This is a genomic window from Rhizobium anhuiense (genome assembly GCF_003985145.1).
Taxonomy (GTDB): Bacteria; Pseudomonadota; Alphaproteobacteria; order Rhizobiales; family Rhizobiaceae; genus Rhizobium; species Rhizobium anhuiense.
In genome coordinates this window covers 343,125-458,467 of record NZ_ML133522.1, presented here as the reverse complement: position 1 = coordinate 458,467, position 115,343 = coordinate 343,125, and the positions used below count along the sequence as shown (strand labels likewise).

The following is a 115,343-nucleotide window of genomic DNA, read 5'->3' as shown; positions in this document are numbered from 1 at the left end:
CCGCTTCCGAGACGCTGCGCAACTGCTCCTGCAACTGCTTGAGCTCTTCGTTGATCTTGTTCTTGTCGACACCATCTTCCGTTGCGGCGACCAGCTTCGCCTTGATCTCGGAGACGACGTCGATGACGTCCTGAACGCCGGTATAGGCCGTTCCCATCGTCGCCGCCGCCATGCCGAGCGCATCCTGGATCGCTGAAATCGCCTTGTTATCGGTTCGCGCGGTTGTGGCGACCGACCAGTAGACGGCATTGTCGCTGGCTTTTGCAACACGCATGCCCGTCGTGATGTGATTTTGAGTGACGGCCATGTTCCGATTGATATCGCGCAGCACATGAAGCGCCGCGTCCACGGAAACGCGCTGATAAATACTCACGGGAACTAGACTCCAAAAACTCAACAGACGCAAACTGTACAAAAATGAACCGTGCCGCGCGGACGCTCATGTCCGGGGTCGCTGACGCTTCAGCGCTGCGGCCTTCAAGAAACGAAGAAGACCAGTCGGTGTCTGGAGCAATCATTGCCGTTTATGCTTAACAAACGGCTAAACTTCAGAAGTAATTCATCTTATTTTTCAAGGTTTCGTACACCATAAGAAACGCCGCCGGACGAGGTACGGCGGCGTTGCAAAATCGGATGGAAGCCTTATTCGGCAGCCTGTAGCTGCTCATCGTCGGGGGCAGTGCGCGACCGTGTGGCGACCGCCATCTCTTCGTGCAGGCGCGCTTCCTCATGGGCGTGCGGCTTGGCGAAGCGGGCAAGCAGCAGATAGGCGACCGGCGTGATGAACAGCGTCACCAGCGTCGCGAAACCGAGACCGCCGACGATCACCCAGCCAAGCGCGACGCGTGCTTCGGCGCCCGCGCCATGGGCAAAGACCAGCGGCACGCCGCCGAGGATGGTGGCAATCATCGTCATCATCACCGGGCGAAGGCGTAGCGCGCAAGCTTTCTCGATCGAGGACCGCACGTCCTCGCCGCGGTCGCGCAGCTGATTGGCGAATTCGACGATCAGGATGCCGTTCTTGGCCATGACGCCGACGAGCAGCACGAGACCGATCTGGCTGTAGATGTTGAGGCTGGAGCCGGTGATCACCAGCGCGAAAACGGCGCAGGCAAGGCCGAGCGGCACCGTCGACATGATGATCAGCGAGGACAGCACGCTTTCGAACTGCGCGGCCAATACCAGGAAGATGATGACGATGGCGAAGCCGAAGGTCAGCGCCATGCCGCTCGAATTCTCCTCGAGCGTCGCCGCTTCAGCAAGCGGCAACAGGCGGGAGCCTGCCGGCAACAGCGGCTCGGCGAGCGCTGTGACCTGCTTGACCGCATCGCCGAGCGACATGCCGTTCCTGAGGCCGGCCGTGATCGCGACCGAAGCGAGCTGCTGCTCGCGGTTGAGCTGCGGCGCAACCGAACCTTCCTTCATCGTGGCGATGACCGACATCGGCACGATCTTGCCGTCGCCGGTCTTCAGGAACACGTTCTCGAGGTCGGTCGGATCGTCGATCGGCCGCGTCGTCGAGGTCAGAAGCACGGGATAGGATTCGCCGTCGACGAAGACGTCGACCACCGAGCGCCCTTCGAGCAGCGACTGGATCGCCGTCGAAAGCCCGGTGATGTCGATGCCGAGGTCGGAGGCACGCTCGCGGTCGATCGCCACCGATACCTGCGCCTGGCTCGGCTCGTTGGTCAGGCGCGGCGTATCGTATTGGCCGGTGGCCTCGAGCGCCTGAACCAGCTTGGCGGCTGCCGCCGTCAGCGCCTCGTGATCATTGCCGATCAGCGCCATCTGCACGCCGCTGCCGGCGCCGCGGATGCGCAGGCTGTTGGAGGAGATGGCATTGCCGCGCAGCGCCGGCACCCTTGATGCCGCCTGGTTGATGTCGCCGACGATCTCCGCCTGCGTCCTCTGACGCTCTCCCCAGGGAGCAAGTGTCAGCACCATGAAGCCGCTATTCAAAGAACCGCCCTGGCCTGAGATCGAGAAGACGTTGCGGATGTCGCCGCTGTCGACCAGCGGCTGCAGATATTCCTCGACGAGCTGCATCTTGTCGCGAGTATATTCGAGGCTCGATCCCTGCGGCGTCGTCAGCCGCATCATCACCATCGAGCGGTCCTCTTCGGGCGTCAGCTCGCTCTTGACTGTGGAAAAGGCGATGACCGCCGCGCCGGCAAAGATTACCGAAAACAGGATGACGACGAAGGGCGCGTTGAGGCAGCCGTGCAGCGCCCATTTATAGAGACCGGCAAGCGCCCCGCCGAAACGGCCGAGCGCGCCGTGATCCTCGAGAACCGGCTTGGTCAGCATGCGCGAGGCAAGCATCGGACACAGCGTCAGCGCCACAATCGACGACAGCCCGACCGAGAAGGCGAGCACGAAGCCGAATTCGCGAAAAAGGCCGCCGACCTGTCCCGGCAGGAAGGAGAGCGGAATGAACACCGCCGCCAGCGTCGCCGTCGTGGCGATGACGGCGAAGAACACCTCGCGCGTGCCGAGCACGGCGGCCGCGCGCGGCCCCATGCCTTCGGCGCGCCGGCGCACGATATTTTCGAGCACGACGATCGCATCGTCGACGACGAGGCCGGTCGCCAGCACGATGGCAAGCAGCGTCAGGATGTTGATCGAGAAGCCGACCATATAAATTGCCGCCAGCGTGCCGATCAGCGCCACCGGCATGCTGACCGCCGGGATCAGCGTCGCGCGCCAGTCGCGCAGGAAGAGATAGATGACGGCGGTGACGATGACGGCGGCGAGCACCAGCGCCAGCACCACCTCGTGGATCGCGCCCTGGATGAAGACGGCGTCGTCGCTGGTTATGGCGATCCTCGTGCCCTCGGGCAACGTCTTCGATAGCTGGTCGACAGCGGCCTTGATGCCGGTCGAGATGTTCAGCGTATTCGACTGCGCCTGGCGAATGATGCCGAGGCCGATGCCCGGCTTGCCGTTGGAGCGCAGCGCCGTTTCACCGTCGCGCGGCCCAAGCGTCACCGTCGCCACATCACCGAGCCGAATACGATCCTGCAGCATGACGTTGGAAAAATCCGCCGGCGTCTGCAGATTGGCGGTGGCGCGCACCACGATATCCTGCGTCTTGCTTTTCAGCGAGCCGGCCGGCACGTCGAGGGCCGCATTGTCGAGCGCCTTCGTCAGGTCGCCGATGGTCAGCCCGCGGCTGGCCAGCGCGCCCTGGTCGACATCGACGCGGAAAACCTTCTCCTGGTCGCCATATTCCTCGACATCGGCAACGCCATCGACGGAGGCGAGGCGATCGATCACCTCGTTTTCGACGAGCTGTGTCAGGTCGTCCATGTTGAGTTTGGTGGAGGTGACGGCAAGGCGCATGATCGCCGAGGAATCCGAATCCGCCTTGACGATCTGCGGCGCATCCGCCTCATCCGGCAGGTTCTGGGTGACGCGGCCGATCGCGTCGCGCACGTCGTTGGCGGCGACCGCCAGATCGATCGCATCGGAGAATTCCAGCGTCACCCGACTCTGGCCGAAGGAAGAGGTCGACGAGATCGACTTCAGGCCGCTGACGCGCGCAACCGCCCCCTCGATCACCTTGGTCAGTTCCTGGTCGATCGTCTGCGGCGATGCGCCGTCGAAGGTGGTGCGCACGGTGACGACGGGACGGTCGACATCCGGCAGTTCGCGCACCTCGACGCCGACATAAGCCGCAAGGCCGGCGACGACCATCAGCGTGTTGAACACCAGCGCCAGGATCGGCCGGCGAACGAAAAGTGCGGTGAAGCTCTGCTTGCCCGAGGCCCTGTCCTGATGAATCTCGGTCACGCTCATTGGGTCGCGACCTCCGCAGTGGATGCGACATCGGCGCTGATACGCACCGCCCCGCCCTCCCGCACACGCTGCAGGCCCTGCGTTACGATCTTGTCGCCGTCCTTAAGGTCGGCTTTGACGAGCACGAAATCGGGATTCCGCTGCACGACGCTGACGCGCACCTTATGCGACTTGTCGTCGGTCACCTGCCAGACGAAGGAACCCTGCGAATCCCACTGCACGGCGACCGGGTCGACGGCCGGATATTTGTCGCCGGGAAATTTCATGCTGACGCTGAAGGACATGCCGGCACGCAGCTCATCGGAGCTGTTGTCGATCCGGGCGCGCAGGCGAAGCGTGCGGCTTGCCGCGTCGATGCGGTTGTCGACGGCTTCGACGACACCGGAAAACACCTGTCCCGGCCTTGCGACCGACATCGCCTCGACCGGCTGGCCGACCGACACTGTATTGGCGAAGCGCTCCGGCACCCAATAGTCGACGAGGATTTCCGAACGGTCGTCGAGGGTGACGATCGGGATGCTCGTCGTGACGTTGTCACCAATATTGACCGGCACGATGCCGACGATGCCGTCGATCGGGGCTGTGATGTTGCGCCGTGCGAGATTGAGCTCGGCAGCCTGCAGCTGCAGCCGCGCGCCCTGCTCGGCGATCTCGGAATCGAAGACATCCATGCGCGACACGCTGGACTTGATGTTGTGATAGAGATTGGATTTCTCGACGGCGGCCTTGACCGCCACATCCGCCTGGCCGCGGGCGATCACCTGCTCTTCGCTGTCGAGCTTGGCCAGCACCTGCCCGGCCTTCACCCTGTCGCCCGACTTGATGAGGATTTCGCGGATTGTGCCCGATGCCTGCGGCGTGACCGCAACCGAACGGATCGCGTCACCCGTGCCGATGGCATTCAGCCGATCGTTGACGACGCCCTGGACGACGGCTTGCGTCGCGACGAGGATGGCGCTGTTGCGCCCGCCGCCATTGCGGCGGTTCTGGCTCTGGCCTTGTCCCTCACCGCGCTGCTGACTTTGCGCCCGGCCGGGAGCATCGGCATCCGCCGTCTCCTCGGCCTTCGGCGCGATCTTGGAAACGATGCTCTCTGGAATACCTGCATCGCGCATCGTATCGCCGGCGCCAGGCACAAGGAAAACCCACGCGGCAAAGCCGGCAATGATGACGACGAGCGACAGTATAAACTGCTTCCAAAAGGCCATTCACGTCTCCAGAGGGACTCGAGGTTGGACCAGGGTCGGTCGAAAGAGGCGCCGCGGGATCGAGAGTCCCGTCTGATGCGACAATATCGCGCGTTTACAGTTTACCGGCAAGCATAAGCAGCCGGCATTACCGATTTGTAATATCAGCAAAGAATGGAAATAACCCGGCCGCTCACTTTTGCTTGAACGGACACTCACGCATGTCTTTGACGCCGTCGATTTCGGGAGAGATGCCGTATCCAATCTCTGGCGATGCGGGTTGGTGCCTATCGGCGCATCGACCATCGCAGGCCCATTGCGGCGGCAATCCCGAGGATCGGCCACACCGCCCAGAACTGCCCCGTCCAGGTGAAGAGGTTGATGCTGACAAAGCCGAGCGCCAGGATCGCCAGCAAGGTGATCTTCCGGTGGAACCGGGTCTGGTCGCGATTCCAGGCGAGTGCCGCGACAACGGCGAGCGCAAGCACCGGAAAGCGCGCCCAGAAAACGCCCTGCCACGATAGAAGGTTGATGCCGATCAGGACCACGGCGATGACGCCAAGCACCCCGTACAGCCTGCGTCCGCCCGGTGCCGGCCTTACCTCGGCCATATCAGCCGGCATAACCGCCGCCGGCTGCGGTCGCGCCGGACCGGATCTTCCAGCAGGCGGCGTCTCATCCCTGGCGTCGCCGATCTTCACCGCATAGCTCGGCACGCCTTCATCGACGTTCTTCACCATCAGCGGCCCGAGAAACTCGAAACCCACAGCCACCTTGTTGCGGACCTGGTCGTAAACGGTGCTCGATATGACGATGCCGCCGGCCGCCGCCGAAGCCTGCAACCGCGCCGCGATATTCACGCCGTCGCCATAAATATCGTCGCCTTCGACGATGACGTCGCCGAGATTGATGCCGATGCGGAAGAGCATGCGCCCGTCGGCCGGGCGGCGGGCGTTGAAGCCCGCGAGTTCGTTCTGGGTGTCGACGGCCGCGCGCACCGCTTCGACCACGCTCGGGAAATCGGCGATCAGCCCATCGCCCCAGGTATTGATGACGCGGCCGCCATGGCTTTCGATCAGGCGCCCCATCGCCTCGCGGCAGCGCTTCAGGCTGGCAAGCGTGCCCTCCTCGTCAGCCCCCATCAGCCGCGTATAGTCCTGCACGTCAGCACAGAAGATCGTCGTCAGCTTGCGCCGCGTTTCACTCATGGTCTCTCGTCTCCGCGCTATCCGCCCGCCGGGAAAGATCGCTGCAAAGGGTGAAACTGGCCGAGATCAGGTGGGCGATTGCAACGGCGATAAACTACTAAGGCTTTGTGTTTGTTGCCACCGATAATTGTTGATTATCGCCCGTCAGCATAACGGCTGATTATTGAACGATTTTGCGCGGGCTCGCCGTGTGTTCTCTCGCCACCGTGCTGGAGCTGTCGATTTCCTGAAGCAAGACGTCGTAGCCCCAGAGATCGGCGAGATGCTGCAGGACGAGTTTCGTGTCATTTTCCTGAAGGTAGCAGCCATTCACGACGATGTGCTGCAGCAACAGGCGGCGGTCGCCGGCGAGGTCGACATCGACGATATCGATTGCCGGGTCGGTCCAGCCGATATCGTATTCGCGGGAGAGCTGGCGGCGGATGCGCAAATATCCGCGCTCATTGTGGATCGCCGAAACCAGTATCCCCTCGGTCTGTTCCGGATCGTCGTAGAGATGGAACAACCGCAACTGCCGGATCAGGTTCGGGCTCAGGAACTGGCTGATGAAGCTCTCGTCCCGGTAGTTGGCCCAGATGTCGCGCAGCACCGCCATCGCATCGCCTCGTCCGGCGATATCGGGAAACCATGCGCGGTCCTCTTCCGTCGGCGCCGTGACGATCCTCTCGATATCCTGCATCATCGCAAAACCAAGCGCATAGGGGTTGAATCCCGAGAACCGCCGGTCGTCATAACTCGGCTGGAACACCACATTGGCGTGCGACTTCAGGAATTCCAGGAAGTTTCCGTCGCTGATCTGCCCTCGCTCGTGAAGCCGGTTCATGATCTGGTAGTGGACGAAGGTGGCGGTTCCCTCGTTCATCACCTTGGTCTGGCGCTGCGGATGAAAATATTGCGCGACGTGGCGGACGATGCGAAGGATCTCGCGCTGCCACGGCTGCAGCCGCGGCGCCGTTTTCTCGAGAAAGTAAAGGATGTTGTCCTGCGGAAGACCGAGGGCGGCGCGGCGCTTATCCAGGCCGCTGTCGCTCGCCTTTTTGGCCTTGCCGACGGGAACCGTGCGCCACAGGTCGTTGAACATCTGTTCCTCGTGGGCGCGGCGCTCCTGCTGCCGCTTCTCCTCCTGGCGAAGATCGATGGTGGTCTTGCCCGCGTATCGATGCACCCCGTGCGACATCAGCGCATGGGCTGCATCGAGCGTGCGCTCGACGGCCGTCTCGCCGTAACGCTCCTCGCAGCGCGTGATATAACCCTTGGCGAAATCAAGGTAATCGAGGATGCCCTCCGCATCGGTCCAGAGCTTGAAGAGATAATTGTTCTTGAAGAAATGGTTGTGGCCGAAGGCCGCATGCGCGGTGACGAGCGTCTGCATCGTCGCCGTGTTCTCTTCCATCAGGTAGGAAATGCAGGGAGAGCTGTTGATGACGATCTCATAAGCAAGATCGCGCATCCCCCGGCGATAGAAAGTTTCGTGATGCGCGAAGTGTTTGCCGAAGGACCAATGGCGGTAAAAGAGCGGCATGCCGGTTGAGGAATAGGCATCCAGCATCTGCTCGGAGGTGATGACTTCGATTTGGTTCGGATAGACGTCGAGGCCGAGTTCGTTAAGCGCGATGTCCTCGCAGGCGTCGTGGATGCGCTGGAGTGTTGAAAAGTCCCAGTCGGCCCCCTCGAACAATAGCCGCTCTCGTGGCCTCATCGTCATGGTCATGGCGTTACCTTCGACTGTGCGTCACGTTTCTGGAAGAGATCGTGGAAAACCGGGAATATTTCGTTTCGCCGGCAGACCTTGCGCATCGAAAGCGGCTGCAGCTCGGAACGGATCCCGTCATAGAGCATCCAAAGCGGTGAGCGGGATACGGAGGAGTCGCCGCCCTCTTCGCCAACCTCGATATAGGCGAAATACTGGCACAGCGGCAAAATCTCGCGCAGCAGCTGCCCGCTCAGGTTCCCGTCCGAATGGGCATTGTCGCCATCCGAGGCCTGGGCGCCATAGATATTCCATTCTGCCGGATCGAAACGCGCCGCGATGATCGCCCGCATTGCCGCCAGCGCGCTGGAGACCAGCGTGCCGCCCGTTGCCGGGCCATAAAAGAAGGTTTCCTCGTCGACTTCCTCGGCCTTGTCGGTATGGCGGATGAAGACGATCTCCACTTTCTTGTAACGCTTCGACAGGAAGAGGTAGAGCAGCAGATAGAAACGCTTCGCCAGGTCCTTCATGTGTTCCGACATCGAGCCGGAGACGTCCATCAGGCAGAACATCACGGCCTTCGCCACAGGCTTCGGCTCGTTTTCGAAGCGGCGATACCGCACGTCGAGCGGATCGATATAGGGAATGCGCCGGCTTTTTTCCGTCAGGGATTTGAGTTTTGCCTCAAGCGTCAGGCGGCTCTCGTCGTCCTCGCATTCCTCGATCTGCCGCTGCAGGGCTTCGATTTCTTCGCGGCGCGGACGGCCAAGCGCGACACGGCGCATCATCGCGAGCCTGGTCGTGCGGCCGACGGCGATGTTGGACGGCGATCCCGACACGGAATAGCCGGCACGGAAGGGCGTTTCCTCCTCGGTTTCGGCCAGGCGCCGCTTGGCAAGGTCGGGCAGTTCCAGATCGTCCAGGAACACATCGAGGAATTCCTCGCGCGTGAGCACGAAACGGAAGCCGTCCTCGCCGTCGCCCTCGCCCGCATCCTTGGGTTTTCCGCCCCTGCTCCCCGGCGGGCGCGGAAGAATGTCGCCTTCGACGAAGGCCCTGTTTCCAGGCAGGATATGATCGCGGATGCCGCCGTCGCCCCTTCGCAAGTTCGGTTCGGCCATCCCATCGATCGGCAGGCTGATTTCCCCGCCGTCGAGCACATCGCGAATGTTGCGGTTTTGCAGAGAACGTTTGACCGCCTGCTGCACGGCGCCCTTCATGCGTCGAAGGAACCGCTGCCGATTTTCCAGACTTTTACCGCGCGGATTCAGCCGCCGGTCGACAATGTGCATAATGGCTCCGCATTAACTTGCCTGTTTGACGCGCATGTACCATTCCACAAGGCGTCGAACCTGCCTCTCGGTGTAACCCCGCGCGGCCATGCGCGAGACGAATTCGCTGTGCTTCTTTTCCGTTTCGGAATCCTTCTTCGATCCGAAGGAAATGACCGGCAAAAGATCTTCGACCTGCGAGAACATTCGCTTTTCGATGACTTCCCGGATTTTCTCGTAGCTCGTCCATGACGGATTCTTTCCGCCGTTGGCTGCCCGCGATCTCAAGCAGAACTTGACGATTTCGTTGCGGAAATCCTTCGGATTGGCGATTCCCGCCGGCTTTTCGATCTTCGTCAGTTCCTGGTTGAGGAGCTCGCGGTCGAGAAGCTGGCCAGTATCGGGATCCTTGAAGTCCACATCTTCGATCCAGGCATCGGCATAGTCCACGTAGCGGTCGAACAGGTTCTGTCCGTAGTCCGCATAGGATTCAAGATAGGCCTTCTGGATTTCATTTCCAATGAACTCTGCGTAACGCGGCGCAAGATCGGCCTTGATGAACTCCAGATAGCGCTTCTCGACATCGTCGGAAAACTGCTCGCGGCGGATCGACTGCTCCAGCACATACATCAGATGAACCGGATCGGCGCCGATATCCGTGGTGTCGTGGTTGAAGGTGGAGGCGAGCACCTTGAAGGCGAAGCGGGTGGATATGCCGTCCATGCCCTCGTCGATGCCGGCGGCATCCCGATATTCCTGGACACTGCGGGCGCGCGGATCCGTCTCCTTCAGGCTTTCGCCGTCGTAGGTGCGCATCTTCGAGAAATACGTCGAATTCTCATGCTTGCGCAGGCGTGAAAGCACGGAGAAGCGGGCCAGCATTTCGAGCGTCGCCGGGGCGCATGGCGCATCGGCGAGTTCGGATCCCTCGATCAGCTTCTCGTAGATCTTCTGCTCTTCCGTCACGCGCAGGCAATAGGGCACCTTGATGACGCAAATACGGTCGATGAACGCTTCGTTGTTCTTGTTGGCCTTGAAGGTCTGCCATTCCGCCTCGTTCGAATGCGCAAGAACGATGCCGGAGAAGGGTATGGCGCCGATATTCTCGGAGCCGATATAGTTCCCCTCCTGCGTCGCCGTCAGCAGCGGATGCAACATCTTGATCGGCGCCTTGAACATCTCGACGAATTCGAGCACGCCCTGATTGGCGCGGTTGAGGCCGCCCGAATAGCTGTAGGCATCGGGATCGTTCTGGGAATAGGTCTCCAGCTTGCGGATATCGACCTTGCCGACCAGCGACGAGATATCCTGATTGTTCTCGTCTCCAGGCTCGGTCTTGGCGATGGCGATCTGGCGCAGCCGCGAAGGCTGTACTCTGACGACGCGGAAGCGGGAGATATCGCCGCCGAAATCGTCGAGTCGCTTCAGGCACCACGGGCTCATCAGTCCGTTCAGGCGACGCAGGGGAATACCGTATTGCTCCTGCAGGAGCGATCCCATCGTGTCCGGGTCGAAGAGGTTGAGCGGACTTTCGAAAACGGGGCTGATCTCGTCACCGGCCTTCAGCACGTAGATCGGATGAACCTCCATCAGCAGCTTTAGCCGCTCCGCCAGCGATGACTTGCCGCCGCCGACCGGGCCGAGCAGATAGAGGATCTGCTTGCGCTCTTCGAGCCCCTGGGCTGCATGCCGGAAGAAGGAAACGATGCGTTCGATTGTCTCTTCCATGCCGTGGAAGCCGGCAAAGGCGGGATAGATCCGGATGGTCCGGTTCATGAAAATCCGGCCGAGGCGCGCGTCCCTGGCGGTATCGACCATCTGCGGCTCGCCTATCGCGGCGAGCAGCCGCTCGGTCGCATTGGCATAGGCAAGCGGTTCTTTTTTACAAAGGTCGAGATACTCCGCGATCGACATATCGGTCTCGCGGCGCGCATCATAACTGCGGGTGAACGCATCAAATACGGATTCGCTCAGCATGGGCCCTCCATTCAAGGTTACTGCCACAGGCTCTAGGTCGTCATACCAAAGGAGATGGCCACGACATTCCTAAGAATCAATAGTTTCGCAGGTATATTCCACGCTCACCGGCTGTTTCTGGCAATGCACAAAAACGTGCATGCACCGGTTATTTTTTTACTCTACGAAACTGTTTCTTATTGTAGTTGAGAAAAGGGCTTTTGCGGTATCAGCACATTTCGCGACGTGACAGAAAGATGAAAAGGGTGTGCAATGTCGCCCGTGATTCGAGCCCTGGAAAAATCGACGCTTGGCAGCCAATCTGCGCAAAGTCGATGCTGGACAGCGCATACCCATCCGCGCCTGACATGATAAAGACGGGCGCATCACAGCCATGCGCCCGTTTTTCGTAACGATATGCCACCGGCGCGACTCAGCCGTTGAACGCCTTTTCCAGCGCGGCGATATCGATCTTGATCATGCCGAGCATCACCTCGGTCACGCGCCTCGCCCGCTCGCGGTCGCTATCGGCGACCATCTCGGAAAGCATGCGCGGCACGATCTGCCAGGAAAGGCCCCAGCGATCCTTCAGCCAGCCGCAGGCCTCCGGCGTGCCGCCATTGGCGAGGAATGCCTCCCATATCCGATCGATCTCGGCCTGGCTTTCCAGGAGAATCGCGATCGAGAAGGAATGGTTGAAGCTATCGAGCGGCCCGGCTTTCATCGCCAGGAAGGCCTGGTCGCCGAGCGTGAACTCGATCAGCTCGACGCTGCCGGGAGGCCCGCTCGGCGTTTCCGCCGGCAATATAGTGATGCGGCCGATCCGGGAGTCGGGGATAACGGATGTGTAGAATTCGACGGCTTCGCGCGCTTGCTCGGCGAACCAGAGATTTGAAACGACCTTCGGCATGAAACGGCCTCCTTGTTGACGAGTATTGATCCGGACCCCGTCCGATGATCGAAGCCCGATGCTTCAAGGACGTCGCGCCGGCATCGCTTCCGACAGGCTGCGATCTGAATTTTTTCGCCCGGTTCGCCGGCATGGCGATCGCAGCCGCGCTCGCGGCGCCCTTAGTGCCCAGAGCATCCCGCTTGGGATAGCGGCCACTTGGGAATGAAAGCAGAACATCTTTTCTGGTCTTTCCTTCCCGAATCACTACATTACGCGCCATGAGCAATAGTTTCGACGATATTCCCTTCTTTGATGAAGAGCCGGGCGAGATGGCGCGCAAGCCGCAGCCGCCTCAGGCTTCGTTGGGAAAGGCGCCTGCAACAGGGAGCATTGCAGCTGGAGGCCTCGCCGCGCGCGCCATGGCGGCCCGCGACGGCGGCAAGCGGCCGGATTATCTTGCCGGGCTGAATCCTGAGCAGACAGATGCCGTCGAAACGCTGGAGGGCCCGGTCCTCGTGCTCGCCGGCGCCGGCACCGGCAAGACACGGGTGCTCACCACCCGCATTGCCCATATTCTCAACACCGGCCGCGCCTTCCCCTCGCAGATCCTCGCCGTCACCTTCACCAACAAGGCCGCCCGCGAGATGAAGGAGCGCATTGCGCTGCTCGTCGGCGGCGCCGTCGAAGGCATGCCCTGGCTCGGCACCTTCCACTCGATCGGCGTCAAGCTGCTGCGCCGCCACGGCGAGCTCGTCGGCCTGCGCTCCGATTTCACCATTCTCGATACCGACGACGTCGTCCGCCTGATCAAGCAGCTGATCCAGGCCGAAGGCCTCGACGACAAGCGCTGGCCGGCCAAGCAGTTCGCCGGTATGATCGACACCTGGAAGAATAAAGGCCTCGGGCCTGCCGATATTCCCGAGGGCGACGCCCGCGCCTTTGCCAATGGCCGCGGCCGCGATCTCTATTTTGCCTATCAGAACCGCCTGACGACGCTGAACGCCTGCGACTTCGGCGACCTGCTGATGCATCCGATCGCGATCTTCCGCAAAAATCCGGATCTCCTGAAGGAATATCACGGCCGCTTCCGCTATATCCTGGTCGACGAGTACCAGGACACCAACACCGCCCAGTATATGTGGTTGAGGCTCCTCGCCCAACGCGCCAAGGGCGAGCCGCAGAATGTCTGCTGCGTCGGCGACGACGACCAGTCGATCTACGGCTGGCGCGGCGCGGAGGTCGACAATATCCTGCGCTTCGAGAAGGATTTCCCCGGCGCCAAGGTGATCAAGCTCGAGCGCAATTACCGTTCGACCGAACATATTCTCGGCGCCGCGGCGCATCTGATCGCCCATAATGAAGGCCGGCTCGGCAAGACGCTGTTCACCGATCGCTCCGATCCGGACGACATCAAGGTTCAGGTCCACGCCTCCTGGGATTCGGAAGAGGAAGCCCGCGCCATCGGCGAGGAGATCGAGCAGCTCCAGCGCAGCAAGCATCTCTTAAACGACATGGCGATCCTCGTGCGCGCCTCCTTCCAGATGCGCGAATTCGAAGACCGCTTCGTCACCCTCGGCCTCAATTACCGCGTCATCGGCGGCCCACGCTTCTACGAGCGCCTGGAAATCCGCGATGCCATGGCCTATTTCCGCCTGGTCGCTCAAGCCTCCGATGACCTCGCCTTCGAACGCATCATCAATACGCCAAAGCGTGGCCTCGGCGATACGACGGTGCGTGCGCTGCACGACTACGCGCGCGCTCGCGACATCCCGATGCTTGCGGCAGCGGCCGACATCATCGAGACCGACGAGCTGAAACCGAAGGCGCGAAAGGCTCTCTTCGACGTGATTCAATCTTTCCGCCGATGGCAGGAACTGCTTGAAAACACACCGCATACCGAACTTGCCGAGCAGATCCTCGAAGAGTCCGGCTATACCGACATGTGGAAGAACGACAAAAGCGCCGAAGCTCCCGGCCGCCTTGAGAACCTTAAGGAACTGATCCGCTCGATGGAGAGCTTCGAGTCGATGCGCGGCTTCCTTGAACATGTCTCCCTCGTCATGGATGCCGAGACCAACGAAAACCTCGACGCCGTCTCGATCATGACGCTGCACTCGGCCAAGGGCCTGGAATTCGACACCGTCTTCCTGCCCGGCTGGGAGGAAGGCCTCTTCCCGCACCAGCGCTCGCTGGATGAGAGCGGCCGCGCCGGCCTGGAGGAGGAACGCCGCCTTGCCTATGTCGGCATCACCCGCGCCAAGCACCGCTGCCATATCTGGTTCGTCTCCAACCGCCGCATCCACGGTCTCTGGCAGTCGACCCTGCCCTCGCGTTTCCTCGACGAACTGCCGGAAACCCATGTCGAGGTCGCCGAAATGGAGCAGAGCTATGGCGGTTACGGCCGCGGCGGCTACGGCCAGTCCCGCTTCGACAAGGCCGAGCCCTTCGCCAATTCCTATTCCACCCCAGGCTGGAAACGCGCCCAGGCCAACAAGACCGACGCCACCCGCGACAATTGGGGCACCCGCTCCGGCCACGCCGTCGAACGCATCGGCTATGGCGAAAGCGGTCCGAAAGGGCGCACGATCGACGGCGAGCTGGTGGCGAAATCGACCTCGTCGGAACCGTCGCGATTCACCCTCGGCGATCGCGTGTTCCATCTGAAATTCGGCAACGGCAACATCACCGGCATCGAAGGTAACAAGCTGACGATCGAGTTCGACCGGGCCGGACAGAAGCGGGTGCTGGACGGGTTCGTCGAACGCGTCTGACCTTGCGTCAGCACCTTCAGCCGAGCATCCGCATGCTTCCAAGCCCGAGAATATCGTTCATCAGGGCAATTCCCATCCCGGTGGCGACGATCGACAATCCGATCAGGAAAAGCCGGCGAGCCCGGTCATATTTGACAGCCACCAGTGAGTCCCGCGCCAGAAGATCGGCAAACACCTTCACCTGAATGGCGATGCCGACCGTCAGGAACGACATCGGCAGAAGATCGATGCGGCTCCAGTCATTCGGATTGGATACCCAGAGACTGATGAAATTGAGGGAGAAACCGAGGATGATCCCGGTCGCCGTCAGCGATCCGTTGCGGAAGGTCGCATCGATCTTTTCGTCGGGGTCCGCTTCGGACATGGCTTCGGTTCCGGCTTGCAGCTGACGGCAAGAAAGGCAGAAATCGCAGTCCTGAGCAAGATCGATCTGCCATCGCGCTCCGGGAAGCTGGACGAAATGCCGCAGTGGGCGGAGACCCGGCGCACCGCCCATTGCCCCTTCAACAAGCCGCGATGGCGGCATCGCGTGCGCTCGCAGAGATGGACTTTCGCTCGCCCGAACCCGTCGATCGCTAAAAACGCCAATCATTTCAATGAAACAGCTTTGGTAACCGAAAGGTTAACGTGCGTTGCCCCACGCCGTCAATCGCACCTTCTTCCCTGTCAAAACGTCGCTTTGACGCTTTGCGCAAATCAGCTTAGCCCGGAGACTGCCCGTCCATGAAAGGCGGGCTTCACGACGAACTTTTCGAAGGAGGTTCAAGTGACCAGTGTTTCATCTCTCGGCAGCACATTGACACAGTATCAGTCTCCGCTTTCAAGCCTGGACAAGAACGGTGACGGCGTCATTTCGGCGGACGAGCTCGCCGCCGCATCGCAGTCCTCGACATCAAGCACGGTCGCGACCGACGGCGATAGCGACGACAGCAGTACCGACATCGTCAAGAAGATCACCGCCGACATCCTGTCGCTGATGCTGTCCATGCAGAAAACCGACGACAGCGACGATCAGGGCGACGGTAGCGATCAAAGCGACGACACTTCCAAAGGTGTCTTCGCCGCGATGGATACGAATGGCGACGGCAAGTTGACCGAGTCGGAATTCCTCGCCGCCGATCCGAGCAAAATCAGTACATCCGGCGATAGCGATCCGCTGCTCACCAAGGTGCTGAGCGACATGCAGACGGCGCTTCAGGCCTACCGCAATACCTACGGCGCTTCCGCCGCGGCAGGTGATTCCGCAGCCGACACCGCGGTTGCGATCTAGCCGGCCGAGATCCGGGCTCTGCCGGGGGAGCCTCGATCCACCGATGCCGCGCAAAAGCGTCTTAGCGGTCAAAGCGATTTGCCGGCAATCGCCGCCGTCTTTGGCCGCGTCTGCGATCCGGAGATTATCCACGAACCTTCCCTCCATTCCATTTCAACACGAGAGCCGCCGCCAACTATCGCGATGATTGCATTAGAGCTCTCTACTTTGACGACTTACTACCGCTAGTACCAGAATTAACACTTGCGCCGCCGCGCCTGGAAATCCACTAGTTGATGCATTGAGTGTGCTTGGCGTCTTACGCTGCAATAAAGCGAAGGGATTGGGCTTGATGAAAGCGCTGCTGCTCGTCGACATTCAGAACGGCTTCTGCCCGGGCGGCAATCTGCCGGTACCTGATGGCGACAAGGTGATTCCCGTCGCAAACAGGCTGATCGATAGCGGCAAATACGATCTGATCGTCGCCTCGCAGGACTGGCATCCGCCGGGCCACGGCAGCTTCGCCTCCGCCCATCCGGGCGCGGCCCCCTTCGAGATGGGTGAACTCTCGGGCAAGCCGCAGATGATGTGGCCCGACCACTGCATTCAGGGTACGCTCGATGCGGAACTGCATCCTGCGCTCAGATCGGAAGAGATCGATCTGATCCAGCAGAAGGGCGAGCATCCCTATATCGACAGCTATTCGGCCTTCCGCGACAATGACCGCGATGCCTCGACCGGCCTTTCCGATTTCCTCGAGGACCAGGGCATCACCGACCTCGACGTCTGCGGGCTCGCGACCGACTATTGCGTCAAATTCTCCGCGCTCGACGCGCTGGAGATGATGCCGGGTGTCCGCGTGCGCTTCATCGAGGATGCAAGCCGCGGCATCACGCCCGAAGGTGTCGCCGCCGCCATCGAGGAGATGCGGGCGCATGGCATCGCGATCATCGACAGCGCCAAGGTCTTGTCAGATTAAGTCAGATCGCGCCTAAAAAACCACGCGTCGAATGTCGGATCGGTGCAAGCCGATCCGTCCTTGGCTCTGAACACACCAACAATGGGAGTTGAGAGATGAGAAAGCTTGTTGCTGCAGCCTTCGTCAGCCTGGATGGCGTCATGCAGGCGCCGGGCGCGCCACAGGAGGATCCGACCGGCGGCTTCACGCTTGGCGGTTGGACCGTCAATTATTGGGACGAGCCGATGAGCCAGTTCATGGGCGGGATCTTTACCGACCCCTTCGAACTGCTGCTCGGCCGCAGGACTTACGAGATTTTTGCCGCGCATTGGCCCTTCGTCGAGAAGGACGATCCGATCGGCCAGGTCTTCAACGCCGTGACCAAATATGTCGCGACCAGCTCCACGGAACCGCTCGACTGGGAGAATTCTATCGCCTTGCGTGGCGACGTCGCTGCCGAAATCGCCCGGCTGAAGCAGGAGGACGGTCCCGCCCTCCTGACGCAGGGCAGCAGCGGCCTGCTGCAGACCCTGTTGGCGCACGACCTGATCGACGAATTCCGGCTTCAGACCTTCCCGCTCGTGCTTGGCCCGGGCAAACGCCTCTTCGGTCAAGGCGCCAAGCCGGAGGCGCTGAAGCTGACCGCCAATAGCGTATCGACGACGGGCGTCATCATGAGCGTCTATGAGCGTGCGGGCGCAATCAAGACAGGCACGTTCGAGCTGGCGCAGCCCTCGGAGGCCGAAATCGCTCGCCGGGAGCGGATGAAGCGCGAGGGCTGATCCTCTGCGATCTTGCGGGCCGCGGCGCCGCCGCGTCCCGTTATGGCGACAGCGCCGTGCTCCTTCTCAGATGCGTAGGGAACGCTGTAGAACTATGCGGTAGTGCCCTTGTTCTTCTCCTCGCGCTCCAACAGATAGATGTCTTCCGCCAGGTCCTCCATCTTCCTCAGAAGGGCGGCATGCGCATCGCGAAGACCCTGATTGTAATAATGGGCGCCGATCTCGTCCGCGAAGAAATCGAGCAGGAACTCCGCCGGCAGCACGCCGATCGGCTGGTCGAGCTCCGCCTCGAAATAGCGGCGGATGCTTGAAACGATCGCCGCCTTCGCCTCCTTGGAAAATTCGATCTTCTTCATGGTTTCCTCTTGGCCGAATGCACTCGGAAGTTTGATGGTTCAGCGAAATCGATTGGTCAATCAAGGAAATTCAATTGCCGTTGCAAGCCATAGACCATAAGGGGAAACCTGAATTCCAACCGGACAAGATCACATGAATCGCGCCGACTTTGTTGAAGGTTTGCGGGGCGGCTTTGCCGTTGCGCTGGCATCGGCGCCCTTTGGCGCCCTGTTCGGAGCGCTGGCCGTCGAAAACGGCATGTCGCTTTCCGAAGCCGCCTTCATGAGCGCCACCGTCTATGCCGGCGCCAGCCAGATGGTCGGCATCGAACTCTTCGGCCACAATGTCCATGCCTGGCTGATCGTGCTGTCGATCCTCGCCGTCAATTTCCGCCACGTGCTCTATTCGGCGGCGATGGCGCGCTATATCGGCCAGTTCACGCCGGTCCAGAAATTTTTCACCTTCTTCCTGCTCGTCGATCCGCAATTTGCCGCAGCGGTGAAACGCGGCGAGTCGGGTCTGCCGGTCAGCTTCGCCTGGTATTTCGGTTTCGGCATCATCATCTACGTTCCCTGGGTGCTGATCAGCGTCCTGGGCGGCATGCTCGGCGGCTTCATCGGCGATCCCAAGGCGATCGGCCTCGATATCCTGCTGCCGGCCTATTTCCTCGGCATCGTCCTTGGTTTCCGCAAGCGCGACAATTTTCTGCCCGTGGCGCTCGTCAGCGCCGTCGCATCAGTCCTCGCCTATCGCTATGTCGGCTCGCCCTGGCATGTCAGCCTCGGCGCCGCCGTCGGCATCGTGCTTGCCGCCCTGCTGCCGCTGCCGCCGCAAGCGCCGGATCTCGAAGCCGACGCCCTGCAATCCGAAGTGCACGAGGTTTGAGCCATGGAATTCGATCTTCACATGGCGCTCGTCATCTTCGCCGCCGCGGTCGCCACTTTCGCCACCCGCATCGGCGGCTACATCCTCATCACCCGAATGAAGAGCATTCCGCCGCGCATGGAGGCGGCGCTGAATGCCGTGCCGGCCGCCGTGCTGACGACGCTGGTCGCCCCCGCCTTCTTCATCGGCGGCTGGGAGTCGAAACTGGCGCTGATCGTCGCCCTCTTCGTCGGCCTGCGCGTTTCGCATACATGGATGCTGGTCGCCGCCTGGATCGTCGTGATGACCTGGCGCCACACGATCGGCGCCTGAGGGCTGCAGCGCCGGCGCGTCGACGCCGTTCTCAATATTCCAGCGGCAGCGTCGCGTTTTCGAGCCATGCCCTGACATCGTGATCGTGGATCAGCGGCATCAGCGCCTCGCGTGTGCGGCGGTGGTAGTCGTTGAACCAATGCAGCTGGTCATGGGTCAGAAGCTCTGGAATGACGAGGCTGCGGTCGATCGGGCAGAAGGTCAGCGTCTCGAAACCGAGCATCGCCATATCGCCGCCCTCGATTTCCTCGGCGCCGCGCACATAGATCAGGTTCTCGATGCGAATGCCGAAGCTGCCGGGCCGGTAATAGCCCGGCTCGTTCGAAAGGATCATGCCGGGCAGCAGTTCCTGCGTCGAAAGCCTGGAGATGCGCTGCGGCCCCTCATGCACCGAGAGGTAGGAGCCGACGCCATGGCCCGTGCCGTGGGCGAAATCGGCGCCTGCTCGCCACAGCGCGATGCGCGCCAGCGGATCGAGGTCACAGCCGCGCGTGCCTTTCGGGAAACGCGCCGTGCTGATCTCGATCATGCCCTTCAACACCAGCGTGAAGAAGCGCCGATGCTCTTCGGTTACCCTGCCGATGCCGACCGTGCGGGTGATGTCGGTCGTGCCGTTGATATATTGCGCGCCGGAATCGATCAGGAAGAGTTCGCCGGCCTCGATCATCCGGTTGGTCTCGGTCGTCACGCGGTAATGCATGATCGCCGCATGTTCGCCCGCACCCGAAATCGTGTCGAAGGAAATGTCCTTCAGCGGGTTCTGCATGCTCTGGCCGACACGGGCGCGCGCCGCTTCGAGACGCTCGGCCGCGACAATCTCGCTCACCGTGCCGGGTTTTTCCTGCGACAGCCAGTAGAGGAATTCCACCATCGCTGCCCCGTCCTGCAGATGCGCGGCGGCCGAGCCGTTGATTTCGACGTCATTCTTCACCGCGCGCGGCAGCTTGGCGGGATCGGCGCCCTCCACCACTTCGCCGCCCGCCCGGCGGATGATTTCCGCCAGCGCATAGGAAGCGATATCGGGATCGATCAGCACGCGGCCGCCATTCCGGGAAACGGCAGCGAGTCTCTCCTCCAGCGCCGAGGGCGGCAGCTGCGTGCAGATCTGCCCGAGATAGGCCTCCGGCTCGATGCCCGTCTTGCGTTTGTCGAGGAAGAGCTCGGCTCGGCCGTCGGCATGAATGATGGCGCGCGCCAGCGGATGCGGCGTGTGCGGCACGTCGGCGCCGCGGATATTGAAGATCCAGGCGACCGAAGAGGGATCGGCGATCAGCACCGCAGCGAGGTTCTTCTTCGAAAGATCGGCCGCAACTGTCGCGATCTTCTCTCTGGCCAGCACGCCGGCCTGCGCGACGTTCTGGATGCTGACCGCGCCGAGCGGCTCGGCCGGCCGGTCGCTCCAAAGCCTGTCGAGCGGATTGTGCGGCAGGAAGACCAGCGTGCCGCCGATCTGCGAAAGCGCCTTTTCCAGACGACGCACCTCGGCACCCGCATGCAGCCAGGGATCGATGCCGAGCCGCAGGCCCTTGGCGCCGTTTGCGGCCAGCCAGACATGCGGCGGCTCATTGACAAGATCGCCGCCCGAAAAGACCGAACCGTCGACCTGTTCGGCAAGCTGCGTCACATAGCGCCCGTCAACGAAAACGATCGCCTGCGTGCGCAGGATCAGCGCAATACCCGCCGACCCGGTAAAGCCCGTCAGCCATGCGAGGCGCTCCGAACCTGCGGGAACGTATTCGCCGTTGAACTCGTCGGCGCGCGGTACGAGGAAGGCGTCGATGCCGAGCGAATCGAAACCGGCGCGCAACGCCGATACACGATCCCTGCCGAATTGCGGCGTGGAAGTGACCTCGAAAGACTGGAACATGCTGGAAACCCGAATGGTTGAGACGAATCCGGTTAATGGGATAGCTGCCATGTTAGCGAAATTTCAACCGATGGGGAGAAAAAGCGACGAAACGAGTCGAAACCCTTGGGGCGGCTCAACATTTTGACAGAACTGTGACACGAAATCGTAATTTGGCACGCTTTATGCATTGGCCGCATGGCTCCCATGAGCAAAACCCTCTGCCTCCGCATTTCAGAATAGCTATATAGACGCCATCGAACGGTTCGCGATGAACCCGAAACAAAGGAATTCTTGAAATGACCGCCTCTCTCTCGCGCTTCGCATATAGCAGCCCGGTGCAGGCTGGCGAACGCCAGACCGTGCGTCACGTGATCGGCGCCCGCCGCCCGCAGAACGAGGACAGCCTCAAGCTGCTCGGCGCCGGCCAGCGCGCTACGCGCCACAAGGGCGCCCTCAGCTACGCGTTCTAAGCCTGAAAGCCCGTCCGTCTCCTCCCTCCCGGACCGGCCTATTGGAATGCAGTAGAGCCCGCTTGAGCGCTCCTCCCCTTGAGCTCGCGGGCATTGGCCGGATAGACCGGCCCAAGGCGGTGCCATCGGCGCCGCCTTTTTTCTTGTCTTAGGAAGAGTGCAAGTCGTGGCGTCGCGGGGATGGAGCGCAAGCCCCTCCTCGCTCATTCCTGTGACAGGCACAGCATTGGGGCGGGGAAGGAACCTGGTGCCCCAAGCAAGCGTGACGTAGGCTAGGGCGCTCACCTACTCAGAAACAACCCAGCAAAATTACGGTCGATCGAAGTGGATCGTCACCCAGCCATTGCGCCATATGGTCCGCACATGGCGAAGCCGTGCGCCGCTATAGGCGGCAATCACCTTCCAGCGCTGCGCGGCTAGAATGCCCGAAAGAATCACCGATCCACCCGGCGCAAGATGCGTCGCGAGCTTCGGCGCCATGCGGATCAGCGGCCGGGCGAGAATGTTGGCGATGATCAGATCGAAGGGACCGTGTTCGGAAAAGGCCGTTGAATGAAAGCCCGGCGCGGTCCTGGTGACGATGCCCGACGCGATGCCGTTGCGGCGCACGTTCTCGGCCGCCACCCGTGTCGCGATCGGATCGATGTCGGTCGCCAGCACCGGTATGTTCTTGAGCTTGCGCACCGCAATCGCCAGCACGCCGCTGCCGGTCCCGAGATCGAGCGCATTGCGGACCGGGCGCGAGCGCACCACGGCATCGATCACTTCGAGGCAGCCGGCAGTCGTGCCGTGATGGCCGGTGCCGAAGGCCTGGCCGGCATCAATCTCGATGGCGATATCGCCGGGGCGGACCTTGTCGCGGTCATGCGAACCATGCACCAGGAAGCGCCCTGCCCTGACGGGCTTCAGCCCCTCCAGCGATTTCACCACCCAGTCGACCTCGGGGATGACCTCCCGCTCCAACCGGGCATCGGGGAAAGTGGTCTTCAATGCATCCTCGACGCGGGAACGCACTTCGGCCTCGTCCTCGGCCATCATGTAGATCGAGGCTTCCCAGATATCCTTCTTCTCATCGATCTCGGTGGTGCCGATGGCAAAGTCTTCTTCGCCGAAGACCGTGCTCAGAAGGTCGAGAATCTCTTCGGCCTTGCTTTCGGTCGTCGTCACGTAAAGGCGGATTTCACTCACGATAGGCGGTCTTTCCCGTTTCCGTTGCCCGCCGCCGGTCGGGCCAACGCCCCATCACGCTGAAACCATCACCCCTTGCTGACGAGATTCTCCAGCTTCTTTACCGCCGTGTCCGGGTTTTCGCCATAGGCGATCGTTCCTGAAAACCGCCCGGCCGAATCGAGCAGGAAGACCGAGGCGGTGTGATCCATCGTATAGTCGCCATTCGGATCCTTCTCGTCGACCGGCACCTTCTTGGCGTAGACGCGGAACCCCTTGATGACCTCGGCGACCTTGTCAGGCGCACCTGATATGCCGGTGATCCGCTTGGAAACATTGGAAACGTACTGGTTCATGATCTCGGGCGTGTCGCGCTCCGGATCGACGGTGACGAAATACGCCTGGAGCTTGTCGCCCTTCGGATCGACCTTCTCCATCCAGCCGTTCAGCTCGAAAAGCGTCGTCGGGCAGACTTCCGGGCAATGGGTGAAGCCGAAAAACAGCGCCGTCGGCTTGCCGCGCAGCGCCTGCTCGGTGATCGGCTGGCCCGTCTGGGAGACCAGGGTAAAGGGCACGCCGAAGGGAGCCTCCGCCACTACATTCCCCGATCTGCTGAGATAGTACGAGAACCCGCCGAGAAACCCGGCCAGTATCAGGACACCGACCCAGACGGCGATGCGGAAAGTCTTCATTGGATGATCCTCGATCCAGGCGGATATCTGCCGCCCACCCCTTGTGCCCCGCGTGATTATAGCCCCGACCGGACGCGCGCAATTCAACAATATGTTTTCTGACCCGTGATTGATTGTCTCACTGATAGAGGCCATCCACAGCGGAAAATCTGCCCGCCGAAATTGCCATGGATCGAAAAACATCGTGTTTTGAATAATTTGCTTTTGAAGCGAACAGACAATCTCAAGGCACATATCGTTAGGAAAGACTTAAGCCGTCATATCTATATTTAGCAATGCGTGCGGCTCCATCGAGCCGTTCTGACATGAAGTCTGCCGAGTGGCAAAAACCCCGGACGTCCGCATGAGGGTAGGAGAACATAAACCCGAGCGGTTTGTGGAGGGGTCTTTTCATGACGAATTCAGCAGTGCGCAAGAGCCTGTCAGTCAGCCAGCGGCTCTGGACGCTCGGTGGCGCGGCCTTCCTCGGTTTCGGAACGATGCTTGGCGTCGGCTGGTACGAGAACATGCGGGTCGATGCCAGCCTGCGTAGCGCCAGCGAGATCCAGACGAGCGTCAACCATATCGACGACATGCGCCTTGCGAACCTGACGATGGTGCTGGCCGCCATGGATATCATCGTCGACAAGGACGACAAGGCGGTGGAGCCGGAGCGCATCAAGCTGATCGGCGATTCGCTCACCGCCCTTTCCGGCGGCTCGAAGGAAATGCGCCGGCTTGCCGAAGAAATGCATGACGATGGTCTGTTGAAAAGCTATGACGCCGACGTCGCCGCAATGGGCAAGGCGATCCAGGTCGATCTCGTCGCTCTGGTTCAACAGGGTGCGCCCGATGCCGAGTTCGACAAGATCGACGACACGATCGACGGCGCCGGCGAGGAGCTGACCAAAACGCTCGACAAGCTCGCCGCTGACGGCACCGTCTTTGCCCAGCAGCATGTCGATCTTGCCAATGCCGTATCGCGGGAAGCCCTTATTCTCCAGATCGGCCTCGGTATCTTCGCCATCCTCAGCATGGGTATTCTGCAATATGTCCATGGCGGCTCGATCCGCCGCGGCATCGGCGCCGTGCGCGAAAGCATGCAGCGCATCATGAACGGCGATTTCGCCAGCGACGTTGCCGAAAGGAGCCGCGGCGACGAGATCGGCGAAATGGCCCGCGCCGCCGACAGTTTCCGTCTCGCCGCCATCGAGAAGCGTAACCTCGAGACGCAGAACCAGACCGACAGGCAGCGCAGCGATGCCGAGCACCGTGAGCGCGAAGCCGCAAAGCTCGCCGACGCCGAAGCTCTGAACGCCGCCGTCACCGCCCTCGGCCACGGCCTTACCCGCCTGTCGGAAGGCGACGTGACCGTTACGATCGACCAGCCTTTCCGCGAGGAACTGGAGCGCCTGCGCCGCGACTTCAACCAGACGACGGCAACGCTGCGCAAGGCGATGAGCGACATCGCCGTCAACAGCAGCTCGATCGAGGCGAACAGCCGCCAGATGCGCGCTGCCGCCGACGACCTCGCCAAGCGTACCGAGCAGCAGGCCGCGTCGCTCGAAGAGACGTCAGCCGCCCTCGACCAGATCACCGCCACCGTCCGCAACGCGACCAACCGCGCCGAGGAAGTCGGCCATATGGTCACCCATACCCGTGAGAACACGGCGAAGTCGGATATCGTCGTCGGCGACGCAATGGCGGCGATGCAGCGAATCGAAGGCGCGTCCCGCGAGATCGGCAAGATCATCAACGTCATCGACGAGATCGCCTTCCAGACGAACCTTCTGGCGCTCAACGCCGGCGTCGAGGCAGCACGCGCCGGCGAAGCCGGCAAGGGTTTCGCCGTCGTTGCCCAGGAAGTACGCGAACTCGCCGGCCGCGCCGCCGGCGCTGCCAAGGATATCAAGACCTTGATTGGAAAATCCGGCGACGAAGTGAAGATCGGCGGCGAACTGGTGACGGCCGCCGGCGAAGCGCTTCGCCAGATCGGCGAAGATGTTCTGCGCATCGACGAACATGTTAAATCAATCGTAACCTCTGCGCGCGAACAATCAGTGGGACTGAATGAAATCAATACGTCCATCAGCCAGATGGATCAGGTCACGCAGAAGAACGCGGCCATGGTGGAAGAGACGAACGCTGCAAGCCATACGCTCGCCATCGACGCGGAAAACCTGACGCAACTGGTCAAGCAGTTCAAGACCGGCGAGGGCATGAGCGCCCGGCAAACGCCGCGAGAGGCAAATGCCGCCTCGCATTCGAGACCATCTCCCGCGCGCAACCTGATCGGCAAAGTCGCGGGCGCATTCAACGGCGGTTCTGCCGCCAAAGTCATCGCCTCTCCCGCCGGGGACAACTGGGAAGAATTCTGACCATGAACAACAACGCCATCAAGCAATCGGGCGCCTATCTCGAAATCGTTTCGTTCCACCTGGGCGACCAGGAGTTCTGCATCGACATCATGGCCATCCGCGAAATCCGCGGTTGGGCGCCGGTGACGCCGATGCCGCACACCCCGCCCTACGTGCTGGGTCTCATCAACCTGCGCGGCGCCGTGATCCCCGTCATCGACATGGCCTGCCGCCTCGGCATGAAGATGACCGAGCCCTCCGAGCGCTCGGCAATCATCGTCACCGATATCGCCGGCAAGCTGGTCGGCCTGTTGGTCGAGCAGGTTTCCGACATGATGACCATCAAGAGCGAAGACCTGCAGCCGCCGCCGGAAATCATCCCGGAAGCCCAGCGCGCCTTCTGCCGCGGCATCGTCGCGCTCGAAAAGACCATGGTCTGCTTCCTGAACCTCGACACGGTCATTGCCGACGAGCTGACGCAGGCGGCTTGATTTCCGTTTGCGTATTGGAAGGCCCGGCTCGTCCGGGCCTTTTCCGTTTGGTGTGGAGCATAAGCCAGCATCGGATCAGCTTTAGGGAGGGACTAAGCTCAGGCCCCGCCTCGCTCCTCCCGAAACGTCAAAGATCTGGAAGCGGGTGCGACAAGTTAAGCCCCTCCCCCTTGTGGGGTGGGCTTTTCAATAACGAACGCGAAAAATCCAGGAACCTTCCCGCCCCTACGGCTTCCCGTTCTTCCACACAACATTCTGCCCATAGAGCGGAATGGTCGAGATCGACATCTTCGCCGAACCGTCCGTCAGTTCGCGCGAATGGGCGAGATAGACCAGCGTGTCGTTGGTCTTGTCGTAGATGCGGTTGACGACCAGCGTTTTCCAGATCAGCGACATGCCCTGGCGGAACACCTCGCTGCCGTCCTTGGACAGGTCGATATTGCCGATCTCGATCGGCCCCGTCTGCCGGCAGGCGATGGAATTGTTGGACGGGTCTTCGAACCAGTTGCCGTTCTTGAACCGGTCGATCAGGCTGCGGTCGAAATAGGTGACGTGGCAGGTAACGCCCTTGACCTCAGGGTCGGAGACCGCCTCGACAATGATGTCGTTGCCGATCCAGTCGACTCCGACCTTGCCGACCACCTCGGCCGAGACAGCACCGCCGGAAAGGACGGAGAAAGAGAAGGCGGCGAGGAGAAGATTGCGCAGCTTGGACATGGCGGCTCCCTGAATGATCCGGATTCTAGATAAGCATGCACCCATGCTTTGCAAGAAATCGCCGTTGCGAGAACGCTCAGCCTTTCCGGCAGGTGCAGGGCTCGTAAGCCCGCGCCGTCAGCCGGCCGGGCCTCATGCCGATCAGCGCCGGTATGGCGTGAACGGCGTTCGCCTTGACCGCCTTCGCCATTTCGATCGCCGCCGCCGCGCAGACCGCGGCATCCTCGGCGGCGTTGTGATGCACGAAACGCAGGCCGAGATGCTCGGCGATCAGGTTCAGCCGGTGCGAGAGGAAGTGCGGCCAGATCCGCTGCGCCATCTTCAGGCTGCAGAGATAGGTAAGCTCCGGATAGGATTGCCGGTAGAGATCGAGGCACGCTCGCCAGACACTGAAATCGAAGGCGGCATTGTGCGCGATCATCGTGGCGCCGCGAAAATCCTCGTGGAACTCGTCCATCACCTCGGGAAATTCGGGCGCATCCTCGACATGCTCCGGCCGGATGCCGTGAATTGCGATGTTCATTCCGGAAAAACGCATGTCTCGCGGCCGGATCAGTCGCTCTTCGACGCGCGTCACCCTGCCATCCTCGATCCAGGCAAGGCCGACCGAACAGGCGCTGCCGCGCTGTTCGTTCGCCGTCTCGAAGTCAATCGCGATGGTTTTCAATGCAGCAACCCGAATCGTTTCTCCAGGCACAGGAATACCGCCCCGCTTCCCACCGCGCAAATTCGGCACGACGCATGGTTGACTTTTTAACCCGCATATCGAAACCTACCTGCCATGATCGGCTTCGTGACCATGGCAACGCTTATTCATCACACCACGACCCTGGAAGGGTACGCGGGAGCGATGGCGCGTTAGCAGCGATCCGATCATCCCGAAACCCTGCCGAGGCGAGCAGGGTTTTCGGAAACCGGCTCTCCTCGTAAAACCGATGGAGAGCATGAATGTCCGAAAACGAAGAGAATGAATCGCGCGGCCGAGCGCCCCTGCCGGACGGCGTCCTGGTGCGTGCCGTCCGCCTTTCCGATGCCGAGGAGATCACCGATCTCATAAATCTGCCGGGCTACCGGGCAGGTACCTTGCGGCCGCCATACCAGGCAGTCGAGGAGGTTCGTAAGCACATGGAAAATCCGTCACCGGGCGCGCTCAACCTCGTCGTCACCCAAAATGGCAAGATCGTCGGCAGTGGCGGCCTCAACCGTCTTTCCGGCCGCAGGCAGCACGTCGCCAGCATCGGCATGGGCGTGCATGACGACTTCACCGGCCGCGGCTTCGGACGGATCCTGCTCGGCGCATTTGTCGACGCTGCCGATGACTGGCTCGATATCAGACGGCTGGAACTGACCGTCTATACCGACAACGATGTCGCCATCGGTCTCTACCGCAAATTCGGCTTCAAACAGGAAGGCCTGCTAAGGGCTTTCGGATATCGCGCCGGTCAATATGTCGACGCCTATACGATGGCACGGCTCAGGCTATGAGCGAGCGGGAGGCTGGCGGCCTGCCCTCAGCCCTTCACCCGCTGATCAACGCCAGCCATTCATCCTCGTCCATCGTCTGCACGCCGAGCTCGCGCGCCTTGTCGAGCTTGGAGCCGGCGCCGGGGCCGGCAACGACGATGTCGGTCTTCTTGGAGACCGATCCCGCCACCTTGGCGCCGAGGCTTTCCGCCCTCGCCTTCGCCTCGTCGCGGGTGAATTTTTCCAGCGACCCGGTGAAGACGACGGTCTTGCCGGCGACCGGGCTGCCCGCCGTCACCGGCTGTTCGGCCTCCTCGGGCGTCACCTCCTCGATAAGCCGGGTGATCACCTCGACATTGCGCGGCTCCTTGTAGAATTCGACGATAGCCCGCGCCACGACCTCGCCGATGCCCTCGATGGCATTGAGATCGTTCCAGGCGTCGCCGGCAAGCGTCTCGGCCTCCCGCATCCCCGTCTCAAAGGCCGCATAGGTGCCATAGGAGCGCGCCAGCAGCTTCGCCGTGGTCTCGCCGACATGACGGATGCCGAGCGCGTAGATGAAGCGGTGGAGCGCAATACTGCGCCGCTCGTTGATCGCCGCATAGAGCTTGCCGACGCTGACCTTGCCGAAGCCGTCGATATTTTCGAGCTTGGTCAGCGATTGCTGCTGGCGCTCCTCCAGCGTGAAGATATCGGGCGCAGTGCGGATCTGCAGCGACGGATCTTTATTTTCGAAAAAGAAGTCGATCTGCTTCGAACCGAGCCCTTCAATATCGAAAGCGTTGCGCGAAACGAAGTGCTTCAGATGCTCCGTCGCCTGCGCTCGGCAGATGAAGCCGCCGGTGCAGCGGCGCACCGAATCCATCTTGCCGGTCTTCTCGTTGACCTCGCGCACCGCATGCGAACCGCAGACCGGGCATGTCTTCGGGAATTCGTAGGGCCGGGCGTCGGCCGCGCGTTTTTCCATCACCACATCGAGGATCTGCGGAATGACGTCGCCGGCGCGCTGGACGATGACGGTATCGCCTTCGCGGATATCGTGTTCCTCCGGCCGGATGCGCTCGCCGCTATTGCCGATGCCCTTGATGTAATCCTCGTTGTGCAGCGTCGCATTGGTGACGACGACGCCGCCGACCGTGATCGGCTTCAGCCGCGCCACCGGCGTCAGCGCCCCGGTGCGGCCGACCTGGATCTCGATCTTCTCGACCTCGGTGAAGGCCTGTTCGGCCGGAAACTTATGCGCCGTCGCCCAGCGCGGCGAACGCGAGCGGAAGCCGAGGCGCTGCTGCAGTTCGAGACTGTCAACCTTATAAACAACGCCGTCGATGTCGTAGTCGAGATCCGGGCGCTCGAGGCCGATCTCGTCATAATGCGCCAGGATGTCGGCGACCGAATTCAACCGCTTCATCAGCGGGTTGACCGGAAAACCCCAGTCTCTGAAGGTCTGCACCATGGCGAACTGTGTATCGGCGGGCATCTCCGACATCTCGCCCCAGGCATAGGCGAAGAATTTCAGCTTGCGGCTCGCCGTCACTTTGGCGTCGAGCTGGCGCAGCGACCCGGCCGCGGTGTTGCGCGGATTGACGTAGGTCTGTTTGCCCTCCGCCTCCATCTGCCGGTTCAGCGCCAGGAAATCGCTTTTGGCCATATAGACTTCACCGCGGATCTCGACGACGGCGGGCACGCCCTTCGGCAGCTCGTTGGGGATCTCGGAGATGGTCCGGATGTTGGCGGTGACGTTCTCCCCCGTCGTCCCGTCTCCGCGCGTCGCAGCCGTCACCAGCCTGCCGTTCTCGTAACGGATCGACATCGAGAGACCGTCGATCTTCGGCTCGGCGGTAAAGGCGATCGACTGGTCCGGCAGACGGCCGAGGAAGCGATAGACGCCGGCGACGAAATCCTGCACGTCCTCCTGCGAGAAGGTGTTGTCGAGCGACAGCATCGGCCGCGCATGGACGACAGGCGAGAACGTCACGGAGGGCGCTGCACCGACATGTCGCGATGGGCTGTCTTCGCGGATCAACTCGGGAAAGCGTGCTTCCAGCGCATCATTGCGGCGCTTCAGCGCGTCGTAATCGGCATCCGAAATCTCCGGCCGGTCCTTGCCGTGATAGAGCGCATCGTGATGCGCGATCTCCTTTGCCAGCCGTTCGAGCTCGGCGGCAGCCTCTTCGATCGTCAACGTGTCGACGGCGGAACCTTCGGTGGGCATGGAATAACACTCCAGGGAATCTGGCCAGAAATCTGGATTGTTTTTAGAGCAAAATCGCCGGATGAAAAGAGAGGCCGCGCATGCCGCATCAGGAAGATCAGTCTACCCATCCTGTTCCCAATCCCGCGCATTGCGCAGCCGGATGCCGCTGACATGCAAGCCCGTGTCCCAAAGGCTCTTCAACGGCGCAAGACTATCGACCACTCTGAGCTCCACGCCGCGCGGCGCAAACTCGCGGTCGAGCCGCGAGATGGCGGTGCGCTCGGTGGGAACAACGCGTCTGCGGGCCACCCACATGCCGGCATCATCCAGATCCTCGAAATCTCCAGCCGGCAGCTCGTAGCGATGGATCGTCTCCGCCGAGAGCCTTTCCAACCAGTGACGCTCGACATAGGCCGCGGCCCGGCAATCCCTGAGCCAGTGCCGCCGCTCGGCCTCCGGCGTCCTGGGTGTCGCCCAGATCAGGATCCGCGGGCAGTCGCGCGGAAAGAGATACATGAAGTCATGGTCGCCATCGATCGCCCAAACGAGTGGACCGTTCAGCCATTCCCGGCCCGCCGGGCGGATTGAGGGTACGCGAACCGGGCGCGGTTCGAACACCGCAATGTCGGGATCATCGCTGAAATGGAAAAGGCGCATGGCAACAGATCGGCGCGGATCGGAATGTGACGGATAGCGCAAAGCGAGATGTTCGTCACCGCCGTCGGCCTTACCGACAGCCGAGTTGCGATCAGCCGTTGCCGGCCAGCAGCCGCTTCGCCGCCGCCCTCGCCTCTTCGGTCACCGAAGCCCCGGCCAGCATGCGGGCGATCTCCTCGGTGCGGTCCTTCTGCGCCATCGTCGCGACGCGCGTAGCGATCTTTTCGGATCCCTCGGCAGCCGGTCCCTTGGAGATCAGAAGATGCGTCGCCGCCCTTGCTGCGACCTGCGGCGCATGCGTGACCGACAGCACCTGCACCCTCTCCGACAGCCGCTTCAGCCGCTGGCCGATCGCATCGGCCACCGCACCGCCGACGCCGGTGTCGATTTCGTCGAAGACCAGCGTCGGGGCAGATCCGCGATCGGCGAGCGCCACCTTCAGCGCCAGCAGGAAACGTGAGAGTTCGCCGCCGGAGGCAACCTTCATGATCGAGCCCGGCCGCGTGCCGGGATTGGTCTGGACATGGAACTCGACCACATCGATGCCTTCAGCCAGGGCCTCGTGCGCATCGGTGGTGATCTCGACCATGAAACGGGCGCGTTCGAGCTTCAGCGCCGGCAGCTCGGCCATGACAGCCGCAGCCAAGGCGATACCGCCATGATGGCGCTTGTCGGAGAGCGAGCGCGCCGCGGCATCGTAATTTTCCCGGGCCAGGCCGACCTCGGCTTCGAGCCGCGCCAGCCGCTCCTCACCCGCATCGAGATCGGCAAGGTCGGCGATCATGCGGACGGCAAGCGCAGGCAGCTCGGTGACGGGCACGGAATATTTGCGCGAGGCGGCCCGGAGCGCAAAAAGCCGCTCCTCTACCCGCTCCAGTTCCTTCGGATCATATTCGGTCTTGCGCAGCGCCGCCTCGACTTCCATCTGCGCGTTGGAAAGCTGATCGAGCGCGGCATCGAGCAGCGCCACCGTGTCTTCGAGCAATCCCGGCGCCTCATGGCTCTTGCGCTCCAGCCGGCGCACCAGCGAGGCAATATGGGGCACCGGCGAGGCATTGCCGTTCAGGAACTCGGAGGCCTCGGCGATATCGCCGGCGATTCGCTCGGCCTTCATCATTTTCTGCCGGCGGTCGGCGAGTTCTTCCTCCTCGCCATCCTGCGGCGAGAGCTTCTCGAGTTCCTCGACGGAAGAACGCAGATAGTCGGCTTCGCGCGCCGCACTTTCCACCTTCTCGCGGTGCTTCTTCAGCGTCCGCTCGCTATCGCGCCACAGCCGATAGAGCCGGGAGACCTCCGAAACCTCGTCGGTAAGGCCGGCGAAGGCATCGAGCAGAGTGCGGTGGGCATTGGTGTCGACCAAAGCGCGGTCGTCGTGCTGGCCATGGATTTCGACCAGCATTTGACCGGCCTGGCGCATCAGCTGCACGCTGACCGGTTGGTCGTTGACGTAGGCCTTGGTGCGCCCGTCCGCCGATTGCTGGCGGCGAAAGATCAGATCACCCTCGTCATCGATGCCGTTTTCACGCAAGAGCATGCGGGCGCCGTGATCCATGCCGACGTCGAACACAGCCGTCACCTGGCCCTTGTCCTCGCCATGGCGCACCAGGTCGCCGTCGCCGCGCCCGCCGAGCGCCAGCGACAGGCTGTCGAGCAAGATGGATTTGCCCGCCCCGGTCTCGCCCGTCAGCACGGAGAGGCCGGTCTCGAAGGCAAGATCCAGCCGCTCGATCAGGACGATATCGCGGATCGAAAGCTGGATCAGCATTGGCCTCAGGAACCGAGAAGAAGTTTCTTGCCTGCCGCAGCGATCCACGAGCCCTTGTTCTCACGCGGCTCGGCACCACCGGTCTGCAGCAGCTTGTAGGAATCGGCGTACCACTGGCTGTCGGGATAATTGTGACCCAGAACGGCAGCCGCCGTCTGCGCCTCGTCGACGATGCCCATGGCGTAATAAGCTTCGACGAGACGCGCTAGGGCCTCTTCGATCTGGTTGGTGTTCGGATATTTCTCGACGACGATGCGGAAGCGTGAGATCGCGGCGAGATATTCCTTCCGCTCCATGTAGTAGCGGCCGATCTGCATTTCCTTGCCGGCGAGCTGGTCGCGCGCGAAGCGGATCTTCGCCTGCGCGTCGTCGACATATTCGGAGTTCGGATAGTTGTCGATGACAGCCTGCATCGCCTCGATCGTCTTGGCCGAGGCGCGCTGATCCTGCGTCACGTCGACGATCTGTTTGGAATAGGTGAGACCGATGAGATACTGCACATAGGCGGCATCCTGGGACTTCGGATATTGCGACATGTAGCGGTTGCCCGAAGCAAGCGCATCGTCCAGACGCCCCTGGCGGTATTTGACGAAGGTGCTCATCACAAGCGCCTTGCGCGCCCATTCGGAGAACGGGTTCTCGCGGTCGATCGCGTCGAACTTGCGCGCCGCTTCGGCCATGTTGCCGGCCTTCATATTGGCAAGGCCCTGGGTGTAGAGCACATCCGGCGGATCGGTTTCGAGGCCGAGCTTGGTGATGTCGATATCAGGGTCCGACTGGCAACCGGAGATCGCGGCGCCTGCGCTGAGCACCAGAAGCGATGCGAACAAAGCACGCGCTGTCTTCATCATACCTTCAGATCCTGCATAACCCATTCGAAAGAACCCCACTGCCGCCGCTCGCTCCACGGCAGCCACGCCTCGCTGGCGTTTCTAGCCACAAATGTGCATCAAGAGCAACGCAATGATAAGGCATTAACGCATTTTTGTGGCAGCCGCCGCAGAATGACCGGGCTTTTCATCTTCTTCCCGACCTGTGGCAGTCATGCATCTGCCTATTGCCGACGACGCGGCGGATATAAAAAAACCGCCTCCGGGAAAGAGGCGGCCTGGTCTTGAGAATGTGCTGGAGGTCATGCCGACCAGGGAGCGAATTCCGAAGCGCTAACTGCGATCAATTCGCGGGCAGCGACGCGCTGGCGCGGCGTCGACGTCTCCACGACCTCGTAGGCGGAGGGGTCGGCGAGCAGCGCCTTCAGCGCATTGGCGTTCATCTTGTGACCGCCGCGATAGGAACGGTAGCAGCCGATGAACTGGGCGCCGGCAAGCGACAGATCGCCGACGGCATCGAGCGTCTTGTGGCGAACGAATTCGTCCTTGGCGTAACGCAGCCCTTCGACGTTGATGACGGTGTTGTCGTCCGAGATGACGACGGAATTTTCAAGCGAGGAGCCGAGTGCGTGGCCCGACGCCCAGAGACGCTCGACATCGCGCATGAAACCGAAGGTGCGGGCGCGGGAAAGCTCTGCCTTGAAGACGGCGGCGTTCATGTCGCCGGCCCACTTCTGCCGGCCGATCAGCGGGCACTCGAAATCGATTTCGACTTCGAAGCGCGTCCCGTCATAGGGACGGAATTCGCTCCAGGAGCCGCCATGCTCGATTCTGACCGGCTTGGTGATACGGATATAGCGGCGCTTGACGCCGAGCGAGACGAGACCGACCTGCTCGATTGCCTCGACGAAGGGCAGCGAGCTGCCATCCATGATCGGCATTTCGGAGCCCTGCACCTCGATCACCACATTGTCGAGGCCGAGCGCATAGATGGCGGCCATGACATGCTCGATCGTCGCCACCGAATGGGCGGGCGAGAAGCCGAGCACGGTGCAGAGGTCGGTATTGCCGACCTGCGAGGAGACGGCCTTGAGTTCGGTGATGTCGCCATTGTCATGCAGGCGCTGGAAAACGACGCCGGTGCCCGATTCGGCCGGGTTCAGGGTGATCGAGACATCAGCGCCCGAATGCACTCCGATGCCCGAAAGCGTTACGGGACGCGATACCGTCGTTTGAAAACCCAGCAAGCCAATTGCCATAAATTCTGCCTTTTATTCTTCCGTACCGGCGGCCTGTCCGATCGGCACGGTCATCGTTCATTCTGCAGCAGGAGCCTGTCGAAAGGTCTCCTAGGGCAGTTTCATTGCACCATACTTACGTGCGCCGGCGCTCCAATCCAAATCACTGTTTCTTTCGCTTTGTTACGAAGTCACGCAATTGAAATCACTTGCGAATCGCAGCCAGAAAAACGGCAATGCCCGGGACCTTGATCCCGGGCATGAACGGTGCCGAAGCACGGTATCAGTTCGACTGGCGACGCAGGAATGCCGGGATTTCCAGCTGGTCGTCTTCCTGCATCATCCGGGCCTGCGGAACCGCGCGGCCCTGGTCGTCGAGGTTGCCGCGACGCGGTGCGTAGAGGCTCGCCTCCGGCGACAGCGGACGGCGCTGCTGCGAAGCAGCCGGCGGTGCGGCGGTCATGTCGGCGGCAACGGCGTCGTCGTCACGGCGGCCAAGCGAATTGGTGATTCGCTTGAGCAGGCCCATCGGACCGCGCTCTTCCGCCGCATGCGCGGAGGCCGGCTGCGTGCGGTGGTCGAGTTCGGCCTGGACGACCGGCGGGAAATCCTCGACCTTCGGCATGCGCACCGGTTCGGGCGCCTGGCGGATGATCGGCTCCTGCCGGACCGGCTGCTGCTGAACCGGCTGGCTTATCACCGGCTGGCTCATGACGGGTGCCGGAGCCTGCTGCTGCACAGGGGCAGGACGCATTGCCGGAGCTTCCGGCGCAGGCGCGAAGATCTTGCTCTGCGGACGGAAGGTTTCCTGCTGTGGAGCCGGCTGCTGCAGCGGTGCGGCAGCACGCGGGGCCGGAATTTCGAGCTCGCGTTCCATCTCGGCTTCGCGGATGGTCTGCGCGATCGGATCCATGGCCTTCGGTGCCTGCATCACGGGGGCAGGCTGAACTGCGGCCGCTGCCGGAGCAACAGCCGCGGAGGGACGGATAGCGGGCCTTGCTGCCGGCTGGAGGTTCCGCTCGGCGGCTTCGTTCATCGCCCGGTCGATGCCGGTTGCGACGACCGAGACGCGGATGATGCCTTCGAGCGATTCGTCGAAGGTGGCGCCGAGGATGATGTTGGCGTCCGGATCGACTTCCTCGCGGATGCGGGTCGCGGCTTCGTCGACTTCGAAGAGGGTGAGGTCGCGACCGCCGGTGATGGAGATCAGCAGCCCTTGAGCGCCCTTCATCGAGGTTTCGTCGAGCAGCGGATTGGCGATTGCAGCCTCTGCGGCCTGGAGAGCGCGGCCGGAGCCGGAGGCTTCGCCGGTGCCCATCATCGCGCGGCCCATCTCGCGCATCACCGAGCGGACGTCGGCGAAGTCGAGGTTGATGAGGCCTTCCTTCACCATCAGGTCGGTGATGCAGGCAACGCCGGAATAGAGAACCTGGTCGGCCATGGCGAAGGCATCGGCAAAGGTCGTCTTGTCGTTGGCAATGCGGAAGAGGTTCTGGTTCGGAATGACGATCAGCGTATCGACAGACTTCTGCAGTTCCTGAATGCCCATCTCAGCCAGACGCATGCGGCGCCCGCCTTCGAAATGGAACGGCTTGGTGACGACGCCGACCGTCAGGATGCCCTTGTTGCGGGCTGCCTGCGCGACGACGGGAGCCGCACCCGTGCCGGTGCCGCCGCCCATGCCGGCGGTGACGAAGCACATATGCGTGCCGTTCAGGTGATCGACGATCTCATCGATGCACTCCTCGGCAGCCGCGCGGCCGACTTCCGGCTGCGAGCCGGCGCCGAGGCCTTCGGTGACGTTGACGCCGAGCTGGATGATGCGCTCGGCCTTCGTCATCGTCAGCGCCTGCGCATCCGTGTTGGCGACGACGAAGTCGACGCCCTGGAGGCCGGCGGTGATCATGTTGTTGACGGCATTGCCGCCACCGCCGCCAACGCCGAACACGGTGATGCGCGGCTTCAGCTCTGTGATGTCAGGCTTTTGCAGCTTGATGGTCATGGTACCTGTTCCTTCTCTCTCTGGCCGCATCGCCACGCCGGCCAATTACTCAATTTCAGAAGCTTTCCTTCAGCCACTGGCCCATACGGGCTATCCGGCTGTTATTTCCCCCAAGCGACATGAGCAGACCGCTCTGTGACGCATGTGTCTCCATGTCCGCGACCTGCGGATAGATCATCAGGCCGACGGCCGTCGAAAAGGCCGGGCCCTTGGCCGCCGTCGGCAGCCCCGAGACGCCCATCGGGCGGCCGATGCGGACGTTGCGGGCAAGGATGCGCCGCGCCACATCGGCAAGACCGGTCAGCTGGCTCGCCCCGCCCGTCAGCACGACGCGTTTGCCGACGATCGGGCTGAAGCCGGAGCGCTGGATACGGTCGCGAATCAGTTCCATCGTCTCCTCGATTCGGGCCGATACGATGCGCGAAACCAGCGCCCGCGGCACCTGCGACGGCTGGTCGCGATCGTCCTCGCCGATCGGCGGGATCGAGATCAGCTCTCGCTCGTCGGAAGAATTCGAGAGGGCCGTGGCATGCACGACCTTCAGCCGCTCGGCATCCTCGATGCGGGTCGAAAGGCCGCGCGCGAGATCCGTGGTCACGTGATGGCCGCCGAGGCCGACGGCATCCGTATGAACGAGCTTGCCTTCGGCAAAAACCGAGATCGTCGTCGTGCCGCCGCCCATGTCGATCGCCGCGCAGCCGAGCTCGACCTCGTCGTCGACGAGAGCCGCAAGGCCGGATGCATAGGGCGTCGCAACGATGCCCTCGACCGACAGATGCGCGCGGTTGACGCTGAGTTCGAGGTTCTTCAGCGCCGAGCGCTCCGCCGTGACGACATGCATGTCGACACCGAGCGCGTCGCCGTACATCGCCAGCGGATCGCGGATGCCGCGCTCGCCGTCGAGCGAGAAGCCGGTCGCCAGCGAATGCAGCACCGAACGGTCCTGACGCAGCGACTGCTGGCAGGCGGCCGACAGCACCTTCTTCAGATCGTTGAGTTCGACTTCCTGACCGCCGAGATCGATGGTCGCGGTGTAGATATCGCTGCCGAGGCGGCCGGCCGTCAGATTGACGATCAGGCTCTCGACGGTCAGCCCCGCCATGCGCTCGGCCGCGTCGACGGCAAGACGGATGACGCCTTCCAGCGCGTCGAGATCGGCGATGACGCCGGTCTTGATGCCGCGGGAACGCTGATGACCGATGCCGATGATCTCGATATTATGGGTGCGGCCCGGCAGGATCTGGCTTTCCTCGCGCGGCGTCAGCCGGCCGATCATGCAGACGACCTTGGTCGAGCCGATGTCGAGCACCGAAACGATATGCGACCGCTTCGACGAAAGCGGCTTCAGGCGCGGCAATCCGAAATGGGACGAACCGAACAAGCTCATATATTCTGCCCCGCCTTCTTCAATTCTTTCGTACGCTCCGTCACAACCGCCTGCCGGCGAACCGCCGCTTCCGGCGTCAGCTGGATCGCGGTTCTGTCAGGCAATCTCAGATCGACCGCAGCGATGTCCCGCTCGAGCAGCTGATGCTCCTTGTCGAACGTCGAAAGCGTCGCCAGTGCCTGGTCGATACCGTCTTCCGGCAGCTTGACGACGACGCCGTTGTCCATATGCAGGTCCCAGCGACGGCCGGATATCCAGACGTAGGCCTTCACGCGGGCCTTCACGTCGGGCCATTTCGAGAAGGCGTCGTCGAGTGATGCCGCCGCCGTTTCCGCATCGCGGCCGACGACCAGCGGTAGCGCCGAAAACTTGTTGTCGCGCAGCGGCGCAATGACGCTGCCGTTCTTCTCGATCAGGGAAAGCTCCTGCCCGTGCTGCCAGATCGCATAGGCCTGGCGCTCCTTGAGCTTCACTTCGATCGTCTTCGGATAGATCTTGCGAACCTCGACATTTTCGACCCAGGGAAGATGCGCGATTTTCCGGCGGGCGGCATCGACGTCGAGAGCGACCAGCGAGGTCGTGCCGTCGAGGCCGATCAGCTGCAGGATCTCGATTTCGGACGTCTCCGAATTGCCGGAGACCTTCACGTCCTCGATCGCAAAGCCTGCCGCCGTCGTTGTCGCCTGGGCGACGGCTTCGGTGTGGCCGCCGAGCGACATGCCGTAAAGCCCTGTCGCAGCCAGGAAAGCCAGCGCCGAGACCGTGCCGGTATGGGCTGGAATGTAGATGCGGCCGCTGCAGAGGCTGATCAGGAAGCGCGTGACCCGGCGCAGCGGGCGCGGCAGCACGAACCGCTCTTCGGCTTCCATCATCGGAAGCACGGCATGATGGCTGGGACGCCCTAACCTCTTGACCGTCAACGCAAACAAGACGCGTCCTCCACCATCCACCGGAGAAACTGACCAAAGGAATAGCCGGCATGACCGGCCATTTCGGGCACGAGCGAAGTTGGAGTCATGCCTGGCTGGGTATTGACCTCCAGCCAGATAATTTCGCCGTCTTCGGAGAAACGATCGTCGTAACGAAAGTCGGACCGACTGACGCCGCGACAACCGATTGCCTGATGCGCCCTTAGGGCCAATGTTTGTATTTTTTGGTAAATATTCGGTGAAATTTTCGCAGGGATGACGTGTTTTGAACCGCCCGCCGCGTACTTGGAGTCGTAATCATAAAAATTGTGTCCCTGCGGCACCACTTCCGTGACACCGAGCGGCGTTTCGCCCATGACACCACAGGTGAGCTCGCGGCCGTAGACATAGCGCTCGACGAGTACTTCCTCGCCGTAACGCCACTCGGGGGAGTTGACGACCTGCGGCGGATGCGCTTGGTCTTCGGTGACGATGACGACGCCGAAGCTCGAGCCCTCGCGGACCGGCTTCACCACATAGGGCGGCTTCATCGGGTGCGTCGCGGGGAAGGCGAAACGATTGACCACCTGCGATTCGGCGACCGGAATGCCGGCGGCGGCTGCAACAAGCTTCGCCTTGTCCTTGTCCATCGCCAGCGCCGAGGCAAGCACGCCGGAATGCGTATAGGGAATTTCCAGATATTCGAGGATGCCCTGGATGGTGCCGTCCTCGCCGAACGGGCCATGAAGCGCATTGAAGACGACATCGGGCTTCAGCGCGGCGAGTTTCTCGGAAACATCGCGCGCGACGTCGATCGTCGTCACGTCGAAGCCTTCAGCTTCGAGGGCTTCTGCGCAAGCCTTTCCCGAGGAAAGGCTGACCGGCCTTTCCGAGGAAAATCCGCCCATCAGGACAGCGACATGCTTGCGACTCATCAACACCCCCAAAAATAACTTCCATTCTCGAAAGCGACGCTTGCGCGAAGCTGTCTGCTCCGTTTCAGGCCTTTGTCCGACCTGCACGCATTAGAGCATCATTATGGTTAATGAAGTGTTTACTTTCGTTAACTCCGTCTTGCTGCGCCCTTCATTTTTTAACTTTCACCTCTTCGGAAATGTCGAGCGAGGATGCCCGCCGATCCGCGGAAAGAGAAAAGCCCGCGCAGAAAAACCACGCGGGCTCAATGGGATAGTTCGATATCTTGCAGTCAGTCGGCGTCGTCGAGGAATTTCCACACCAGTCCGCCGAGCGCACCACCCGCAAGCGGCGCAATCCAGAACAGCCAGAGCTGTTGCAGCGCCCAGCCGCCGACGAAAAGCGCCTGGCCGGTGGAACGTGCCGGATTGACCGAGGTGTTCGTCACCGGGATGGAAATGAGATGGATCAGCGTCAGCCCGAGGCCGATCGCAATTGGCGCGAAGCCGGCAGGCACCCGGCTGCTGGTCGATCCCAGGATGATGATCAGGAAGAACATGGTCAGCAGCACTTCGATCAGCAGCGCCGAAAGCATTGAATAGCCGCCCGGAGAATGATCGCCATAACCGTTGGCGGCAAAACCGCCGAGCTCGAAACCCGCCTTGCCGCTGGCGATAAGATAGAGCACTGCGGCCGCGGCGACGGCGCCGACAACCTGGACGACGATATAGGGAACCAGGCGCGCGGCGGGAAACCGGCCGGCGACCGTCAGACCGAGGGAAACGGCGGGATTGAAGTGACCGCCCGAAATGCCGCCCACGGCATAGGCCATGGTGAGCACGGTCAGGCCGAACGCAAAGGCCACGCCGACAAAACCGATCCCCAGTTCGGGAAAGGCCGCTGCCAGCACGGCGCTGCCGCATCCGCCGAAGACCAGCCAGAATGTGCCAAGAAACTCGGCAACAAGACTCTTTTGCATGCGCGCCTCCTCCATTTCAACCAAAGGGTTAATAATGCTTCAGCCACAATTTGATTCCGGTCAAGCGCGCCGGCATGCGCGCAGCAAGCTTCACGCAAGGAGCGAGAAACCGCAGGTTCGAGACGCGATGCTTGCGACGCGAGGAGACGTTTTCTTAGATCTGAAATTGCGTTAAGACCCGCCGGCCTCCCAAGGCGTTCCATAGACACACTGATTGGAATGAAAATGACAGACGCGATCTCCGCATCGCCGACACCTGCCTCGAACAGCGCGCAAGTCAATTCTCCGGCTCGCGTTCTCATCGCCAGCCTTGTCGGCACCACCATCGAATTCTTCGACTTCTACGTCTACGCGACGGCAGCCGTCCTCGTCTTCCCGCATCTCTTCTTCCCGGCAAGCGATTCGAACGCCGCAACGCTGCAGTCGCTGGTCACCTTCTCGATAGCCTTCTTCGCCCGCCCCATCGGTGCCGTGGTCTTCGGCCATTTCGGCGACCGCATCGGCCGCAAAGCAACGCTCGTCGCCGCGCTGATGACGATGGGGCTTTCGACCGTCCTGATCGGCATGCTGCCGGGCTATGATTCGATCGGCATCGCAGCACCCTTGCTGCTGGCGCTTTGCCGCTTCGGCCAGGGGCTTGGCCTCGGCGGCGAATGGGGCGGCGCCGTTCTGCTCGCCACCGAAAACGCTCCTCCCGGCAAGCGCAGCTGGTACGCCATGTTCCCGCAACTCGGCGCGCCGATCGGCTTTATTCTTTCCTCCGGATTTTTCCTCATCCTGGCGGAAACGATGAGCAACGAGGATTTCCTCGACTACGGATGGCGCATTCCCTTCATCGCCAGCCTCGCCCTTGTCGCTGTCGGCCTCTATGTCCGCCTGAAGATCGCCGAAACGCCGGAGTTCCGCAAAGCCGTCGAAAAGCACGAGCGCGTCGCCGTGCCGATCGAGGTGGTCTTCCGCGGCCATCTGCGCAGCCTGATCCTCGGTACCTTCATCGCCGTGGCGACCTTCGTGCTGTTCTACCTGATGACGGTCTTCACGCTCTCCTGGGGCACGACACCTTTGGAAAAGGGCGGGCTCGGTTATACCAGAGAGCAGTTCCTGGTCGTCCAGCTTGTCGGCGTCGTCTTCTTTGGCCTGACGATCCCGCTTTCCGGCTGGCTTTCAGACCTCTATTCGCGCCGCATCATTCTGTCGCTGACGACGATTGCCATCGCAATCTTCGGCTTCTTCTACGCGACGCTGCTGACCAGCGGTCTGACCGGCGCCTTCCTGTGCTCGATCATCGGCCTCGCTTTGATGGGCTTCACCTATGGTCCGATCGGCGCGGCTCTTGCAGCGCCCTTCCCGACCATGGTGCGCTACACCGGCGCCTCGATGACCTTCAACCTCGGTGGCATCTTCGGCGCCTCGCTCGCCCCCTATATCGCCACCTGGCTCGCCACCCACTACAGCCTGAACTATGTCGGTTACTACCTTGCCGCCTCGGCTGTGATCTCGCTGGTCTGCATCCTGCTGTCGGGCCGCGAAGAAGTCTGAGCCTCGGATAACCAATCAACGAAAAGCCGCGACGGCCACCGTCGCGGCTTTTTTATTGATACCGTGGGCACTTCAGGCTAACCGGAGCAGTCACGGCAAAACGGGGAACAGATGATGCGATGCCTCATTACCGGCGCGGCCGGCTTTGTCGGTGGCCCCCTCGTCGAAAGGCTGCATAAAGAGCGGATATGGGAGCTTGCGGTAACCACCCGCTCGGCCGCCGCCAGCTTCCCGGCGGATGTGCGGCATTTTCCCATCGAGATAACCAGCGAAACCGACTGGACGGCAGCTCTCGACGGTATCGATGTCATTGTCCATCTCGCTGCCCGCGTTCACATCATGGATGACCGCGCGGCCGATCCTCTGACGGAATTCCGCCAAATCAACACTGCCGCCACGCTGAATCTCGCCGAGCAAGCCGCCCGCGCGGGCGTAAAAAGGCTCGTCTTCATCAGCAGCATCAAGGTCAATGGTGAAGAGAACGACCGGCCTTTCCGGCACGACGACACGCCGATGCCGGTTGATCCCTATGGTATTTCGAAGCTGGAATGCGAAATCGGGCTGCATGAAATCTCCGCCCGAACAGGCATCGAAATCGTCGTCATTCGACCGCCGCTCGTCTATGGGCCCGGTGCCAGGGGCAACTTCGCCCTGCTCGTCGGACTTGTCCGGAAGAAGATACCGCTCCCCTTCGCCTCGCTGAAGAACCGCCGGACATTGGTCGCGCTTCCCAATCTCGTCGATCTGATCGTCACGGGCATGACGCATCCGGACGCTGCCGGCCAGACCTTTCTTGCAGGCGATGGGGAAGATCTGTCGACCCCGGGGCTTATCGAAGGAATTGCCGCAGGCTTGGGCGTCAAGCCGATGCTGCTTCCCTTCCCTCCCGCCTTGTTGCAGATGGGGGCGAGAGTGACGGGAAAGAGCGCCGTCTACCAGCGTCTTTGCGGCTCCCTGCAGGTCGACATATCCCATGCCCGCGACGTGCTCGGCTGGTCGCCCGTCGTCACGCCGCGCGAGGGCCTGAAGCTTGCGGTGAATTAACCGTTATTCGCTCGTGACACCCTGGAATGGGCGCACTTCCCGGCCGGGCATGAAGACGCCGAAGCGTTTGATTTCCCACTCGAGCTTGATGCCCTCTTTCTCGAAGACTTCGCGGCGCACCTGTTCGCCGAGATATTCGAGATCGTAGCCGGTCGCCTGCCCCATATTGATCATGAAGTTGCAGTGAAGCGACGACATCTGCGCTCCGCCGATGACGAGGCCGCGGCAGCCTGCCTCGTCGATCAGCTTCCAGGCCGAATGGCCAGGCGGGTTCTTGAAGGTCGAGCCGCCGGTCTTTTCGCGCACCGGCTGCACCGTCTCGCGGTGATTGCGCACAGCATCCATCTCGGCACGAATCTGCGCCCGCTCTTCCGGATAGCCCTCGAACAGCACGGAGGTGAAGATCAACTCGCTGGATGCGGTCGAATGGCGATAGGAATAACCCATCTCGGCATTGCTGAGCACATGCTTGTTGCCTTTGCGATCCAATGCATGGACCTCGATCAGCCGCTCGCGCGTTTCCACGCCGTTGGCGCCGGCATTCATCCGCGCCGCGCCGCCGATGCTGCCCGGAATGCCGTAGAAGAAATGGAAGCCGCCGATACCGTTATCCATTGCCATCGCCGCCACATGTTTATCAGGGCAGATGGCGCCGGCCAGGATGCGGTTTTCGCCGGCAAGCTCGACGAAGCCGAACCCCTTGGCGGACAGGCGCAGCACGACGCCGGGAATGCCGCCGTCGCGAACCAGGATGTTGGAGCCGACGCCGACCACAGTCAGCGGCACCTCTTCCGGCAATATTTTCAGGAAGGCGATGAGATCGTCGATGTCATGCGGCTGGAACATCAGTTCGGCCAGGCCGCCGGCCCTGAACCAGGTGACGCGGTCCATGGGGGCATCCGGCGTGATACGGCCGCGGATATCCTTTACACCGTCTCCGAGAGACGCGAGAAGCTTTTCCCCATTCACCTGTTTCATACGGACTTTCCCGAAAGGCCTTCCAGTTGTTTGGGCAGCGCCGCTGCCCAGGATGTGATGCTCCCAGCCCCCAACAGAACCACGAAATCGCCAGGCTTTGCAACCTCCGAGACCATCTGAGGCAGAAGTTCCGCCGAGGTGAGAAAGCGGGCGTCGCGATGGCCGCCAGATTTTATGCGCGAAACCAGCGACACGGAATCGATACCCTCGATCGGATCCTCACCCGCTGCGTAAACAGGCGCGAGGAAGATGCTGTCGGCATCGTTGAAGCAGGCGGCGAATTCCTCGAAGAGGCTGGCAAGACGGCTATAACGGTGCGGCTGGTGAACCGCGATGATGCGCCCCTTGCAGGCTTCGCGGGCAGCGCGCAGCACCGCCTTGATCTCGACGGGATGGTGGCCGTAATCGTCGAAGATCTGCACTCCGTTCCATTCGCCGGTCAGCGTGAAGCGCCGCTTGACGCCGCCGAAGGAAGCAAGCCCCTTGGCGATATCGGCGCTCGATATGCCGAGCCGGTTGGCAACGGCAATCGCCGCCGTGGCGTTGGAAATATTATGCCGGCCGGGCATCGGCATGACCAGCCCCTTGAGCTCGATCACCTGGCCGGTGCGGCGGCGGCGGATTTCGACGTCGAAGATCGAGCGCGTGCCGTCGATGCGCACATTCGTGAAGCGCACGTCGGCCTGCGGATTCTCGCCATAGGTGATGATCTTGCGGTCCTCGATGCGGCCGACCAGCGACTGCACCTCCGGATGGTCGAGGCACATGACGCCGAAACCGTAGAACGGCACATTCTCGACGAACTGCCGGAAGGCGGCGCGCACCGCATCGAAATTGCCGTAATGGTCGAGATGTTCCGGGTCGATATTGGTGATGACGGCGACATCGGCCGGAAGCTTCAGGAAGGTGCCGTCCGATTCATCGGCCTCGACCACCATCCACTCGCCCTCGCCCATGCGGGCATTGGTGCCGTAGGCGTTGATGATGCCGCCATTGATGACGGTCGGGTCGAGCCCGCCGGCTTCGAGCAGCGTCGCGACCAGCGAGGTGGTCGTCGTCTTGCCATGCGTGCCGCCGATGGCGATCGCATTGCGGAAGCGCATGAGCTCTGCCAGCATTTCGGCGCGGCGCACCACCGGCAGCAGCTTTTCGCGCGCGGCGATGAGCTCCGGATTGCTCTTCTTGATCGCCGTCGAGACGACGACGACTTCGGCGTCACCCAGGTTTTCCGCCCGATGGCCGACGGACACCTCGATGCCCTTCTCGCGCAGGCGCTGGACATTGGCGCTGTCGGCCTGGTCCGATCCCTGCACCTTGTGGCCGAGATTGTGCAGCACCTCGGCAATGCCGCTCATGCCGATGCCGCCAATGCCGATGAAATGGACGAGACCGATCGCCTTTGGCAGTTTCATGCGCGTGTCCTCTTGAATTCCGCAATTGTCCGTCCGGCGGCAATAGCCTCAACCATGTCGGCAAGCAAGTTCGCGGCATCGGGTTTGCCGGCGAGTTTCGCCGCCGCTGCCATGTGCGAAAGCTTTTCCGGATCGTTCATGACAGCCGTCAGGATCGCCGCGATTTTCTCCGGCGATAGTTCCGACTGGGCAATCACCTTCGCCCCGCCGGTCACAGCGAGTGCTGCGGCATTGGCCGCCTGATCGTGATCGAGAGCATGCGGGTAAGGCACGAGCACCGCCGGCCGGCCGATGACCGAGATTTCCGAAACCGTCGAGGCGCCCGAACGGCAGATGACGAGATGCGCTTTCGCCAGCCGTTCCGCCATGTCGGTGAAGAAGGGAGCGATATCGGCCCCCATCTCCAGCTTGGCGACGCAGCCGCTGACCATTTCCATATCTTCGGGACGCACCTGCTGGGTGATACGCAGCCGCACGCGAAGCGCATCGTCGAGCAGGCTGATCGCCGTCGGCAGCGCCTTGGAGAAATATTGCGCGCCCTGGCTGCCGCCGAAGACGACGAGGTTGAAGGCCTCACCGGGATGCGATGGCGTGTAAGGTACCTCGGCCGCGGCGATGATCGCCGGGCGGACCGGATTGCCCGTCGTCACCGTCTTGTCCGGGAAAGCGGCGCCGCCTTCGGGCAGAAAGCCGCCGGCGATGGCCTGCACGCGGGTTGCTAAGGCCTTGTTGGCGCGGCCCATCACGGCGTTCTGCTCGTGGATCATCGAGGGCACGCCGAGCCGGGTGGCGGCAAGCAGCGGCGGCACGGTGGGATAACCGCCGAAACCGACGACGATCACAGGCCGCAGCCGCTGGATCAGCTTCTTCGCCGCGCGCATGCCGCTCCACAGCGTCCACAGCGAACGGGCGACGGCAACCGGGTTCTTCGAGCCGATCGTCGCCGACGGCACGACATGGATTTCCTCGGCCGGGAACTTGCCGGCGTAACGCTCGGCCCGGCTATCCGTGACGAGATGCACCGAATAGCCGCGCTCCTTCAGCTTGAAGGCCAGCGCCTCAGCCGGGAATACATGGCCGCCGGTTCCCCCGGCGGCAAGCAGCACGATGCCTTTGCTCATAGTCCTCTACTCCGCCGGCATGCCGTGCGGGACGCGGAAGAGGCTCCGGTCCTGCGCACGCTTTTCCGGTCGATGGCGCGTCAGCGCCAGAATGAAGCCGGCAGTGACGCAGATCGCCACCATGGACGAGCCGCCGTAGGAAATCAGCGGCAGCGTCATGCCCTTGGCCGGCAGCAGTTCGAGATTGACGCCGATATTGATGATCGACTGGATGCCCATCTGCAGCACCAGGCCGGCGACGGCGAAACGGTTGAAATCGTTCCGCTCCCGATAGGCATGCGAGAGGCCGCGCAAGACCAGCACCGTAAACAGCGCAACGAGCGCCATGCAGAAGACGATGCCGAACTCCTCGGCCGCGACCGAGAAGATGAAGTCGGTATGGGCATCCGGGATGATGCGCTTGACGATACCTTCGCCCGGTCCCTGGCCGAACCAGCTGCCGCGGATGATCGCTTCGCGGGCGGTATCGATCTGGAACGTGTCCCCCTCGCCGGTCATGAACTTGTCTATTCGGCCGGCGACGTGCGGGAAGACGTAATAGGCGCTGAGCAGGCCGCCGGCGCCCCCGATGCCGAGCAGCATGATCCAGATCCACGGCATGCCGGCCATGAAGAACATCCCGCCCCAGACGGCCGTCGTCAGGATGGTCTGGCCGAGGTCGGGTTGCGCGATGAGAAGGGCGGCGACGATGCCGAACAGGATGATGGCGAAGAGATTGCCGGGGATTTCCGGTTGGCGCGCATGTTCGGCAAACAGCCAGGCGCAGACGACGACGAAGGCCGGCTTCATGAATTCCGACGGCTGGATGGAAAGGCCAGCGATCCAGATCCAGCGCCTGCCGCCCTTGACCTCCTGGCCGACGAACAGCACCAGCACCATCATGGCGATCGAGATGATCAGGATCAGGATCGCGGTTCGCCGCACCTGGCGTGGCGTCAGGAACGACAGCCCGAGCATGACGGCGATCGAGGGGATCATGAAGGCTGCGTGGCGCTTGACGAAATGGAAGGGTTCGAGCCCGATGCGCTCGGCAACCGCTGGAGAAGCCGCGAACGACAGCATGAAACCAATGCCCATCAGGAAGATGAACATCGCCAGGAAGAAGCGGTCGATGGTCCAGAACCAATCGGCCAGAGGCCCACGCTCCGCACGGCTTACCATGTCATTTCTCTCCTGTTGCCGGACCGATCAGCATCGCAATCCCGTCAAGCGCTGCCACGTGGCCGACGAAGGCATCGCCCCTGACTTCGAAATTCTTATACTGATCGAAGCTTGCGCAAGCCGGGGATAACATCACGGCCGAAGCACCGCTTTCGTCGCGCTCGGCATCGGCTGCAGCGTGCGCGACGGCGCGCTCCAGCGTACCCGAGATCTCGTAAGGCACGGCCTCGCCGAGCGTCGCAGCGAATTCCGCCGCCGCCTCACCAATCAGATAGGCCTTGGCGATGCGTGGAAAATAGGGAGCAAGCGTCGTAATGCCACCTGCCTTCGGCAGACCGCCGGCGATCCAGTAGATGCGATCGTAGCTCGAGAGCGCGGGTGCGGCGGCATCGGCATTGGTGGCTTTGGAATCGTTGACGAAAACGACGCGGCCACGCTGGCCGACCGGCTGCATGCGGTGTTTCAGTCCCGGAAACGAGGTGAGCCCGGCGCGGATGTCGGCGGCGGAAACTCCCACGGCAAGGCAGGCGGCGACGGCGGCGGCGGCATTCTGCGCATTATGGCTGCCGCGCAGCGTCTGGATGCCGTCGAGATCGGCGAAAGGCAGCATGGCGCCGCCGGCGGCCTGGATGAGCCTCGTGCCCTCGGCATAAATGCCGTCAGCCACCACGTTCCGGCGCGAAATGCGGACCACCTTGACACCCGCCCGCTCGACGCGGTCGGCGATCAAGACAGAATGGCTGTCGTCGGCACCGACGATCGCGACATCGCTGCCGGCGACCAGCCGTTCCTTGATATCGGCATAATGCTGCATCGTGCCGTGACGGTCGAGATGATCGGGCGTCAGGTTGAGCAGGATTCCGGCCGAAGGGTTCAGCGTCGGCGCCAGATCGATCTGGTAGGAGGAGCATTCGACGACGTAGTAGCGCCCGGTCTTCGGCGGATCGAGCGTCAGCACGGCCGTGCCGATATTACCGCCGAGCTGCGTGTCGTAGCCTGATGATTTCAGGATATGGGCGATCAGCGCCGTGGTGGTCGACTTGCCGTTGGTGCCTGTTATGGCGATGAAGGGGCAATCGGGCGCATGGGCGCGGCGCTCGCGCACGAAGAGCTCGACATCGCCGACGATATCGACGCCCGCCGCGCGCGCAAGATCGACGGTCCAATGCGGCTTCGGATGGGTGAGCGGCACGCCGGGCGACAGCACGAACAGCGCCTGCTGGCTCCAATCGATGGTGTGCAGGTCTTCCGTCCGGATGCCTTCGGCCGCGGCCTTGGCGACGCTGTCGGGATTGTCGTCCCAGGCGGTCACATCGGCGCCGCCTGATATCAGAGCCCGGGCGGTGGCAAAGCCGGAGCCGCCGAGCCCGAAGAGCGCGACCTTCCTGTCCTTGAACGTCGTGACCGGGATCATCGCCGCCTCACCGCAGCTTCAGCGTCGAGAGGCCGAGCATGGCAAGGCCGACGGCGACGATCCAGAAGCGGATCACCACCTGGCTTTCGGTCCAGCCTTTCTTCTCGAAGTGATGATGGATCGGCGCCATCAGGAAGACGCGCCGGCCGGTCATCTTGAAGAAGCCCACCTGGATGATGACCGAAAGCGTTTCGATGACGAAAAGGCCGCCGATGATCGCCATGACGATCTCGTGTTTGGTGGCGACGGCGACGGTGCCGATCGTGCCGCCGAGCGCCAGCGACCCGGTGTCACCCATGAAGATGGCGGCCGGCGGCGCATTGAACCAGAGAAAGCCGAGGCCGGCGCCGATGACGGCGCCAAGCACGACGGCAAGCTCGCCGGTGCCGGGCACGAAATTGATCTGCAGGTAGTTGGCAAACACCACGTTGCCGGCGAGATAGGCGATGACGCCGAAGGAGGCGGCGGCGATCATGACAGGCACGATGGCAAGCCCGTCGAGGCCGTCCGTCAGGTTGACGGCATTACCGGCGCCGACGATGACGAAACCGCCGAAGACGACGAACATGATGCCGATATTGATCATGAAGTCCTTGAAGAAGGGAAACGCGATCGAGGAGCCGAAGGTCGAACCGGCAATTCCCGAGGCAAGAGCGGTGCGCATCATGAAATAGACGGCGATGCCGGCAATGACGAATTCGATGCCGAGGCGCGCCTTGCCGGAAAAGCCCATATGGCTCTGCTTCGTGACCTTCAGATAATCGTCGTAGAAGCCGATCGCACCGAAGCCCAGCGTCACCAGCAAGGTGGCGACGACGTAGACGTTGGAAAGATCGGCCCAGAGCAGCGACGCGCCGACGATGCCGGCGAGGATCATCAGCCCGCCCATGGTCGGCGTGCCGGCCTTCTTGAAATGCGTCTGCGGCCCGTCGGCGCGGATCGGCTGGCCCTTGCCCTGCCGGATGCGCAGCGAGTTGATGATCGTCGGTCCGAACAGGAAGACGATCAGCGCTGAGGTGAAGAGAGCGGCCCCTGTGCGGAAGGTAATATATCTGAACAGGTTCAGAAACTTGAAATATTCCGACAGTTCGACAAGCCAGATCAGCATTCAGGGCCCCTTGTTTACCCGATCAAAGTTCGCGTTGCGTGTCGGCAAATGACGGGAACTTGTCAAGGAGCGCGGCGACGATCTTGCCGAAACCGATGCCCAGAGACGATTTCACCATCAACACGTCGCCTGGCGCGACCGAGTTCAATACATAATCCGTCAATTCGCTCGTGTTCTCGCGATATTCGACATGGACGCTCTCCGGCAGCGATTCCTTGAGCGCAGCCATCTCGGCTCCAGCGAGCCAGACATATTCGATGCCGGCAGCAAGCAGCGGCACGGCGAGGTCGGTATGGACCTTCTGCGCATAGTCGCCCATCTCCAGCATGTCGCCGAGCACGGCGATACGGCGTCCGCGGCCGGTCGGCTCGGAGGCAGCCAAGAGTGCGATCGCCGCACGCATCGAGGCCGGATTGGCATTGTAGCTCTCGTCGATCAGCGTGAAGCTGCCGCCGCCGATCGAAAGCCGGTGGCGCTTGCCCCTGCCCTTTTCCGGCTTCAGCGTCGCAAGCGCTTCGATCGCCTTCTCCATGTCGGCGCCGACGATCCTGACGACCCCGAGGGCTGCCAGCGCATTCTCGGCGATATGGCGGCCGGGCGCGCCGATCGCGACCTCCAGCGTCTCGCCGCCGATCGTCAGCCACAGCGTCGAATTCTCGTCGGAGCCATTGAACTCTGCGAGCCGGAATTCGGCCTTGGCATGCTGGCCAAAGGAATGGATATGCTCGATGCCGAGCGACTGCGCCGTGCGGTCGAGGAAATTGAACTGGTCGTTGTCGCGGTTGAGCACAACATGGCCGCCGGGTTCAAGTCCCTCAAAGATCTCGGCCTTGGCGGCGGCGATTTCCTTGATGTTCTTGAAATTGCCGAGATGCGCCGGCGCGATCGTCGTGATGATGGCGACATCGGGACGGATCATCGCCACCAGCGGCCGGATCTCGCCGGGATGGTTCATTCCGACTTCGAAGACGCCGTAATCCGTATCCGCAGGCATGCGCGCCAGCGTCAGCGGCACGCCCCAATGATTGTTGAAGGAGGCGACGGAAGCATGCACCTTGCCGGAAGGCGACAGCACATGCCGCAGCATTTCCTTGGTGGTCGTCTTGCCCACAGATCCCGTCACCGCGATGATCCGGGCCTTCGAGCGCTCGCGCGAGGCAAGGCCGAGACGGCCGAGTGCCGCAAGCACATCTTCCACGACGATCATCGGCACCGTCAGCCGACCCATGGCCGGAAGCCTCGCCTCGCTGACGACAAGAAGGGAGGCACCGTTCGCCATCGCCATCGACGCGTAATCGTGACCGTCGACACGATCACCCTTGATCGCGAAGAAAGCCTCTCCTGGAGTAATCGAGCGGCTGTCGATGGAAATGCCGGTGATGCCTTCGGGCAGAGTGCCGAAGGGGCGCCCCGCCATCGCTGCGATCATGTCTTCGGTCGTCCAGAGCCAGCTCAAGATTTCAGTTCCTCCAAGGCCTTGCGCACCTCCGCATGATCGGAAAACGGCAAGGTGACGCCGCCGATCGTCTGCCCTTCCTCATGCCCTTTGCCGGCGACGATCAGCGTATCGCCGGATCTCAGCATGCCCACAGCCTCGCGGATCGCCGTGGCGCGATCGGCGATTTCCGAGGCGCAGCCTGCTGCCGCCATGATCTCCGCCCGGATCGAAGCCGGTTCCTCCGAACGCGGATTATCGTCGGTGACGATGACGACGTCGGCAAGCCGGCAGGCGATTTCGCCCATGATCGGCCGCTTGCCGCGGTCACGGTCGCCGCCGCAGCCGAAGACGACGACGACGCGGCCGGTGGTGAAGGGTCGCACCGAGCCCAGCACGTTTTCCAGAGCATCCGGCTTGTGGGCATAGTCGACATAGGCGAGAGCGCCATCTTTCGTATGGCCGACGAGTTCGAGACGGCCGGAGGCGCCGACGAGCTTCTCCAGCGCCGCCATCGCAACCTTCGCGGCCACGCCAGTCGACATGGCAAGCCCTGCCGCAACAAGCGCGTTGGCGACCTGGAAATCGCCGGCCAGCGGAATGTCCACCTCGAAGATCTCGCTGCCGATATGGATCTCGGCCGTCTGCTTGTGGCGGAAGTGCTCGACGCGCTTCAAGGAAAGATAATTGCCCTTTCGCCCGACGGTACGAACGTCGTGACCGGCATCGGTCGCCGACTTGATCGCCTGCGCCGACCACGGATCGTCGGCGAAGATCACCGCCGGCGACCCCTTCGGCAGCAGCGTATCGAAAAGCCGCATCTTGGCGGCCATATAGGCTTCGACGGTCGGATGATAATCCATGTGGTCGCGGCCGAGATTGGTGAAGGCGGCGGCGGCAAGCTTGACGCCGTCGAGACGGCACTGGTCGAGGCCGTGGCTGGAAGCTTCCATCGCGGCATGCGTCACGCCTTCTTCGGCGAGTTCCGCCAGCAGCTCGTGCAACGACACCGGATCGGGCGTCGTCAGCGAGCCATATTCGTTGCGCGTCGGCGAGACGACCCCCGTCGTACCGATCATCGCGGCCGCATGGCCCGCATGCGCCCAGATCTGCCTGACGAAGGAGGCAACGGAAGTCTTGCCCGCCGTGCCGGTGACGGCGACCATGGTATCGGGCTGCCTGCCGTGGAAACGCGAGGCGGCGATGGAAAGGAAGCGGCGCGGTTCCTTGACCGCAAGCACCGGGATGGAAGCATCGATAGCTTGAGAGGCGATCGCGACAACAGCGCCGCGGCCGGCGGCATCCGCGATGAAACCCACGCCGTCCGCCTTGGTGCCGGCGACTGCGACGAAGGCATTGCCCGGCGTCACCTTGCGGCTATCCGAAGACAGGCCTGAGATATCAATCAAGCCTGCCGGGCCTTCGAGCTGTGCTTCAAGTTCCGGAAACTGATCTCCGGCCAGGTCTCGCAATTTCATCGAATGCACTTTTCTCTCTTGAAGCCGGTTCACCCCTCGCGAATCGGCGTCGATATTCATTCACACTCAATAAGACACCAGCAAGGCCGAACCGCCCTCCCCGAATTTCGGCTCGATGCCGAGAATGGGGGCTGCGCGGCTGATGATCTCACGAGCGATCGGGCCGGCCGTACCGGCAGAGATCGTTCCGCCATATTGCTTCTCACCGGTCTTCGGCTCGTCGCAGAAGGTGATCACGGCGTATCTGGGATCATTGATCGGGAATGCGGCAATGAAGGAATTGAAATTCAGCGTCGCCGAATAACGCCCATTCACCACCTTGTCGGCGGTACCGGTCTTGCTGCCGACGGCAAAGCCCGGCACGCGGGCGACACGTCCGGATCCCTTGTATCCGTTGAAGTCGAGGAGATAGCGGATGTTGTCGCTGGTCGACTTCTTGATCACCTGCGTGGCGATCTGATCGGCCTGTTCGCGCGTGCGCGGCAGGAATGTCGGCTCGATCAGCTTGCCGCCGTTGACGAGGGCGGCGGCGGCGACCCCTGTCTGCAGCGCTGTCGTCGAGACGCCGTGGCCAAAGGAAATCGTGATCGAATTGATCTTCTTCCAGACACGCGGCTGGCTCGGCATCTTCACTTCGGGCAGCTCGGTCTGCATCTTCGTCAACAGGCCGAACTTGGTCAGGTAGTCCTTCTGCGCGTCGATGCCGACGATGTCGATGACGCGCGCCGTACCGATATTCGAAGAATACTGGAAAATCTCGGGGACGGTCAGCCAGCGGCGCTGCCCGTGAAAATCGTGGATGGTGAAGCCGCCGATATAGATCGATTTGCTGGCGTCGAAACTGTCGGTCATTTTGACCTTGCCGGTGTCGAGCGCCATGGCCAGCGAAAAGGTCTTGAAGGTCGAGCCCATTTCGAAGGTGCCGTTGGTCATCCGGTTGAGCCAACCTTCCTTGGCGCCTTCCTGCGGATCGTTCGGATCGAAATCCGGCGCCGACGCCATCGCCAGCACTTCTCCCGTGTGCACGTCGATGACGGCGGCTCCCGCCCCCTTGGACTGGAAGTTGTTGACGGCGTTGACGACCGCGTCGCGGACGATGTTCTGCACGCGCAGGTCGATCGAAAGCCGCACCGGCTCGAGCGGCTGGTCACTGGTCATGCCGACCGAGGCGAGATCGGCAAGTCCCTGGTCGTCGATATATTTCTCCATGCCGGCGACGCCGCGGTTGTCGATGTTGACGTAGCCGAGGATATGCGCGGCGGTCGAGCCGCCCGGATAGAAACGGCGCTTCTCCGGACGGAAGCCGATGCCGGGAATGCCGAGCGCCAGGATCTGGCTCTGCTGCTTCGGCGTCAGCTGCCGGCGCAGCCAGGCAAAATGCGAGGTCTTGACCGAGAGCTTCTTATAGGTGTCCCTGACGTCGAGTTCGGGCAGCACCGTTGCAAGTTTCTCGACCGCCTCATCGGCATCGACGATCTTGTTGGGCTCGGCAAACAGCGAGACGGTACGGATGTCGGTCGCCAGCACCTCGCCGTTGCGGTCGAGAATGTCGGGGCGCGAGGCCATCAGCCGGTCGGGCGGCAGGATGCTGGAGACGACCTCCTGATCCTTCATCGCATATTCGACGAGACGTCCGCCGATAATGACGTAGACACCCATGAAGCCCAGGATCAGCAGGCCGACGCGGCTTTTCGCCTGTCCTGATTTTTTCTTGCGCGATCCCTCGATCGCCAGGCCGGCGGGCGAAGGACCGCCGAACCGGTTATAGACGCCGGCGGAGAAATGCGCCTGGCTCTTCAAAACCATGATGCGGGAAAGAAACGACATTATTCCACCGACCCCGTTTCGATCTCGTCTGCGCCTGCGTCGTCCTCCGCCCCGCCATCAGGCGCCACTGCGCCGTGCGGCTCCGCCGCGCCACGCGGCGCAGGCTGGGGAATGGGCTGTATCTTGGAGGTACCAGTCGCGCCTTTGGCGCTGGCCACGGTCGCGCCCTTGGCGCCCGCTCCGGCCGCGCCGTTGGCTTTGGCCTCCGTCACGTCGGGCACGGGAACCTCGGATTTCAGCATCGGCAATTCCTTGGCATGCACCAGCGCCGTCGACGCCGTCGGCTGCAGCTGCAATTCGTCATTATAGGCCTTGACCAGCCGCTCCAGCCGGTTCGGCTGCGATTGCAGCGCCCAGTCGGCCTTGAGGAGGTCGATCGTATCCTTCTCGAGCTTGATCTCGGCTTCGAGGCGATGAACCTCCTCGAGCTTCAATTCGGCGCGATGTTTGATCGTGTAGGTCACGGCGGCGGTGGCCGTCATGACGCCGATGAGCACGAGATCGAAGGTTTTCAGCATATCAACCACCAAGCTTTCCGAGGCTGGCAAGATTGGGAAACCCGAAGAGCGACATATCCGCGGCCTCGGCCGCAGCGTCCGTCCTCAGGCCGGCGCGCAGCTTGGCGGAGCGGGCGCGCGGATTGATCTCCGCCTCCGCCTCGCTTGCCGAAACCATCGGCTTGCCGATGGCCGCAAAGGTTGCCGCCCGTTCATGCGCGACCGGCAGATGCCGCGAACCCGACGCCTTGCCGGCGCGGTCGGAGAAGAATTTCTTGACGATGCGGTCTTCGAGCGAATGAAAGGTGACGACGACGAGCCGCCCGCCGGGTTTCAGCGCCGTCTCCGCCGCAAACAGCGCTTGCGCCAGCTCGCCAAGCTCGTCGTTGACGAAGATGCGCAGCGCCTGGAAGACGCGCGTTGCCGGATGGATCTTGTCCTTCATCTTGCGCGGCGTGACGAGCTCGATGAGACCGGCGAGATCGCGTGTCGTTTCGAACGGCTTTTCGGCGCGGCGCTTCTCGATCGCATGGGCGATGCGCGGCGCCTGGCTTTCCTCGCCGAGAAAATGGAAGATGCGGATGAGATCGGCGACCTTGGCGCGGTTGACGACATCGGCGGCCGAAACGCCTGTCGCCGACATGCGCATGTCGAGCGGTCCGTTTTTCTGGAAGGAGAAGCCGCGTTCCGCCTCGTCGATCTGCATGGAGGAGACGCCGATATCGAGCACGACGCCGTCGAGCCCGCCTCGCGGCGCATGATCGGCAAGATGCGAGAACTGCGAATGAATAAGCTTGAGACGGCCGCCATGGGCGGCGACCATTGCTTGGCCAGCCGCAATCGCCGTGGGGTCGCGGTCGAGCGCGATCACCTCGGCGCCGGCCGCCAGGATGGCCGAGCTGTAACCGCCCGCACCGAATGTACCGTCGAGGATGAGTTTGCCGGAAGCCGGCGCCAGCGCCGCAAGGACCTCTTCGAGAAGAACGGGAATGTGACGAACCGATCCGCCACCGGCATCAGTTGAACCTCCGCCAGGATTCGCCACCATTCCGTTTCCTCGTTCTTTCAGGAACGCTTGCCCGCCAGCTTGCGTTCCCCTCGTGCCTGCGCCTGCGCAGCCACAAAAGCCTGCGGCTGCCACAGCTGAAAATGATCCGCCCGACCGACGAAAGTCACTTCGTCCGAGATGCCGGTAAAGCCGCGAATGAAATCCGTGACCATCAGCCGCCCCTCGGCGTCGAGCTTCATGAAGACCCCGCCTCCATGAATGAGAAGCGACATCTCGTTCGCATCCGGCGAAAACGGATCCTCCGCAGCAATCTGCCGTTCGAATCTCTCGAGAAGATCCGGACCGCCGACGCTGATCGCCGGAAACACAAAATCCTGAAAGCAATAGAGCTCCTGGACATTGCGCTGCGCCAGCACGGAACGGAACGCCGACGGCACGGAAACCCGGCCCTTGGCATCGATCCTGTTGGTCGCGTTCGATAGGAAGCGGCTCATTACACGAAACATCCGTTCCCGCAGGGATCCGGACAAAAAGACGCCCGAAACTCCCAATATCAGACACAGCTTCGCAAGCCGGATGAGCAAAAACCCGTCCGACGCTTCCGGAGAGGAAGACGCCTTTGCTTTGCGATGAATGGGCAAATGATTGCCCTGGTGCAGTGCGCATTTGGGATAGCATGGGACCATATGGGCGTCAATGGGATGCGCCCGTTTTGCAATAGACGCATGATCAAAAATTTATAAGCCGTTAAGTTTAACAAAGGGTTAGGATCACCCTCCCGCAGGAGGCGCGCAACCACACTTTCGCAAAAAGAATTTCCACTCGCGGGGTTGCATGAGCATCCGCTTGAAATCATTCGATTTCAGAGGCTTATATGGAAGTGATGTCTGAAATCGTGGGTTTTCCGCGCCACAAAAGTTAATCGCCAGTTGGCCTGTAAGCCGGGTTCTGTATGGCTCCGGCGTGAACCGGAACGTGGCAGCCATTCCTCTGGGACAGCGCTCGCACGCTGCCTCGCGCAACCCACCCGGATGACTGGCCTGGAAACCGGCCGGAAGGCCTTTCGGCCCGCCGCGTCATCCCTATTCGGTCTTGCTCCCGGTGGGGTTTACCGTGCCATTTCCGTTGCCGGAGATGCGGTGGGCTCTTACCCCACCCTTTCACCCTTACCTGTCATGACAGGCGGTTTGCTTTCTGTGGCACTTTCCCTGAGGTCGCCCTCGCCGGACGTTATCCGGCACCTTGTTTCCGTGGAGCCCGGACTTTCCTCACCCTACCGCCTTTCGGCATTGGTAAAGCGCGGCTGCCCGGCCAACTGGCAGGGGTCCCATAAACGAGAGAGATGGCAATTGCTATCGAAATCAAAAATTATTTATCGAAATTGCGGTGTGAAATCCGTGGAGTAGCCTTGTTCGCTGATTCTGCCCGACAAAAGCAGCTCAGCCCCAAGCCGGCCGATTTCGTCGGAGCTCTTGGCCGACGTGCCGGCGCAGCCCGTCAACACCGCGATCTCAGGCGACGAGGTGTAGCCGATCATCGGATAGCCGCTTTCCGTCTGCGACACGACGCAGGCCGCCGTCGATATCGAAAGCGGCGCCAGATCAGGCACCAGACCGGCAACGATGCGTTGAAGATGCGCGCGCACGCTGTCGCGCCCTTCCGTCTTGAACCAGGCACGCATTTCCGTATCGTCGCTGAGTGTCACATCGTCAGGGTCGCCACCGATCTTCAGGTAGAATTTGCCGTCGGGATAAAGGATCGGCGGCAGCAGGTAGATATGGATGTCGGGCGTATCGACAATGAGCGACGGCATGGCGGCTAGGCGCGCCGCCTCCGTCTCGCTCACCTCGAACAGCGTCACGGTCCGGGCATAAACCGTCAGGGCAACCGGCCGCGACAACAGATTCTCGGCAATGGAAAATCCGCCCGCCGCCAGCAGCACCTTTTCAGCACGATAGGTCAGGCCGCCTGATGTCTTGACGACGGCAAAGCCGCCCTCGCTGCGGATCGAGACGACGTGGTCGCGAATGATGGTGGCGCCCGCCTTTTCCGCCAGCAGCGACTGCGCCTTCACCAGCTTGCGCGGGCTGATATGGCCGGCCCCTCTCACCTCGAAGACACCGGCGCCATCATCAGGAAAGGCGAAGAAGGGAAAGGCAGCCTTCAGGCCCGCTCCATCGAGAAGGCGGGTCTCGACGCCGAGCGAGACGGCCGCCTGCCGGGTTCTCTCGAGATAATCGCTTGCCCTCGGCGCGACGACAACACAGCCTGCCTCGCGATAAAAGTCGACGCCACTGTCGCGGGCGATCTCGCCATAACGGCCGATCGAGCGGTTGGCGAGCAGCGCCCAATTGCGGTCGGGATCGATGGTGCGGGTGATGCGCCCCTCGTCGTAGTGGCTGGCGAAGACGCCCTGATGCGCCTTGCGATCACCAGGCTCGTCCGGGCCGATCACCGCGACGCCGTCCGCCTGCCGCGCCAGATGCCGCGCCGCCGCCGCCCCCATCAGCCCGCGTCCGACGACGATATATTTGAAATCGACTGCCATCATGTCCTCCTAGGCGAAAACGGGCGTCAGTTCGCGGCCGAAATCCTCATCCCCGAGCTGCCCTTCCGCCAGCAGCACCGCTCCGAGGCGCCCGAGTTCGTCGGAGGATTTGGCTGCAACGAAATTGCCGCCGGTCAGCACCGCAATACGCGGCGACTGCGTATATCCTACATAGGGATAACCGGTCGGCGTGAAATTCGCCGCGCAGGGCGCCGAGGTCACGCGGCAGCCGGCAAGCTCCGGCATCAACTGCAAGGCGACACGCGAGAGATGATCGCGCTCAGCGGCGCTGCCGTCGGAACGGAACCACGCGCCGGCATCCTCCAACCGCTCGAAAGAAAGCGCCTCGGTGTCGCCGCCGAGTTTCAGATAGGTTTTGCCATCGGGATAACGCACCGGCGGCAGGATATAGATGTGATCCTCTTCCCGGTCACCGAGCACGATCGTCGACGGCATGTCCGCGAAAACAGCCATCTCGCGTTCACCGATCTCGTAGAAGGCCACCGTGCGCGCCATGACCCTGGTATCGACCGGACGCGGCAGCAGGGCATGGAAATTGCTGAAACCGCCGGCGGCCACCAGCACGCGCTCGGCGCTGTAGCATCTGCCGCCGGCTGTCACCTCGACATGGGAACCGGCATCACGCACGGATGTCGCGATTGCCTCGATCAGCGAGACGCCGCCCTGCTCGGCAAGCGTAACCTGCGCCCGCACCAGCGCCCGTGGGTTGATGTAGCCGGCGCGTCTGCGCTCGAAATATCCTGTGAAATCAGGATCGATGGCAAGATAGGGAAAACGTTGGCGAAGTTCCGACGGCGCGATGGTCTCGATATCGCTGCCGAGCGTCCGGCTGACGGACAGCGCCCGGTTGATATAGTCCTGCTCATCCGTCGGGGTCGGGCCGGCAAAAAGGCAGCCGACCTCAGAATAGAAGGAAATGCCGCTCTTTGCCTCGATCTCGCGGTAGCGGTCGAGCGCGCGGGCGGCGAAGCTTCCCCAGGCCAGATTGCCATCGAAGGTGCGGGTGATGCGGGCTTCGTCGTAATGGCTGGCGAAGACGCCATGATGGGCCTTGCGCTCTTCCGGCTCGCGCGGGCCGATCAGCGCGATGCCGTCGGCCATTGAGGAGAGATGCCGTGCGGCGGCGGCACCCATCATGCCGCGTCCGATGATGATGAAGCTGAAATCGACTGCCATGTCCCACCTTGTTTTCAAGGCGGAATATCACGGCAAGTGCGCTCCATCATACGGCAAAATTGCCGCAAGGCAATTTTGCCGGGACGCGCCGAGCTATGCTCAGTCGAGCATCGCCAGGACCTTGCCGCAATAGGTCTTCGACACCGGGTTCATGCGCGTGGCGGCATGGCCGGCATTGTATTTCAGGATCGTGTTGCAGGTCTGCCCGCCGCCGAGCTGATGGGCGGCCGCCAGATATTTCATGCCGTATTTGATGTTGGTCTCGGGATCGAACAGGCCCTTCCTCGTGCCGGAATATCCCATCATCCGCGCCGTCGCCGGCTTGATCTGCATCAGGCCGACTTCGCCGGCACTGCCGCGGGCATTCGGATTGAAATTGCTCTCGACGCGTACGACAGCCTGGGCGAGTGCGACGGGCACGTCGTATTCGGCGGCATATTTATTGATCAGCGCGGCATAGGGAATGCTGGCGGAAAAGTCGGGCATGGCATAGCCACTCTGGCGGTCGACGGTCTTCAGCGGGATGGTTTGCGCCCTGACGCCCCAATCATCATTCGCCGAGGCAAAGTTATACCCCGCCAGCAGCATGCCGAAGCACGCCGCAGCGCCAACAATCAACTTCTTCATATAGTCTCTTCACTCCGACCCAAAGAATTGCAGGACTGCGCGCCTCGCCGTCATTCGGTCACACGCGAGCAAGGACTGATCGCGTTCCGTAGCAATTCTTATCGTTTCATTTGGCGCTCATGGTTACACTTGAAAACAGCCGTGAGCGCTGTTCAGCGGGCGTCCTTAGACCATCGCAATGAGGAGATAATAGGGAAATGATGTGGCGAGGCGGTTTTCTCGCCGGCCGCGAGGAATCCGCTCCTGATATCAGGCTGTTCCGATCAGGAATAACGCGGCAGCGTCGATAGCAGCCGGTGCAGCGTGTCGATCGTCGAGAAATCGGCGATGCCATCCACCCTTTCGGGCCGGAAATGGCGCTGGAAAGCCTCCACGTCGCCCGCCATTTTTTCGGAAAATTCGCCTGTAATTTCAGTGCCGTAACCATAGAGCGACAGCATCGACTGCAGCGCTTCGACAGGCTGGCCGGCATCGCCGCATTGGAAGAACCGTCCACCGGTGATCTTTGCCGGCTCGACCCAGTGCCCGACACCCGCCCGGTGGAGCTCGGCCCAGGGGAATTTCTCGCCCGGATCGACCTTGCGGATCGGGGCGACATCGGAATGCCCAAGCACCCGTTCCGGCGCGATCGACCAACGTTTGACACAGTCGCGACACAATTCAATCACCGCGGCGATCTGCTCTTTTGGATAATCCGGGAGCCCGCCGGGATGGCCGGCATTGGCGATCTCGATGCCGATCGACAGCGAATTGATATCCGTCTCGCCGTGCCAGCTACTTTTTCCCGCGTGCCAGGCACGCCGTATTTCCGGCACGAGCTGCACCACCTCGCCGTTCTCATGCACGAAATAATGGCTGGAAACCTGGCTCTCGGCGCGACAGAGCCAGTCGAGCGCACCATCTGCCGTCGGCATGCCGGTATAATGCAGCAGGATCATATCCGGACGGCGCCCGTCTGCCCGCTCGCCGTGGTTCGGCGAAGGCTGCACGCGGGCGCTCCTGCAATCGGCCTCGAAAGAGGTCATGCGGCGCGGCGTTCCTTCTCGATCGCCGCATAGGCCGCATTCAGCGCCGCCATGCGTTCATTGGCGATGACATGGAATTCCTTCGGCACGCCGCGCGAGATCAGCCTGTCGGGATGATGTTCGCTGACGAGGCCACGGTAACGGCGGCGGATGGTCGGGAAATCATCCGAAGGCGAGACGCCGAGCACCTTATAGGGATCGCCGCCGGACGAGACGTGGCGGGCGGCGATCTGCTCGAAGCGGGTTTCGCTCATCTGGAAGATCTCGCCGATATGGTGCAGGAAATTCAGTTCCTTCTCGTGGATCAGCCCATCGGCTTTGGCGATGTGGAAGAGGCCGTCGAGCACGTCTTCCAGCACCGGGCAATTGGCCGCACAGGTAACGCAGAGCGTGGAGAGCCGTTCGGCATAGGCTTCGTAGCCGGCGACATCCTGGCGAGCGAGGTTGTAAAGCCTGGCGACGTTCTTGGCCTGATCCTCAGGGAATTCGAAGATTTCGCGGAAGGCTTCGACCTCCTTCTCGCTGACGATGCCGTCGGCCTTGGCCATCTTGGCCGACAGCGCGATGATCGCCACGGAGAAAGCCACCTTACGCCGGGTCTCGGGATCGCCTTCGAAAACCGTACGGATAGCCTCGACCACCGCAGACAACGCATTGCCCGCGGTATTGCCAATGGCATTCAACAGTTTTTCCCAGAAGGACATCGAAAATCTCACAGACTTGTCAACTTATAGCAAACAGCTTGACCAAAGAATCGCAGCCTTTGCAAGGCGACTATTGGTCGTAGGGCCGAACACAGTTTTCACGATTTGGTAATTGTCGCACCGCAGCAAACGATTCACGGCGCCCGCTTTCATCTCGTATGGCAACGGCTGACGATCGCCGGCGCATCGCCCGTGCAGGTGAATCCGGAGTGCGCGACGGAAATTTCCACAACAGTTCCCGACACGCAGATCGGGCTTGAAACGATTATATCATTACTTCCTGCCATCTTCGCGGCCCAACTCGGCATAAAGGCGCATTTTTCGTAAATTCTTTACTTTACAGGCCCCTTTCCCTGCCGCATCCATGCGTTAGCTAACGCCACCGCACCGAAACGCCATAGGAGGGATCATGGCCAAGCAGAAAGTCGCAATGCTGACCGCCGGAGGCCTGGCACCCTGTCTTTCTTCCGCCGTCGGCGGTCTCATCGAACGCTATAGCGACGTCGCGCCCGATCTCGATATCGTCGCCTACAAGTCCGGATACCAGGGCGTGCTCACCGGCGACAGCATCGCGATCACCCGCGAGATGCGCGAAAAGGCGCCGCTGCTGCACCGTTACGGCGGCTCGCCGATCGGCAACAGCCGCGTCAAGCTCACCAATGCCGCCGACTGCGTCAAGCGCGGCCTGGTCAAGGAAGGCGAGAACCCGCTGCGGGTCGCCGCCGAACGCCTTGCCAATGACGGCATCACCATTCTCCACACGATCGGCGGCGACGACACCAACACCACAGCCGCCGACCTTGCCGCCTACCTCGCCGCCAACGGCTACAATCTCACCGTCGTCGGCCTGCCGAAGACGGTCGACAACGACGTCGTCCCGATCCGCCAGTCGCTCGGCGCCTGGACGGCCGCCGAAGTCGGCGCGCATTTCTTCGACAATGTCAGCAACGAGCAGACGGCCGCACCCCGCACCCTCGTCATCCACGAAGTCATGGGCCGCCATTGCGGCTGGCTGACGGCCGCCACCGCCCGCGCCTATCTCCAGCGCACCAGCCGCAACCAGTATGTCGACGGCCTGATGATGGATGCGCATCTGAAGAGCATCGACGCCGTCTACCTGCCTGAGATGGCCTTCGACCTCGACGCCGAGGCCGCCCGCCTGAAGGAAAGCATGGACCGCAACGGCCACGCCACGGTCTTCGTCTCGGAAGGCGCCTGCCTCGACGCCATCGTCGCCGAGCGGGAAGCCGCCGGCGAAACCGTCAAGCGTGACGCCTTCGGCCATGTGAAGATCGACACGATCAATGTCGGCGCCTGGTTCCAGAAGCAGTTCGCCAACCTCCTGAATGCCGAACGTTCCCTTGTGCAGAAATCAGGCTATTTCGCCCGCTCGGCGCCGGCCAACGGCGACGACCTCAGGCTGATCCAGAGCATGGTCGATCTCGCCGTCGAAAGCGCGCTCAATAAAGTCTCCGGCGTCACCGGCCATGACGAAGCGCAGAACGGTAAGTTGCGCACTATAGAATTCCCGCGCATCAAGGGCGGCAAGGCTTTTGACCTGTCGACGGCATGGTTTGCCGAAGTCATGGACAATATAGGTCAGAAATACAAAGAAGCGTGATTGACGGATGGTTAATATGATGTCTTTGCTTGTTCCTGAGGAATAGGAGGAGACACCATGTCATTTGAAGCCTGGCTCGCTTTTGCGGCGGCATCGGCCATCATGCTGGCCATACCGGGGCCGACGATACTGCTCGTCGTTTCCTATGCGCTCGGTCATGGGCGCAGGACGGCGTTTGCGACGGTGAGCGGCGTGGCGCTTGGTGACTTCACCGCGATGACGGCTTCCCTCTTCGGTCTCGGTGCCGTTCTGGCCGCCTCCGCCACCCTCTTCACCGTGTTGAAGTGGATCGGCGGCGCCTACCTGATCTATCTGGGAGTCAAGCTCTGGCGGGCTCCCATCATCGGCGAACCGGTTGCCGACAACGACAATCTGCCGGAGGAAAAGTCGCTCAAGATCTTCCTCCACGCCTATGTCGTCACCGCCCTCAATCCGAAGAGCATCATCTTCTTCGTCGCCTTCGTGCCGCAGTTCCTCAATCCGGCCCTGCCCTTCGTCGGCCAGATGGCGATCATGGAAGCGACCTTCCTCGTGCTGGCGATCCTCAACGCCTCCACCTACGCGTTTCTCGCCCATACCGCGCGCGGACTGATTCGCAAGGCGAGCATCCAGCGCGCCGTAAACCGAACGGGAGGCACCCTGCTGATCGCTGCAGGCGCCGTAACCGCCGGGTATCGCCGTATTGCAGCATAGAAATATTGCGTGGTTGCCGGAATGCCACGAATAGGTTAATGGGGTCACCAGGGCTTAAGGTTTTTGGTAACTTTTATACGCAGCCGGGGCGGCGCGATTTCACGAAAGTGGCGGAATGGTAGCGATCGGATTATCCGGCCTGAAACGCAGTCTTGTCGTTTCCACGATACTCTGCGGTGTGATGACGGGATGCACGAGCGTCGAATACACATCGCAGGCCGAACTGACTGCCGCCCAGACCGTGGTGCCGATGCCGAAACCCGGCGAAGATGAAACACTCGCCGCGATCCCGACAGCCGAAGGTGCTGCCGGTCAGGCGGTTGCCGGCGCCACCATTCCCCAGCCATCCCCCTCCCTGACTGCGACGGCGATGCCAACCGTAACAGCCTCTCAGTCTACCGACCTCGCCATGCAGGCAGGCATACAGCCTGCAGCCTATGCGCAGATCCCGCTGACGCCCGAGATGACGGCAATCCAGTCCGTCGTGCCGACGCCGCGTCCGGGAACGCCGGCACAGCCGACGACGCAGCTTGCCTTTGCCGCGACACCGCAGAACAGCGCGCTTGCAGCACTTGCCGCCGTCGACACCACGCCGCGTGCCAGCATGGACTACGGTTTCGACGAATCCGGGCCGATCGATCCGCCGACGGCACCCCCGATGTTCAGCGACGACGACAAAGACGACGCGCCGACAGTGGAGAAGAGCTTCGTCACCAAGCTCATCCAGAAATACTCGAAGATCTACGAAATTCCCGAGACGCTGCTCCACCGCATCGTCCATCGCGAGAGCCGCTACAATCCGAAGGCCTACAACAAGCGCGGCTATTTCGGCCTGATGCAGATCAAATACAACACCGCCAAATCAATGGGTTATGACGGCGCCCCGGGCGGGCTCTTCGATGCCGAAACCAACATCAAATATGCCGCCAAATATCTGCGTGGCGCCTGGCTCGTCTCCGACAGCAAGGAAGACGATGCCGTCCGCCTCTATGCGCGCGGCTATTATTACGACGCCAAGCGCAAGGGCATGACCGACATCGCCCAGGGTAATTACTGACATCGAGCATTGCTGAGACGGCGATCGCAGCCTATGGCTGCGGCTGCGGCTGTTGCTGCGACCCAGCCTGCTGTTGTGGCTCCCCCGCTTGCGGCAAGGCCGCCAGGATCTTCTTGAGAAGCACCTGCGGCTGATAGCCGAGCCAGCTCGGCGTCAGGCCGAGCCGGACGACGACCAGATTGGCGGAGGGCACGATCGCCATGCTCTGCCCGTCATGCCCCGTCAACCAAAACGTATCCTCCGGCAGTCCGAACGCCGCGCTTGAGCCGCCAGGAGCGAGCCAGGCCTGGCCCTGCGTATAACGTCCGTTCGAAGCCACCGTCGGAGTGCGCATGGCGCCGACGAACCCTTCCGGCAACAGTCGCCGGTCATTCCACACGCCGTCTTGCAGCAGGAACTGCCCGAAGCGCGCCCAGTCATGCGCCGTCGCATAGAGATAGGAGCTGCCGGCAAACGTGCCGCGCGCATCGAGTTCGAATACCGCACTCGTCATGCCGAGCGGCGAAAACAGCGCGTCGTGCGGATAGGAAAAGCCCGCCTGTGGATTGCCGACCCTGTCCATCCAGATGCGCGACAACAGCACGGCCGTGCCGCTCGAATAGCGGAAGCGCTGGCCGGGCGGCGCCTCCATCGGTGCATTGGCCGGCAGCGACACCATGTCTGGATCGAGATAGAGCATGCGCGTCACATCGGCGACATCGCCATAATCCTCGTTGAAGGCAAGGCCGCTCTCCATGCCGAGCAGGTCGGACACCTTGATCTTGGCGCGCGCATCCTTCTGCCACTGCGCCAGCAGTTCGTCGTCGTCGAAGGAGATTTTGCCGTCGAGCATCAGCCGGCCGAGAATCGCAGCGTTCACCGTCTTCGTCATCGACCAGCCGATCAGCGGAGTCTTCGCCGAGAAACCGGGGCCATAGGCTTCAGCGACGACGCGGCCATTGTGCACCACCACGATCGCCCGCATTGCCGGGCCGGCAATTCCGGGATCGGCAAGCAGTGCGGCAATCTTCCCGTCCGCCGGATTGCCGGTGCCCTCGCCCTCCGGCCACAAGGCGTCGCTCGTCTCCATTTTAACAGGCGCATCGAAGGGCACGGCCTTCGCCGCCGCCTCGAAATCGCCGTCCGGCACGCTCGTACAGCCGAAGGCGCCGCGATAGAGCGCATAACTTGGCGCAAACAGCCCCATGAAGCGCGCCGTCACCCGTTCCTTGTCGTGGTCAACGCTGACGCGTATCAGCCGCAGCAGCGGATTTCCGGGCGCCTGAACGTCGTCATGGAGCACATCCTCGGCGCCGCGACCGGCGATGAAGACGTTGGAGCAGACGATCTTGGCGGCGTAACCGTCACCGACACGCAGCAGTTCCGGCGGCTGAATAAAAAGCCAGCCGGCGGCGACGAAGACGACGAGAACGACAAGGAGAGCAAGCGCCTTCAGGATACGCAGGACAAATCGCATGGCATTCCTCCATGCCGGGAGAGAAGCAGGAATCGCAGGCGCCGAAAAGGGGCCAAAGCCAAGAAGGCCTGTCGTCCCGATCACTTTCCCAGGAGAGCCATCCCGGTCGGTCTTCCGAGCCGGTCGAAGTCTCCGAAGAACGGCGCCCCACAGCCCACGTCATCAAACTGTAGCAGAGGCGCGCTACACGCCCTGAACGCTAAAAAGGTGACAGACTCATGTCAGAATTTGCACCGGATGCCGGCTTCCGCAAGAACCGGAAACTCAAGGACGCCCTTCTCCGCCACAAGGCTTTTTCGAAGGACGGCTTTTCCGAACGTCTCTTCGGTCTTCTCTTCTCCGGCCTCGTCTACCCGCAGATCTGGGAGGATCCGGATCTCGACATGCAGGCGATGGAGCTGAAGCCCAACCATCGCATCGTCACCATCGGCTCCGGCGGCTGCAACATGCTCGCCTATCTCTCCAAGGCGCCGGCCTCGATCGACGTCGTCGACCTCAACCCGCACCATATCGCTCTGAACCGCCTGAAGCTTGCGGCCTTCAAACATCTTCCCGGCCACGCCGATCTCGTCCGCTTCCTGGCCATGCCGAACGAGAAGTCGAACAGCCGCGCCTATGACCAGCATCTCGCTGCCCGCCTCGATGAGGCGACCCGCAGCTACTGGAACGGCCGCAAATTCGGCCGTCGCCGCGTCACCGTCTTCGACCGCAACATCTACGAAACCGGCCTGCTCGGCCGCTTCATCGGCGCGGCCCATCTTCTTGCCCGCCTGCACGGCGTCAAGCTGCGCGAGATGACCAAGACCCGCTCGATCCGCGAGCAGCGCCAGTTCTTCGACGAGCAGATCGCGCCGCTGTTCGAAAAGCCGGTCGTGCGCTGGATTACCGGCCGCAAGAGCTCGCTCTTCGGCCTCGGCATTCCGCCGCAGCAATATGACGAACTCGCAAGCCTTGCCGCCGATCATTCGATCGCGCCGGTGCTGAAGCACCGCCTGGAAAAGCTCGCCTGTCATTTCCCGATGAGCGACAACTATTTCGCCTGGCAGGCCTTCGGCCGCCGCTACGGCACCGAAGAGGAAGGCCCGCTGCCGACCTATCTGAAGTCGGAGCACTATCAGGTGATCCGCGCCAATGTCGACCGCGTCAACGTCCACCACGCAAGCTTCACCGAGTTGCTCGCCCGCGAACCGGCCGCCTCGCGCGACCGCTATATCCTGCTCGACGCGCAGGACTGGATGACGGACGAGCAGTTGAACGACGTCTGGCGGGAGATCACTCGCACGGCGCGCGAAGGCGCCCGCGTGATCTTCCGCACCGCCGCTGAAAAAAGCATCATCGAAGGCCGCCTGGCGCCGATGATCCGCGACCAGTGGGATTATTTCGAGGAGAAGTCGCGTGAGTTGACGGCGCTCGATCGCTCGGCAATCTATGGTGGCTTCCACATTTACGGGAAGAAGGCGTGAGCAAGGTCGGCACTGAGACGGCAGCAAAGAGCGACGAACATGCCGGCCTGATGGATGGCATGTACCGCTATCAGCGCCATATCTACGACCTCACCCGCAAATATTACCTTCTCGGCCGCGACAGCACGATCCGCAAGCTCGACGTGCCGGAGGGCGGCACGCTGCTCGAAGTCGGCTGCGGCACCGGACGCAACATGGCCTTCGCCCATCGGCATTTCCCGACCGCCAAGCTGTTCGGCCTCGACATTTCTCAGGAAATGCTGATTTCGGCGCGCAAGACCTTCGCCACCAAGGCGACGATCCCGGACTTCCGCGTCGCCGACGCCACGGCGTTCACGCCGCGCGAATTCGGTGTCAGCGGCTTCGACCGCATCCTGATTTCCTATGCCCTGTCGATGATCCCCGACTGGGAGCGCGCCGTCGATGCAGCAATCGCCGCACTCAATCCCGGCGGCCAGTTGCACATCGTCGATTTCGGCCAGCAGGAAGGCCTGCCGGGCTGGTTCCGGCGCATGCTGCAGGCCTGGCTTGCGAAATTCCACGTCACTCCGCGGCCCGATTTGCGCGAGGTCCTGGAAGCGCAAGCCCATGAAAACAACGCGACATTGCTGTTCGATACCGTTGGCGGCGGTTATGCCTGGCGGGCGGCCATTATCAGCAAGCGCTGATAATTCGCTTGAAACTAACCGATTTTTTACGTTGATATGGTGAAAAGAGGGTTATTCCTCTGCCGACTCGTCTTTTTCGAAGGTCAGGCTGTGGGGCAAAGAGATCATTCGAGTTACGACGGGACGCCCATGCGCCGGCTTTTGTTTTGCGTTTTGCCCCTGGCTATCATGCTGGCCGGCTGCACCTCTTCCGGTTACGACTATCTCGAAACGGCTTCGATCAAGCCGAAGATGCGTTTCAAGGACACCGATCCGCAGGATTTCGGCCCGAAGCATCCGCAGCAGAACCAGATCCACGGCATCGACATCTCCAAATGGCAGGGCGATATCGATTGGGGCACGGTCAAGAATTCCGGCGTCGCCTTCGCCTTCATCAAGGCGACCGAAGGCAAGGACAGGGTCGATCCGCGCTTCGACGAATATTGGCGTGAGGCCCGCGCCGCCGGCATCCCGCACGCTCCCTATCATTTCTATTATTTCTGCTCTTCGGCCGATCAGCAGGCAGACTGGTTCATCCGCAACGTGCCGAAGGAGGCCATGCGCCTGCCGCCGGTGCTCGACGTCGAATGGAACGCCGAATCGAAGACCTGCCGCTACCGTCCCGATCCGGAAACCGTACGCGCCGAAATGCAGCGTTTCATGGACCGGCTGGAGGCCTATTACGGCAAGCGCCCGATCATCTACACCTCGGTCGATTTCCACCGCGACAATCTCGCCGGCTACTTCCAGGATTATCATTTCTGGGTCCGTTCGGTGGCAAAACACCCTGAGGTGACCTATACAGACCGCCGCTGGGCCTTCTGGCAATATACCTCTACCGGCGTTATCCCCGGCATCAGCGGTCCCACAGATATCAATGTCTTTGCCGGCAGCGCAAAGAACTGGAACAACTGGGTCGCGGCCGTTTCCAAGGATAGAAATTCTTAGTAACGTCCTGCGATGTTTCTTGCTTCCGTCACATTCATCTGTGAAAGCGACGGCAATATTTTTGATATAAGGACCGTATCCATGCACCGCTCGCTCGCAAGCCGCTCTGCACTCGCCCTTCTGTTTGCCCTCGCCCTCGCAGGCGGCGCGGCGGCCCAGCAGGCCACGGACGCAGCCCCGGCAGCGCCCTGCGGCGGCGATCTCTCCGCCTTCCTCGAAGGTGTCAAGAAAGATGCGGTCGCAGCCGGCGCCAGCGCGGCGGCCGCCGACGAGGCTTTTGCCGGCGCCGAGATCGACCCCAAGGTGCTGAGCCGGGATCGCGCCCAGGGCGTCTTCAAGCAGACCTTCCTCGAATTCTCCCAGCGCACCGTCAGCCAGGGCCGCCTCGACATCGGCCGCCAGAAGATGAAGCAATATGCCGACGTCTTTGCCCGCGCCGAGCAGGAATTCGGCGTTCCCCCGGGCGTCATCACCGCTTTCTGGGCGATGGAGACCGATTTCGGCGCCGTCCAAGGCGATTTCAACACCCGCAACGCCCTGGTGACGCTGGCGCATGACTGCCGCCGCCCGGAACTCTTTCGCCCGCAGCTGATCGCCCTGGTCGAGATGGTTCAACACGGCGACCTCGACCCCGCCACCAATACCGGCGCTTGGGCCGGCGAGATCGGCCAGGTGCAGATGCTGCCGCGCGACATCATCGCTTATGGCATGGACGGCGATGGTGACGGCCATATCCGCCTGAAGCAGAGCAGTCCGGACGCCATTCTGACGGCGGCCAAATTCATCCAGCATCTCGGCTTCGAGCGCGGCCAGCCCTGGCTGCAGGAAGTGACCCTGCCCGATAACCTGCCCTGGGAGAAATCCGGCCTCGGCGGCACGATGAAAGCGGGAGAATGGTTTGCGTTGGGCGTCAAGCCGCGTGACGGCAATACCGCCTTCGGCAACCTCGAAGGCGACCTCGTCCTGCCGCAGGGCCGCATGGGGCCGGCCTTCATCGCCTATCCGAATTTCAAAATCTATCTCGAATGGAACAAGTCGTTTATCTACACGACGTCTGCCGCCTATTTCGGCACGCGTCTTTCCGGCGCCGAGCCCTATCTCAAGGGCGTGCCGGAACAGGGGCTCGCCAGCGACCAGATGAAGGCGCTGCAGACCAAGCTGCAGTCGCTCGGCCATGATGTCGGCGAGATCGACGGCATCCTCGGCTCCGGCACGCGTGTCGCGATCCAGAAGGAACAGCAGCGCCTCGGCATGCCGGCCGACGGCTGGGCGACGCCTGCCCTTCTCAACGCCCTCTGATCCCCGCTGACACCTTGCCGCCCGTTTCGCAAGAAACGGGTGGCGCGATCCGCCTGCTGCGCTAAAGCTTCACGCCGAAAACCGGTGCCGGTTTTCGGCGAAACGAACGGCTTGCGGTGGAGGAACCGGCGTGGACAGCAGAATGAATGCCTGGACCTGGGGCCTGCTGGTCCTGCTCGGCCTGATCTGGGGCGCCTCCTTTTTCTTCGCCCGCATCGCCGTCCAGCACGTGCCGCCGCTGACCCTCGTCTTCCTCAGGCTGCTGCTGGCAGCGCTGGCGCTGCATGTCTATGTCGCCGGCCGTTTCGACCTCTATGCGATCCTGAAGGCCCGATGGCGCGAGTTCCTGATCCTCGGGCTCATCAACAATGCTCTGCCGCACGCGCTGATCTTCTTCGGCCAGACCCGCATCGGCGCCGGCCTTGCGGCGATCCTGAATGCGACGACGCCGATCTGGACCGTGCTCATCGCCAACCACTTCACCTCGGACGAGAAACTGTCCCCGGCAAAGATCGTCGGCTGCCTCGTCGGCCTCCTCGGCACGATCGTGCTGATCGGCCCCGGCATCTCGGCTGGTGGCGAAGCGCCGCTCTGGGCGCTGATGCTTCCCGTGCTTGCCGCCATCTCCTATGGCTTCGCCGCCACCTATGGCAAACGCTTCAGGGATGTTCCAGCCCCTGTCACCGCAGCCGGCCAGTTGACCGCGTCCTCGCTGATTGCACTGCCGCTGTCGCTGCTCACCGATCGCCCCTGGGCGCTGGCCGCACCGCCGCTTGAAGCGCTGCTTGCCATCCTGGCGCTGGCGCTGTTGTCGACCGCCTTCGGCTATATCCTCTATTTCCGGATCATGGCGGCGGCCGGCGCCACCAACGCCTCGCTTGTCACCCTGCTGGTGCCGCCGAGCGCCATCTTGCTCGGCGTGCTTTTCCTTGGCGAAAGGCTTGAAGTTGGCGAATTTGCCGGTATGGCGCTGATCGGTTTCGGCCTCGTCATTCTCGACGGCCGCGCCTATCGCCGGCTGCTGAGAACCGCCTGAACCGGTTGCGAATTCCGCATGTTTTCAACCGGTTGCCGGTACGCCATGTTTTGGGCGCATAAGTAAATCCGAAATCGCCTGATTTAACGGCATGTTAAAATCTGTGAACAAAAATTCATCGAAAATTATCGATTTATTTCAGAGGCTTACCGAAACTGCATTCGACTTATCCACTGACCCCTTCTGCAGCGCAGCATAAAATCCGCTTTCCAACCGACATATTTCAGACATATTATTGGCCGGTTAACGCGAGGAGACAGACATGGGACTCACGCAATCCTTGAATGTTCTGTTGGTCAGTGCAGCGTTTGCTTTCGTTTTGTCCATGCTCTTCATCTGAGCCGGCCGACGAAAGCGTAACGACTGATAGTGCCTAAACTCCCCAGTAGCTGATCAATCCGCCAACGAAAAAGCGCATGTCCCGCCCGACATGCGCTTTTACTTTTGAACATCCCGAAAGGATCAGGCGGCTGCGCCCGCACTTTTTGTTTCCCGGCGCGACACGCCGAGATTGTCGAGCACGGCGGAAACCAGCGGCGCACGGTTCATCGTATAGAGATGGAAATCATGGATGCCACGCCGGACGAGATCCTCGATCTGCTCGGCAGCGACATCGGCTGCCACCTTCGCCCGCTCCTCGGGCTTGTCGTCAAAGCCGGCGAAGCGCTCGTCGAGAAAGGCGGGGATGATCGTGCCGCAGGCCCCGGCAAAACGCTTCAACTGCGTCAGGTTCTGGATCGGCATGATGCCGGGCACAACAGGGATCGAGATGCCGGCGCCGCGCACCCGCTCCAGGTAACGCTCGAAATTGTCGTTGTCGAAGAAGAACTGCGTCAGCGCCCGGTTGGCGCCATTGTCGGCCTTGCGCTTCAGCATGTCGATATCGGCGGCCGTATCGCGGCTTTCCGGGTGTTTTTCCGGATAGGCGGAGACCGAAATCTCGAAATCGCCGATTTCCCTCAGGCCGGCGACCAGCTCCGCCGCATTGGCGTAACCGCCGGGATGCGGCTGGTAGGGCGCGCCGGCGCCGCCGGGCGCATCGCCGCGCAGCGCCACAAAATGCGTCACGCCGACTTTGCGGAAGGTGTCGACCACCTGATGCGTCTCCTCCTTCGTCGCGCCGACGCAGGTGAGATGAGAGGCGGTGGCAAACGGCGTCTGCGACAGGAAACGCGTGACGGTCGACAGCGTCGGCGCCTTGGTGGTGCCGCCGGCGCCATAGGTCACCGACACGAAATCCGCGTCCCAATCCTGCAACTGGCTGACGGTATGCCAGAGCTGCCCTTCCATCTCTTCCGATTTCGGCGGGAAGAATTCGAACGAGATCCTGATGTTGCGGCCGCGTGCTTCGTTTTTCAAAGCCATGTCATACCCTCCCGGCAAATGTAGGTTCGGCGCCTTCGTTCGTCTGCGAAGCCATGAGACGCCTCGGATCGCGCGCGAGCCAGACGGTGACCGTCAAGCCCTGCCCGCTTTGCTGACCCGGATGAAGATCGACGGCCTGCTCGACGTCGAGCCCGGCCTTGCGCAGCCAGTCGGACATCGTCTGGTGCGAAAAGCCGAGACGGACATGCGCATGCTCGTCGCGGAGATATTCGAGCGTGTGCGGCGCCAGGTCGATGACCACCAGCCGGCCGCCCGGCCGAAGCATGCGCGCCGCTTCCGCGATGGCAATTTCCGGCTGATCGAAGAAATGCAGCACCTGGTGAATCGTCACCAGGTCGAAATCCTGCCCCTCGAACGGCAGGTTCAGGATATCGGCATGGCGCACGGTGGCCTTGGTGATGCGGGACTTGTCGAGATTGGCGCGCGCCACGCTCAGCATGTCGCGGCTGGCATCGACACCGATGGCGCGGCGGTAAAGCCCGGACAGCAGTTCGAGGATGCGGCCGGTGCCGGTGCCGAGATCGAGCAGCGAATCGATCGGCTGGTTGCCGAGCAGCCGGATGACGGCGGCGTCGACTTCCTCATCGGCGGCATGCAGGCGGCGAAGCTCGTCCCATTCGGCCGCGTTGCGACTGAAATAGGCCTGCGCCCGCTCGGCCCGCTGGCGCTTGACCTGCGACAGCCGCTCGCCGTCGCGAAGGATGGTCGGATCGTTCTCGGAGACATGCTTCAGCAGCGCCCGCACCAGCAAGGCCGCCTTGCCGTCCTGCTTGAGACGGAAATAGGCCCAGGCACCCTCCTGGTATCGTTCGATCAGTTCGGCCTCGCCGAGCAGCTTCAGGTGACGGGAGATGCGCGGTTGGGATTGGCCGAGAATTTCGGTAAGATCGGTCACCGTCAGATCGCCAGCGTCAAGAAGCGCCAGAAGACGCAGGCGCGTGGGTTCGCCGGCCGCCTTCAAGACGTCCACCAGCGCATCCAGTCCAAGCTTCAGGGGTTCGCTCATCTTCGATCCAATCAAGATATAAAGATATCTTTATGTGATTTGAAATGCCGTGGCAAGCGACAATTCGCACTCTCCGCGAAATTGCCTGCTCAAATTGCGACAGAGATCGACATGAAAAAGCCCCGGCCGAACCGGGGCTTTCGCAAGGAAAAAAGATGGATCAGCGCGTCAGGCGCTTATGGGCCTGGCTGCCCGGGTTGAGGGCATCGGGACCAAGGCGGCGCACCTTGTCCTGTTCATAATCTTCGAAGTTGCCTTCGAACCATTCGACATGGCCATCGCCTTCGAAAGCGAGAATATGCGTCGCCAGACGGTCGAGGAACATGCGATCGTGGCTGATGATGATGGCGCAGCCGGCGAAATTCTCCAGCGCGTTTTCCAACGCACCCAGCGTTTCGGTATCGAGGTCGTTGGTCGGTTCGTCGAGCAGCAGAACGTTGCCGCCGGCCTTCAGCATCTTGGCGAGGTGAACGCGGTTGCGCTGACCACCGGAGAGATTGCCGACCTTCTGCTGCTGATCGCCACCCTTGAAGTTGAACGCGCCGCAATAGGCGCGGGAGTTCATGTCGAACTTGCCGAGCTTGATGATTTCGGCGCCACCGGAGATTTCCTCCCAGACCGTCTTGTCGGCCGCGAGCGCGTCGCGGCTCTGGTCGACATAGCCGAGATGCACGGTCTCGCCGATGCGGATCGAGCCGCCATCCGGCTTTTCCTGGCCGGTGATCATCCTGAACAGCGTCGTCTTGCCGGCGCCGTTCGGGCCGATGATGCCGACGATGCCGCCCGGCGGCAGCTTGATCGACAGGTCATTGATCAGCGTCCGGCCCTCGAAGCCCTTGGTGATGCCTTCCATCTCGATGACCACCTGGCCGAGGCGCTCGCTGACCGGGATGATGATCTGTGCATCGCCGGGACGCTGTTTTTCGGCGGCATCCACCAGCTGCTCGTAGGACTTGATACGCGCCTTGGACTTGGCCTGGCGGGCCTTCGGGCTGGAAGCGATCCATTCCTGCTCGCGGCTGATCGCCTTCTGGCGCGATGCTTCTTCGCGATTTTCCTGCAGCATGCGCTTAGCTTTCGCCTGCAGATAGGCCGAGTAGTTGCCTTCGTAGGGAATGCCGCGGCCACGGTCGAGTTCGAGGATCCAGCCGGTGACGTTGTCCAGGAAGTAGCGATCGTGGGTAATCATCATCACGGCGCCCGGATAGTCGCGCAGATGCTTTTCGAGCCAGGCGATGGTTTCGGCGTCGAGATGGTTGGTCGGTTCGTCGAGCAGCAGCAGATCCGGCTGCGACAGCAGCAGGCGGCAGAGCGCGACGCGGCGGCGCTCACCACCGGAAAGGCTGGTGACATCGGAATCGCGCGGCGGGCAGCGCAGCGCTTCCATCGCCATTTCGACCTGGCTTTCCAGGTCCCAGAGGTTCTGGCTGTCGATGACGTCCTGAAGCTTGGCGCCCTCTTCCGCCGTCTCGTCGGAATAGTTCATCATCAATTCATTGTAGCGATCCACGATCGCCGTCTTCGAGGCAACGCCCTCCATGACGTTCTCGAACACCGTCTTGTTGGGATCGAGGTGCGGCTCCTGCTCGAGGTAGCCGACCGTCGCACCTTCGGCGAGCCAGGCTTCGCCGGTATACTCCTTGTCCTGGCCCGCGATGATGCGCAACACGGTGGATTTACCCGCGCCGTTCGGTCCGAGGATACCGATCTTGGCATCGGGGTAGAAAGAAAGATGGATGTTCTCCAGGATCTTCTTGTTGCCATAGGCCTTGTTGAGGCCGGACATATGATAGATGAACTGACGTGCCATACTGCGCTGCTCCGGGCGGGAAACTTCGATTGTGCCGCTATGTAGGCGAAACAGCGCCTGCGGGCAACGCCGAAACCCGGTTTACTTCGGATTTCCGGTCAAAAGCCCGCAGCGTCGACCACACCTTCGTCGCAGCCGAACGAGGTTTTTCCCGCGCCCTGGATCAGATCGGCAAGCCCGGCACTTTTCGCCGATGCCGCCCCGGCGGCTTCCGAAAGCCCGATCGTCAGCTCGCTGATCATCCTGATGTTGCCGGCCCGCCGGCAGCTCATCTTGACGCGGTCGCCGGCGCCAGGCCCGAAGCTCTTGTCGAAAGCCGCCTTGATCGCGTCGGCCTTGACAGGCTTGCCGATATTGGCGGCGAAGAGCTCGCGCACCGCCGAGGCATTGAGCGCGCCGACCAGATGCACGCCGACGCCGAAATAGTCGTCCGCGCTCATTTTCGTGCAGGTGCCGTGCTTCGTCCATTCATGCCGTTCCAGGCCGGATTGCGTGCCGGGCATCGCTTTTGCCAGCGCCGTCTTCGTCTCGGCCGAAAGCACGACCTCCGGCAATGTGTTCCAGTTGCCATCCTTATCGGCGGCCTTCTGGTCGGCGCTGACGCCGCAATAATCCTGGCGCATCGGCCAGAGCCCGTGCAACGAGAAGTTCGTCGCGTCATGGCGTTCCACGGCCTGGGTCGCGCATTCGGCCTTTTTCTGGTTCGTCTGGCAGAAGGCGGGCTGCCAGCTCGCCGCCAGAATGAAACGGGTGCGCCCACCGCCCTCCTGGGCCGTAGCGGCGCCGGAAACAACCATCGACAAGGCAAACGCCAGGGTACGCAATTGCATGCTGCTCATTTCAACCCCCAAAAGAACAATACGGGAACAAATAAGCACGAAGCTCAAACGGGCGCAACCCTGAATCGCAGCAACGTCGTATTTTGTTATCGGATAAACCAAACCCCCATGTTGCTTTTATCAGGCAATCTGGTCTGTTGCCGCAGGGAGGATCCATATGTTTGCTGAAACGCAGAAGCTCGCCGTAGTGGGGGCGTCGCTGGCTTATCACCATGCTGAAGCTACTGGTCCGGCCCGCGGCATCCTGTTGATATCGCATGGCCTCGCCGAACATTCGAAACGCTATCGCGCCTTTGCCGAGACGATGGCGGCGCGCCGCTATCATGTCTATGCCCATGATCACCGCGGCCACGGCGAAACGACGGCGCCCGATGCGCCGATCGGCCGCTTCGCCCGACGAGGTGGCGTCGAAAGGGTGATCGGCGACCTCATCGCCATGCGCGGCCATGCGGCATCCCGCCATCCCGGCCTGCCGATCATCCTCTTCGGCCATTCGATGGGCGGCCTCATCGCCCTCAATGCAGCCGTCACCGCTCCGGCCGACTTCGACGCCGTCGCCGTCTGGAATTCGAATTTCGCCGTCGGCCTCGCCGGCCGCGCCGCCCAGGCGATCCTGCTGGCCGAGCGCATGCTGAAGGGCTCCGACGTGCCGAGCGGCCTGCTGCCGAAGCTCACCTTCGGCGCCTGGGGCAAATCCATTCCCGGCCGCCGCACCGAGTTCGACTGGCTGTCGCACAGACCCGATGAAGTCGACAAATATGTCGCCGATCCGCTTTGCGGCTTCGACGCCTCGGTCTCTCTCTGGCTCGATCTCTTCGAGCTGACCTTCCGCGGACCGCAGAAAATCCATCTCGACCGGCTGCCGCGCGATATGCCGGTTCATCTGGTCGGCGGCGGAGAAGACCCGGCGACGGAGCGGGGAAAAGCCGTGCTCTGGCTGTCAAACCATTTGAAAGGCCTGGGCTTCTCCCGTATCAGCACTCAGATATATCAGGACTTGCGACACGAGACGCTGAATGAGATCGGCGCGGATGCGGCGATCGCAGCTTTCGCCGACTGGTGCGACGAGGTGGTCGCAAGATCCTGAGCGACCAATATGCTGAGTACGGGGATTTCATCATGAGCAGCACCTCCGCCCGCCCCGTTTCGTCCGCCTCCGACGTGACGACGGGGCTTGCGCTGATGGTTCTTTCGGTGATGGTCTCGCCGCTCATCGATATCTTCGCCAAGCTTGCCATCACCACCGTGCCATCCGGGGAGATCACCGCCGGCCGTTTCGTCGTCCAGGCGCTCTGCATGCTGCCGCTTGTGATATGGCGGCGCAGCTTCGCCGATTTCTCCTGGCGCCAGAGCCTCTTCCATGCCATCCGCGGCGCGATCATCACCATCTCGATGATCTCCTTCGTCACCACGCTGAAATATATGGCGGTCGCCGACGCGATCGCGATCTTCTTCGTCGAGCCGATCATGGTGACGATCCTCGGCGGCATCTTCCTGAAGGAGACGATTGGCTGGCGACGTTATACCGCCTGCGGCGTCGGCTTCTTCGGGGCGATGCTGATCATTCAGCCAAGTTTCGAAGAGGTCGGCTACATCGCGCTTCTGCCTGTCGTCAGCGCGCTCTGCATCGCCATCTTCGTACTGATGACCCGCGCCCTCTCGCGCAGGGAAGACCCCTGGTCGATGCAGTTCCAGATGAGCATCTGGGGCCTGCTCTTCTGTGTCCTCCTGCTTTTCCTCGGTCAGGGAACCGGTTCCGACCTCTTCGATCCCGTCATGCCGGAAGGCCGCGCCTGGTTCTATGTCGCCGGCGTCGGCGCCATGGCCGCAATCACCGGCATCGTCGGCGTCTACGCCTATCGCGCAGCACCGGCCTCGACGCTAGCGCCGCTGCAATATTTCGAGATCGTCTCGGCGACGATCTTCGCCTGGCTGGTCTTCGGCGACTTTCCGGATGCCGTCAAATGGCTCGGCATTGCCATCATCGTGGCATCGGGCATCTACATCCTCTGGCGCGAGCGCCGCTTTGCTTCAAAGCCTGTATCCGATACATCTGAGGTGACGATGGCGCCGTAGACAGTGCCGGGAGGAACATGACAGAGACCGTGACGAAGAAGCCGCCGCTTGCCGGAATCCGGGTGATCGAGCTTGCCCGCGTGCTCGCCGGCCCTTGGGCGGGACAGATGCTCGCCGATCTCGGCGCCGACGTTATCAAGGTCGAAAATCCCGAGGGCGGCGACGACACGCGCGAATGGGGGCCGCCCTTCGTCGAGGGCGCCGATGGCGAGAACCTCTCGGCCGCCTATTACCACGCCGCCAATCGTGGCAAGCGCTCCGTCACCGCCGACCTGAAAAGCCCCGAAGGCCAGGATCTCGTCCGCCGCCTCGTTTCCACCGCCGATGTGTTGATCGAGAATTTCAAGCTCGGCGGCCTCGTCAAATACGGGCTCGATTACGACAGCCTGCGCAAGATCAACCCGAAGCTCGTCTATTGTTCGATCACCGGCTTCGGCCAGACCGGCCCCTATGCCAGCCTCGCCGGCTATGACTACATCGTCCAGGGCATGTCGGGCTTCATGTCGATCACCGGCGAACCGGGCGGCCAGCCGATGAAGGCGGGTGTCGCCATCGCCGATATCTTCACCGGCATCTATGCCGTCTCGGCAATCGAAGCCGCCCTGATCCATGCCCTCAAATCGGGCGAAGGCCAATTGATCGACATGGCCCTGCTCGATGTGCAATCGGCCGTGCTCGCCAATCAGAACATGAATTACCTCGTCTCCGGCGCCGCACCGACCCGCCTTGGCAATGCCCATCCCAATATCTCGCCCTATGAGGTCGTGCCGACGGCGGACGGTTATCTCATCCTCGCGGTCGGCAATGACGGCCAGTTCCGTCGCCTCTGCACCCTCCTCGGCCTGGAGACCGTGGCCTGCGACGAGCGTTTCGCCACCAACAAGGCTCGGGTCGGCAATCGCGGCGAGGTGCGCCGCCTCATCTCCACCGAAACGCTGAAATGGCAGAAGGCGGATCTCTTGAAGGCCTGCGAGGAGAATGCCGTTCCATCAGGCGCAATCAACACGATCGAGGAAATGTTCGCCGATCCGCAGGTGCAGGCCCGCGGCCTGCGCATCGATCTTGCGGACGCCGCCGGCACCGTGATCCCCGGAGTGAGGACGCCTGTCGTGCTGTCGGAGACGCCGCTGCGTTATGACAGGCCGAGCCCGCGCCTCGGCGAACACCAGGCGGAAATTCTGGCGGAACTCGCTGAGCGTGATGGGGAGAGATCATCATGAAGAAGGCATTGTCATGAAGAAGACCGGCGGAGAACTGATCGTCGAGGCGCTGAAGGCGAATGGCGTCAAGCGGCTTTCCTGCGTTCCCGGCGAGAGCTTCCTCGCCGTTCTCGATGCGCTGCGTGACAGCGATATCGACGTTCTCGTCTGCCGCCAGGAGGGGGGCGCGGCGATGATGGCGGATTGTTGGGGCAGGCTGACCGGCGAACCCGGCATCTGCATGGTGACTCGCGGCCCCGGCGCCACCAACGCTTCCGCCGGCCTGCACATCGCCAAGCAGGACTCGATCCCGATGATCTTGTTCATCGGCCAGGTGCAGCGGGAAGCACGCGAGCGCGAGGCCTTCCAGGAGGTCGAGTTCCGCCGCGCCTTCACCGAATTCGCCAAGTGGGTGGGCGAGATCGACGATGCCGCCCGTATTCCCGAATTCGTCACCCGCGCCTTTGCGGTCGCCACCTCCGGCCGTCCCGGCCCGGTCGTGCTGACGCTGCCGGAAGACATGCTGCGCGACGAGGTCGAGGCACCCCGCGCCAGGCACTATGCCAATGTCGAGGCCCATCCCGGCCGCCGGCAGATCGACGATTTCTATATAAGGCTGCTGAAGGCCGAGCGGCCGATGGTGATCCTTGGCGGCACGCGCTGGGATGCCGATGCCGTCGCCGATTTTCAGAGCTTCGCCGAGCGTTTCCAGCTCCCCGTCGGCTGCTCCTTCCGCCGGCAGATGCTGTTCGATCACCTCCATCCCTCTTATGCCGGCGATGTCGGCATCGGCATCAATCCGGCATTGGCAAAGGAGATTAAGGAGAGCGACCTGCTGATCCTCCTCGGCGGCCGCATGTCGGAAATGCCGTCCTCGTCCTATACGCTGATCGATATCCCCTACCCCCAGCAATCGCTGGTGCACATCCATCCCGACGCTTCCGAGCTTGGCCGCATCTACCGCCCGGATCTTGCCATCTGCGCCGCGCCGGCCGATTTCGTCGCAGCACTCGCCGACCTGGAAGCGCCGGCCGAACCGCACTGGACCGAGCGCACCGCGCGCCTGCACCAGGCCTATCTCACCTGGTCGACCCCGCCGGCGACCGGGCCAGGTGCCGTCCACATGGGGCCGATCATGGAATGGCTGGAGGCCAATACGAAGCCGGAGACGATTTTCACCAATGGTGCGGGCAACTACGCCACCTGGGTGCATCGCTTCCATCGTTTCCGGCGCTTCAACACTCAAGCCGCCCCCACCTCCGGCTCGATGGGGTACGGCCTGCCGGCGGCCGTTGCCGCCAAGCGTCTCTTTCCCGAGCGCGAGGTCATCTGCTTTGCCGGCGACGGCTGCTTCCTGATGCACGGCCAGGAATTCGCCACCGCCATCCGCCACGATCTGCCGATCATCGCGGTGGTCGTCAACAACGGCATCTACGGCACCATCCGCATGCACCAGGAGCGTGAATATCCGGGTCGTGTCAGCAGCACCGATCTGACCAATCCCGACTTCGCAGCCCTTGCCCGCGCCTATGGCGGCCATGGCGAGACGGTGGAAAGGACGGACGAATTCGCCCCGGCCTTCGAGCGGGCGCGCGCCAGCGGCAAACCCTCGATCATCGAAGTCAAGCTCGATCCTGAGGCGATCACGCCGACGCGTACGCTCTCGGAAATCGCGCAAACAAAAAGCCGGTGAGAAAACTCACCGGCCTTGAAGGATAGGGACGCTGCGACTTCAGTCGATGGCCGCCGTGACGATGAACTCGACCTTGTATTTCGGCGCAGCGAGCTTGGCTTCGCTGGTGGCGCGGGCCGGCGGATTGGCAGGATCGATCCAGCCTTCCCAGACGGCGTTCATCTCGGCGAAATCGGCGATGTCGGCAAGGTAGATGATCGTCTGCAGGATTTTCGACTTGTTGCTGCCTGATGCAGCCAGCAGGCGGTCGACTTCGGCAAGCGAGGACTTGCACTGATCGGTGACGCTTTCGCCCTCGCCGACCTGGCCCGCGAGATAGACCGTGTTGCCGTGAATGACGGCGCCGCTCATGCGCGCGCCGACGTCGATACGCTTAATGCTCATCATAGTCTCCTGAGTGAATGGAAGGTGGCGGCGCTGAAGGTCAGCGCCGGAAAATCTGCGCCCGGGAATGGGGCTCAGTTACGGATATGGTGGGTCTTCTGGTAAATCGCCGTCGAGCGTGCGCCGGAACGGCAATAGCCCAACATCGGCCGCGGGAATTCGTCGAGCGCGTCGACCATGCCCTGCACGGCTTCTTCGGTCACGCCCATCGGCCCGACAGGCACATGGGCGATCTCGAGGCCGACCTCCTTGGCGCGCGCCTCGATGACGGAAAACGACGTCTGGTCGGGACTTTCGTGGTCGGGACGATGGCAGACGATCGATTTGAACCCCAGCGCCTTGATCTCGTCGAGTTCCTCGAGCGTGATCTGGCCCGAAACCGAATATTCATCGTCGATCTGGCGAATATCCATCGTCTTGTCTCCTCAAAAATCGTGGGGTGAAGGTCTACGACGGAGGTCTGCCAGCGTCAACAACACTTCGCTCACAGAAAGGTAAAGGTCAGCGCATAGCTGCGGCTCTCGCCTGGCGCCAGCATGTTGAACTCACCGGCTGCCTCGAGCTCGTCGCGCAGCACCCAGCGATGCGACACCGGCTCGATGCCGATGATATGGGCCGGCGGCTTCTGGTTCCGCCAGACCTGAAGATAGGGCAGCGTGTCGGCGCGGAAACGCACGCTGAGCGTCCTGCCGCCGATTGCGGCGATCGGCCCGAGGCGGACCTCCGCGAAACCTTCCTCCACCGCCGGCGCCGCGACGCAGAAGATGCCGCCCGGCTCCTCGCCGAATGCCCAGGGGAAACCACCATTCTCCAGCATCCGGCCTTCGAGCCGCGTGCCGTCGTCCAGCCATTTGCCGCCAACGTTCATGTGATACATCAGGAAGGTCGGCACCGTCCGATCGCTGGTATTGACGACCCGGTCTTCGAGCAGCACCTCGCCCGTCGCCCCGTCGATCCGCCACAGCCGTTCGATGCGCTGCGGCAGTCCTTCGACAGTGGTGATGTCGATATCGGCGCGACATTCGGCATTGCCGTTCTCGAATTTCGTCCACAGCACCTTTGCCGCATGGCCAGAGGCCGATCCGTGCAGCGGATAGACTTTGCCGTCGCCCCGGTCGGGAATCGGCTGACGGTGGCGGATGTGATCCGGCCCGCAGGTAAAGAGGAAGCCTTCGAGCGAGTGATCGATTCGCGGATCGCCGTCGTCGGGAATGGCGCGTTTCGGCGCGATATCGACGCCGTCGACGATGCATCCGCCGATATCGAGCACCGATGTTTCGTCCAGCATCAGGCGCGGCCCGCTTGCGGCGGCAAATTCGATCATCACGGTCTCCTTGAGGAATTATCGGCCCGTAGCGTTAGGTTTCACGCCTCCATTCGTCAATCGCCGCCGCTCTCATCTTGTGTTTTTGCAGCAACCGTGGATTTTGCGGAACGGACACAAGGGCGCAAACGTTTATGAGTAAAAGGAAATCTTAGTGATTTTCATATTTTGTTCAGTACGCTTTCATAAATTCCACACTAGCGTCAAAATTCGCAGGTGTGTGTCTGCCAGTCACTGTTCGAGGTGTGAGACGTGAATCGCTTTTTGAAGTCGGCATTTTCGCTTGCGGCCGTGCTGGCAGCCATTGCGGCTGCAGCGCCGGAAGCAGGCGCGCAGCAATTCCGCGACCGCCGCCAGAGCGATGTCGTGCTCGTGACGCCGAGCGGCGAAATCCTCGATTATGTCCCGCGCGGCTATATCTACGCCCGCGACCGCAGCGGCAATCGTGTGTTGATCGACGACTACGGCAACGTCGTTGCCACCGAGATGCGCGCCCGCGGCTATTATCCGCCGCGACCCGGCCCGCGCGAAGTCTATAACGACCAGGGCGGCAACGACCCCTATTATTCCGACAACAATCCCTATGGCGATACGCGTTATTCCGAGCGCGGCGCCGTGACCGGCGGCGTTCCACGCGATGCCGCGATCGAACGGCAGCCGCTCGACGACCAGCCCTATCCTGATGACAACAGCATCGGCAATCCGCAGCCCGGCGACGACTACGCCTCGATCGACCCCGACCAGCAGATCCCGCCTGCCGATCAGCCGAAGGCCGCACCCGAAGAGCCCGTCATCACGCTGAAGAACAAGTCGAAGCCGGAGATCGTCGCGCTGCAGGTCTTCCTCGATCGCGCCGGCATCTCCCCCGGCGTCATCGACGGCCATATGGGCTCGAACGTCACCAAGGGCATCTATGCCTATGACCAGATGACCGGGTCGAAGCTCGATCCCAACGACACCGATGCCATTCTCGAAGAGCTGCGCTTGAACGGCGGCCTGCCCGTCGTCAGCTACACGATCACGCCGGCCGATGCCGCCGGTCCCTTCGTCGCCCAGATCCCGGAAGATTATTCGCAGAAGGCGCTGCTGCCGTCGCTTGCCTATACCTCGACCACCGAAATGCTGGCCGAGCGCTTCCATATGGATGAAGCCTTCCTCAAGGAGATGAACCCCGGCGCCGATTTCAGCGTTCCAGGCACGGTGATCAAGGTCGTCAATCCCGGCGAGCCGAAGACCGGTGAAGTCGCTCGCATCATCGCCGACAAGGGCCGCAAGCAGGTCTTCGCCTATGACGGCGCCGGCAATCTCCTCGCCGCCTATCCGGCATCGATCGGCTCCACCGACACTCCCTCTCCGTCGGGCTTGGTAAATGTCGAGCGTGTCGCCCTCAATCCCGGTTACACCTATAATCCGAAGATCAATTTCCAACAGGGCGCAAACGACAAGATCCTCAACATCCCGCCCGGCCCGAACGGCCCCGTCGGCACCGTCTGGATGGCGCTTTCCAAGCCCACCTACGGCATCCACGGCACGCCCGAGCCTTCGAAGATCGGCCGCACCCAGAGCCACGGCTGCATCCGACTGACCAACTGGGATGCCACCGAGCTGGCCAAGATGGTCAAGCCGGGCGTCACGGTCGAATTCGTCGATTGAGCCGCTTCATTTCGCTGATAGAAAAGGCCGCCGGATCGCTCCGGCGGCCTTTTCGTTTCATCACGGGGAAATCAGGCCGCCGAGCGGACCAGCGGGTTTCCCATGCGGGCGGAGGCGGTCAGCCTGACCGGCAGCTTGCGCATCATTTCCTCGGCAAAACAGGTGGCGTTTTCACGCGCCTTGTCGAGATTGCTGACGCGCGTGGGGTCGATCGTGTGCAGCGTGCCGCCACAGTCGAAGATGTCGCGGAAGGCGGAGCGTTCGATAATTGCGGTGTCCAGCACCGGCACATGCCGTTCGCTGAGTAGCGACTTGACGAGTTGCAGCGCCCGCGTCGTCACCATCGAGTTGACGCGGGTGAGCACCACCGAATGGCCGATCTTGATGCCGGCCTTCTCGTCCAGATATTGCAGCAGCTCGAGCACCTGCGCGCCGCCGCGTGCATCCATCGCACAGCCCTGGATCGGGATCAGCACATGGTCGGAAAGGCCGACGGCTGTCGCAAGCAGCGGATTGCGCGCACCCGGCAGGTCGACGATGAAATAGTCGGTATTGTGCTTGTTCTCGCTGATATGCTGCGGCAGCGAGGCGGTGGTCACGAAATCGATCACCGAAAGATTGGGAACATGACCCGATATTTCGTGCCAGCGCGAAATCCAGTGCTGCGGATCGGCGTCGAGAATGGTGACGCGATAGCCTTTGCGGGCAAGCTCGGTGGCGAGCAGGAGAACAGCGGTCGTCTTGCCGGCGCCGCCCTTGGTATTTGCGAATGTGATGACAGGCATGTTCGGTCCTCGGAAGGAGATGGTGCGAGCCGGAATCGCTCTTTTACGCACCCTCGGGAGCATCGTGCGGTTAATCCATCCTTTCTAATCATGGTTAACAAATTCCAAACACGCGCGGCGAAATTGCAGCCGGTATTTTTCACATCCCTAAAATTGGGGATGCCGCCGGAATGAAAAAAGGCCGGAAAACCAAGGTTTTCCGGCCAGTCAGTTGGTCCGCTCGTATTGTCAGAAGCAGTCCTTGAACAGAGTTTTGGTATTTTCGAGCGTCATTGCGACCGGGTTGCCGCCGGCGCTCGGATCTTCGATCGCCATGGCCGACAATTCATCGATACGATCAGGCGCGATTCCCATCGCCGACAGCGTCTCCGGCACCCCGAGTTCGGAGCGGAGCTTCAGCACATAGTCGTAAAAGCCGTCGAAACCGCCCGAAATGCCGAGATAGGCGGCGGCGCGGCCGATCTTCTCCTCGATCGCCTTGCGATTGAAGCGCAGCACTGCCGGCATCACGACTGCATTGGTCATGCCGTGATGGGTGTTGTAGACGGCGCCGATCGGGTGCGACAGCGCGTGGATGGCGCCGAGCCCCTTCTGGAAGGCAACCGCGCCCATGGCGGCCGCAGACATCATATTGGCACGGGCTTCGAGGTCTGTGCCTTCCCTATAGGCGCGCGGCAGGAACTCCTTGACGAGCCGCATGCCTTCAAGCGCGATGCCGGCCGACATCGGGTGATAGAAGGGCGAGGAATAAGCCTCCAGGCAATGGGCAAAGGCGTCCATGCCCGTGCCGGCCGTGATGATCTTCGGCATGCCGACCGTCAGTTCCGGATCGGAGATGACGACGCCAGGCAGGAACTTCGGATGGAAGATGATCTTCTTCACATGGGTTTCGGAATTGGTGATGACGCTGGCACGCCCGACTTCCGAACCGGTGCCGGCCGTTGTCGGCACCGCGACGATCGGGGCGATGCCCTCGAGGCTCGCACGCGTCCACCAGTCGCCAATATCTTCGAAGTCCCAGACCGGCCGCGTCTGACCGGCCATGAAGGCGACGCACTTGCCGAGATCGAGGCCGGAGCCGCCGCCGAAGGCGACAACACCGTCATGTCCGCCGTCCTTGAAAGCCTTGACGCCGGCGTCGAGGTTCTTCTCATTGGGGTTCGGATCGACATCGGCGAAGATCGCCCGGCCGAGACCGGCATCTTCGAGGATATCGAGCGCAGTCTTGGTGATCGCCATCGAGGCGAGGCCGCGGTCGGTGACGAGCAGTGGCTTCTTGATGCCGAGGCTCTTGCAGGCGTCGGCCAGTTCCGTGATGCGGCCCCGGCCGAGCTTGACCGATGTCGGATAGCTCCAGTTTGCGGTGATGTTGCTGCTCATGCTGTGACCTTCTTCAGATGGAAAGATTTCGGACGCGTCAGATTTTGGAAGCCGATGATCGACAGCGAGCCACCGCGGCCGGTCTCCTTGACGCCGGTCCAGCAAAGCGCCGGGTCGAGATAATCCGCGCGGTTCATGAAAACGGTGCCGGTTTCGATTGCGCGGCCAAGCCGCGCTGCCCGCTCGACATCCCTGGTCCAGAGCGAGGCCGTCAGCCCGTACTGGCTGTCGTTCATTAAAGCGAGTGCCTCCTCGTCGCCCTTCACCTTCATGATGCCGACTGCCGGACCGAACGTCTCTTCGCGCATGAAGGCCATGGAGTGGTCGACATTGACGAGGATCTGCGGTGCGAGATAGGCGCCGCCGTCATCCTGAGGGAAAAGCTTGGGATCGACAAGCGCCTTGGCGCCCTTGGAAACCGCGTCAGTAATCTGCTCGCGCACCACCTTGGCGAAGCGCTTATTTGCCATCGGCCCGAGCGACGTATCGGGATCGAGCGGATTGCCGAGCTTGTAGTTCGACACCCAGGCAACCGATTTCTCGACGAAGGCGTCATAGAGCGATTTATGCACATAGATGCGCTCGATGCCGCAGCAGCACTGGCCGGAATTGTAGGTCGCGCCGTCCATCAGCGTATCGACGGCCGCATCAAGATCGGCGTCTTCCATGACATAACCCGGATCCTTGCCGCCGAGTTCGAGACCGAGGCCGGTGAAGGTGCCGGCGGCCGCCCGCTCCATCGACCGCCCGCCTTCGACCGATCCGGTGAAATTGACGAAATTGAAGCTGCCGGCGGCAATTAGCGCCGACGTGGTCTCATGGTCGAGAAAGACGTTCTGGAACACATCCTCGGGAACGCCGGCCTCGATGAAGGCCTGCACCAGCCGTTCGCCGACAAGAAGCGTCTGCGAGGCATGTTTCAGCACCACGGTATTGCCGGCCATCAACGCCGGCGCGATCGTGTTGATCGCCGTCATATAGGGATAGTTCCACGGCGCGACGACGAAGACGACGCCATGGGCTTCGCGCTCGATGCGGCGCTCGAAACGCTCGCTCTCCTCGACGACGAGAGGCGCCAGCGCATCCGCCGCGATGGAGGCGACATAGTTGGAGCGCTCGTTAAAGCCTTTGTATTCGCCGCCATACTTGACCGGCCGGCCCATCTGCCAGGCAAGCTCCGGGACGACGACATCAGACATCTCATTCAGCCGCGCAGCACCCTTCAGCACCAGCTGCACGCGCTCTTCGAGCGGCCGTTTCGCCCAGGCTTTCTGCGCCTTGCGGGCGCGCGCCACCACATCCTTGGCGGCATCGAGAGAAAGTGCGGCGCGTTCGGCATAGACCGACCCGTCAACCGGTGAAATGCATTGGATCATTGCCATGATCGATTTCCGTCCTCGTATTGATCAAAAATTTCGTCGAGGGCCATAGCCCCTCATCCGCCTGCCGGCACCTTCTCCCCGCTCGCGGGGAGAAGGGAATACACAGCACCGTTTTCCCCAACCGCAAACCCCGCACAGGGCACGTCCCCTCTCCCCGCAAGCGGGGGTCCGAAGGACGGGTCGAGACCAGTGGCTCGACCCCGGCAACGGTTAGCGTGAGGGGCAAGCCGCCTCTGATTGCCTATTAAGCTCTTTCGAAACCGCGCGCCACTTCCCAGTCGGTGATACGGCGATCGTATTCTTCCTGCTCCCATTCGGCAGTACGGGTGTAATGGTCGATAACGTCGTCGCCGAAGGCTTTGCGCAGCATTGCCGATTCCGTCATCTCAATCGTGGCTGCGCGCAGCGTGCGCGGGATTTCGCGGACACCCTTGCCGCCATAGGCGTCGCCGACGAAGGGGGCTTCGAGCTCCAGCTTGTTCTCGATGCCGTCAATGCCGGCCGCAAGCAGCGCGGCGAAGGCGAGATAGGGATTGAGATCGGAGCCGCCGACGCGGCACTCGATACGGATTCCCTTGGTCTCCTCGCCGCAGAGCCGATAGCCGGCGGTACGGTTGTCCTTGCTCCAGATCGCCTTGGTCGGCGCAAAGGTACCGGCCATGAAGCGCTTGTAGGAGTTGATGTAGGGCGCCAGGAAATAGGTGATCTCGCTCGCATGGGCGAGAAGCCCGGCGACGTAATTGTGCATCAGCGGCGACATGCCATATTTGCCGGTATGGTCGAAGAAAAGCGGCTTCTCCTCCAGGCTCCAGAGCGACTGGTGGATGTGCGAGGAACTGCCGGCGGCGTTGTAGTTCCACTTGGCGAGGAATGTGATGGCCTTGCCCTTCGACCAGGCGATCTCCTTGCAGCCGTTCTTGATGATCGCGTGCCGGTCGGCCATGGCGAGCGCATCGGCGTAGCGCACGTTGATCTCTTCCTGGCCGGCCGAAGCCTCGCCCTTGGAGTTCTCGACCGGGATGCCGGCGCCTTGCAGCCCGGTGCGGATCGCCCGCATCACCTCTTCCTCCTTGGTGGTCTGGAAGATGTGGTAGTCCTCGTTATAGGCGCTGGCGAGCTTGAGGTTGCGGTAGCCCGAGGCCTGTGCCGCCTCATAGGTCTGGTCGAACAGGAAAAACTCGAGTTCGGAGGCCATATAGGCCTTCATGCCCATATCTTCGAGGCGCTTCACCTGCTTCTTCAGGATCGCGCGCGGCGAGTGGGCGACCTCCTCATGCGTATGATGGTCGAGCACGTCGCAGAGCACCAGCGCGGTGCCTTCGAGCCAGGGAATGCGGCGCAGCGTCGCCAGATCCGGCTTCATGGTGTAGTCGCCGTAACCCTTCTCCCAACTCGTCGCCTTGTAGCCGGAGACCGTCTCCATCTCCATGTCCGTGGCAATCAGGTAGTTGCAGCTGTGCGTTTCCTTCCAGGCGCTCTCGATGAAATACTCCGCCTGGAACCGCTTGCCCATCAGCCGGCCCTGCATGTCCACCTGGCAGGCCAGAACCGTGTCGATGCGCCCTTCGGCAACATCCTTCCTGAGATCGTCGATCGTGTAGCTGCTCATGATTGATCCGCCTGAATTGGGATTGAGAAAATCGGGGCAACGAAATCGCATACGCTCGGCCGGACCTCCCAGCCCGATGCCTTTTCGTTGAACCGGTGATGGGGCCGCAGGATGCGGCCCCGCCATTTGAGAGGGAAGCCTCGATGCTTACTTTTCGCCGCTCTCGCCGACCGCCGCTTCGGCGGCCGCGATCTCGGCCTGACGCTTTGCCACTTCGGCGCCGATCGGCGGCCCCTTGAAGCGCCGGCTTTCGAAGCCGAACCAGACGATCCCGGTGACCACGAGGAAGCCGACGGTGATATAGAGCGCCCATTCATTCGGAGGTTGAATGCCGAGAATGAAGATCAGGATCATCGCGATGATCGTCAGCACGGCAAAGAGCTTGAAGACGCCTTCGCCGAGGTTCCACGGACCCATCTTGTCCCACTTCGATGTACCCCAGGCGAAGAGGCCGAGCGTGATCGGAATCGCGAAGGAGAAGAACAGGAAGATGACGGTGCACGAGACGACGATCGTGTAGACCGGCGTGTCGCCGATCGAAACGAGCGAAGAGCCCCAGACGAACAGGACCGATAAGATCGAGCCTGTCCAGATCGCAGCTACCGGCGTGCGGTACTGCGGGCTGACCTTCGACAATGCCTTCGATGCCGGCAGACCGCCGTCACGCGAGAAGGCGAAGATCATGCGAGAGACCGAGGTGACGGTCGCAAGACCGCACAGCCACTGGCTGACCAGGATGGCGAGGTAGAGAATGTCCTTGACGATCGGGTTGACCTGGCTGTCCATCGCCCAGAAGAACACGTTCCAGCCCTGCTTTGCCGCATCGTCCATGTTCGGCAGCATCAGGACGAAGGCGCACAGCATGATATAACCGAAAAGCGCCGACCACAGCACCGACGCGACCATGCCGCGCGGGACCGATTCAGCAGCCTTGACGGTCTCTTCCGACGTATGCGCGGAGGCGTCATAGCCGGTGATGGTGTAGATCGGCAGCAGCAGACCGAGCAGGAAGACCCAGGTACCCGAGGTGGAGGGCCAGACGTTACCGCCGACTTCGCCGGAATAGTTGGCGAAGGTGAAGAGACGGCCGAATTCATACGAGGGTGCCGCGAGAAGGCAGACGACTGCCAGCGCAATCGAGCTCGCGAAGATGAGATAGCCCGAAAAGTCGGTCAGCTTCGCTGTCAGCCCGATGCCCATGTGGTTCACGAGCGCCTGCGCACCGGTGATGATGACGAGGAAGACGATGCGTACTACCGTCGAATCCGTCAGCCCGAGATAGGTGGTGCCGAAGGAGCCCATGAAGAAATAGTAGGTGCCGACATTGATGGCGCCGAGCACGGTGACGAGCCCGAGCAGGTTGAACCATGCGGTCAGCCAGCCGGTGAAGCGGTTGCCGAGGATCGAACCCCAGTGATAGAGCCCACCGGCCGTCGGATAGGCGGAGCTGATCTGCGCCATGGCAACGGCGAAGACCAGCGAGATGAAGCACCCGACCGGCCAGCCGATGCCGATGGCCGCTCCGCCGGCACCGGAGGTCGCCTGCGCCAGCGAATTGATGCCGCCGGACAGAATGCAGATGATGGAGAATGATACGGCAAAATTCGAGAACGAGCTCATGCGTCGTTCGAGTTCCTGGGCATAGCCCATGGAATGCAGGATGTGCACATCCTGCTTCTTGTCCAGTTCGGTATAATCCGACATGACTTCCCCCTGTTCACGATCGGCCGCGGGATTGCGGGCCGGTTCAGTGCCAACTGTCCGCGGCATTTGCGCCGTACAGACGTTCGCAGTTAGACTGCTCCCTCGGGTCTTTTTATTGGGCGTCCAGGCTTTGCTGGAGCAGCCCCTTTAGATAGTCGGCCATGACCCTTTGGCCGGCATCGTTTGCGATGAGATCGTTTCGGACCTCGATCATAACATTGCGAATCCCGTTCGAAAGCCCGTGCAGGATCAGCGTGTGGGTTACGCCATCCTCGGGTCCGTAAGGCTCGTTGCGTTCCGTCCTGAAGAGCGGTGCCTCAGCGGCAGCTTTCAGCATGCCGTCGGCCAGCCGACTGTCCTTGTCGTGCAATATGCCGAGTTCGACGGCCCGCTCTCGGCCGTGATAGACCGGCGTGAAACTGTGCATCGTCACGATGATGCTGTCTTGGCCCCGCGCCCGACGGTCACGGATCAATCCACGAACGGCATCGTGAAAAGGCACGTAGAGCGCCTCGGTGCGCGCCAGCCGCTCTTCCGCGGTCAAATCCTTGTTACCGGGAATGGCATAGATCTCGCTTGTCTCGGGCATCGCCCCCGGCGAGCTGGGTGGGCGGTTGCAATCATAGATCAACCGTGAAAACCGCTGATAGATGAGCGTCGCGTCAAGGGCGTCGGATAGGATGCGGGCAACCGCAAGTGCGCCTGGATCCCAAGCAATATGGCTGGAGAGCGCTTCACGCGAAAGACCGAGATCACCGAAACGTTCAGGAAGAGTGCTGGAGGCATGCTCACAGACGAAGAGCACCGGGCTCCCGCCACGGATGCGCTCGATCCCGACGCAGTCGCCGTCCGCTTCGTTGAGGATGTTCGGTCGAGCCAGCACCAAAAGCGCCACTCCTTATCCATTAATAAATTCTTATAAGAAAAGAATTCTTCAGGTTTCGATGACTGTCAAGCATCGACTGAAAATTTCTTTTCATGACAGTAGTTGACATGGATTATGACAGCGTTGTTAACTTTGAGTGGGAAAGTGGCGCCAGACCATCCCGGGGAGCATAGTTACGTGACAGTTGCGTCGAAGACGGTTTCGGACGTCATACATTCGCATTTGGGGGTGCTGACGCGCGCCGAGAAGCAGTTGGCCGAAAGCCTTCTCGACAATTATCCGGTTTCCGGTCTCGGCAGCATCACCACGATCGCCGAGAATGCCGGCGTCTCGACGCCGACCGTCGTGCGCATGGTGCAGAAACTCGGCTTCAAGGGCTATCCGGACTTTCAGGCGCATCTGCATCAGGAGGTCGAGGCGACGATCTCGAACCCCATCGCCAAGCACGATCGCTGGGCGCAGAACGCGCCGGGCACCCATATCCTCAATCGCTTTGCCGATGCCATCATGGGCAATCTGCGCCAGACGCTGACCGATCTCGACACCGCGACTTTCGACAGCGTCGCCTCGCTGCTCTCCGACCGCAAACGCGGCCTCTATTTCGTCGGCGGCCGCATCACCGGCGCGCTTGCCGAGTATTTCTTCACCCACATGCAGGTGATCCGGCCAGCAACGACGCTGCTGTCGTCGAATTCCAGCAGCTGGCCGCAATATGTCCTCAACATGAATGCCGGCGACATCCTGATCATCTTCGACATCCGCCGCTACGAGCAGGAAATGGTGAGCCTTGCCACCGCCGCCCGCAAACGCGGCGCCGAGATCGTCGTCTTCACCGACCAGTGGGGCTCGCCCGCGGCCAAGCTCGCCAGACATACCTTCCGCGTCCGGATCGAAGCGCCATCGGCCTGGGATTCCTCCGTCGTCACCCTGTTCATCGTCGAAGCGCTGATCGAGGCCGTTCAGAATTCGACCTGGGACGAGACGAAGGAGCGCATGAAGACGCTGGAAGGCCTGTTTGAGCAGACCAGGCTTTTCCGTAAACCGGGTTAGGAGGACAAGACTAAACAGAAGAAAGACAATGACGGATTTTCACGGAAACAGACCGCGCTGTCGCAAATAGAATATTTGTCGCAAAGGCCTGATATTCAAGGTGAAATGAACGTCATCCAAACGTCATACAAGCTTCATGTAAGCTCATTAACAGCATCGCCAGACACTGAAAACCCGAAGGAGAACAACAGTGATCTCTAACATTTCTCGACTGCTGTCGCTTTCTACTGCGATGATCGTGGCTTCGACCGCGATTGCCGCCGCTGAGCCGAGCGCTGAACTCATCGCCGCCGCCAAGAAGGAAGGCACCCTGACGACCATCGCACTTCCGCACGACTGGTGCGGCTACGGCGACGTCATTGCCGGCTTCAAGGCCAAATACGGTCTTGAGGTCAACGAACTGAACCCGGATGCCGGCTCCGGCGACGAAATCGAAGCGATCAAGGCCAACAAGGGCAATACCGGCCCGCAGGCTCCTGACGTCATCGACGTCGGCCTCTCCTTTGGCCCGTCCGCTAAGAAAGACGGCCTGATCCAGCCTTATAAGGTCTCTACCTGGGATTCCATCCCGGATACCGCCAAGGACGCCGAAGGCTATTGGTATGGCGACTATTACGGCGTTCTCTCGTTCCTCGTGAACAAGGATCTCGTCAAGGAATCGCCGGCCGATTGGCCCGATCTGAAAAAGAGCGACTACGCAAACAGCGTCGCGCTGGCAGGCGACCCGCGCACGGCCAACCAGGCTGTCCAGGGCGTCTATGCCGCCGGTCTTTCCGCATCTGGCGGTGACGCAGCCAAGGCAGGTGAAGAAGGTCTGAAGTTCTTCGCCGAGCTCAACAAGAACGGCAATTTCGTGCCGGTCGTCGGCAAGGCTGCTCCCTTCGCGCAGGGCTCCACGCCGATCATCGTCGCCTGGGACTACAACGCGATGTCCTGGGGCGAAGGCCTGAAGGGCAATCCTCCGTTCGAGGTTGTCGTTCCCAAGACCGGCGTCGTTGCCGGCGTTTACGTTCAGGCGATTTCTGCCTTCGCTCCGCACCCGAACGCTGCCAAGCTCTGGATGGAATACCTCTATTCCGACGAAGGTCAGCTCGGCTGGCTGAAGGGCTATTGCCACCCGATCCGCTTCAACGATCTTGCCAAGAACAACAAGATCCCGAAGGAATTGCTCGACAAGCTGCCGCCGGCAGCGGCCTACGAAAAGGCCGTCTTCCCGACGCTCGAAGAGCAGGCCGCCGGCAAGGAAGCCATCACCAAGAACTGGGATTCCGTCGTCGGCGCCAACGTCAAGTAATCTCTGCTCCTGCCTCCCCGCCGCAAGGCGGGGAGGTTTTGTTACTCCGACGCCCCAGGATGAGCTTTTCCATGAGCACCGTTTCTACGCCGATGGCGAGCAGTGCCCCCTTGATCAACAAAGACCGTGTGATCGACTGGCTGGGCATTGCACCCTTCATCATTTTCTCCCTGCTATTCCTGATCATCCCCACGCTCTATCTTGTGGCGGGCGCATTCCTGACGCCCGAGGGCGATTTCACGCTGAAGAATATCGGCGATCTCTTTACGCCATCGATCATGAGCGCTTACTGGATCAGTATCCGCGTCTCGGTCGCCTCCGCTCTCGGCGGCGCGCTGATCGGCTTCTTCCTCGCCTGGGCCGTCGTGCTCGGCGGCCTGCCCGCCTCCGTGCGCTCGACGCTGCTGACCTTCTCCGGCGTCGCCTCGAATTTCGCCGGCGTGCCGCTCGCCTTCGCCTTTCTCGCAACGCTCGGCCGTACCGGCCTTGTGACGATCTTCCTGCGCGAATGGTTCGGCTTCAATCTCTACGGCACCGGTTTCAACCTGCTGTCCTTCTTTGGCCTCACCATCACCTACATGTATTTCCAGATCCCGCTGATGGTGCTGATCCTGACGCCGGCCCTCGACGGCATGAAGAAGGAATGGCGCGAGGCATCGCAGATCCTCGGCGCCACCAACCGCCAATATTGGACGATGGTTGCCCTTCCGATCCTCTGGCCGAGCCTGCTTGGCACGACGCTGCTGCTTTTCGCCAATGCCTTCGGCGCCATCGCCACCGCCTTTGCGCTGACCGGCAGCTCGCTGAACATCGTGCCGATCCTGCTTTATGCGCAGATCCGCGGCGACGTTCTGCACAATGCCAACCTCGGCTACGCCATCGCGCTCGGCATGATCGTCATTACAGGCGTCTCCAACGTCCTTTATCTCATGCTGCGCATGCGCGCCGAACGGTGGCAGAAATGAAAGCTCAACGTCTTGGGGCCTGGATCGCCGTCATCCTGGGCGCATCCTATTTCGTCATTCCGTTGATCGGCACGATCGAATTTTCGCTGCGCATGCGCCGCGGCGAATACAGCCTCGATGCCTATGAATCGGTCTTCTCAGACATTCAGTTCCGCGAGACCTTCGGCTATTCCATGCTGATGGCGTTATTCACCATCGTCTTCGGCATGCTGCTCGTCGTGCCGACGGCCTATTGGGTGCGGCTGCGCCTGCCGCAGATGCGTCCCGTCGTCGAATTCATCACGCTGCTGCCGCTTGTCATTCCGGCGATCGTCATCGTCTTCGGTTACCTCAGGATGTATAATTCGTCGTCCTACCTGCCCCTGACGGGTTCGACGACCGGCACCAACGCCCTGCTGGTCTTCTCCTATATCACGCTGTCCCTGCCCTACATGTACCGCGCCGTCGATACCGCCATGCGCGCCATCGACGTCCGCACGCTGACGGAAGCGGCCGAAAGTCTCGGCGCCCGCTGGACGACCATCATGTTCAGGTGCATTTTCCCCAACGTCATGAGCGGCGTGCTCTCCGGCGCCTTCATCACGCTGGCAATCGTCATGGGCGAATTCACCTTCGCCGCGCTGCTCAACCGTCCGGCTTTCGGTCCCTATCTGCAGCTCGTCGGTGCAAACAAGGCCTATGAGCCTTCGGCGCTCGCCGTCATCGCCTTCTCGATCACCTGGCTCAGCATGGGCCTGCTCAACCTCGTTTCCCGCTTCGGTAAAGCCCGCCCGGCAAAGGCTTAAGGTAACTGGCTCATGTCCTTTCTCACACTGACCAACATTCAGAAATCCTTCGGCCCGGTTCAGGTCGTCAAGAACTTCAACATGAACATCGAGAAGGGTGAGTTCATCTCCTTCCTCGGCCCGTCAGGCTGCGGCAAGACGACTGTTCTGCGCATGATCGCCGGCTTCGAGACACCGACCGGCGGCACGCTGACCATCAACGGCAAGGACCAGAGCGCCCTGAAGCCGAACCAGCGCAATATCGGTATGGTCTTCCAGGCCTATGCATTGTTCCCCAACATGACCGTGCACGACAATGTCGCCTTCGGCCTCAAGGTCGCCGGCGCGCCGAAGCCTGAGATTGACGCCCGCGTCAAGGAAATGCTCGGCCTGATCAAACTCGATCACCTGGCCGACCGCTTCCCCTATCAGCTATCGGGCGGCCAGCAGCAGCGTGTCGCCCTTGCCCGCGCGCTTGCCGTCAAGCCGCAGGTGCTGCTGCTCGACGAGCCGCTCTCCGCGCTCGACGCCAAGATCCGCGTGTCGCTGCGCGAGGAAATCCGCCAGATCCAGCAGCAGCTCGGCATCACCACGGTCTTCGTCACCCACGACCAGGAAGAAGCTCTGTCGATCTCCGACCGCATTGTCGTCATGAATGCCGGCAAGGCTGACCAGATCGGTTCGCCCTTCGAGATCTACAACACGCCGGCGACACGCTTCGTCGCCTCCTTCGTCGGCACGTTGAACCTCATCGAGGCCAAGGTCATCGACCCCGGCGCCAACCGCATCCAGATCGGCGATCAGGGCGTGACGCTCAAGCAGTCGGTCGCCGCCCACAAGGCTGGCGAAACCATTTCGCTGGCGCTGCGTCCGGAAGCCGGTTCCCTCTCTGACAACGTCAAAAGCGATACGGCGCTAACCGGCCAGGTCGTCTCGGCCCACTTCCTGGGATCGGTCATCCGCACCCGTATGAATGTCGGCGGCAACGTCATCTCCTTCGACATGTTCAACAGCCCGGGCATCACCCCGCCGCAGGCCGGCGAAACGGTGACGCTGCGCTTCATGGCGGCCGACCTGCTGATCATCCGCGACTGATTTCGCCGATACCGTTCACGCAAAAGGCGCCGCGAAACGGCGCCTTTTTCATTTCAGGCTGGCCGACACGTCAGCAATCGTGATGCTGTCATCACTGCAAAGCACTTGAACTCTCTCAACGCGATGCCAGAAGGTGAGCAAACCAAATGAGCCGCACCCCTCCGCTCGGTGTTTTACGCAATGGGATATGTCAATGATTACCTGCCACCTGCGTTATGTGATCGATCCGTACAAGCTTGCCGAATTCGAGGAATATGCCCGGCTCTGGATTCCGATCGTCAACAGGATGGGCGGCACCCATCACGGTTATTTCCTGCCATCCGAAGGCGCCAACGACATTGCCGTTGCCTTGTTTTCCTTCCCGAGCCTTGCCGCCTATGAGGACTATCGCACGCGCATGGCGAGTGATCCGGAATGTCAGGCCGCTTTCGAACTCGACAAACGCAACCGCAGTATCGTCAGCTATGAACGTAGCTTCATGCGGCCCGTGCTTGGCTGATCGAACTCTTGCACGCCAACGGGAAGTGAAAGGCCCCGCAACACGGGGCTTTTTCGTTCTATCATGCCCTCAGCGGATCGCCTGGTCGTCGACATCGAAGCGGTGGACACGCGCCTGATCCGGCGTCGCATAGAGGATCTCGTCGGGCTCGTACTGATGCTCGCCGAACAGGCGTGCCGTCAGCAGGCCGCACTGGTCGGACTCCAGATAGATGATCGTATCGGCGCCGAGATGCTCGACATGCACGACCTTCGCCGCCCAACTCCCCTGCTCACGCGACAGCGTCATGTGTTCGGGCCGCACGCCGATCGTCTTGGCGCTGTGATCGCCAACCTTCTCGGCCGCGATGAAATTCATCTGCGGTGAGCCGATGAAGCCGGCGACGAAGACATTGGCCGGACGGTTGTAAAGCTCCATCGGCGAACCGATCTGTTCGATCGCGCCGGCATTCAACACGACGATCTTGTCGGCAAGCGTCATCGCCTCGACCTGATCGTGGGTCACATAGATCATCGTCGCCTTCAGGCTGCGGTGCAGCCGGGCGATTTCGAGGCGGGTCTGGACGCGTAGCGCCGCATCGAGGTTCGACAACGGTTCGTCGAACAGGAAGAGTTCCGGTTCGCGCACGATGGCGCGGCCGATCGCGACACGCTGGCGCTGGCCGCCGGAGAGCTCGGCCGGCCGCCGCGCCAGATATGGCTCCAGCGACAGCATGCCGGATGCCTTGCTGACACGCTTTTCGATCTCGTCCTTTGCGGTGCCGGCCTGCTTGAGGCCGAGCCCCATATTGTCCTTGACCGTCAGATGCGGATAGAGCGCGTAGGACTGGAACACCATGGCGATTCCGCGCCTGGCCGGCGGCGTCAGCGTCTCGTCGCGGCCGTTGATGACGACGGCGCCCGACGTGACGTCCTCGAGACCGGCAATGCTGCGCAGCAGCGTCGACTTCCCGCAGCCCGACGGACCGACGAAGATGACGAATTCACCGTCCTTGACTTCGAGGTCGATGCCTTTCAGCACTTCATGCGTGCCGTAGGTCTTGCGGATGGATTTGAGTTGAAGCGATCCCACTGTCTTTCCCTTACAATCTGACCGGCTGGCCGGTACGCACGCTCTCGTCGGCGGCAAGGCAGATGCGCAGCGATGCCACCGCATCCGCCATATGGCGGTCGAGGTTCAGATCCTCGCGGATCGCCCTCAGCATGAAGGCCTGTTCCAGGTCGCAAAGCGCCTGATGGCCGGGCTCGCCGGTCATCCTCATATCCTGGTCGGGCCGGATGAACTTGCCGTCCGCGCCGGTCTCGGCCGTGTGCAGACGGATCACGGAGGTCTTGGTGTGCGTGTCGATATCGTCGGACTTGGCGTTCGGATCCATGACAATGGAAACCGCACCCTTCGGCGACATCACGTCCTTCACGAAGAAGGCGGTCTCCGAGATCATCGGTCCCCAACCGGCTTCGTACCAGCCGACCGAACCGTCCTCGAACAGCACCTGCAGGTGACCGTAATTATACATGTCGGCGGCAATCTCGTCGGACATGCGCAGCCCCATGCCGCGCACCTCGACAGCCCTGGCATCAGTGATCTGGCACATGACGTCGACATAATGCACGCCGCAATCGACGATCGGCGAGGTGGTGCGCATCAGCGACTTGTGCGTCGCCCAGGTCGGGCCGCTGGACTGTTGGTTGAGGTTCATGCGGAAGACGTAAGGCGGGCCGAGCTTGCGCGCCTCCTCGATCAGCTTCATCCAGGAAGGGTGATGGCGAAGAATATAACCGATCACCAGCTTGCGCCCGGCCTTCCCAGCCGCCGCGACCACGCGCTCGGCATCGGCGACGGTGGTCGCCAGCGGTTTTTCGACGAAGACGTCGCAGCCGGCCTCGAAGGCGGCGACGGCATAATCGGCATGGCTGTCGGAATAGGTGTTGATCGAGCAGAGGTCCGGCTTCAGCTCGGCGAGCGCCGTCATGAAGTCGGGATGGATCGTATAGCCCTGCAGCTCGGGCTCCAGCTTCGGCGTCGAGCGGTTGACGAGACCAACGATCTCGAAGCCTGGATTGTTGTGATAGGCGAGCGCATGGCTGCGGCCCATATTGCCGAGGCCGGCAACGAGGACGCGGATCGGTTTTACGGTCACTTGACGGCTCCTGACGTGATGCCGCGGATCAGCTGCCGCGAGAAGATGACGTAGAGGACGAGGATCGGCAGGATCGCCAGCGACAGCGCCGCCAGCACCGCATTCCAGTTGGTGACGAACTGGCCGATGAAGATCTGCGAGCCGAGCGTCACCGTCTTGGTGGCCTCCGACGGCGCCAGGATCAGCGGGAACCAGAGGTCGTTCCAGATCGGGATCATCGTGAAGACGGCGACCGTCGCCATGGCCGGGCGCACCAGTGGCAGCACCAGCCGGAAGAAGATCGCATATTCGGAAAGCCCATCGATGCGCCCGGCATTCTTGAGGTCATCCGAAACCGTGCGCATGAATTCCGACAGGATGAAAATCGCCAGCGGTATGCCCTGCGCGGTATAGACGAGGATCAGCGCCGTCAGCGTGTTGACGAGGCCGGCCGCCACCATGCCCTGCAGGATCGCCACCGTGCCGAGACGGATCGGGATCATGATGCCGATCGCCATATAGAGCCCGAGCAGCGTATTGCCGCGGAAACGATATTCCGACAGGGCGAAGGCCGCCATGGCGCCGAAGAGCAGCACCAGCAGGATCGAGACGATCGTGACGATGAAGCTGTTCTGGAAATAGGTGGCGAAATCGCCCTGCCCCAGCACCGTCTGATAGCCGACAAGGCTGAAGGTCGACGGCGTCGGGATCATCAGCGGCTCGCGGAAGATCGAAGCGCGATCCTTGAACGAGTTGACGATGGTCAGAAACACCGGAAACAACGCGACCAGCGTATAGGCGCTCAGCGCCAGATGCACGAGGCCGGTGCGGATGGGAGATGTGCGTGCCTTGGACATGCGCGCTCCTCAGAACTGGTAGCGACGCATGCGCCGCTGGATGACGAAGAGATAAAGCGAGACGCCGGCGAGAATGATGAGGAACATCACCGTAGCGATCGTCGCGCCCATCGAGCGGTCGCCGAGCTGAAGCTGGAAACCGAAAAAGGTGCGGTAGAGCAAGGTGCCGAGAATGTCGGTCGACATGTCAGGCCCGGCGAGCGCCCCCTGCACGGTGTAGATCAGATCGAAGGCGTTGAAATTGCCGACGAAGGTCAGGATCGAGATGATGCCGATCGCCGGCAGGATGAGCGGCAGCTTGATCTTCCAGAATTGCGCCCAGCCGGTAATGCCGTCGCATTCGGCCGCCTCGATCACCTCTTCAGGGATGCTGAGAAGTGCGGCATAGATCAGCATCATCGGAATGCCGATATATTGCCAGTTCGAGATCAGCGACACCGCGATCAGCGCCGAACCGGACTTGCCGAGCCAGGGCGCGAACAGGAATTTCAAGCCGATGAGATCGAGCATCCAGGGCGCCACGCCCCAGATCGGCGAGAGGATCAGTTTCCAGATGAAGCCGACGATGACGAAGGACAAGAGCGTCGGCAGGAACATCGCCGTGCGGTAGAAGGCAACGCCGCGCAGTTTCGGCACCGAAAGCAGGGCGGCAAGCGCCACGCCGATCGGGTTCTGCACGCACATGTGGATGGCAAAGAAGATCAGGTTATTGACAAGGGCATTCCAGAAATCGCGCGCCCAGCGCGCATCGCCGAACAGCACCTTGAAATTCGCCAGTCCGACGAAGGCCGGCTGCCCGTCGACCATATTGTAAAGCGACAGCCGGAGGGTTTCGATGAGCGGCAGCACCATGACGGCGGAATAGACGATCAGGGCTGGCAGCATGAAGACGAAAATGTGCCAGCGCACCGGGCGCTTGAGCGGGACGATATCGGCCGCGTTGTTGGTTTCGCTCATGGCTTTTGCCTGTTCATGTCGACTGGCTGCAAGGGCAGCACAGGTGGAAAACGTTGCGCCTCACCCGGACTCTCCACCACCTGGGAAGAAAGGAACGCCCTGCTGGGATGCTATGTCGGGCTGGGAGGTCGCTGCGAATCTCCTTCTCCCCGCACGCGGGGAGAAGGTGGCCGGCAGGCTGGATGAGGGGCAGCAAACGCCGCCCCTGATCACATCACTTGGCCGGCTTGTACCAGCTGTCGAGGCCCTTCTGGAGCTTTTCGGCAGCAACCGCCGGCGTATCCGTGCCGTTGATGACGTTGGCCGATTCGACCCAGGTCTCGTTTTCGAGGTTCGGCGTGCCGCGCGACAGGATCTGATAGGTCGAGCGCACCGTCGACTTGTACGGGCCGCGCCAGGAAACGAATTCCTGAGCGAGCGGATCGGACATCTTGACCGGGTTGGAGTTCAGGCTGAAGAAGCCCGGCAGCGCGTTGGCGTAGATATCGGCGAACTCAGGCGAAGCAACCCAAGTGAGGAACTTCTTGGCTTCCTCAGCATGCGCGCTCTTCGCGTTCAGGCCGACCGCAATGTCAGGATGGTCGGAGATGTAGCCCGTGTCGCCAGCCTTTGGAACCGGCGGCGGGAAGGCGCCCATCTTGAACTGTGCCTGGCTGTTGAACAGCGCGATTTCCCACGAGCCGGCCGGGTAGATCGCGGCACGGCCGAGCGTGAAGAGGTTCTGGCTGTCGGAGTAGGTCTGAGCTTCGAAGCCGTCGCCGAGATAGGGCTTCCACTTGGCAAGCTCTTCATAGGGCTTGACCCAGTCGGCGTCGGTCAGCTTCTGCTTGCCGGCGATCAGGGCGGCGCGGCCGTCCTCACCCTTCCAGTAGTTCGGGCCGATGTTCTGGTAGCCCATGGTGGCGGCTTCCCAGAGGTCCTTCGTGCCCATGGCGAGCGGGATGTAGGTGCCGTCGGCCTTGATCTTGTCGAGCGCTGCGTAGAACTCGTCCTGCGTCTTCGGCACCGAGATGCCGAGCTTGTCGAAGGCATCCTTGTTGTAGATGAAGCCGTGGATGACCGAAGCCATCGGCACGCAGAAGGTCGACTTGCCGTCGTCGGTCGTCCAGGCGGCCTTTGCGACCGGCGAGAAGTTCTCCATACCCGGCAGATCATTCAGGCTCGTCAAGTTGCCGCTCTTGAACAGGGCCAGCGACTTGTCGAAGGGACGGCAGGTGATGATGTCGCCGGCGCTGCCGGCATCGATCTTGGCAGACGTTGCAGCATCGTATTCGGTCGGTGCTGTCGGCGAGAAGACGAGTTTGATGCCCGGGTTCTTGGCTTCGAAGGCCGGGATGATCTTCTCCTGCCAGATCTGCAGGTCGTCATTGCGCCAGCTTTCGATCGTCAGCGTGACGTCGGCGGCATGGACGAGGCCTGCTGACGTCAGCAGGCTGGATGCAAGCAGGAAGCTTTTCAGAGCAGTGTTTTTCATTTCCCTCTCCTGTTTAAGCGCCGCGAGGCGCTGTTTTCGATCTGAAACAAGCAATTGGCGTGCCTGAGGCAACACCCAACGCCCCTTGGAGGACCGCCAGCAATGCCGGTCCCGAAAGCTCGACGGACACGAAGGCGGATCGCCTGCGGCCGGACTGCGCACCTTCCCAGCGGCTACACCGGGGCGGCGAAATGATGGGGAAAGCCGATGAATGCCCGAATTCGCCACAAGCCCGATAGGCCAGTGGGTCGTCATCTCGATCACCTTCGTAGCGGTTCCGGCTTGGCTTAACTGCCGGTTTTCGTGGGCTTCGAAGTGCTGTTCCCTTTTGCGGAATTAATGCCAAAAAAATACCAATTGTCCAGCCGAATTTAACTTTTCGGCCTGAGAAAATTCGTTAAAAAATTAAATCCAGTGAAATCAATGAGATAAAAAGATTGATTTTCTCCCTCATTCCCACTTGGTAAATGGTATTTTTTTGGTATTGTATTAAAAAACATAGGGAACGGTATATTCGGAGGCCCGATGACGGAGCTTGCAATCGGCATAGACGGCGGCGGAACGAGCTGCCGGGCCGCAGTCGCGGACGGAAACGGCAATGTCATCGGCCGCGGCAAATCAGGCCCTGCCAACATTCTGTCGGATCTCGAAAACTCTCTTCTCAATATCGTCGAATCCGCCCGGCAGGCGCTGTGCGATGCCGGGCTTGCTGCTGAAACCATCTCCTCCGTCGCAGCCGTCGTCGGCGTCGCCGGTGCCAACGTCGGCGATTACGGCAGACGAATCGAAACGGCCCTGCCCTTTACCGAAGGTCGCGTCGTCACCGATGCGCTGATTGCCCTGCAGGGTGCGCTCGGCGATGCCGACGGTATCGTTGGCGCCTTCGGCACCGGCTCGGTCTATAATGCCCGTAGGGATGGCCGGCTGAACGGCATCGGCGGCTGGGGTTTCGTCGTTGGGGACCAGGCAAGCGGCGCCCGCCTCGGCCGCGACCTAATGGAACGATCGCTGCTCGCCCATGACGGGGTGCGGCCGGCATCGCCGATCACCGAAGCGGTCATGGCCGAATACGGCAACGATCCCGAGCGCATCGTCGAATTCGCGCATTCGGCAAGACCGAAGGACTTTGCCCGCTACGCACCTGTTGTCTTCGAACATGCGGCCAAGGGCGATACTGTTGCGGTTGGCATCGTCACCGACGCCGCGACCGCGATCGGCGAAAGCCTCGAGGCGCTGCTCTGGCCCGAATGCCCGTCGATCTGCCTGCTCGGCGGCCTTGCCGAAGCCTATGAACCCTGGCTTGCCGAACGTTACAGGCTGCTGCTCGCCAAACCGAAGGGCGATGCCCTGCAGGGCGCGGCGGGACTTGCGGTGAAGCTCCTGAACAACAGGCAGAGAGGTGCGGCATGAGCGACGACCTCGCTACCATCCTATCCCTGGAGCGCCTGCAGGCTGCCGGTACCGGCCCGCTCTACGTCAAGCTGCGCCGCATGCTCGAAGAGGCCGTGCGCACCGGCACGCTCGGCCACGGCGATGCGCTGCCGCCGGAACGCGACATCGCCGAATTCGCCGCCGTCAGCCGCGTCACCGTCCGCAAGGCGATCGACGAATTGGTCGCCGACGGCCTGCTGGTGCGCCGCCACGGCTCGGGCACCTTCGTCGCCAAGCCGGTCTCCAAGGTCGAGCAACGCCTGTCGCAGTTGACCTCCTTCACCGAGGATATGGCGCGCCGCGGCATGTCCTCCCGCTCCGAATGGCTGCACAAGGGCATCCACACCCCCTCGCCCGACGAGATGATGATTCTCGGCCTCGGCACCGACGTCAAGGTTTCGCGCCTCTCCCGCCTGCGCATCGCCGACGACCAGCCGCTGGCGATCGAGAATGCCAGCGTTTCCGGCGAGTTCCTGCCCGATCCCTCGGCCGTCACCAATTCGCTCTATGCTGAACTCGAACGCCTCCAGGTCCGCCCGGTACGCGCGGTGCAGCGCATCTCGGCAACCAATATGAAGGAAGCCGACGCCCAGCTTCTCGGCGTCTCGGTCGGTGCGGCCGGCCTGTCGATCGAGCGCATCTCCTATCTTGGCTCCGGCCGCGCCGTGGAATTCACCCGCTCGCTCTATCGCGGCGACGCCTATGATTTCGTCGCGGAGCTGACGATCGCGGTGACTTGAACCGCAAGGCCGACATCATCGGCTCAAAAGAAAAATCTTCTTGATTTTCAAAAGCATGGAGCCGGAAAGTGATTCACTTCCGGCTCCCTCCTTTCTTGAATTATTTTATCAGCGGAAGACGCCAAACGGCTGGTTACGCCGCGTCGTCGATCTCCTCATCCGCCTTGCGCGGCACGTAGTTCAGCACCGGTCCGAGCCAGCGCTCGACTTCGGAAACCTCCATGCCCTTGCGCCTGGCATAATCTTCCACCTGATCGCGCTCGATTTTGGCGACACCGAAATAATAGGAGTCAGGGTGGCCGATATAGAGGCCGGAGACCGAGGAACCCGGCCACATCGCATAACTTTCCGTCAGCTTCACGCCGGCCGCTTTTTCAGCGTCGAGCAGCTTGAAGAGCGTTGCCTTTTCGGTGTGGTCAGGCTGGGCGGGATAACCGGGCGCGGGGCGGATGCCGGCATAAGCTTCGGTGATGAGATCCTCTTTGCTGAGCGTCTCGTTCTTGGCATAGCCCCAATATTCTCGACGCACCTGCTCATGCATACGCTCGGCAAAAGCTTCGGCGAAACGGTCGGCCAGCGCCTTGACCAGGATCGAAGAATAATCATCGTTCGCCCGTTCGAAACGCTCGGCAATGGCGATTTCCTCAATACCGGCCGTCACCACGAAGCCGCCGACATAATCCTGAACCCCGCTTGTGACAGGCGCGACGAAGTCGGAGAGCGCCACGTTTGGCCGCCCGTCCCGCTTCGAAAGCTGCTGGCGCAGGGTATAGAAGGTCTCAAGCTCCTGCGTCCTGCTCTCGTCGGTGAACAACCGGATATCGTCGCCGACGGCGCCGGCCGGCCAGAAGCCGATGACGGCGCGCGGGCGGAACCACTTCTCGTCGATGATCTTCTTGAGCATGGCTTGCGCATCGGTCCAGAGCGCGCGCGCTGCCTCGCCCTGCTTCTCGTCTTCGAGAATGGCGGGGTAACGGCCGCGCAGTTCCCAGGTCTGGAAGAACGGCGTCCAGTCGATATATTTGGCAAGTTCGGCCAGATCGTAATCCTCGAACACCCGCGTGCCGAAGAATTGCGGCTTCACCGGCTGGTAGGCAGACCAGTCGATCTTGTGAGCATTCTCGCGAGCCCGGGGCAACGGCAGGCGCACCTTCTCGGCCTCGCTGCGCGCATGGGCGGCCGCCACCTTGGCATATTCGGCTCTTATATCGTCGACATAGCCCTGGCGGGTCTCCGGCGAGAGCAGCGCCGAGACGACGCCAACAGCGCGGCTGGCATCGGTCACATAGATCGTCTGCCCGTTGTTGTAGCCGGGATGAATCTTCACGGCCGTATGCACGCGGCTGGTCGTCGCCCCGCCGATCAAGAGCGGGATCTTGAAACCCTGCCGCTCCATCTCGGCCGCAACGTGCACCATCTCGTCGAGCGACGGCGTGATCAGGCCCGAAAGGCCGATGACGTCGACCTTCTCGGCGATCGCCGTTTCGAGGATCTTCGTCGCCGGCACCATGACGCCGAGGTCGACGATCTCGTAATTGTTGCAGGCCAGCACGACGCCGACGATGTTCTTGCCGATATCGTGCACGTCGCCCTTGACCGTCGCCATCAGGATCTTGCCGGCCGACTGGCGCTCTTCGCCGCCGTTGAGGCGCTTTTCCTCTTCCATGTAGGGCAGCAGCACGGCGACCGCCTGCTTCATGACACGCGCCGACTTGACCACCTGCGGCAGGAACATCTTGCCCGAACCGAAGAGATCGCCGACGACGTTCATGCCGGCCATCAGCGGGCCCTCGATGACATGCAGCGGCCGGGCGGCCTGCTGGCGCGCCTCCTCGGTATCGGCCTCGATATATTCGGTAACGCCGTTGACCAGCGCATGTTCGAGACGCTTCTCGACACTCCATTCGCGCCAGGAGAGATCCTGGACCCGGCCTTCCCGGGCGCCGGCGCCGCGGAAGCGCTCGGCCACTTCGAGCAGCCGTTCGGTGCCGTCGGGGCGGCGGTTCAGCACCACGTCCTCGCAGGCCTCGCGCAGCTCGGGATCGATGTTGTCGTAGACCGCCAGCTGGCCGGCATTGACGATGCCCATGTCCATGCCCGCCTGGATGGCGTGGTAGAGGAACACGGCGTGCATCGCCTCGCGCACCGGCTCGTTGCCGCGGAACGAGAAGGACAGGTTCGAAACGCCGCCGGAAATATGCACCAGCGGCATGCGCTCACGGATCGTCCGCGTCGCCTCGATGAAATCGACGCCGTAATTATTGTGCTCTTCGATGCCGGTCGCGACCGCGAAAATGTTCGGATCGAAGATGATATCCTCGGGCGGGAAGCCGATCTTCTCGGTCAGCAGCTTGTAGGCGCGCGTGCAGATTTCCACCTTGCGCTCATAGCTGTCGGCCTGTCCGGTCTCGTCGAAGGCCATGACGACGACGGCCGCGCCGTAATTGTGCAACAGCCGCGCCTGGGCGAGGAAATTCTCCTCGCCTTCCTTCAGCGAGATCGAGTTGACGATCGGCTTGCCCTGGACGCGCTTCAGGCCGGATTCGATGATCGAGAACTTCGACGAATCGATCATCACGGGCACGCGGGCGATGTCAGGCTCGGCGGCGATCAGGTTGAGGAACTCGACCATCGCCTTTTCGGAATCGATCAGGCCCTCGTCCATGTTGATGTCGATCACCTGCGCGCCGTTCTCGACCTGGTCGCGGGCGACGTCGAGCGCTGCCGTATAATCGGCATTGGTGATCAGCTTGCGGAACTTCGCCGAGCCGGTGACGTTGGTACGCTCGCCGACATTGACGAAGGGAATGTCCTTGGTCAGCTCGAAAGGTTCGAGGCCTGACAGCGACATGAAGGGACGATGCTCGGGGATCGGCCGCGGCTTGTACTTGGCGACGGTCTCGGCGATCGCCCTGATATGTTCCGGCGTCGAACCGCAGCAGCCACCGACGATATTGACGAGGCCTTCGCGGGCGAAGCTGTCGATCTGCGCGGCCATCAGCTCCGGCGTTTCGTCATACTGACCGAATTCGTTCGGCAGGCCGGCATTCGGATAGGCGCAGATGAAGGTGTCGGCGACGCCCGAAAGTTCCTGCAGATGCGGGCGCATGGCGTTGGCGCCGAGCGCGCAGTTGAGACCGATCGTAAAGGGATTGGCATGGCGCACCGAGTTCCAGAAGGCCGAAGGCGTCTGGCCGGACAGGGTGCGACCGGACAGATCGGTGATCGTGCCGGAGATCATCACCGGCAGGCGCACGCCCTTGGCCGCGAAGCGCTCCTCGCAGGCGAAGATCGCCGCCTTGGCGTTCAGCGTGTCGAAGATCGTCTCGATGAGGATGATGTCGGCGCCGCCGTCGATCAAGCCGTCGATCTGCTCGCCATAGGCGGAACGCAGATCGTCGAAGGTGACGGCGCGAAAGCCGGGATTGTTGACATCAGGCGAGATCGAGGCGGTGCGGTTGGTCGGGCCGATGGCGCCGGCGACGAAGCGGCGGCGGCCGTCCTCGCGTTCAGCGCGCTGTGCCGCCCGGCGCACGATCTCGGCACCTTCCTTGTTGAGGTCGTAGACCGCGCCTTCCATCTCGTAATCGGCCTGCGCGATGCGGGTCGAGGAGAAGGTGTTGGTCTCGAGAATGTCGGCGCCGGCCTTGGCGTATTTGTAGTGGATCTCTTCGATCGCGTCCGGCTGGGTCAGGATCAGAAGGTCGTTATTGCCCTTCTGGTGACAGGCGCAGCCGATGAAGCGTGTCCCGCGGAACTGGTCTTCGTCATAGCCGAGCCCCTGGATCTGTGTGCCCATGGCTCCGTCGAGGACAAGGATGCGCTCGCTCGCGGCTTGTTTCAAAGCCGCGAAAACTTCACGGCCGTCACGCTTGCCCGTTTCCGGACCAAAGAGATTGTCAAACACGGGAGGGCTCCTTGACGTCATAAGACCAGACTTCCAAATCACATAAAGATATCTTTATGTCAATATATGCCTATCGATTTCGTGCTTTGCAAGGCTACAGCACCGCGCGCCTTTTCAGACGCGCAAAGGACGGCCGATGCGATAGACCGATGACAGGCTTGCTCGACCTCTATATAGGCGTTTGCAACGCTTGTGCACGAAATCGGAGGAGCATCATGGCACCCGCAACCGGCAATGCCGCGCTTGGAAACTGGACGACCCGCGCCTATCATCGCGACTGGCTGCTCAACCAGGCGAACGGCCTCTTCGATTTCTTCCAGCACAATTCGGTCAACCCCAAGGGCGGTTTCTACGATCTCGACGACCAAGGCAGGCCTCTCGACGCCGAGGGCCAGGTTCGCGGCATCCATATTGCCGCGCGCGCCGTGCATTGCTTCTCGATCGGCGCCCTGCTCGGCCGTCCGGGCGCTGCCGACGTCGCCGACCACGGCATGAACTATATCTGGAACCATCATCGCGACCGGAAAAACGGCGGCTATTTCTGGTCGCTTAACAATGACGGTCCGGTCGATTCCAACAAGCAGGGCTATGGCCATGCATTCGTGCTGCTGGCCGCCTCCTCCGCAAAGACCATCGGCCATCCGCTTGCCGACGGCATGCTCAATGATATCACCGAGATCCTCAACACAAAGTTCTGGGAAGCCAAGCACGGCGCAATCGCGGAGGAATTCACCGCCGACTGGCAGCCGCTCGACGGCGGCGCCTATCGCGGCCAGAACTCCAACATGCACCTGACCGAAGCGCTGATGGCGGCCTTCGAAGCGACCGGCGACAGGCAATATCTGACCAAGGCCGAAAGCATCGCCGATCTCGTCATCCGCCGCGCGGCCGGTTCGGTCGACTGGCGCGTCGCCGAGCATTTCGACGCCGAATGGAAGCTCGACAAGACCTATTATCATCCGAACGAAATGTTCCGCCCGGCCGGCACGACGCCCGGCCATTGGCTGGAATGGGCTCGCCTGATCCTGCAGCTCTGGGCGCTCGGCGGCAAACGCATCGAATGGATGCCGGATGCGGCGAAGGCGCTGTTTGCCCAATCCATGGCGCTCGGCTGGGACAACGACAAGGGCGGCTTCTTCTATACGCTCGACTGGGACGACAAGCCCGCCAAGCGCAACAAGCTCTGGTGGCCGGCCTGCGAAGGTGCGGCTGCCGCCCATTTCCTCAACGAACATCTGCCGAGCGATTTCCACGAGGAGAGCTACCGCAAGATCTGGAACGTGATCGAGCGCGCCTTCATCGACCACAAGAACGGCGGCTGGCATGAGGAACTGACGGAAGATCTCGTGCCCTCGCACTCGCTCTTCCCCGGCAAGGGCGATATCTACCACGCGCTGCAGGCCTGCCTCATCCCGCTCTTCCCGGCAACCGGCAGCCTGACGAAGGGCATCGCCGAGGCCAACGGCAAGCTCTGAGCTTCAGTAACCCGGCGCCGGCAGTTCGGCGCTCGGGTTGCGCTGGAACCATTCGACATCCTCGTTGACGCGGTCGAGATCGTCCTGCACGTCGCGCTGGTCGCGGCGGATGTCGTGCATGTCGTCTTCCAGATCCTCGATCCGCCGGCGCAGTTCCGAGCGGTCGCCATCCTTGGCGTCCTTCAGTTTGTCGGAAAGCTCGTCAATGCTCATCTCCTTGGAGCTATAGTCGTTCTGCATCGAGTTGAGGCGTTCCTGCAGCCCGTGCTGCTTGCTGCCGAGGTTGAAGCCGCGCAGGAACCCCGGCGCGGCTTCCGGTGGGCAGACATTGGCATAGCCGCTGCCCGCCTGGCCGCGTGAAAGCCCGCTGAGCGGCGTGCAGTAGCGCACCAGGCCCGCTTGATAGCCCTGGAACCAGATCGACTGATCGGGGATGATCTTGACCCGTTCGCAGGATTTCGCATGGGCGGCGAAACGCTGCTGCGGCTCGTAGCCCGCCGCCCCGTCACTCTCACCGATCACCCGCCAGTCGGCGGCGACGCATTCCTCCTTGGACAGCGTGTTGCAGGAGGCAAGGAAAAGGCCGAAGCCGACAATGGCGGCAAGCGCAAGAAACAAGCGGATCATGGCGTCCCGGGGTAAAATAGGAGTGCGATGCCGCAGCTTAGCCGCAGGATAGGGCCGCGTCACCGGAGCGGCGACACGATTTTGCAGTTTTCATGGCTTTTTTCTGTCAAAATTACGGCAGGAAAGGTCGCATCAGAGCGGCGGGGCAAGCCGCAACGTATCCAGATCCTTCGCCAGCATCAGCGCCAGTGCCTCGACCGCGAGATTGTGGTCGTCGCGCTGCGGCAGGCCGGAGACAGTGACGGCGCCGATGCAACCGGTGCCCTTGACGTTGATCGGAAAACTGCCGCCATGCGGCGCATAGTCGGCGCCATCAAGCCCATTGTCTTCGACCGTCTTGCCGTCCTTCTGCAACTTCAGGCCGGAGGCATAGCTGCTGCGGAAATAGCGCAACACCATGTTGCGCTTGCGGCGGACCCAATTGACGTTATCGGGCGTCACGCCAGGGAGTGCCGCGTAAAACACCGGCATCGAATGCAAGGTCACATCGATCGCGATGCCGAGGCCGCGCTCGGTGGCGAGTTCCTGCAGGAGCTTGCCGAGCTGCCATGCCGTCGTCAGGTCGAAAGCGTCGAAGCTCAGCGCTTTCTCCTGCTCCGCGATCCGGCTGAGATCGTTCTCGATTGTCATGGGTAAGCGCTCCTCTGCCGCGATAATCCGTGCAGACCATTCGCGCGGGAGCCGAAAAAGTAAAGCAAAACTTGGGCCTATGGCCTATCGCACCCGTCAGAGCTTCGGCGTCAGCATCTCGAAACGGTCGCGGATGGTGGCGCAGGTATCGCCGCCGAGCCTTGCAATCGCATCGACCGCTGCCGGATCGACATGCAGCCTTTGCGGATCGACGACCCCGTCGCGGTAATGCGCATAGACGATCTCACCCATGACGATCTGCCGCGAGCGGCCGAGTTCCAGCGTCACATGCCGCCGGCATTCGAAGGCGGCCGGCGCCTCGGCGATGAAGGGCGAAGCGACCTTCTCGCCCGGCATCGCCGTCAGCCCCGCCTGCTTCAGCTCGTCGACGCCGCGCGGATATTTGGCGCCGCAGACATGCATCGCCTCGGCGATGGCGAAGGAGACGATATTGACCGTGAACACCTCGGTCATGCGGATATTGTGGCCCGTGTCCTTGAACGACATGTCGGCATTGTTCTCGACCCCGATCGCAAGGATCGGCGGATCGGCAGAAAGGCAGTTGAAGAAGCTGAAGGGCGCGGCGTTGATCCGGCCGTCCTCATCCACCGTCGTCACCAGCGCGATCGGCCGCGGGATGATC

Annotated in this window: 99 protein-coding genes and 1 other RNA gene (2 of these 100 cut by a window edge); 34 read left to right on the top strand and 66 right to left on the bottom strand. The window is 61.9% G+C overall.

The features are described from left to right. The 8 genes from EEQ99_RS08260 to EEQ99_RS08225 form a co-directional block, all read right to left on the bottom strand. A protein-coding gene (locus tag EEQ99_RS08260) for a flagellin N-terminal helical domain-containing protein (RefSeq protein ID WP_063474610.1) crosses the window boundary here: on the bottom strand, positions 1–373 show its beginning. The gene continues 626 nt to the left of window position 1, outside the view; 373 of the gene's 999 nt are visible here — the first part of the coding sequence; its start codon is at positions 371–373; its stop codon lies beyond the left edge, outside the window. A gap of 269 nt (positions 374–642) precedes the next feature. Further along, a complete protein-coding gene (locus EEQ99_RS08255; protein ID WP_127430214.1) occupies positions 643–3,798 on the bottom strand; it encodes an efflux RND transporter permease subunit in 3,156 nt (1,051 codons plus the stop codon). Next, positions 3,795–5,006: an efflux RND transporter periplasmic adaptor subunit gene (locus EEQ99_RS08250; RefSeq protein WP_127430213.1), complete on the bottom strand. Its 1,212-nt coding sequence runs from the start codon at positions 5,004–5,006 to the stop codon at positions 3,795–3,797. Before EEQ99_RS08250 ends, EEQ99_RS08255 begins: the two co-directional genes overlap by 4 nt. Positions 5,007–5,272: 266 nt before the next feature. Continuing rightward, positions 5,273–6,193, bottom strand: coding sequence for an adenylate/guanylate cyclase domain-containing protein (locus tag EEQ99_RS08245; RefSeq protein WP_063474608.1), 921 nt, complete (start codon positions 6,191–6,193; stop codon positions 5,273–5,275). Between the two features lie 160 nt (positions 6,194–6,353). Continuing rightward, positions 6,354–7,904, bottom strand: a complete 1,551-nt coding sequence (locus tag EEQ99_RS08240; RefSeq protein WP_047610884.1) for a SpoVR family protein — start codon at positions 7,902–7,904, stop codon at positions 6,354–6,356. Then, positions 7,901–9,175 carry a YeaH/YhbH family protein gene (locus EEQ99_RS08235; protein ID WP_047610886.1) on the bottom strand — a complete coding sequence of 425 codons (1,275 nt, stop codon included), beginning with the start codon at positions 9,173–9,175 and terminating at the stop codon, positions 7,901–7,903. Before EEQ99_RS08235 ends, EEQ99_RS08240 begins: the two co-directional genes overlap by 4 nt. A gap of 12 nt (positions 9,176–9,187) precedes the next feature. Beyond that, positions 9,188–11,131: a PrkA family serine protein kinase gene (locus tag EEQ99_RS08230; protein WP_047610888.1), complete on the bottom strand. Its 1,944-nt coding sequence runs from the start codon at positions 11,129–11,131 to the stop codon at positions 9,188–9,190. Between the two features lie 412 nt (positions 11,132–11,543). Next, complete coding sequence (locus EEQ99_RS08225) at positions 11,544–12,020, bottom strand: VOC family protein (protein WP_047610889.1); 477 nt, start codon at positions 12,018–12,020, stop codon at positions 11,544–11,546. 260 nt (positions 12,021–12,280) lie between these two features. Between EEQ99_RS08225 and EEQ99_RS08220 the strand changes: the two genes are divergently transcribed. Continuing rightward, positions 12,281–14,773 (top strand): ATP-dependent helicase, encoded by a 2,493-nt coding sequence (locus tag EEQ99_RS08220; RefSeq protein ID WP_047610891.1) that lies wholly within the window; start codon positions 12,281–12,283, stop codon positions 14,771–14,773. Between the two features lie 16 nt (positions 14,774–14,789). On the opposite strand, the gene EEQ99_RS08215 is transcribed toward EEQ99_RS08220, so the two are convergent. Next, a complete protein-coding gene (locus EEQ99_RS08215; RefSeq protein ID WP_047611758.1) occupies positions 14,790–15,137 on the bottom strand; it encodes a membrane protein in 348 nt (115 codons plus the stop codon). Between the two features lie 402 nt (positions 15,138–15,539). Between EEQ99_RS08215 and EEQ99_RS08210 the strand changes: the two genes are divergently transcribed. The 3 genes from EEQ99_RS08210 (at position 15,540) to EEQ99_RS08200 (ending at position 17,762) form a co-directional block, all read left to right on the top strand. Beyond that, the gene (locus tag EEQ99_RS08210; protein WP_063474606.1) at positions 15,540–16,043 is read left to right on the top strand and encodes an EF-hand domain-containing protein; all 504 of its coding nucleotides are present in this window, start codon (positions 15,540–15,542) and stop codon (positions 16,041–16,043) included. A gap of 331 nt (positions 16,044–16,374) precedes the next feature. Continuing rightward, a complete protein-coding gene (pncA, locus tag EEQ99_RS08205) occupies positions 16,375–17,001 on the top strand; it encodes a bifunctional nicotinamidase/pyrazinamidase (RefSeq protein ID WP_047610895.1) in 627 nt (208 codons plus the stop codon). Positions 17,002–17,096: 95 nt separating this feature from the next. After that, complete coding sequence (locus tag EEQ99_RS08200; RefSeq protein WP_063474604.1) at positions 17,097–17,762, top strand: dihydrofolate reductase family protein; 666 nt, start codon at positions 17,097–17,099, stop codon at positions 17,760–17,762. 92 nt (positions 17,763–17,854) lie between these two features. Here the strand turns inward: EEQ99_RS08200 and EEQ99_RS08195 are convergent, their stop codons facing one another. Then, positions 17,855–18,118 (bottom strand): DUF2164 domain-containing protein, encoded by a 264-nt coding sequence (locus EEQ99_RS08195; RefSeq protein ID WP_047610898.1) that lies wholly within the window; start codon positions 18,116–18,118, stop codon positions 17,855–17,857. A 133-nt stretch (positions 18,119–18,251) separates the two neighbouring features. On the opposite strand from EEQ99_RS08195, the gene EEQ99_RS08190 reads away from it, so the two are divergent. Both EEQ99_RS08190 and EEQ99_RS08185 read left to right on the top strand, forming a co-directional pair. Beyond that, the gene (locus EEQ99_RS08190; protein WP_063474603.1) at positions 18,252–18,983 is read left to right on the top strand and encodes an AzlC family ABC transporter permease; all 732 of its coding nucleotides are present in this window, start codon (positions 18,252–18,254) and stop codon (positions 18,981–18,983) included. A 3-nt stretch (positions 18,984–18,986) separates the two neighbouring features. Beyond that, a complete protein-coding gene (locus EEQ99_RS08185) occupies positions 18,987–19,295 on the top strand; it encodes an AzlD family protein (protein WP_047610903.1) in 309 nt (102 codons plus the stop codon). A 31-nt stretch (positions 19,296–19,326) separates the two neighbouring features. On the opposite strand, the gene EEQ99_RS08180 is transcribed toward EEQ99_RS08185, so the two are convergent. Beyond that, positions 19,327–21,162, bottom strand: a complete 1,836-nt coding sequence (locus tag EEQ99_RS08180; protein WP_097542157.1) for an aminopeptidase P family protein — start codon at positions 21,160–21,162, stop codon at positions 19,327–19,329. A gap of 278 nt (positions 21,163–21,440) precedes the next feature. On the opposite strand from EEQ99_RS08180, the gene EEQ99_RS34500 reads away from it, so the two are divergent. Beyond that, the gene (locus tag EEQ99_RS34500; protein WP_012758267.1) at positions 21,441–21,614 is read left to right on the top strand and encodes a hypothetical protein; all 174 of its coding nucleotides are present in this window, start codon (positions 21,441–21,443) and stop codon (positions 21,612–21,614) included. A 309-nt stretch (positions 21,615–21,923) separates the two neighbouring features. On the opposite strand, the gene EEQ99_RS08175 is transcribed toward EEQ99_RS34500, so the two are convergent. Together EEQ99_RS08175 and EEQ99_RS08170 are read right to left on the bottom strand one after the other, a co-directional pair. Further along, positions 21,924–22,802 carry a 50S ribosomal protein L11 methyltransferase gene (locus tag EEQ99_RS08175; protein WP_097542156.1) on the bottom strand — a complete coding sequence of 293 codons (879 nt, stop codon included), beginning with the start codon at positions 22,800–22,802 and terminating at the stop codon, positions 21,924–21,926. Positions 22,803–22,870: 68 nt separating this feature from the next. Next, the gene (locus EEQ99_RS08170) at positions 22,871–23,473 is read right to left on the bottom strand and encodes an SCO family protein (RefSeq protein WP_047610910.1); all 603 of its coding nucleotides are present in this window, start codon (positions 23,471–23,473) and stop codon (positions 22,871–22,873) included. A 392-nt stretch (positions 23,474–23,865) separates the two neighbouring features. On the opposite strand from EEQ99_RS08170, the gene EEQ99_RS08165 reads away from it, so the two are divergent. Both EEQ99_RS08165 and EEQ99_RS08160 read left to right on the top strand, forming a co-directional pair. Next, positions 23,866–25,830, top strand: coding sequence for a methyl-accepting chemotaxis protein (locus tag EEQ99_RS08165; protein ID WP_127430212.1), 1,965 nt, complete (start codon positions 23,866–23,868; stop codon positions 25,828–25,830). A gap of 2 nt (positions 25,831–25,832) precedes the next feature. After that, on the top strand, positions 25,833–26,300 hold the full coding sequence (locus tag EEQ99_RS08160) for a chemotaxis protein CheW (protein WP_017965084.1): 468 nt from the start codon (positions 25,833–25,835) through the stop codon (positions 26,298–26,300). Between the two features lie 225 nt (positions 26,301–26,525). Here the strand turns inward: EEQ99_RS08160 and EEQ99_RS08155 are convergent, their stop codons facing one another. Both EEQ99_RS08155 and EEQ99_RS08150 read right to left on the bottom strand, forming a co-directional pair. Further along, complete coding sequence (locus tag EEQ99_RS08155; protein ID WP_097542155.1) at positions 26,526–27,017, bottom strand: CreA family protein; 492 nt, start codon at positions 27,015–27,017, stop codon at positions 26,526–26,528. Positions 27,018–27,093: 76 nt separating this feature from the next. Then, a complete protein-coding gene (locus EEQ99_RS08150) occupies positions 27,094–27,684 on the bottom strand; it encodes a 3'-5' exonuclease (RefSeq protein WP_047610917.1) in 591 nt (196 codons plus the stop codon). A 281-nt stretch (positions 27,685–27,965) separates the two neighbouring features. Here EEQ99_RS08150 and EEQ99_RS08145 point away from each other — a divergent pair, with 281 nt between their 5' ends. After that, positions 27,966–28,502: a GNAT family N-acetyltransferase gene (locus EEQ99_RS08145; protein ID WP_127430211.1), complete on the top strand. Its 537-nt coding sequence runs from the start codon at positions 27,966–27,968 to the stop codon at positions 28,500–28,502. 34 nt (positions 28,503–28,536) lie between these two features. Here the strand turns inward: EEQ99_RS08145 and ligA are convergent, their stop codons facing one another. The 10 genes from ligA to aqpZ all read right to left on the bottom strand — a co-directional run bounded on the left by ligA (position 28,537) and on the right by aqpZ (position 41,371). Next, positions 28,537–30,693, bottom strand: coding sequence for an NAD-dependent DNA ligase LigA (gene ligA, locus EEQ99_RS08140; RefSeq protein WP_097542154.1), 2,157 nt, complete (start codon positions 30,691–30,693; stop codon positions 28,537–28,539). Between the two features lie 102 nt (positions 30,694–30,795). Beyond that, positions 30,796–31,332 carry a DUF6886 family protein gene (locus EEQ99_RS08135; protein WP_127430210.1) on the bottom strand — a complete coding sequence of 179 codons (537 nt, stop codon included), beginning with the start codon at positions 31,330–31,332 and terminating at the stop codon, positions 30,796–30,798. Between the two features lie 91 nt (positions 31,333–31,423). After that, positions 31,424–33,097 carry a DNA repair protein RecN gene (recN, locus tag EEQ99_RS08130; protein ID WP_097542153.1) on the bottom strand — a complete coding sequence of 558 codons (1,674 nt, stop codon included), beginning with the start codon at positions 33,095–33,097 and terminating at the stop codon, positions 31,424–31,426. Between the two features lie 5 nt (positions 33,098–33,102). Beyond that, complete coding sequence (locus tag EEQ99_RS08125) at positions 33,103–33,972, bottom strand: outer membrane protein assembly factor BamD (RefSeq protein ID WP_174824440.1); 870 nt, start codon at positions 33,970–33,972, stop codon at positions 33,103–33,105. Between the two features lie 257 nt (positions 33,973–34,229). Beyond that, complete coding sequence (gene lpxC, locus EEQ99_RS08120; protein ID WP_097542152.1) at positions 34,230–35,186, bottom strand: UDP-3-O-acyl-N-acetylglucosamine deacetylase; 957 nt, start codon at positions 35,184–35,186, stop codon at positions 34,230–34,232. A 262-nt stretch (positions 35,187–35,448) separates the two neighbouring features. Next, positions 35,449–37,167, bottom strand: a complete 1,719-nt coding sequence (ftsZ, locus tag EEQ99_RS08115) for a cell division protein FtsZ (protein WP_047610929.1) — start codon at positions 37,165–37,167, stop codon at positions 35,449–35,451. 55 nt (positions 37,168–37,222) lie between these two features. Beyond that, positions 37,223–38,554 (bottom strand): cell division protein FtsA, encoded by a 1,332-nt coding sequence (gene ftsA / locus EEQ99_RS08110; RefSeq protein WP_047610931.1) that lies wholly within the window; start codon positions 38,552–38,554, stop codon positions 37,223–37,225. Then, entirely contained in the window at positions 38,551–39,483 is a 933-nt protein-coding gene (locus EEQ99_RS08105) for a cell division protein FtsQ/DivIB (RefSeq protein WP_063474594.1), read from the bottom strand. Before EEQ99_RS08105 ends, ftsA begins: the two co-directional genes overlap by 4 nt. Continuing rightward, positions 39,471–40,397 (bottom strand): D-alanine--D-alanine ligase, encoded by a 927-nt coding sequence (locus EEQ99_RS08100; RefSeq protein WP_097542151.1) that lies wholly within the window; start codon positions 40,395–40,397, stop codon positions 39,471–39,473. Before EEQ99_RS08100 ends, EEQ99_RS08105 begins: the two co-directional genes overlap by 13 nt. 272 nt (positions 40,398–40,669) lie before the next feature. Then, positions 40,670–41,371 carry an aquaporin Z gene (aqpZ, locus tag EEQ99_RS08095; RefSeq protein WP_280178063.1) on the bottom strand — a complete coding sequence of 234 codons (702 nt, stop codon included), beginning with the start codon at positions 41,369–41,371 and terminating at the stop codon, positions 40,670–40,672. 210 nt (positions 41,372–41,581) lie between these two features. On the opposite strand from aqpZ, the gene EEQ99_RS08090 reads away from it, so the two are divergent. After that, entirely contained in the window at positions 41,582–42,895 is a 1,314-nt protein-coding gene (locus EEQ99_RS08090) for an MFS transporter (protein ID WP_063474592.1), read from the top strand. A gap of 114 nt (positions 42,896–43,009) precedes the next feature. Beyond that, entirely contained in the window at positions 43,010–43,939 is a 930-nt protein-coding gene (locus tag EEQ99_RS08085; protein WP_127430358.1) for a UDP-glucose 4-epimerase family protein, read from the top strand. Between the two features lie 3 nt (positions 43,940–43,942). Here the strand turns inward: EEQ99_RS08085 and murB are convergent, their stop codons facing one another. From murB to EEQ99_RS07995, 18 genes are all read right to left on the bottom strand, one after another. Next, positions 43,943–44,917: a UDP-N-acetylmuramate dehydrogenase gene (gene murB, locus EEQ99_RS08080; protein WP_063474590.1), complete on the bottom strand. Its 975-nt coding sequence runs from the start codon at positions 44,915–44,917 to the stop codon at positions 43,943–43,945. Further along, on the bottom strand, positions 44,914–46,329 hold the full coding sequence (gene murC, locus EEQ99_RS08075; RefSeq protein WP_063474589.1) for a UDP-N-acetylmuramate--L-alanine ligase: 1,416 nt from the start codon (positions 46,327–46,329) through the stop codon (positions 44,914–44,916). Before murC ends, murB begins: the two co-directional genes overlap by 4 nt. Beyond that, complete coding sequence (gene murG / locus EEQ99_RS08070; protein ID WP_097542149.1) at positions 46,326–47,450, bottom strand: undecaprenyldiphospho-muramoylpentapeptide beta-N-acetylglucosaminyltransferase; 1,125 nt, start codon at positions 47,448–47,450, stop codon at positions 46,326–46,328. The genes murC and murG overlap by 4 nt, the downstream gene beginning before the upstream one ends. 6 nt (positions 47,451–47,456) lie before the next feature. After that, complete coding sequence (gene ftsW, locus EEQ99_RS08065) at positions 47,457–48,611, bottom strand: putative lipid II flippase FtsW (RefSeq protein WP_047610942.1); 1,155 nt, start codon at positions 48,609–48,611, stop codon at positions 47,457–47,459. A 1-nt stretch (position 48,612) separates the two neighbouring features. Next, positions 48,613–50,025: a UDP-N-acetylmuramoyl-L-alanine--D-glutamate ligase gene (gene murD, locus EEQ99_RS08060; protein ID WP_097542148.1), complete on the bottom strand. Its 1,413-nt coding sequence runs from the start codon at positions 50,023–50,025 to the stop codon at positions 48,613–48,615. A 7-nt stretch (positions 50,026–50,032) separates the two neighbouring features. After that, on the bottom strand, positions 50,033–51,133 hold the full coding sequence (gene mraY / locus EEQ99_RS08055) for a phospho-N-acetylmuramoyl-pentapeptide-transferase (protein WP_003541415.1): 1,101 nt from the start codon (positions 51,131–51,133) through the stop codon (positions 50,033–50,035). A 22-nt stretch (positions 51,134–51,155) separates the two neighbouring features. Then, complete coding sequence (locus EEQ99_RS08050; protein ID WP_063474587.1) at positions 51,156–52,589, bottom strand: UDP-N-acetylmuramoylalanyl-D-glutamyl-2,6-diaminopimelate--D-alanyl-D-alanine ligase; 1,434 nt, start codon at positions 52,587–52,589, stop codon at positions 51,156–51,158. Further along, positions 52,586–54,106: a UDP-N-acetylmuramoyl-L-alanyl-D-glutamate--2,6-diaminopimelate ligase gene (locus tag EEQ99_RS08045; protein WP_063474586.1), complete on the bottom strand. Its 1,521-nt coding sequence runs from the start codon at positions 54,104–54,106 to the stop codon at positions 52,586–52,588. The genes EEQ99_RS08050 and EEQ99_RS08045 overlap by 4 nt, the downstream gene beginning before the upstream one ends. 6 nt (positions 54,107–54,112) lie before the next feature. Further along, positions 54,113–55,873 carry a peptidoglycan D,D-transpeptidase FtsI family protein gene (locus tag EEQ99_RS08040; RefSeq protein ID WP_047610954.1) on the bottom strand — a complete coding sequence of 587 codons (1,761 nt, stop codon included), beginning with the start codon at positions 55,871–55,873 and terminating at the stop codon, positions 54,113–54,115. Then, entirely contained in the window at positions 55,873–56,391 is a 519-nt protein-coding gene (ftsL, locus tag EEQ99_RS08035) for a cell division protein FtsL (protein WP_063474585.1), read from the bottom strand. The genes EEQ99_RS08040 and ftsL overlap by 1 nt, the downstream gene beginning before the upstream one ends. Position 56,392: 1 nt before the next feature. Beyond that, the gene (gene rsmH / locus EEQ99_RS08030) at positions 56,393–57,418 is read right to left on the bottom strand and encodes a 16S rRNA (cytosine(1402)-N(4))-methyltransferase RsmH (RefSeq protein ID WP_063474584.1); all 1,026 of its coding nucleotides are present in this window, start codon (positions 57,416–57,418) and stop codon (positions 56,393–56,395) included. Positions 57,419–57,435: 17 nt separating this feature from the next. Continuing rightward, entirely contained in the window at positions 57,436–57,873 is a 438-nt protein-coding gene (mraZ, locus tag EEQ99_RS08025) for a division/cell wall cluster transcriptional repressor MraZ (RefSeq protein ID WP_024320776.1), read from the bottom strand. Between the two features lie 427 nt (positions 57,874–58,300). After that, positions 58,301–58,698: RNase P RNA component class A (rnpB, locus tag EEQ99_RS08020), an RNA gene on the bottom strand. 53 nt (positions 58,699–58,751) lie between these two features. Next, positions 58,752–59,927 carry an NAD(P)/FAD-dependent oxidoreductase gene (locus tag EEQ99_RS08015; RefSeq protein WP_063474583.1) on the bottom strand — a complete coding sequence of 392 codons (1,176 nt, stop codon included), beginning with the start codon at positions 59,925–59,927 and terminating at the stop codon, positions 58,752–58,754. 9 nt (positions 59,928–59,936) lie between these two features. Further along, positions 59,937–61,124: an NAD(P)/FAD-dependent oxidoreductase gene (locus EEQ99_RS08010; protein ID WP_029868444.1), complete on the bottom strand. Its 1,188-nt coding sequence runs from the start codon at positions 61,122–61,124 to the stop codon at positions 59,937–59,939. A 99-nt stretch (positions 61,125–61,223) separates the two neighbouring features. Next, on the bottom strand, positions 61,224–61,751 hold the full coding sequence (locus EEQ99_RS08005; RefSeq protein ID WP_029868443.1) for a lytic transglycosylase domain-containing protein: 528 nt from the start codon (positions 61,749–61,751) through the stop codon (positions 61,224–61,226). A 263-nt stretch (positions 61,752–62,014) separates the two neighbouring features. Next, entirely contained in the window at positions 62,015–62,776 is a 762-nt protein-coding gene (locus EEQ99_RS08000; RefSeq protein ID WP_029867954.1) for an N-acetylmuramoyl-L-alanine amidase, read from the bottom strand. Further along, positions 62,773–63,480 (bottom strand): J domain-containing protein, encoded by a 708-nt coding sequence (locus tag EEQ99_RS07995; RefSeq protein ID WP_029867953.1) that lies wholly within the window; start codon positions 63,478–63,480, stop codon positions 62,773–62,775. The genes EEQ99_RS08000 and EEQ99_RS07995 overlap by 4 nt, the downstream gene beginning before the upstream one ends. A 409-nt stretch (positions 63,481–63,889) precedes the next feature. On the opposite strand from EEQ99_RS07995, the gene EEQ99_RS07990 reads away from it, so the two are divergent. The 3 genes from EEQ99_RS07990 (at position 63,890) to EEQ99_RS07980 (ending at position 66,851) form a co-directional block, all read left to right on the top strand. Then, positions 63,890–65,101 carry a pyrophosphate--fructose-6-phosphate 1-phosphotransferase gene (locus EEQ99_RS07990; protein ID WP_029867950.1) on the top strand — a complete coding sequence of 404 codons (1,212 nt, stop codon included), beginning with the start codon at positions 63,890–63,892 and terminating at the stop codon, positions 65,099–65,101. A 57-nt stretch (positions 65,102–65,158) separates the two neighbouring features. Next, complete coding sequence (locus EEQ99_RS07985) at positions 65,159–65,794, top strand: LysE family translocator (protein ID WP_029867949.1); 636 nt, start codon at positions 65,159–65,161, stop codon at positions 65,792–65,794. A 115-nt stretch (positions 65,795–65,909) separates the two neighbouring features. Then, on the top strand, positions 65,910–66,851 hold the full coding sequence (locus EEQ99_RS07980) for a lytic transglycosylase domain-containing protein (RefSeq protein WP_063474582.1): 942 nt from the start codon (positions 65,910–65,912) through the stop codon (positions 66,849–66,851). 31 nt (positions 66,852–66,882) lie between these two features. Here EEQ99_RS07980 and EEQ99_RS07975 read toward each other — a convergent pair whose 3' ends face one another. Then, positions 66,883–68,307, bottom strand: coding sequence for a serine hydrolase domain-containing protein (locus EEQ99_RS07975; RefSeq protein ID WP_029867947.1), 1,425 nt, complete (start codon positions 68,305–68,307; stop codon positions 66,883–66,885). 218 nt (positions 68,308–68,525) lie between these two features. Here EEQ99_RS07975 and EEQ99_RS07970 point away from each other — a divergent pair, with 218 nt between their 5' ends. The 5 genes from EEQ99_RS07970 (at position 68,526) to EEQ99_RS07950 (ending at position 73,700) form a co-directional block, all read left to right on the top strand. After that, the gene (locus EEQ99_RS07970; RefSeq protein WP_029867946.1) at positions 68,526–69,770 is read left to right on the top strand and encodes a BtaA family protein; all 1,245 of its coding nucleotides are present in this window, start codon (positions 68,526–68,528) and stop codon (positions 69,768–69,770) included. Next, positions 69,767–70,438, top strand: coding sequence for a class I SAM-dependent methyltransferase (locus tag EEQ99_RS07965; protein WP_029867945.1), 672 nt, complete (start codon positions 69,767–69,769; stop codon positions 70,436–70,438). Before EEQ99_RS07970 ends, EEQ99_RS07965 begins: the two co-directional genes overlap by 4 nt. 129 nt (positions 70,439–70,567) lie before the next feature. Continuing rightward, entirely contained in the window at positions 70,568–71,365 is a 798-nt protein-coding gene (locus EEQ99_RS07960) for a glycoside hydrolase family 25 protein (protein ID WP_028756315.1), read from the top strand. A gap of 81 nt (positions 71,366–71,446) precedes the next feature. Then, positions 71,447–72,664 (top strand): lytic murein transglycosylase, encoded by a 1,218-nt coding sequence (locus tag EEQ99_RS07955; protein WP_028756316.1) that lies wholly within the window; start codon positions 71,447–71,449, stop codon positions 72,662–72,664. Positions 72,665–72,794: 130 nt separating this feature from the next. Then, positions 72,795–73,700: a DMT family transporter gene (locus tag EEQ99_RS07950; RefSeq protein WP_028756317.1), complete on the top strand. Its 906-nt coding sequence runs from the start codon at positions 72,795–72,797 to the stop codon at positions 73,698–73,700. Between the two features lie 462 nt (positions 73,701–74,162). Here the strand turns inward: EEQ99_RS07950 and metF are convergent, their stop codons facing one another. From metF to EEQ99_RS07930, 4 genes are all read right to left on the bottom strand, one after another. Beyond that, positions 74,163–75,065: a methylenetetrahydrofolate reductase [NAD(P)H] gene (gene metF / locus EEQ99_RS07945; RefSeq protein WP_028756318.1), complete on the bottom strand. Its 903-nt coding sequence runs from the start codon at positions 75,063–75,065 to the stop codon at positions 74,163–74,165. 1 nt (position 75,066) lies between these two features. Further along, on the bottom strand, positions 75,067–76,092 hold the full coding sequence (locus EEQ99_RS07940) for an ArsR/SmtB family transcription factor (RefSeq protein WP_029867944.1): 1,026 nt from the start codon (positions 76,090–76,092) through the stop codon (positions 75,067–75,069). A gap of 160 nt (positions 76,093–76,252) precedes the next feature. Then, positions 76,253–77,902 (bottom strand): energy-dependent translational throttle protein EttA, encoded by a 1,650-nt coding sequence (gene ettA / locus EEQ99_RS07935; RefSeq protein WP_028755828.1) that lies wholly within the window; start codon positions 77,900–77,902, stop codon positions 76,253–76,255. A 98-nt stretch (positions 77,903–78,000) separates the two neighbouring features. Beyond that, positions 78,001–78,741 (bottom strand): ribonuclease T2 family protein, encoded by a 741-nt coding sequence (locus tag EEQ99_RS07930; protein ID WP_028755827.1) that lies wholly within the window; start codon positions 78,739–78,741, stop codon positions 78,001–78,003. Positions 78,742–78,898: 157 nt separating this feature from the next. Between EEQ99_RS07930 and EEQ99_RS07925 the strand changes: the two genes are divergently transcribed. Genes EEQ99_RS07925 through EEQ99_RS07910 form a run of 4 tightly spaced genes read left to right on the top strand, consistent with a single transcriptional unit; the run spans position 78,899 to position 83,709 of the window. Continuing rightward, a complete protein-coding gene (locus EEQ99_RS07925) occupies positions 78,899–79,828 on the top strand; it encodes an alpha/beta fold hydrolase (RefSeq protein WP_028755826.1) in 930 nt (309 codons plus the stop codon). A 32-nt stretch (positions 79,829–79,860) separates the two neighbouring features. Beyond that, on the top strand, positions 79,861–80,817 hold the full coding sequence (locus EEQ99_RS07920) for a DMT family transporter (RefSeq protein WP_028755825.1): 957 nt from the start codon (positions 79,861–79,863) through the stop codon (positions 80,815–80,817). Positions 80,818–80,834: 17 nt separating this feature from the next. Beyond that, positions 80,835–82,037 carry a succinate--glutarate CoA-transferase gene (gene caiB / locus EEQ99_RS07915; protein WP_028755824.1) on the top strand — a complete coding sequence of 401 codons (1,203 nt, stop codon included), beginning with the start codon at positions 80,835–80,837 and terminating at the stop codon, positions 82,035–82,037. A 13-nt stretch (positions 82,038–82,050) separates the two neighbouring features. Next, on the top strand, positions 82,051–83,709 hold the full coding sequence (locus EEQ99_RS07910) for a thiamine pyrophosphate-binding protein (protein WP_029867943.1): 1,659 nt from the start codon (positions 82,051–82,053) through the stop codon (positions 83,707–83,709). A 39-nt stretch (positions 83,710–83,748) separates the two neighbouring features. Here EEQ99_RS07910 and EEQ99_RS07905 read toward each other — a convergent pair whose 3' ends face one another. The 3 genes from EEQ99_RS07905 to EEQ99_RS07895 form a co-directional block, all read right to left on the bottom strand. Further along, complete coding sequence (locus EEQ99_RS07905) at positions 83,749–84,093, bottom strand: RidA family protein (protein WP_028755822.1); 345 nt, start codon at positions 84,091–84,093, stop codon at positions 83,749–83,751. Between the two features lie 74 nt (positions 84,094–84,167). Further along, positions 84,168–84,506 carry a protein tyrosine phosphatase family protein gene (locus EEQ99_RS07900; RefSeq protein WP_028755821.1) on the bottom strand — a complete coding sequence of 113 codons (339 nt, stop codon included), beginning with the start codon at positions 84,504–84,506 and terminating at the stop codon, positions 84,168–84,170. 71 nt (positions 84,507–84,577) lie between these two features. After that, entirely contained in the window at positions 84,578–85,417 is an 840-nt protein-coding gene (locus EEQ99_RS07895; RefSeq protein WP_127430209.1) for an aldose 1-epimerase family protein, read from the bottom strand. Positions 85,418–85,669: 252 nt separating this feature from the next. Between EEQ99_RS07895 and EEQ99_RS07890 the strand changes: the two genes are divergently transcribed. Next, positions 85,670–87,070 (top strand): L,D-transpeptidase, encoded by a 1,401-nt coding sequence (locus EEQ99_RS07890; protein WP_029867942.1) that lies wholly within the window; start codon positions 85,670–85,672, stop codon positions 87,068–87,070. 71 nt (positions 87,071–87,141) lie between these two features. On the opposite strand, the gene EEQ99_RS07885 is transcribed toward EEQ99_RS07890, so the two are convergent. The 6 genes from EEQ99_RS07885 to EEQ99_RS07860 all read right to left on the bottom strand — a co-directional run bounded on the left by EEQ99_RS07885 (position 87,142) and on the right by EEQ99_RS07860 (position 94,816). Continuing rightward, the gene (locus EEQ99_RS07885; protein WP_028755818.1) at positions 87,142–87,855 is read right to left on the bottom strand and encodes a ParA family protein; all 714 of its coding nucleotides are present in this window, start codon (positions 87,853–87,855) and stop codon (positions 87,142–87,144) included. 228 nt (positions 87,856–88,083) lie between these two features. After that, positions 88,084–89,235 (bottom strand): iron-containing alcohol dehydrogenase, encoded by a 1,152-nt coding sequence (locus EEQ99_RS07880; RefSeq protein ID WP_029867941.1) that lies wholly within the window; start codon positions 89,233–89,235, stop codon positions 88,084–88,086. Next, the gene (locus EEQ99_RS07875) at positions 89,232–90,617 is read right to left on the bottom strand and encodes an aldehyde dehydrogenase family protein (RefSeq protein ID WP_028755816.1); all 1,386 of its coding nucleotides are present in this window, start codon (positions 90,615–90,617) and stop codon (positions 89,232–89,234) included. Before EEQ99_RS07875 ends, EEQ99_RS07880 begins: the two co-directional genes overlap by 4 nt. A 244-nt stretch (positions 90,618–90,861) precedes the next feature. Beyond that, entirely contained in the window at positions 90,862–92,226 is a 1,365-nt protein-coding gene (locus EEQ99_RS07870; RefSeq protein WP_028755815.1) for a glutamine synthetase family protein, read from the bottom strand. 147 nt (positions 92,227–92,373) lie between these two features. Continuing rightward, on the bottom strand, positions 92,374–93,930 hold the full coding sequence (locus EEQ99_RS07865; protein WP_028755814.1) for an amino acid permease: 1,557 nt from the start codon (positions 93,928–93,930) through the stop codon (positions 92,374–92,376). 112 nt (positions 93,931–94,042) lie between these two features. Beyond that, positions 94,043–94,816, bottom strand: a complete 774-nt coding sequence (locus EEQ99_RS07860) for an N-formylglutamate amidohydrolase (RefSeq protein WP_127430357.1) — start codon at positions 94,814–94,816, stop codon at positions 94,043–94,045. Between the two features lie 177 nt (positions 94,817–94,993). Between EEQ99_RS07860 and EEQ99_RS07855 the strand changes: the two genes are divergently transcribed. The 6 genes from EEQ99_RS07855 to EEQ99_RS07830 all read left to right on the top strand — a co-directional run bounded on the left by EEQ99_RS07855 (position 94,994) and on the right by EEQ99_RS07830 (position 100,483). Then, positions 94,994–95,866 (top strand): MurR/RpiR family transcriptional regulator, encoded by an 873-nt coding sequence (locus tag EEQ99_RS07855; protein ID WP_028755812.1) that lies wholly within the window; start codon positions 94,994–94,996, stop codon positions 95,864–95,866. 190 nt (positions 95,867–96,056) lie between these two features. Beyond that, on the top strand, positions 96,057–97,160 hold the full coding sequence (locus tag EEQ99_RS07850) for an ABC transporter substrate-binding protein (protein ID WP_028755811.1): 1,104 nt from the start codon (positions 96,057–96,059) through the stop codon (positions 97,158–97,160). 71 nt (positions 97,161–97,231) lie between these two features. Further along, positions 97,232–98,125, top strand: coding sequence for an ABC transporter permease (locus EEQ99_RS07845; protein WP_028755810.1), 894 nt, complete (start codon positions 97,232–97,234; stop codon positions 98,123–98,125). Then, positions 98,122–98,910, top strand: a complete 789-nt coding sequence (locus EEQ99_RS07840) for an ABC transporter permease (RefSeq protein ID WP_029867940.1) — start codon at positions 98,122–98,124, stop codon at positions 98,908–98,910. Before EEQ99_RS07845 ends, EEQ99_RS07840 begins: the two co-directional genes overlap by 4 nt. 12 nt (positions 98,911–98,922) lie before the next feature. Then, positions 98,923–99,984, top strand: a complete 1,062-nt coding sequence (locus EEQ99_RS07835) for an ABC transporter ATP-binding protein (RefSeq protein ID WP_028755809.1) — start codon at positions 98,923–98,925, stop codon at positions 99,982–99,984. Positions 99,985–100,177: 193 nt separating this feature from the next. Further along, a complete protein-coding gene (locus tag EEQ99_RS07830) occupies positions 100,178–100,483 on the top strand; it encodes an NIPSNAP family protein (protein WP_028755808.1) in 306 nt (101 codons plus the stop codon). A gap of 69 nt (positions 100,484–100,552) precedes the next feature. On the opposite strand, the gene EEQ99_RS07825 is transcribed toward EEQ99_RS07830, so the two are convergent. The 5 genes from EEQ99_RS07825 to EEQ99_RS07805 all read right to left on the bottom strand — a co-directional run bounded on the left by EEQ99_RS07825 (position 100,553) and on the right by EEQ99_RS07805 (position 105,890). After that, positions 100,553–101,554 carry an ABC transporter ATP-binding protein gene (locus EEQ99_RS07825; protein WP_127430208.1) on the bottom strand — a complete coding sequence of 334 codons (1,002 nt, stop codon included), beginning with the start codon at positions 101,552–101,554 and terminating at the stop codon, positions 100,553–100,555. 10 nt (positions 101,555–101,564) lie between these two features. Continuing rightward, complete coding sequence (locus EEQ99_RS07820; protein WP_028755806.1) at positions 101,565–102,623, bottom strand: Gfo/Idh/MocA family protein; 1,059 nt, start codon at positions 102,621–102,623, stop codon at positions 101,565–101,567. Beyond that, positions 102,620–103,459, bottom strand: coding sequence for a carbohydrate ABC transporter permease (locus EEQ99_RS07815; protein WP_028755805.1), 840 nt, complete (start codon positions 103,457–103,459; stop codon positions 102,620–102,622). The genes EEQ99_RS07820 and EEQ99_RS07815 overlap by 4 nt, the downstream gene beginning before the upstream one ends. 9 nt (positions 103,460–103,468) lie before the next feature. Further along, positions 103,469–104,416, bottom strand: coding sequence for a carbohydrate ABC transporter permease (locus tag EEQ99_RS07810; protein ID WP_028755804.1), 948 nt, complete (start codon positions 104,414–104,416; stop codon positions 103,469–103,471). A 214-nt stretch (positions 104,417–104,630) separates the two neighbouring features. Further along, complete coding sequence (locus tag EEQ99_RS07805) at positions 104,631–105,890, bottom strand: ABC transporter substrate-binding protein (RefSeq protein WP_047611009.1); 1,260 nt, start codon at positions 105,888–105,890, stop codon at positions 104,631–104,633. A gap of 525 nt (positions 105,891–106,415) precedes the next feature. On the opposite strand from EEQ99_RS07805, the gene EEQ99_RS07800 reads away from it, so the two are divergent. Further along, positions 106,416–107,300 carry a glucosamine kinase nucleotide-binding domain-containing protein gene (locus tag EEQ99_RS07800; protein ID WP_127430207.1) on the top strand — a complete coding sequence of 295 codons (885 nt, stop codon included), beginning with the start codon at positions 106,416–106,418 and terminating at the stop codon, positions 107,298–107,300. Continuing rightward, the gene (locus EEQ99_RS07795; RefSeq protein ID WP_011652849.1) at positions 107,297–108,061 is read left to right on the top strand and encodes a GntR family transcriptional regulator; all 765 of its coding nucleotides are present in this window, start codon (positions 107,297–107,299) and stop codon (positions 108,059–108,061) included. The genes EEQ99_RS07800 and EEQ99_RS07795 overlap by 4 nt, the downstream gene beginning before the upstream one ends. A 133-nt stretch (positions 108,062–108,194) precedes the next feature. Here EEQ99_RS07795 and metH read toward each other — a convergent pair whose 3' ends face one another. Then, positions 108,195–111,968, bottom strand: coding sequence for a methionine synthase (gene metH / locus EEQ99_RS07790; protein ID WP_063474581.1), 3,774 nt, complete (start codon positions 111,966–111,968; stop codon positions 108,195–108,197). A 215-nt stretch (positions 111,969–112,183) separates the two neighbouring features. Here metH and EEQ99_RS07785 point away from each other — a divergent pair, with 215 nt between their 5' ends. After that, positions 112,184–113,443, top strand: a complete 1,260-nt coding sequence (locus EEQ99_RS07785; protein ID WP_063474580.1) for an AGE family epimerase/isomerase — start codon at positions 112,184–112,186, stop codon at positions 113,441–113,443. A 3-nt stretch (positions 113,444–113,446) separates the two neighbouring features. On the opposite strand, the gene EEQ99_RS07780 is transcribed toward EEQ99_RS07785, so the two are convergent. The 3 genes from EEQ99_RS07780 to EEQ99_RS07770 form a co-directional block, all read right to left on the bottom strand. Then, positions 113,447–114,070 carry a DUF2799 domain-containing protein gene (locus EEQ99_RS07780; RefSeq protein WP_127430206.1) on the bottom strand — a complete coding sequence of 208 codons (624 nt, stop codon included), beginning with the start codon at positions 114,068–114,070 and terminating at the stop codon, positions 113,447–113,449. A gap of 132 nt (positions 114,071–114,202) precedes the next feature. After that, positions 114,203–114,700 carry a heme-degrading domain-containing protein gene (locus tag EEQ99_RS07775; RefSeq protein ID WP_028756352.1) on the bottom strand — a complete coding sequence of 166 codons (498 nt, stop codon included), beginning with the start codon at positions 114,698–114,700 and terminating at the stop codon, positions 114,203–114,205. Between the two features lie 96 nt (positions 114,701–114,796). Further along, positions 114,797–115,343, bottom strand: partial view of a flavin reductase family protein gene (locus tag EEQ99_RS07770; protein ID WP_028756353.1) — the 3' portion only. The gene runs 65 nt beyond the window's last position; 547 of the gene's 612 nt are visible here — the last part of the coding sequence; its start codon lies off the right edge, out of view; it ends in the stop codon at positions 114,797–114,799.

Coding starts and splice junctions, on each gene's coding strand:
- EEQ99_RS07775 (WP_028756352.1), bottom strand. CDS start 114,700: ATGACAATCGAGAACGATCTCAGCCGGATCGCGGAGCAGGAGAAAGCG.
- EEQ99_RS34500 (WP_012758267.1), top strand. CDS start 21,441: ATGACCGCCTCTCTCTCGCGCTTCGCATATAGCAGCCCGGTGCAGGCT.
- EEQ99_RS08160 (WP_017965084.1), top strand. CDS start 25,833: ATGAACAACAACGCCATCAAGCAATCGGGCGCCTATCTCGAAATCGTT.
- EEQ99_RS08040 (WP_047610954.1), bottom strand. CDS start 55,873: ATGTCGTTTCTTTCCCGCATCATGGTTTTGAAGAGCCAGGCGCATTTC.
- EEQ99_RS08190 (WP_063474603.1), top strand. CDS start 18,252: ATGAATCGCGCCGACTTTGTTGAAGGTTTGCGGGGCGGCTTTGCCGTT.
- rsmH (WP_063474584.1), bottom strand. CDS start 57,418: ATGGTGGCGAATCCTGGCGGAGGTTCAACTGATGCCGGTGGCGGATCG.
- EEQ99_RS07800 (WP_127430207.1), top strand. CDS start 106,416: ATGACGGAGCTTGCAATCGGCATAGACGGCGGCGGAACGAGCTGCCGG.
- EEQ99_RS08100 (WP_097542151.1), bottom strand. CDS start 40,397: ATGAGTCGCAAGCATGTCGCTGTCCTGATGGGCGGATTTTCCTCGGAA.
- metF (WP_028756318.1), bottom strand. CDS start 75,065: ATGGCTTTGAAAAACGAAGCACGCGGCCGCAACATCAGGATCTCGTTC.
- EEQ99_RS08245 (WP_063474608.1), bottom strand. CDS start 6,193: ATGAGTGAAACGCGGCGCAAGCTGACGACGATCTTCTGTGCTGACGTG.
- EEQ99_RS08215 (WP_047611758.1), bottom strand. CDS start 15,137: ATGTCCGAAGCGGACCCCGACGAAAAGATCGATGCGACCTTCCGCAAC.
- EEQ99_RS07955 (WP_028756316.1), top strand. CDS start 71,447: ATGCACCGCTCGCTCGCAAGCCGCTCTGCACTCGCCCTTCTGTTTGCC.
- caiB (WP_028755824.1), top strand. CDS start 80,835: ATGACAGAGACCGTGACGAAGAAGCCGCCGCTTGCCGGAATCCGGGTG.
- EEQ99_RS08085 (WP_127430358.1), top strand. CDS start 43,010: ATGCGATGCCTCATTACCGGCGCGGCCGGCTTTGTCGGTGGCCCCCTC.
- murB (WP_063474590.1), bottom strand. CDS start 44,917: ATGAAACAGGTGAATGGGGAAAAGCTTCTCGCGTCTCTCGGAGACGGT.
- EEQ99_RS07990 (WP_029867950.1), top strand. CDS start 63,890: ATGGCCAAGCAGAAAGTCGCAATGCTGACCGCCGGAGGCCTGGCACCC.
- EEQ99_RS08255 (WP_127430214.1), bottom strand. CDS start 3,798: ATGAGCGTGACCGAGATTCATCAGGACAGGGCCTCGGGCAAGCAGAGC.
- EEQ99_RS08170 (WP_047610910.1), bottom strand. CDS start 23,473: ATGAAGACTTTCCGCATCGCCGTCTGGGTCGGTGTCCTGATACTGGCC.
- EEQ99_RS08240 (WP_047610884.1), bottom strand. CDS start 7,904: ATGACCATGACGATGAGGCCACGAGAGCGGCTATTGTTCGAGGGGGCC.
- ftsL (WP_063474585.1), bottom strand. CDS start 56,391: ATGCTGAAAACCTTCGATCTCGTGCTCATCGGCGTCATGACGGCCACC.
- EEQ99_RS07830 (WP_028755808.1), top strand. CDS start 100,178: ATGATTACCTGCCACCTGCGTTATGTGATCGATCCGTACAAGCTTGCC.
- EEQ99_RS08180 (WP_097542157.1), bottom strand. CDS start 21,162: ATGTTCCAGTCTTTCGAGGTCACTTCCACGCCGCAATTCGGCAGGGAT.
- EEQ99_RS08185 (WP_047610903.1), top strand. CDS start 18,987: ATGGAATTCGATCTTCACATGGCGCTCGTCATCTTCGCCGCCGCGGTC.
- EEQ99_RS07805 (WP_047611009.1), bottom strand. CDS start 105,890: ATGAAAAACACTGCTCTGAAAAGCTTCCTGCTTGCATCCAGCCTGCTG.
- EEQ99_RS07810 (WP_028755804.1), bottom strand. CDS start 104,416: ATGAGCGAAACCAACAACGCGGCCGATATCGTCCCGCTCAAGCGCCCG.
- EEQ99_RS08195 (WP_047610898.1), bottom strand. CDS start 18,118: ATGAAGAAGATCGAATTTTCCAAGGAGGCGAAGGCGGCGATCGTTTCA.
- EEQ99_RS08225 (WP_047610889.1), bottom strand. CDS start 12,020: ATGCCGAAGGTCGTTTCAAATCTCTGGTTCGCCGAGCAAGCGCGCGAA.
- EEQ99_RS08000 (WP_029867954.1), bottom strand. CDS start 62,776: ATGACCTCTTTCGAGGCCGATTGCAGGAGCGCCCGCGTGCAGCCTTCG.
- EEQ99_RS07885 (WP_028755818.1), bottom strand. CDS start 87,855: ATGCCTGTCATCACATTCGCAAATACCAAGGGCGGCGCCGGCAAGACG.
- EEQ99_RS07815 (WP_028755805.1), bottom strand. CDS start 103,459: ATGTCCAAGGCACGCACATCTCCCATCCGCACCGGCCTCGTGCATCTG.
- EEQ99_RS07845 (WP_028755810.1), top strand. CDS start 97,232: ATGAGCACCGTTTCTACGCCGATGGCGAGCAGTGCCCCCTTGATCAAC.
- recN (WP_097542153.1), bottom strand. CDS start 33,097: ATGCTGATCCAGCTTTCGATCCGCGATATCGTCCTGATCGAGCGGCTG.
- EEQ99_RS07865 (WP_028755814.1), bottom strand. CDS start 93,930: ATGTCGGATTATACCGAACTGGACAAGAAGCAGGATGTGCACATCCTG.
- mraZ (WP_024320776.1), bottom strand. CDS start 57,873: ATGAGCCGCTTCCTATCGAACGCGACCAACAGGATCGATGCCAAGGGC.
- EEQ99_RS08145 (WP_127430211.1), top strand. CDS start 27,966: ATGTCCGAAAACGAAGAGAATGAATCGCGCGGCCGAGCGCCCCTGCCG.
- EEQ99_RS07785 (WP_063474580.1), top strand. CDS start 112,184: ATGGCACCCGCAACCGGCAATGCCGCGCTTGGAAACTGGACGACCCGC.
- ftsW (WP_047610942.1), bottom strand. CDS start 48,611: ATGGTAAGCCGTGCGGAGCGTGGGCCTCTGGCCGATTGGTTCTGGACC.
- EEQ99_RS07870 (WP_028755815.1), bottom strand. CDS start 92,226: ATGAGCAGCTACACGATCGACGATCTCAGGAAGGATGTTGCCGAAGGG.
- ligA (WP_097542154.1), bottom strand. CDS start 30,693: ATGCCCACCGAAGGTTCCGCCGTCGACACGTTGACGATCGAAGAGGCT.
- EEQ99_RS07975 (WP_029867947.1), bottom strand. CDS start 68,307: ATGCGATTTGTCCTGCGTATCCTGAAGGCGCTTGCTCTCCTTGTCGTT.
- EEQ99_RS08250 (WP_127430213.1), bottom strand. CDS start 5,006: ATGGCCTTTTGGAAGCAGTTTATACTGTCGCTCGTCGTCATCATTGCC.
- EEQ99_RS07985 (WP_029867949.1), top strand. CDS start 65,159: ATGTCATTTGAAGCCTGGCTCGCTTTTGCGGCGGCATCGGCCATCATG.
- EEQ99_RS07900 (WP_028755821.1), bottom strand. CDS start 84,506: ATGGATATTCGCCAGATCGACGATGAATATTCGGTTTCGGGCCAGATC.
- EEQ99_RS08125 (WP_174824440.1), bottom strand. CDS start 33,972: ATGGGTTATGCAGGATCTGAAGGTATGATGAAGACAGCGCGTGCTTTG.
- EEQ99_RS07795 (WP_011652849.1), top strand. CDS start 107,297: ATGAGCGACGACCTCGCTACCATCCTATCCCTGGAGCGCCTGCAGGCT.
- EEQ99_RS08045 (WP_063474586.1), bottom strand. CDS start 54,106: ATGAATATCGACGCCGATTCGCGAGGGGTGAACCGGCTTCAAGAGAGA.
- murD (WP_097542148.1), bottom strand. CDS start 50,025: ATGATCCCGGTCACGACGTTCAAGGACAGGAAGGTCGCGCTCTTCGGG.
- aqpZ (WP_280178063.1), bottom strand. CDS start 41,371: ATGGAGGAGGCGCGCATGCAAAAGAGTCTTGTTGCCGAGTTTCTTGGC.
- EEQ99_RS08165 (WP_127430212.1), top strand. CDS start 23,866: ATGACGAATTCAGCAGTGCGCAAGAGCCTGTCAGTCAGCCAGCGGCTC.
- EEQ99_RS07930 (WP_028755827.1), bottom strand. CDS start 78,741: ATGAGCAGCATGCAATTGCGTACCCTGGCGTTTGCCTTGTCGATGGTT.
- EEQ99_RS07895 (WP_127430209.1), bottom strand. CDS start 85,417: ATGATCGAATTTGCCGCCGCAAGCGGGCCGCGCCTGATGCTGGACGAA.
- EEQ99_RS08235 (WP_047610886.1), bottom strand. CDS start 9,175: ATGCACATTGTCGACCGGCGGCTGAATCCGCGCGGTAAAAGTCTGGAA.
- ftsZ (WP_047610929.1), bottom strand. CDS start 37,167: ATGACCATCAAGCTGCAAAAGCCTGACATCACAGAGCTGAAGCCGCGC.
- EEQ99_RS08010 (WP_029868444.1), bottom strand. CDS start 61,124: ATGGCAGTCGATTTCAGCTTCATCATCATCGGACGCGGCATGATGGGT.
- EEQ99_RS07835 (WP_028755809.1), top strand. CDS start 98,923: ATGTCCTTTCTCACACTGACCAACATTCAGAAATCCTTCGGCCCGGTT.
- EEQ99_RS08155 (WP_097542155.1), bottom strand. CDS start 27,017: ATGTCCAAGCTGCGCAATCTTCTCCTCGCCGCCTTCTCTTTCTCCGTC.
- EEQ99_RS07780 (WP_127430206.1), bottom strand. CDS start 114,070: ATGATCCGCTTGTTTCTTGCGCTTGCCGCCATTGTCGGCTTCGGCCTT.
- murG (WP_097542149.1), bottom strand. CDS start 47,450: ATGAGCAAAGGCATCGTGCTGCTTGCCGCCGGGGGAACCGGCGGCCAT.
- EEQ99_RS07960 (WP_028756315.1), top strand. CDS start 70,568: ATGCGCCGGCTTTTGTTTTGCGTTTTGCCCCTGGCTATCATGCTGGCC.
- ftsA (WP_047610931.1), bottom strand. CDS start 38,554: ATGAGCTTGTTCGGTTCGTCCCATTTCGGATTGCCGCGCCTGAAGCCG.
- EEQ99_RS07980 (WP_063474582.1), top strand. CDS start 65,910: ATGGTAGCGATCGGATTATCCGGCCTGAAACGCAGTCTTGTCGTTTCC.
- EEQ99_RS07840 (WP_029867940.1), top strand. CDS start 98,122: ATGAAAGCTCAACGTCTTGGGGCCTGGATCGCCGTCATCCTGGGCGCA.
- EEQ99_RS08200 (WP_063474604.1), top strand. CDS start 17,097: ATGAGAAAGCTTGTTGCTGCAGCCTTCGTCAGCCTGGATGGCGTCATG.
- murC (WP_063474589.1), bottom strand. CDS start 46,329: ATGAAACTGCCAAAGGCGATCGGTCTCGTCCATTTCATCGGCATTGGC.
- lpxC (WP_097542152.1), bottom strand. CDS start 35,186: ATGGCAATTGGCTTGCTGGGTTTTCAAACGACGGTATCGCGTCCCGTA.
- EEQ99_RS07940 (WP_029867944.1), bottom strand. CDS start 76,092: ATGAGCGAACCCCTGAAGCTTGGACTGGATGCGCTGGTGGACGTCTTG.
- EEQ99_RS07995 (WP_029867953.1), bottom strand. CDS start 63,480: ATGTCCTTCTGGGAAAAACTGTTGAATGCCATTGGCAATACCGCGGGC.
- EEQ99_RS08005 (WP_029868443.1), bottom strand. CDS start 61,751: ATGAAGAAGTTGATTGTTGGCGCTGCGGCGTGCTTCGGCATGCTGCTG.
- ettA (WP_028755828.1), bottom strand. CDS start 77,902: ATGGCACGTCAGTTCATCTATCATATGTCCGGCCTCAACAAGGCCTAT.
- EEQ99_RS07925 (WP_028755826.1), top strand. CDS start 78,899: ATGTTTGCTGAAACGCAGAAGCTCGCCGTAGTGGGGGCGTCGCTGGCT.
- EEQ99_RS08015 (WP_063474583.1), bottom strand. CDS start 59,927: ATGGCAGTCGATTTCAAATATATCGTCGTCGGACGCGGGCTGATGGGG.
- pncA (WP_047610895.1), top strand. CDS start 16,375: ATGAAAGCGCTGCTGCTCGTCGACATTCAGAACGGCTTCTGCCCGGGC.
- EEQ99_RS07920 (WP_028755825.1), top strand. CDS start 79,861: ATGAGCAGCACCTCCGCCCGCCCCGTTTCGTCCGCCTCCGACGTGACG.
- EEQ99_RS07880 (WP_029867941.1), bottom strand. CDS start 89,235: ATGAGCAGCAACATCACCGCAAACTGGAGCTATCCGACATCGGTCAAG.
- mraY (WP_003541415.1), bottom strand. CDS start 51,133: ATGCTGATCTGGCTTGTCGAACTGTCGGAATATTTCAAGTTTCTGAAC.
- EEQ99_RS08220 (WP_047610891.1), top strand. CDS start 12,281: ATGAGCAATAGTTTCGACGATATTCCCTTCTTTGATGAAGAGCCGGGC.
- EEQ99_RS08230 (WP_047610888.1), bottom strand. CDS start 11,131: ATGCTGAGCGAATCCGTATTTGATGCGTTCACCCGCAGTTATGATGCG.
- EEQ99_RS07910 (WP_029867943.1), top strand. CDS start 82,051: ATGAAGAAGACCGGCGGAGAACTGATCGTCGAGGCGCTGAAGGCGAAT.
- EEQ99_RS08135 (WP_127430210.1), bottom strand. CDS start 31,332: ATGCGCCTTTTCCATTTCAGCGATGATCCCGACATTGCGGTGTTCGAA.
- EEQ99_RS07875 (WP_028755816.1), bottom strand. CDS start 90,617: ATGGCAATGATCCAATGCATTTCACCGGTTGACGGGTCGGTCTATGCC.
- EEQ99_RS07905 (WP_028755822.1), bottom strand. CDS start 84,093: ATGAGCATTAAGCGTATCGACGTCGGCGCGCGCATGAGCGGCGCCGTC.
- EEQ99_RS08090 (WP_063474592.1), top strand. CDS start 41,582: ATGACAGACGCGATCTCCGCATCGCCGACACCTGCCTCGAACAGCGCG.
- EEQ99_RS07970 (WP_029867946.1), top strand. CDS start 68,526: ATGTCAGAATTTGCACCGGATGCCGGCTTCCGCAAGAACCGGAAACTC.